We start from the raw sequence: 112,942 nt of genomic DNA on the forward strand, positions 1-112,942 counted from the left end.
CAATCAACTCAGCCACGAGCTGGCGAGCAGGCTCGCCGACTCCAGGGCGTTCCAGGCTGCACGGTCCGGTCTGGTCACCTCAGCGGTGATCCGACTGTACCGCGCTGGTCTGGTTTAAACATACAAGCGGCCTGTGCGAGGAGTCGCAGGCATGCAGTGGGCTACGCCTTGAGTCGATACCCGGTCTTGAAGATCCAGGCCACGATCGCCAGGGACATGAGCAGGAAGGCCAGCGTCATCCCCAGACTGACGCCGATGCCCACATCGGCCAGGCCATAGAAGCTCCAGCGAAATCCGCTGATCAGGTAGACCACCGGATTGAACAACGCCACCGTCCGCCAGAACGCAGGCAGCATGTCGATGGAGTAGAAACTGCCGCCCAGGAAAGTCAGCGGCGTGACGATCAGCAGCGGCACGACTTGCAGCTTCTCGAAGCCATCCGCCCAGATGCCGATGATGAAGCCCACGAGACTGAAGGTCGTCGCCGTGAGCACGAGAAACGCCAGCATCCAGAATGGATGCTCGACACGCAGCGGCACGAAGAGCGCCGCGGTTGCGAGGATGATGAGCCCGAGGACGATGGACTTGGTCGCGGCCGCGCCGACGTAGCTCAGCACGATCTCGATCGTGGAGACCGGGGCCGACAGAAGCTCGTAGATCGTGCCCGTGAACTTGGGGAAGTAGATGCCGAAGGACGCATTCGAGATGCTCTGCGTCAGCAGCGACAACATGACCAGCCCCGGGACGATGAAGGCGCCGTAGCTGATGCCGCCGACGGTTGGCATGCGCGAGCCGATGGCGGCACCGAACACGACGAAATACAGCGAGGTCGAGATCACCGGGGAAATGACGCTTTGCATCAAGGTCCGCCAGGTCCGGGCCATTTCGAACGCGTAGATCGCGCGGACTGCGTAGAGATTCATGCCCCCTCCCTGACCAGGTTCACGAAGATGTCTTCCAGCGAACTCTGCGTGGTGCGCAAATCCTTGAAATGGATTCCGGCATCGCCCAGATGCTTGAGGACATCGACGATGCCGATGCGCCCGTCCTGCGTGTCATAGGTGTAGGTCAGCTCACTGCCGTCGCTCGACAGCTCCAGCGGATAGATCGCAAGTTCGGCGGGCAGTTGCTGCAGCGGCTGCTGCAACTGCAGCCAGAGCTGCTTCTTGCCCAGCTCGTGCATCAGCTCGGCCTTGTCTTTCACCAGGATCAGTTCGCCCTTGCTCATGACCCCGATGCGGTCGGCCATCTCTTCGGCCTCGTCGATGTAGTGCGTGGTCAGGATGACCGTGACGCCGGAGTCGCGCAGCTCGCGCACCAACTGCCACATATCGCGCCTGAGTTCGACGTCCACCCCGGCAGTCGGCTCGTCGAGGAACAGGATCTGCGGTTCATGGGCGAGCGCCTTCGCAATGAGCACGCGCCGCTTCATGCCGCCCGACAGGGTCATGATCTTGTTCTGCCGCTTGTCCCACAAGGACAGGGCCTTGAGCACCTTTTCGATGTGGGCAGGATTGGCGGGTTTGCCGAACAGGCCGCGGCTGAACGAAACCGTGGCCCAGACCGATTCGAAGGCGTCCGTGGTCAGCTCTTGCGGCACCAGGCCGATCAGGGAGCGAGACGCCCGGTAGTCGCGCGCAATATCGTGCCCGTCAACCAGCACGGTCCCGGTGCTGGCATTGACGATGCCGCAGATGATGCTGATCAGCGTCGTCTTGCCGGCGCCGTTGGGGCCCAGCAGGGCGAAGATCTCGCCGCGGCGAATGTCGAGATTGACACTCTTCAGCGCCTGAAAGCCGGAGGCATACGTCTTGGAAAGGTTCGAGACCTTGAGGATGGTTTGCATCATGACGAGCGTAGTCTGCCTTGAGATGTCCGGTTGCCCGTGGGTTTGCATCCATCGGGGTTGGGTTGATGCGGGCGATGCCAGCGGGCAGGGCGGCTTGCCGTGCGTGCTGAGCCGATCATGCCCGCTTGCCCAGAAAAACATGCGTCGCGCGCTCGCCGGCAACCGCATGCGTGCACGCATAGCCCAGGGCATGCAGGTCAAGGCCATCCCAAAGATGCTCCCCGGAACCGAGCAGAATGGGGCGAACGGCCAGATGCAGCTCGTCGATCAGGCCCGCGCGCAGGGTGACGGACGTCTGCATCACATCTGGCAAATTCGGGTCGTCGAACTGGCCCGTGTCGCGCATGGTTTCGTGCGGCACCAATTCGAGGTGCTCACCGCCGAAGGCGTGGCTGTTGCCGGTGGTGAAGTTCGTGAACGACATCCGATAGCTGCCGCCCACCCTGGCGTCCAGATGCTGAACCCTGCCGGTGAAGCCATTGGGCGGCAGCCACTTGGCCATGGCGTCGGCGTCGAGGAAGGCGGAAGGCGCGATAGACGCGCTCCGCAGTGGCCCGGATGACGCGGTGAAGCCGGACCGTGTTTGTGGTCATGATCCATCCTCCAGGCAGAGGAAATCCCTCTGCGTGACACGACGAACCGCGATGCGCAAAATCGACAAGCAGCCATCCATTATTGGCGCGCCCGCAGGCGCGCCGTGAGCTGGCGCCAGACCGAAGGGCTGGCAAGGCCATCGGTGGTCGCCTCGGGAATGCTCACGCGCAGCAAGGCTGCGGCCAGCGCACCCAGGCGGAAGGCAAGGCCCGGTCATCCGGCGCAGCTGCGAAACCCTGCCGGAATATCGTTGCGGTGCGGCGGGAAGAAATTCCGATAGCGCGGATGGCGCATGCGCGGCTGCGTCATGCAGGACGCTCCGCGCAGCACCGGGCGGTCGTCGAACCACGGTGCCGAGTAGTCGCGATAGGGGTGAGGTTCGAAGCCCGGATACGGCTGGAAGGGGCTCGCCGTCCACTCCCAGACGTCGCCCCAGCGGAAATCCTCAGGCCGACCCACCGCAGCACGCTCCCATTCGGCCTCGCTCGGCAAGCGCCGGCCGGCCCAGCGGCACCAGGCGTCAGCCTCGTGGTAGGTCAGGTGACATGCGGCTTCGGCCAGGTTCAGTGCCCGCCATTGGCCGTGGCGCCACAGTTGCCAATGGGGGCCGACGCGCCGCAGATAGCGCGGGGCGCCGGGTTGCTGCTGCGCGCGCCATTGCCGGCCGGCCGCGCTCCACCACTGGTCGTCCGCATAACCCCCGCTCTCCAGGAACGGCAGGAACTCCATCCAACGGACCACCTGGGCATCGATGGTCGTTGGCCCCAGTGCGACGTTGTGCGCTTGCAGCTCATTGTCGAAAACAAAGCCTGCGTCCGGCGCACTGCCGAGGCGCCATGGCCCTGCCGGCAAGGTGCTCGGCGACGATGGCTCCGGCAACGTGGCAGCTTGCCAGCGCGCGTCCTCCACGGCAATGCCCAGCGCCTGTGCGGTGTAGAGCGCGGCCTCGTGGTGCATGTCTTCGTGCAGCAGGGCGAGGCGGAAGAAGTACAGCGCGTCGTCGCTGGCGTCACGGGTTTCACGCAGCAGCCCCAGGGTGCCGGCCAGTTGCCGTGCCAGCTCATCGCGCGTTCTATCGGCGTCGGGCAGCGGCAACTCCCAGCGCGAGTCGTGCGGCACTTTGCTGGAGTTGTACAGGGCGTCGGCGTTGGCCCGCAGCGCTCGACCGCGTGCAAGCTCCGGGTCCGCAGCCGCGCCGCGGTGGCGCTCGGGATTGCGCGCCAGCCAGTATTCCTGGAACCAGCCGATATGCCCGAGCTCCCACAGCGGCGGGTTGCGTTCGGCATGCAGCGGCACTCCGAGGCCGGGCAAGGCCTGCTCATAGACGGCGAATGTCGCCAACGTGTCGCGCCGACTCGCCTGCAACGCGTCGGCCAGAACGTCGATGCCGCCCTGACGCGCAGCGAAGGCCGGAAGCATTAGGCTTGCATCATGCATCGTGAATCCATCGTGATCGTGACACCGGCGCTGCAGGACGCCAACAACGGCAATTGGCAGACGGCCCGCCGCTGGGCAACCATGCTGCGGTCAGCATACAGCATCCGTTTGACCTCGCAGTGGGCTGCCGGAGACGAGGCGCTGATGATCGCGCTGCACGCGCGCCGCTCGGCTCCATCGGTGGCGGCTTGGCGAGCGGCCTACTCGCAACGCCCACTGCTGCTGACGCTCACCGGCACCGACCTGTACCGCGACATCGACGCCGACGCCAGCGCACAGCATTCGTTGCAGGTCGCCGATTTCCTGGTGGTGCTCAATGCATTGGGCGCTGACCGGCTGCCCCAGGCCCTGCGCTCCAAGTGTCGCGTGCTGTTGCAGTCGTGCACCTCCCGGCGCACGCTACCGAAAACACGGGAGCATCTGCGCGTGCTGAGCGTGGGGCATCTGCGTGACGAGAAAGACCCGCGCACCTACTTGCGCGCGGCGCGGCGACTGGCCAACCGCGCCGACATCCGGCTCGACCACATCGGCGCAGCCCTCGATCCGGAACTGGGCGCCGAGGCTTCTGCCCTGGCCGCCGCGCAGTCCAACTACCGCTGGCACGGCGCCTTGTCCCACGCCGCGACGCGCCGGCGCATCCAGACCGCGCATGTCCTGGTGCACCCCAGCCGCATGGAAGGCGGCGCCCATGTCGTCATCGAAGCGATCCGCAGCGGCACGCCGGTGCTGGCTTCGCGCATCGACGGCAATGTCGGGCTGCTGGGCAAGGACTACGGCGGAACCTTCGCGGTCGGCGACGACGCGGCGCTGGCAACCCTGCTGCAGCAAGTCCGGGACGATCCCGATATGCTCGACAAGCTGAAGCGCCAAATCGCGCATCGAGCGCCGCTTTTTTCTCCTGAAGCCGAGAGCAGCAGCTTGCACAGCCTGGTGGCTGCATTGATGGCCCGACAAACCCCTGGAATTCGACGATGAACGCACCCGCCGCCCACACCGAACCCCGACTGACCTCACTTTCGCACGGCGGCGGCTGCGGCTGCAAGATCGCGCCTGGCGTGCTTTCGGACATCCTCAAGGGCACGGCGGCGATGCCCATTCCGGCGTCCTTGCTCGTCGGCATCGAGACCTCCGACGATGCGGCGGTCTACCAGCTCAACGACGAGCAGGCGCTGATCGCCACCACCGACTTCTTCATGCCCATCGTCGACGACCCGTTCGACTTCGGTCGCATCGCCGCTGCGAACGCGATCAGCGATGTCTACGCGATGGGCGGCCGCCCGATCCTGGCGCTGGCGCTGGTGGGCATGCCGATCAACGTCTTGTCCACCCAGACCATCGGCCGCATCCTCGAAGGCGGTGCGTCGGTGTGTCGCACGGCCGGCATTCCGGTCGCCGGTGGCCATACGATCGATTCGGTGGAAGCCATCTACGGGCTTGTCGCGCTCGGTCTGGTGCACCCGAAGCACGTGAAACGCAATGCGAGCGCCCAACCCGGAGACCTGCTCGTCCTGGGCAAGCCGGTGGGGGTCGGCGTGATGTCGGCCGCGCTGAAGAAAGGCGAACTCGGCGACGCCGGCTACGCCCTGATGGTCGCCACCACCACGCAACTCAATACACCGGGCCCGGACCTTGCGGCGCTGCCCGGCGTGCACGCGCTGACCGATGTCACCGGCTTCGGCCTCGCCGGCCATGCCCTGGAGATGGCACGCGGCGCACGCTGCGAGGTGCGGCTGGACTGGGCATCCGTGCCGCTGATGGCCGGTGTGCGCGAGCTTGTCGGCCGCGGCTTCGTCACTGGCGCGTCCGGCCGCAACTGGTCCAGCTATGCCAGCGACGTGATCCTGTCGGCAGCGTTCGCGGCCGAGGACAAGACGCTGCTGACCGACCCGCAGACCAGTGGTGGATTGATGGTGTCCTGTGCGCCAAACGCGGTGGACGAGGTGCTGGCGGTTTTCCAGCGCCACGGCTTCGCCCAGGCCGCGGTCATCGGCAGCGTGGCTGCCACCCAAGCGGCGCCGCGTTTGGTGGTGAACTGAGCCAAGCAGCAGATCAAGGAAACGCCGCGCCGCCCCAAGTTTCCTTGACCCCCTCGGGGGGCCTGACGCAAAGCGGCAGGTGTGGGGGCCGTCTTAATCCAGCGGCTTGAGCTGCTGCAGCAGGGTCGGCACGAGTTCGCTCACCGTCGGGTGGATCGGCATGGATCGCGAGATGACCGTGTAGGGCTGCTTGGCGGCCATCACGTCCAGCATGCCGTGCACGACCTCATCGCCGTTGAGCCCGAGGATCGCCGCACCGAGCAGCAGTTGGGTTTCGGCATCCACCAGCACCTTCATGAAGCCTTGTGTCTCGCCGGCTTCGCGCGCGCGGCTGACGCGCTGCATGGGCATCTTCGCCTGCAGCACCTTGCGACCACTGGCGCGTGCCTCGGCTTCGTTGAGGCCGATACGGCCGAGCGCGGGGTCGATGAAGAGCGCGTAGCAGGGGATGCGGTCGGATAGGCGTCGCGGGTCTTGGTCGAAGAGATTGGCCACGACGATCTCATGATCGTTCCACGCCGTGTGCGTGAAGGCGCCGCGACCGTTGCAGTCGCCCACCGCCCACACGCCTTGCGCGCTCGTGCGGCACTGATCGTCAACGACGATGTAGCCACGCTCGTCAATACGGATGCCGGCCAGATCCAGCCCCAGGCCATCGGTATTCGGGCGGCGCCCGACGGCCAGCAGGACATGGCTGCCCCGGATGACGGGTTTGTCCGTGCCGCATGCGGCACCCACCGCGATCTGCTCACCGTCCTGGTCCAGGGACAGGCACTCGGCCCCCAGTTCGAAGCGCACGCCTTCGGCTTCGAGGATGCCGCGGATCGCCTCCGAGACGTCGGCGTCTTCACGCGCCAGCAGCCGCGCCGACTTTTCCACCACCGTCACCGCGGCACCGAAGCGCCGCATCATTTGGGCAAATTCCAGGCCGATATAGCTGCCGCCGACGATGACCAGATGCTCGGGCACCGCGTCCAGTTCCAGGATCGAGACGTTGTCGAGCGTCTTCACGCGATCGATGCCGGCTAGCGCAGGGCGCAGCGAACGTCCGCCGACGTTGAGGAAAATGCGCGGAGCCGTGAGCTGCCGGCCGTTGACCTCGATGGTCGCCGGGGCGACGAAGCGAGCATCGCCGACGATGACTTCGGCATCCTTCAGGCCGCGCATCCAGGCTTCGACGCCCTCGCGCGACGGCTTGACGATGGCGTCCTTGCGGGCTTTCACGCGCGCCATGTCGACACGGAGGCGGCCGATGTCAAAGCCAAACTCCGCTCCGCGCTGCGCCAGGCGGATGGCGCGCGCGCTGGCGACCAGGGTCTTGGTGGGCGTGCAGCCAACATTCACGCAGGTGCCACCGAAGTCGTGCCTTTCGATGACCGCAGTCTTCAGCCCCTCCTTGCTGCAGCGCGCAGCAAGCGCCGGCCCAGCTTGGCCCGCACCGATGACGATGGCGTCGAAGTTCTGGATCGGCATGGCGATTGTTCCGGTCGACAAAGCTACAGCGTACAGCGCCAACGGCGATCAGAGCCATCTTGCCGATCCTGGTCGCCCGGTGCCGGGACAGGAAGCCGGCTGCAGCGGCGAGCTCTATGGGCCCGGCGCCTTGCCGCCGATTCGCTCCGATTCGCTCTCAAGCTGCGAGCGCCGGCGAACGCCGCATGACCGGCGCAGGCGTGGACGCCGCCACGGGCTTCACGCTCGATGAGCCTCCGCGAGGCAAAGCACCTGCGCCAGGCGTTGACGCAACGAGGCGCAGGCCCGCACGTCGCCTGCAATGTGCTGCTGAAGAAAGTAGCGAAACCAACCGTCGATCGTGACGTAGGCGCTGGTGGCATCGATCGGGCTGTTCGGGGCGAGTTCGCCGCCCAGTGTCCGCACTCGGTCGAGAAGCCGCTGGACGACGCCCACCATGCGGTTTTCCAGATCGTCCACGGCTGGGCGGAACGATGCGTCGAACAGCGCCTGCGCGCGCACGTCGTACCAAAGGCGGTGCGTGCGGGCCTGATCCTGGGCCGCGCGCACCAGGACGTCGACGAACTCGCTCAGCAGGGCGCTGGCGCTTTCGGCCACATCGATGCGTTCTTCGAGCGCGCGAATGAAGGCTTCCTTGTAGAGGCCGACACAGTCGATCAACAGTTCATTCTGGTCTTCAAAATAGTCGTGAATCACGCCCAGGGAAACTCCCGAGCGGGTGGCGATCTCGCGCAGGTTGATGCGCGCGAACCCAAGTTCGGCCAGGCTCGCCAGGGCATGCCGCGCCAGTTCCAGCTTCTTGTCCGGTGGCTTGCCCGATTGCCAGCCCGAACGGCTCCGTCCGGGCTGGCGCCGTGGCGCGGTTTCGCTGGTCATCTCTGGCGCCGGCTCCAGGAACTCGGACAGGTCAGCGTTGATCGGGTTCATCTTCAGGATCGCCACCTGGTTCTCGACGAACAGCTTGTGCAGACAGTCCAGCGGCGCAATTGCCGCGATGTTGCCGGCGCCCAGAACCAGCGCGACTTTGCCTTCGGGCATTGCCCCGGTGTTGTAGGCCGTCGCCGTGTGCTGCGCCAGGTTGGCGCGCGTCACACCGGGCTCCATCCACACTTGCGCACGCACGCCGCTGAGCAGCAAGCGGTCCCAGACGGAGTTTGGCATGACCTGAGCCGCCAGTTGGCCGTTGGGCAGCTCGCGCAGCGGCAAGCCTTCGAGATGCCGACGCCCTTCGACGCTCGACAGCGTCGGCATCATCGCGTTGCAGTACGCCATGACGGCGTAGGGGCCGGAGATCCATTCCTCGCCGGCCAATGGCGAGTCAGCCGCAAGGCCCTTCTTGCGAGCAGCCGCTTCGGCCCAGGCCTGGGCCACCGGCATCAGGCACTCCTTGATCCGGGCCAGGAGCGCCAGACGCTCCCGCACCGATGTCTGGACCCAGGCGCGCTTGTGCTCGTCGAGCGTCTGCAGCGCGGCATCGAGTTCGGTGTGGGCCATGGGCATGTCAGCCGCGTTGTGCATTCGGAAGTCTCCGGATCGGTCGGGGGTTCACCGCATGGTTCGCGCCCCGGGGCGGGTGGCTGCCGGCTTGCCGCCGCCCGAGGAGCCGCGGCCCTTTCGGGTTCACGCCGTGCCTGCGGCGGCAGTGCCGCGAGCGTCGGCGCGCATCCAGTCGGCAGCTCGTTCGGCGATCATGATGGTTGGCGCGTTGGTGTTGCCGCCGATGAGCGTGGGCATCACCGACGCATCCACCACGCGCAGACCGGCGATGCCATGCACGCGCAACTGCGGGTCAACCACCGCCATCGAATCCGTGCCCATGCGGCAGGTGCCCACAGGGTGGTAGATCGTGTCGGCTCGCGCACGGATGTGCTGCAGCAGCGCCTCGTCGGTTTCGACGTTTTCGGTATAGAGTTCCTTGTGGCGGTACTTCGCCAGTGCCGGTGCGCGCAGGATCATACGCATCTGCTTCGCGCCCGCCAGCAGCAGCGCTGCGTCGTCGGGATGCGAGAGGTATTTCGGGTCGATGCGCGGCGCCGACAGCGGGTCGGCGTCGGTCAACCCCACCTCGCCCCGGCTCTTCGGACGCAGCACGCACACATGGCAGGAAAAACCGTAGCCCAGGTGCAGTTTGCGCGCGTGGTCATCGACGATGGAGATGACGAAATGCAATTGCAGGTCGGGACGCTCGACGCGCGGACTCGACTTGATGAAGGCCGCGCCTTCCGCGAACGGCGAAGCGAGCATGCCCTTGCCCGACCTGCGCCATTCGAGCATGGCCTTGATGAGGTTCACCGTGCCAACCGCGCCGATGCCGAAAAGATCCGTTTCCTTCGATCGATAGGAAAGGATGAAGTCGAGGTGGTCCTGCAGGTTCTTGCCCACACCGGGGAGGTTGTGGCGCACGGCGATGCCGTGGCGGGCCAGCTCGTCCGGGTCGCCGATGCCCGAGAGCATCAGCAGCTGAGGCGAGTTGAAGGTGCCACCCGACAACACGACTTCGCGCCGTGCGCGAATGATGTCGCGCTTTCCTTGGCGCTGCACCTCGACTCCCACGGCGCGCGTGCCTTCCATCACGACGCGCAGCGCTTGGGTGTGCGTCATCACCGTCAGGTTGGGCCGGTCCATCACCGGATGCAGGTAGGCGGCGGCCGCCGAACACCGCTCGCCGCTTCGCGGGCCGCGGTAAAACTGGGTCACCTGGTACAGCCCCACGCCTTCCTGCTCGGCGCCATTGAAGTCGTCATTGGGCGCAATCCCACATTCCACGGCGGCCTGCACGAAAGCCCTGGAGACCGGGCGGGGGCTTTGTTGCTCGCCGACCTGCAGCGGACCCTGGCCGCCGTGAAACGCACTGTCGCCGCGCTGGTTGCCTTCGGAACGCTTGAAGTAGGGCAACACCTCGTCGAACGACCAGCCCTCGCAACCCTGGCGCGCCCAGTCGTCGTAGTCGGTGCGATGCCCACGCAGGTAGAGCATCGCGTTGATGGCGCTGGAGCCACCCAGGGCCTTGCCGCGGGGCTGGTAGCCGCGCCGCCCGTTCAGGTTCGGCTGGGGCACGGTCTCGTAGGCGTAATTGTTGATCTTGGGCCGCCCCGGCAGCATGGCGACGATGCCCGCCGGGACGCGAACCAGCAGGCCGCGACCGTCGCCGCCGGCTTCGATCAGGCAGACCTGGGCAGCAGGATCCTCGCTCAGCCTCGCCGCGAGGGTTGCTCCGGCGGACCCGCCGCCAACGATCACAACGTCGAATGTCATGTTGCTGCGCTGCCTCACTTCATGCGTGACGTCCAAACTTTACGAATGAACTGGACGCATGCCCAAACTGGTTTACCCTTGCCTCGGCGATGGCAGCGCCCCACCCACATCGGTGGCCGTGTCACGTCCGGCAGAGCGAACCCGTCAAGGCCAGCGCGACGCTGCTGCGCCGAGTCTCCCGGCAGGAGGATCCCAACGCAGGTCGACCCCGGCGATGCGCAAGGGCCCGGCAATGCGGTGCGCGAGCCCCCATGCCGTGTGCTCCAGTTGCGGCATGGGGTCGGCCCCGGTTTCACCGGCAAGTCGTGCTTCGTCCGGCTTCGCATCGCACTCCATCAGCACCTTGGCGCTACGCGCAAGGGATAGAAGCCCTTGTGTCGCCTCGCCCTGCGCGAGCCGGCGTGTCAAGCCGCGAATCGCCACGGCCGCCATCAAATAGCCCGTGGCGTGGTCGAGTGCCTGCAGCGGAAGGGGTCGGGATGGTGGCGTTTTGCCAGCGCCTGTCCGTCTCGGCAATTCCCGAACTCATCTGCACCAAGCTATCGAAGCCGCGCCGTCCGGCCCACGGCCCGGTCCAGCCGATCGGGCGCAGCGTCGTCGCGAACCAGATGGAGGACAGCCGCCGATCGACCTCGACGGTGGCGGCCGGGCGGTGTGCCAGTGCGAGCCATTCAGCAACGGCCAAGCCTGCCGTCGCCACTGCGGCGGCCGCGAAATCCGTCACCGCAAAGGCCGACGGCAGGCTGCCTGCTCCGGTGAAATGAACGCGCTCGGCGTCCTCAGCGCAAGCGCCGATGGCGCCCCACATCATTCGCGTCAGGGCAGGCGGCGCCGCCGTCCTTGTTTTCTCGGAAGCGGCGCGTAGACCATCACGAACAGGCCGATGTCGATATAGGCCTGATGGATGCCGTAGGCGTGCAGCAGGACGCCGGCGACGATGGGGATCAGCCCTCCGCCGTAGACCTGGGATATCTGGTAGCTGGTAGGCGGCGCTTGCGCCTGACGCACGGTAGCGCGTCGGAAAGTTCTCGGTATAAAACGTTGGGATCGCTCCGTAGCCGAAACCGAACACAAAGCCGAAGCCGATGATTTCCGCGATCGATGCGAGAAAAAAGCTGCGGGAGACGAAGCTGAGAAAGAAGGCGCCACCGGACATCGCGTTCACCAGCGAGGTTCGAAGGATGCGCAGGGGCATTTCGCGCCAGACTTGGTAGGCGGGACTCTTGAGGGTGGCCGAGTCGGCCTTGAGGCGCTCGAAGACGAAACTGTCCATCGTGCGCGAGCGGATGACGATGCCGACAATGGCCACGAGGAAGCCGGCGAAGAAGATGCGCCAGCCCCGGGCGGTGAATTGCTGCGGCGTCATCAACGACTTGACGAGGAGGACGGAGCCGAAGCCGGGGAGGAGCCCGATCGGGATGGCGAAGCCGACCCAGGCGCCTCTCAAGGAAACGCAGGGCCGCCCCAAATTTCCTTGACCCCCACGGGGGGCGGGTCGGCGAGCCGACCCTGGGGGCGCTCAGAAGGCGCGCCGCTTCGAATGCGCTGCCTGTTCGACCACCCAGGTCGAAGCCGTGCCGAACTCCGCACCGAAGCTGATTCCCTGCATGAGGCGGAACACGATGAGCAGCACGGGGGCGACCACACCGATGCTGTCGTACGACGGCGTCAGCCCGATCAGCAGCGTGCTCGCCCCCATCAAGACCAGGGCATAGACCATCGCGTCCTTGCGTCCCACGCGGTCGGCGATGCGGCCAAAAGCGGTGCCGATGCTCATGCCGACTCCAGCCGTGTAGCCCTTTCCCAGAACGTTGCCGCCGGCCATCATCTCGCCTGCGACGAAGAGATTGGGGCTGCGCTCGCCGCCGAAGCGCACCGCCGCTGTTTCGTCGGTTTTCAGGCCCAGGTAGGTGAAGGTGACGCCGGGCCGAAGCGCGTAGCCGAAAAAGGGCGGCGTGTTGATGCTGCGCGCCCAGTGGGTCTTGGCCGGAGTCAACCCTTCGGTGTGGCAGTCGTCCAGCCGCGGAGGGTCGAAGTGGCCCGGCCGGCACGCGGCGTTGTAAGCGTCCAGGGTCTGCATGAAACGGGATTCGTCCAGCGCGAGCTGGCGCGCAAGCTCGGGCAGGCTCGCGGCCTTCGCGCCAGGAAAGAGCGGAGGCATGAAGCGCCCCACGGCTTTGGCATCGATGATCGAGTAGGCAATCTGCCCGGGCTGCTGGGCGACGAGCCGGCCCCATATCGCATACCGCTTGGGCCAGAAATCCTCGCCCTCGTCGTAGAACCGCTCGGCATGGCGGTTCACCGCGATGCCGAGCGAAACGCAGTCGATGCGCGTGCAGATTCCGCCGTCGTACAGGGGGGGGCGCGCGCGTCGATCGCGACCATGTGGGCCTGCGTCGGATCGCCGATGGTGTCGGCGCCGGCGTCCATCATGAAGCGCAGCAGCGCGCCGGTGTTGAAGCGGGTGCCGCGGATCAGGACGTTGTCGGCCGGGTATTCACCACGTTCATTGCGACCCCAGGCCTCGCGCAGCCATTCGCGGTTGGACTCGAAGCCGCCAGCGGCAAGTACGCAGCTCCGCGCCTCGATGCGCGCGCCCTTCACGTATGCGGCGACGAACCGCAGGCCATCGAGTTCGATGCGATCGACCGGAGCGTCGTAACGCACGCGCACGCCGCGTTGCATGGCGCTTCGATAGTCGGCATTGATCAGGGCCTTGCCTCCGCCCATGAAGAAGGCGTTGGTGCGCGCCGTATGCAGCGCGCCCGACAGGGAAGGCTGAAAGTGAACGCCATGGCTTCGCATCCAGCCGCGGCAGGTCCTGGAGGCGCGAATCACCAGGCGCGCCAGCTTCTCGTCCGTCTGGCCGCCCGTCACTTTGAGCAAGTCCTGCCGGAACTCCTCTTCGGTGTAGGTGTCGGCAAGAACATCCTGTGGCGTCTCGTGCATGCGGCGCAGGTTGCGGGTGTGCTGCGAATTGCCGCCTCGCCATTCGCGCGGCGAGGCTTCGAGGAGCTGGACCGAGGCGCCAGCCTCGCGCGCCATCAGCGCAGCACAAAGCGCGGCGTTGCCGCCGTGCCAGCGATGGCGATGGCGATGCCCGGCCCTGACCATCCCCTGCTCGCCGGTATTGCGCTGCTTGAGCCCACCGTGACGCGCAAGATGGGTCTGATCAGTCGCCGCGGTCGCCGTCTTTCGCCAAGCGCGCAGCAATTGTTCGAGCTTTTCGACACGGTTGCGCCAGCTCACCCCTGACCGGCTCTCGTCCGAATCGTGCCATGCGACCAGGCGCTGGGTGGATGCGGATGGCCCGTGCCCCGGGTCAGTCCGCCGAGGGTTCACCGTGGAGGTTCTTTTGCCGGTAGAGGGCAATGAGCCGTGCGGTGGAGCTGTCGTGTGGGACGGGGGCCGATTCGCCGCTGAGTTCGCCGACGATGGTCTGGGCGAGCTGCTTGCCGAGCTCCACGCCCCACTGGTCGAAGGAGTTCAGGCCCCAGATCGCGCCCTGGACGAAGACTTTGTGTTCGTACAGCGCGATCAGCGCGCCCAGGCAGCGCGGGTCCAGGCGCTGCAGCAGCAGGGTGTTCGTCGGGCGGTTGCCATCGAACACCTTGAACGGCGCGAGCGCCCGCACGGCGGCGGCGTCAAGCCCTGCTGCGCGCAGTTCGGCGCGGGCTTCGTCAAGCGTCTTGCCGCGCAGGAAGGCTTCGGCTTGCGCGAACATATTGCCGAGCAGGATTTCGTGGTGGCCGGGCAGCGAGCCGCGGCCGTCGAGCGAGGCGATGAGGTCGATGGGCGCGATGTGGGTGCCCTGGTGCAGCAGCTGGAAGAAGGCGTGCTGGCCGTTGATGCCGGTGCCGCCCCAGATGATGGGCGCGGTCTCGTAGTCCACCGGCCTGCCGTCGCGGGTGCTCTGCTTGCCGTTGGACTCCATGTCGAGCTGCTGAATGAAGGACGGGAAACGGTGCAGGTACTGGTCGTAGGGCGCGATGACGTGGCTGCCACCGCCGAAGAAGTTGATGTACCAGATGCCCACCAGCCCGAGCAGCACGGGCATATTGGTTTCCAACGGCGCCGTGCGGAAGTGCAGGTCCATGCCGTGCGCGCCGTCGAGCAGGGCGTGGAAGTTCTCCTCGCCGAGGCAGAGCATGATGGGCAGGCCGATGGCCGACCACAGGCTGTAGCGCCCGCCCACCCAGTCCCAGAATTCGAACATGTGCGCGGGGTCGATGCCGAAGTCTGCCACCGCCTTGCGATTGGTGGACACGGCGACGAAGTGCCGCGCCACTTTGCCGGCGCCGCCGGTGCTGCTCAGGAACCAGTCGCGCGCGGTATGGGCGTTGGTGAGGGTTTCGCTGGTGGTGAAGGTCTTGGATTCGATGATGAACAGCGTGGTTTCGGGATACACGCGCTTGAGCGTTTCCTTGAGCAGCGAGCTGTCGACGTTGGAGACGAAGTGCATGGCCAGGCGCGGATGGGCGTAGGGCTTGAGCGCCTCGCACACCATCAGTGGCCCGAGGTCGGAGCCGCCGATGCCGATGCTGACGATGTCGGTGATGGGCTGGTTGGTGTAGCCCACCCAGTCGCCCGAGCGCACCGCGCGTGAGAAGCGCGCCATGCGGTCGAGCACCGCGTTCACCTTGGGCATCACGTCCTCGCCATCGACCAGAATGGGCGTGCCCGCGTGGTTGCGCAGTGCGACGTGCAGCACCGCACGGTCTTCGGTGACGTTGATCTTGTCGCCGCGGAACATCGCCTCGATGAGCTCGGGCACGCCGGCTTCGCGGGCGAGCTGCAGCAGCAGCGTGAGCGTCTGGTCGGTGAGGCGGTTCTTGGAATAGTCGAGGATCAGGCCGTCCTGTTCCAGCCAGTAGCGCTGCGCGCGTTCGGGATCGGTGTCGAACAGCTCGCGCATCGACCAGTCGCGAGCGCGGGTGAAATGCTTCCAGAGCGCGCGCCAGGCGGGGAGTTGGGTGAGTGTGGGCATGGGATGGAGTGGAAAGGCTGTGGTGTGCGCGCAAGCGCGCGAGGGCGCCGGGGGTTCAGCTCTCGCTGCGCCGGCGATGGCTCTTCAGGCTGCGTTTGGTTTTTTCCAGCAGGGCGACGAGTTCAGGCCCACGGCGCAGCGCCACGCCCACGGCGAGCACGTCGATGAGGGTGAGGTGCAACAGCCGCGTCAGCATGGGGCTGAAGAACTCGGCGTCTTCCTGCGCGTCGGCGAGCAGGGCCACGCTGGCCAGCCGCGCCAGCGGCGAGCCCGTGGAGGTGATGGCCACCACCTTGCAGCCGCCGCGCAGGGCGATGTCCACGGCGTCGAGCAACTCGTTGGTGCGTCCGGAGTTGGAAATGGCCACCAGCACGTCCTGCGGTCCCAATAGGGTGGCGGCCATGGCCTGGATATGCGGGTCGGCATAGGCCACGGCAGGCGTGCCGTAGCGGAAGAACTTGTGCTGCGCGTCGGCGGCAATGATGCCCGAGTTGCCCAGGCCATAGAACTCCAGCCGGCGCGCCCCGGCCAGCAGCCGGATGGCCTGGTCCAGCGATGCGGGGCTGACCGCGTTGCGGCAGTTCAGCAGCGCCGAAATGGCGTTGTCGAACACCTTGGCGGCGAGCACGGCCGTGGAGTCTTTGGGGCCCACGCTGGCATGCACATAGGGTATGCCGCCAACCAGGCTGCCGGCGAGCTTGAGCTTGAGGTCCTGCAGCCCGGTGCAGCCGACCGAGCGGGCGAAGCGAATGACCGTGGGCTGGCTCACGCCCACGTCGCGGGCGATGTCGGCCACTGCGGCCTGGATGAAGTCGTTGGGCCGGTCGAGCAGCGACTGCGCCACGCGGCGCTCGGCTGCGGAGAGCTGCGGCATCTGGTTGCGAATGCGCTCAAGCATGGCGCGACTCCCCCGGCGGTTCGAGATGCTGATCGAGCGCCGCCGCTGCGCCCAGCAGCGCGGGCCACGGACTGCGGATGACCCACACCGGGATGTCCGCCAGATACGCCGAGGTGCGGCCCTTGTTCTCGAAGCGCGCGCGAAATGGGGAGCGGGCGAAGTAGTCGCCCAGCCGTGGCACGATTCCGCCGCCGATGTAGATGCCGCCGCGCGCGCCCAGGGTCGCGGCCAGGTCGGAGGCCACGGTGCCCAGCAGGGCGCAGAACAGGTCCAGCGCCTCGCCGCAGCGCGGGTCGCTGCCGTCCAGGCCGAGGCGGCTGATGTCGGCGGCGCTGCGCGCTGCGGGCGCCTCGCCCGCCAGGCTGCATAGCGCCTGGTGCAGGAATTCCAGCCCCGGTCCGGAGAGCACGCGCTCGGCCGAGACATGCCCGCCGTAGCGCGCCCGCGCCAGCCGCCACACCTCCACCTCGCGCTCGTCGAACGGTGCGAGGCTCACGTGCCCACCCTCGCCAGCCAGCGGCACCCAGCGGCCGGCGCCCGTGGGAACCAGGCCCGATACGCCCAGTCCTGTGCCCGCGCCCAGCAGCCCCAGCGGCGCACCGGGCACGGCGGTCGTGCCGCCGATCTGCGTCAATTCGTTGGCCGGCAGAACCGGCAGCGCGCGGGCAAGCACGGCAAAGTCGTTCAGCACCAGGAGGGTGTCCAGCCCAAGATCGCGCCGCGTCCGCTCGGTCGAGAACGCCCAGTGGTGGTTGGTCATGCGGATCTGGTCGCCGTAGACCGGGTTGGCGATGCCGATGGCGACGTGGCGCACCGCCGGGTTGCCGACGGCGGCCAGGTAGCTGCGCAGCGCGTCCACCAGCGTGGGGTGATCGGCGCACGCCATCACGCGGATGTCCTCCAGCCCCTGCGGGGTCTGCAGGGCGAACCGGGCATTGGTGCCGCCGATGTCGGCGATCAGCCGGGGCGCGGGGTCAAGGGCTCCAGTAGACATGGAAATGGGCGTGTGGTGGATGGAGCAGGGCGCTCAAAGGCAGGTCGTCGCGCCGCGCCTGCAGGGCCGCGGCGTAGACCGCGCGCTTGGTCGCGCCCGAGATGGCCAGGCGCAGATGGCCGACGCGCAGCAGCGCGGCGAGGGTGAGGCTGATGCGTCGATGGGGTGCGGCCGGGGGATGGACGGCGAGCCAATCCATGGGGTTGCGAGGGTTCAGTCCCGCCGCGATTTCGGGCGCACCGGAAAACAGCGAGGCGGTGTGGCCGTCATCGCCCATGCCGAGCACGGCAACGTCGATGGGCCGCGTGCCGCGGTTGGCGCGGGCCACGGCTGCCGCGAGCGCACGCTCGGCGTCGGCTGGCGTGGCGACAGCGGCAAAGTCGTCGGCCCCGACCAGCGGCGCGAAGTGCGCCGCCGCGGCGTTGCCTTGCAGCAGGTGCGCGCGGACCAGCGCGGCGTTGCTGTCGGCGTGGTCTGGCGGCACGAAGCGCTCGTCCACCAGGGTGATGGTGATGCGCGTCCAGTCCAGCGGCAGCGCCGCCAGGGCGTGAAACAAGGGCACCGGCGAACGCCCGCCCGACACGGCCAGCACCGCGCTGCCGCGTGCTGCGAGCGCGTCGCGCAGCACGCCGGCCAGGTCTCGGGCCAGGCGCGCCGCGAGGTCCGCGGCGTCGGCGCAGGCCTCGAAGGGCGCGTCAGAGTTCTTCATGCCAGGCCACGCCGTCGCGCGAGAGCAGGGCGCTGGAGGCTGCAGGGCCCCAGGTCCCCGCGGTGTAGGGCTTGGGCGGCAGGGTGCTGTTGTTCCAGCCGGCGAGTATGGGCTCCACCCAGTGCCAGGCGGCTTCGAGTTCGTCGCGCCGCATGAAAAGGCCGAGGTTGCCGCGGATGACATCGAGCAACAGACGCTCGTAGGCGTCGGCGCGGCGGTGCTGCGACGTGGCGTCGAAGTCCAGGTTCAGATAGGTGGGCTGCAGTCGCATGCCGTCGCCAGCCTCCTTGGCGAGGAAATAGAGCTGGATGCTCTCGTCGGGCTGGAGTTGGATGACCAGGCGGTTCGACGCGCGCTCCATGCTCGGCCCGGGAAACAGCGCCAACGGCACCTTGCGGAAGCTGATGACCACTTCGGCCAGGCGCTCGGGCATGCGCTTGCCGGTGCGCAAAAAGAAGGGCACCCCTGCCCAGCGCCAGTTGGCGATCTCGGCCTTGATGGCGGTGAAGGTCTCGGTGCGGCTGCCCGGAGCGATGCGGGCCTCGTCCAGGTAACCGACGACGGGCTGGCCTCCGATGGCGCCGGCACGGTACTGCCCGCGAACGGAGTTGGCCGCGACATCGGATTCGCTGAAGGGCTTGAGCGCGTTGAGCACCTTGAGCTTCTCGTCGCGGATGGCATTGGCCTCGAGCGTGGCCGGCGGCTCCATGGCCACCATGCACAGCAGTTGCAGCAGGTGGCTTTGCACCATGTCGCGCAGCGCGCCGGTTTTGTCGTAGAACTCGCCGCGGCCTTCCACGCCGAGGTCCTCGGCAATGGTGATCTGCACGTTGTCCACCCATTCGCGGCGCCACAGCGGCTCGAACAGGGTGTTGCCGAAGCGGATCGCCATGAGGTTCTGCACCGACTCCTTGCCCAGGTAGTGGTCGATGCGGTAGAGCTGGTCTTCTGCGAAGTGTCGCCCCACCTCGGCGTTGATGGCGTTGGACGAGGCCAGGTCGCGGCCCAGCGGTTTTTCCAGCACGACGCGCACGCCGGGGTGGTTGAGCCCCACGCGCGCGAGTTGGGCGCAGATGCCGGTGAACAGCACCGGCGCGGTGGCGAGGTAGCACACGGTGATGCGGCCACCATTGCCGGCGAGCGCCTGCGCCAGGGCGTCGAAATCGGCCGGCTGCTCGGCGTCGAGCTTGCAATAGAGGATGCGCTCGGCGAATGTCGCCCAGACGGCGGCATCGAAGTCGGCCTGCACATGCGGCCGCGCCTGCGCCTCCATCTGCGCCAGGTAAGCGGCGCGATCGGCGTCCTTGCGGCCCAGGGCCAGGATGCGCCCCAGTGGATGCAGCAGGCCCGCCTTGTGCGCCTGATAGAGCGCTGGCAGCAGCTTGCGCATGACCAGGTCCCCAGTGCCGCCGAACAGCACGATGTCGAAGGGGGGGGAGGTGGTCATGATTGCGTCTCCTGGTTGGCTTTCTGTCTTGTCGAGTGCATATGGTATGTAGCTAAATTACCTTCGGTCAATGTCCCCGCGTCCGAACGACAGCCTGGCCTCGGATGGTCTCGCCCGCGTGCATGGGATGGGTATGCCATAGGCAAGAGGCATCGACCCGCCCCGGGGATGCTCCGCTCCGCCGCGCTGCAGATCCATGCGAGTGATCCTCCGCTTGCGCTCGTGCCAAGTGAGGGATAGTATCGCCTGAACGTAACAATATTACATTTGAAATTCTTCGTTCGAAATGCCCATGTCGTCCTTGAATCCCGTTCTCACACGCGTCACCGACCGCATCGTTTCCCGCAGTGCCGGGCCTCGCGCCGCCTATCTGCAGCGCATACGCGCAGCCGGCCAGCACAGGGTGGAGCGCAGCCAGCTGTCCTGCACCAACCTCGCCCACGCCATGGCGGCCATGCCGGGGCGCGAGAAAATCGTGCTGCGCGAGCTCAAGCCCGAGTCGCCCCCCAACCTGGCCATCGTCTCCGCCTACAACGACATGCTTTCGGCGCACCAGCCGCTGGCGGAGTTTCCGGCCTGGATCAAGCAGGCGGCGGTCGAAGCGGGCGCCAGCGCGCAGTTCGCCGGCGGCGTGCCGGCGATGTGCGACGGCGTGACCCAGGGACAGACCGGCATGGAGCTGTCGCTGTTTTCGCGCGACGTCATCGCCATGGCCACCGCGGTCGCCTTGAGCCACCAGATGTTCGACGCCGGGCTGTATCTGGGCGTGTGCGACAAAATCGTCCCGGGGCTGCTCATCGGCGCGCTGGCCTTCGGCCATCTGCCGGGCATCTTCGTGCCGGGCGGGCCCATGACCACGGGCATGTCCAACAGCGAAAAAGCGCATATCCGCGAACTTTACGCCGAAGGCAAGATCGGCCGCGACGCGCTGCTGGAAGCCGAGACGCAGTCCTACCACGGGCCCGGCACCTGCACCTTCTACGGCACCGCCAACTCCAACCAGATGCTCATGGAGATCATGGGCCTGCATCTGCCGGGCGCGGCCTTTGTCCACCCGGGCACGCCCCTGCGCGAGGCGCTCACCCGCGCGGCGGCGCAACGGGCGGTGCGTATTTCGGCCGTGGGCGCCGAGCCCATGCCGATCGGAGAACTGGTGGATGAGCGCGCGGTGGTCAACGCCATCGTCGGCCTGCTCGCCACCGGCGGGTCCACCAACCACACCATTCATCTGGTGGCCATTGCCCGCGCGGCGGGCATTGCCATCGACTGGACCGACTTCGACGACCTGTCTGCCGTCGTGCCGCTGCTGGCGCACGTCTATCCCAATGGCAACGCCGATGTGAACCACTTCCAGGCTGCGGGCGGCGTGGCCTTCGTGATCCGCGAATTGCTGGACGCCGGCTTGCTGCACGAAGACGTGCGCACCGTGGCCGGCCCCGGCCTGCGTCGCTACACCGAGGAGCCTTTCCTCATCGACGGCCAGGTGCAATGGCGCGCGGCCGAGACCGCGTCGCGCGATGTCAGCGTGGTGCGCCCGGCGTCCGATCCATTCAGCACCGACGGCGGCCTCAAGCTGCTGCAGGGCAATCTCGGTCGGGCGGTGATCAAGGTGTCGGCCGTCAAGCCGGAACACCGCGTGGTCACGGCGCCCGCTCGCGTGTTCGACGGCCAGGACGCGCTGCTCGGCGCCTTCAAGCGCGGCGAGCTGACGGGCGATCTGGTCGCCGTCATCCGCTTCCAGGGGCCGCACGCCAACGGCATGCCCGAGCTGCACAAGCTCACGCCCACGCTGGCGGTGTTGCAGGATCGCGGCTTCCAGGTTGCGCTGGTGACCGACGGCCGCATGTCCGGCGCCTCGGGCAAGGTGCCTGCAGCCATCCACATCACGCCCGAGGCCGCCAGCGGCGGCCCGCTGGCCAAGGTGCGCGACGGCGACATGATGACCGTGGACGCCGTGCACGGCATCCTGCGTGCCGATGTGCCCGAGGCCGAGTGGGCGGCCCGCCCGCCCGCCGTGGCGAGCCTGCGCGGCAACCAGTTCGGCGTGGGCCGCGAATTGTTCTCCGTGTTCCGCGACGCGGTGGACGGCGCCGAGCAGGGCGCGGCGAGCTTTCGCCACCCCGACTGGCATGCGGCCTGAGCCCGGGAGACCCAAGATGGACGCACTCGGAATCCTGCACCTCAGCCCGGTGATGCCGGTCATCGTGGTCCACGACGCCGGCCTCGCCGCCGATCTGGCCGCGGCACTCGTGGCGGGCGGCATCCGCTCCCTCGAAGTCACGTTGCGCACACCGGCGGCGCTGGCCGTCATTCGCCGCATGCGCGACGCCGTCCCCGACGCCTGGGTGGGCGCGGGCACGGTGCTCGACCGCACGCAGTGGGAGCAAGCGCGCGACGCCGGCGCGCAGTTCGGCGTCAGCCCCGGGCTGACCCAGGACCTCGCCACCGCGGTGCGGGCTGCGTCCGTGCCCTTTCTCCCCGGCGTGGCGACCGTCAGCGAAGCCATGCGCGCGCGCGAGGCGGGTTTCTCCACGCTCAAGTTCTTTCCGGCCGAGGCGGCCGGCGGCCGGGCGCTGCTCAAATCGCTCCACGGACCGCTGCCCGAGCTGCGTTTCTGTCCCACCGGGGGCATCCACGCGGGCAACGCCCCCGACTATCTCGCCCTGCCCAATGTGGTGTGCGTCGGTGGTTCCTGGCTGGTGCCCGAAGAGGCGCTGGCTGCGCGCGACTGGGCGCGCATCACCGCGATGGCCCGCGCCGCCTCTGTGCTGGGCGGCAAGCACGCGGCGGCATGAGCCCGCAGCCCTGCGACCCGGACCGAGGCACCCCTCTCCCGGAGGGCGCGCAAGAGGCGCCCGGAGCGGCCCAGGCGCACGCCGAGGTCGACACGACCATCCGCGCCGTCGTCTTCGACATGGACGGCGTGCTGCTCAACTCCGAAGGTGCGTGGCTGCAGGCCCGGCGCGACTACGCCCGCAGCCTGGGCCGAGTCTGCATACGCGGCAATGGCCGCATCCGAAAACATCCAGGCTTGGGTCAAGGCCGACTTGAACTTCCATGTCGCAGTTCTGGCGGCAAGCCGCAATCAGTTGCTGATTCCACTGTCGACCGTGATCAGTTCCGCCCTCGAAATGCTCCTGTCCTTCTCTGCCCGGCGCGCAAGTAACTTCAAAAAAGCACTCCCTGACCATGGAAAGGTTCTCGAAGCCATTCGTGCCCAGGACGAGCGAGGCGCGTTTACCAGCATGCAAAAACTCCTGTCCGATACGCGCGCCTGGCGCAACGCTGATCGTCCAGAACCTGCGCGCCGCGCATCCATCCAGTTAGGCAGGGTTCGACAGTCATCCCCAACACGCACGGCGCATGACCGGTCGGTTCACCCCTTCGGAGCCCCGCATGATCGAACGCAGACCGCTGGGTCGTCTTGGCGGCGCCAACCACGGCTGGCTGAACGCCAAGCACCACTTTTCCTTTGCCGGCTACCACGACCCAGGGCGCATGGGTTGGGGGGCGCTGCGCGTCTGGAACGACGACACCATCGCCCCCTCCACCGGCTTTCCACCCCATGCCCATGCGGACATGGAGATCATCACCTATGTGCGCGAGGGTGCGATCACGCATCAAGACAATCTGGGCAACCACGGCCGCACCGAGGCCGGCGACATGCAGGTGATGAGTGCCGGCAGCGGAATCCGCCACTCCGAATACAACCTGGAAGCCGGGCCGACGACGATTTTCCAGATCTGGATCATTCCCAACCAACAAGGCGGCCCCCCGGCCTGGGATGCCAAGCCCTTCCCCAAGAACGATCGCTCCGGCCGCTTCGTCACCTTGGCCAGCGGCATGCCCGGCGATGAAGACGCCTTGCCGATCCGCGCCGATGCGCGCGTCCTGGGGGCGACGCTCAAGGCCGGCGAGGCCGTCGACTACGGCTTCGGTGCAGACCGACGGGGCTACCTCGTGCCGGCGAAAGGCAAAGTCGAGGTCAACGGCATGGCCCTGGATGCCGGCGATGGCGCAGCGGTGCGTGACGTGTCGATCCTTCACATCACCGCCATCGAGGATGCCGAGGTGATCCTGGTGGATGCGGCGCCTTGAGCGCCAGGTGGAGCAGCGGCATGCCCTGGCGGTGAGGACCGTCAGGGCAAACCTGCCAATTTCAGACCTTGGCGGCCAGGGATCGAGATTCTGAGCCAGAGCGCCTGGCCGCCCGTGCCGCGCACTTTGGGGGGTGGAGTTGTGGAGCGAAGGCCGCCTGCTGGTGCCGCGCGCACCAAGCGTGTTCGCGCAAGACGGCACGCTGTCCGACGCCAACGTCCGCGAGCAACTGCGACTGTGCATGCTGGGCTTCGCCGTGTTCGCCCAGGCGCATCGCGGCATGACGCGCGCACCTGTTTGACCTCCCTCTCGACCCATCGACGGCCCATCGGGGCCGTCACAAGGCCAGTGAGCGTGAATGGACACGGATTCCGCGCCCGTTGTCATCAGGAGACCGTTGCGCCGGCACATCGTTTCCAGGATCGCCGGGTTTTCGGATGGGGGCTGTGTATGCTTGAACAGATGCGCTTCGCGCCAAGCCCACTCATTCATGCCAGCACCCGCTGCCGCTCTTGTGCCGCACCAACTGACGCCCCCGGGGGTGTGGCGCTTGCGCCTGTGGATGGTTGCGTTCACCCTGCTGATTTTGCTCTACACGGCGTGGGCAACCCTCCAGATCGAGCGCCGCACACAAGCCGAAGTGAACGGGCAATTGCAAGCCAATGCCCTGCTGCTGGCCGAGTTGATGAAGAAGGATTTTTCCCGGGCGCAGCAATATGGCGATTTGCTGGCCAAGGGGCTGGGCGCGCAGCCGGAGTTGCTCCAACCCAGCCCTTCCGCGCTCGACTTGTGGCTGGATGCCTATGACGATCTGAGCCCGCCGCGCGTGTTGTTCACACGGATACTGGGCGCGCAGGGCCAGGTGCTGGCGAGCGACGAACCTGGTATGGCGCGGCACCGCGAGCCTGGTGCGGCCCGCGCCATGGCCGGCCTGCGGAATGGCCAGCTGGAGGTGGGTGCGATGCAGCATCCTGAAGGCAGCACGCTCTGGCATGTGCCCTTGCGTTTGCCGGTGCGCGATGCGCAGGGAAGGCTCATCGGCGCCATCGAGTTGATCATGGATTTTTCGCTCCAGGCCAGCACGGTGGAAAAACTGAGCCAGGAGCAAGACAGGCAGTGGCCCGGCTTCGCCGCGGGATGGATCCGCAATGACGGCGTCATGCTGCTGCGCTGGCCGCTGGTGCCCGAGGCGCGGCAGCCCGGCGATTACAGCAAGCCGCGTCAAGGCGTTCTGGCGCGAACGTTGCGGCAAGGGCCGGCGGCGCAACAAGGCTTCCTTCGTGGTTTGGTCTCGGCCGACAAAATGCTGCGCAATCTGGCCTGGCACCGGGTTGGAGCCTTCGGCATCACGGCGTTCGTCACCATTCCCCAGCGCGATTTATGGATCGCCTTGTGGCGCAACACCCGCTTGCAGTGGTTTGCCGCCGTGGCGATGCTGGTGCTCGCCTGGAGTGTCTTCTTCCAGGCCACCAGCATGATGCGGGCGTTGCGCGTGCGCTCCGTCTGGGACCGCACCTACAGCGCCGTCGTGCGTGCCGGCCTCAAGTCGGAAAGCCTGCAGGATCTCCCGCGCCTGCTTTGCGCAAGCCTGCTCGAACATGGGCTGTGCAGTTCGGCGTGGCTGTTGCGTGTGGACGAGGTGGGCGACATGGCCGTGCTCGCACATGCGGGGCCACCGCGCCTGGCCGCACTGCCACTGCCATGTCTGCCCCTGGCCTTGCATTCCTGGCAGCAAGAGGTGCTAGCCCTTGGCACCACGCCCGAGGAGGGCCTGGCGCTGCCGGTGAGCATGCAGCAAACCCCCTGGGCCGTACTGGTTTTGCAGGGCGTGCCCAGGCTCGGCCGTGGCAGCGAGCGCCAACGCTCGACCCAGCGCGGCGCCTGGCGCCTGCGACAGCAGATCGAGCTGGTGCTCGACAATCTGCGCCTGCGCGAAACCCTGGCAAACGAGCGCGACAGCCAGCGACACCGGGCCTTGCACGACATGCTCACCGGCCTGCCCAACCGCGCCGCCCTAACCGAATTTCTGTCCGGCTGGGCCCGGCCCGGGACATCTGGGCGCTACGCCTTGGCGCTGGTCGATCTCGACGATTTCAAGCAGGTCAACGACCGCTTCGGCCATCAGGCTGGCGATGTGTTCTTGCGCGAGGTGGCGCTGCGCATGCGCCATGCGCTGCGCCCGGAAGACTATCTGGTGCGCCTGGGTGGCGACGAATTCGTGATCGCCTTCGCCCCGGTGCGCGAATCCGCCGACATCGATCCCGCTTTGCGCCGCCTGATCGACCAGGTGCAGCGGCCATTGCAACTTGCCGGATCCGGCGCCGTCACTCCCGGGCTCAGCCTGGGCGTCGTCTGGCTGGGTGCAACACCGCAGAGCATGGAAGCGCTGCTGATGCTGGCCGACCAGGCGCTCTATCGCAGCAAGCGCAACAAGGCCACACGCAAGTTCGCCTGGACCACGTTCGACGCCGACATCCTGAGCCATGCCTGCGATGACGGCCTGGACCTTCCCCTCGCGCTGCAGGCGACCGACGCGCCAGCGGCGATGGACGATGCCGACGCCGTGCCCACGCGCCCGCTGGGCCAAACCTGAGGCCGGGGCAAGCTGGCGTACGGGCAAAAAAACGGCGGACCAAGTCCGCCGTTTGGAGCCGGAAGAAACTCAGTTCTTCACCGCGTTCTTGGCTTTCTGCGCGGCATTCTTGGCGGCCTCCATGGCGCTGTTGGCAGCGTCCTTCGCTGCACCCATGGCGCTTGAAGCCGCGCTTTGGGCTGCGCTGGCGGCATTTGCCGCGCCGGACTTGGCGGCGCTTGCCGCGTGGTTCATGGCCGCGCCGGCGTTGCTCGCTGCATTGGCCGCGGCACTGGTGGCAGCCGAGGCGGCGCCTTTGGCCGCGCTGGCTGCGGAACTGGCAGCCTGCTCAGCCTTTTGGCACGCGCTCAGCGACATGACGACGGCCGCGATGGCCAGCATTTTGTATTTCATGGATTCCTCCTGATGGGGTTCTGGACTTGGGTTCAGGCTCAAAAGAGCCTGAGCTGAAGATTAAAAGATAGGGGGGCTGAAAATTCAATCATCATCAAGCGTGCTTGACGATTTTTTCGCGAATTTGCCGGGCATCTTCCGTTTCCCTACAGCACCCCTGCGACCACGTTGACCATCAGGGCGACGATGAACACATTGAAAAAAAACGCCACCACACCATGCAGCAGCGCCACGCGGCGCAGCGAGCGGTCGAGAATGTTGACGTCCGAGGTCTGGAACGCCATGCTCAGATTCATCGCGAAATAGAGGTAGTCCCAATAATCCGGCTCGACGTCTCCAGGGAATTGCAGGCAGGGTTTGCCTTGCAGGCGGCCGCGGTGGTCGCCATGGGCGTAGTCCTGGGTGAACACCACGCTGAAAAACATCCACGACAGCACGATGCTGACGCCGGCCAGCAGCAAATCCAGCGGCGAGTTGTGCTTGCTGGCCAGCAACTCGGTCTTGAGCGAGAGCAGCACGACGGCCGAGATCAGCAGGCTGAATACCAGCACAGTCCAGCGGCCCTCGGTCTGCAACTCGGCGCGCCGTCGCATGGCCTCGGGGGTGGTGCGCGACATCATCAGCGCAATCGCCCCCAAGTAGGCGGCGCAGGCAAGGTCGAACGCCAGCAACAGGGCGTGCCCTGTCGTCAGCGTGGTGTCGAGTGCGACGAACAACGGCAACCCCAGCACCAGCGCGGCGCCGAGGCGCGGGCGGCTGAGCAAGACCATGGGCAGGCGTGTGAGGCGTGGCATGGCTGCAGTGTAGGTGGGCTACCGGCTGGCAGCCCACGGGGTAGGGCGGGTCTGGCTCAGCGAGCGCGTTCGAGACGCGTGACGGTGTAGACACCGTCGACTCGCTCGGCGGTGAAGCGCACCGCGTCGCCGTCCTTCAGCCCGTCGAGCATGGCCTTGTCCTTGACTTGATAGGCCATGGTCATGGCGCCCATGCCGAGATTGGGAATGGGGCCGTGGCGCAGGGTGATCTTGCCCGCAGCGACATCGATCTTGCGCACCACGCCATCGGTTTCGTGCTGCCCGGCGGTCGCCGTTGGCGAGGCGGCTTGCATGCCGGGCATGCTCTGCATCATCTGCATGTGCTGCGCCATGCCTTCAGGGGTGGAGTGGTCGTGGTCGGCATGGCTGCCAGCGGCCAGTGCGGGAGTGGCCAGTGCTGCGGCAAAGGCGAGGACGGCGAGGGTTTGAACGGTGGTCTTCATGGTGATCTCCAGTTGAGGTTTGAGCGAGGTGGGGAGGGTTGGGGTGGTCAGTGTTGATGTTGCATGGGCTTGCGCACCTGTAATGTGTCGGGAGTGGATTGGGGTTCGCTCGGGTCGGTGGCGGCTGAAGGAATATCGGTACTGACCGCATGCGCCTGCGTCCCCGGAGGCATCCGGTACCAGCCGGGGTCTTTGTAGCTGCCGGGCGCAAGGTTGTCACGCACCTTGAGCACGCTGAACATGCCGCCCATCTCGACCGAGCCGTAAGGGCCGCGCCCCGTCATCATCGGCAGGGTGTTGTCCGGCAGGGGCATCTCCATCTCGGTCATTTCGGCCATGCCGTTCGAGCCCATCGGCATGTAGTCGGGCAGCAGCTTTTGCAGCTTGGGGGCGAGGTCGTCCTGCTGGACGCCGATCATGGTGGGCACGCTGTGGCCCATGGCGTTCATGGTGTGGTGCGACTTGTGGCAGTGGAAGGCCCAGTCGCCGGGGTTGTCGGCGATGAATTCGATGGCGCGCATCTGCCCCACGGCGATGTCCACCGTCACCTCGGGCCAGCGCGCGCCCTTGGGCACCCAGCCGCCGTCGGTGCCGGCCACCTCGAAGGCATGGCCGTGCAGGTGGATGGGGTGATTGGTCATGGTGAGGTTGCCCATGCGAATGCGCACGCGGTCGCCGGTGCGCGCCACCAGCGGCGCGATGCCGGGGAAGGCGCGGCTGTTCCAGGTCCACAGATTGAAGTCCAGCATGGTGCTGATGCGCGGCACGCTGCTGCCGGGGTCGATGTCGTAGGCGTTGATGAGGAACACGTAGTCGCGGTCCACCGGCATGAAGCGCGGATTTTTCGGGTGGACGACGAGGAAACCCATCGCCCCCATCGCCATCTGCACCATCTCGTCGGCGTGCGGGTGGTACATGAAGGTGCCGGGGTGCTTGAGCACGAACTCGTAGACGAAGGTCTGGCCGGGCTTGATCTGCGGCTGGTTGAGTCCGCCGACGCCGTCCATGCCGTTGGGCAGCAGGATGCCGTGCCAGTGCACCGAGGTGTGTTCGGGCAGTCTGTTGGTGACGAAGATGCGCACGCGGTCACCCTCGACGGCCTCGATCGTCGGGCCGGGGCTGGAGCCGTTGTAGCCCCACAGCTTGGCCGTCATGCCGGGGGCGATTTCGCGCACCACCGGCTCGGTCACGAGGTGGAATTCCTTCACGCCGTTGTTCATGCGGAAGGGCAGGCTCCAGCCGTTGAGCGTGACGACCGGGTTGTAGGGGCGTCCGGCTTGCGGATGCCGGGGCGCTGCCGTGTCGGCGCTGGTCTGGCTGTAGGGCTCGGGCGCGGTCGCCAGAGCATTGCGGCTGGCAGCGCTCGCGGCGACGAGCGCTGCGGCGGCGCCGAGGAAGTTGCGTCGGGTATTCATGGTGGTTTCCTGGTGGGGTGCGCGGCTCAGTGGCCTGCGGCGGAAGGCGAGGCGGCGCTGGCGGACGGGTTGTCGAGCGCAGCGGACAGCCCCACGTCGACGCCGAGTTGCGCCGCCTGCCAGCCGGCATCGGCCAGCCAGTAATCGCGCTGCGCGGCTATGCCCCCGCGCACAGCCTGTGCCTGCGCTGCAGCGGCGGCGACGAGTTGGAACACGCCGATCAACATGCCGTTGTAGCGAAGCTGGTTTTCGTCGAGCACGGACTGCGCCAGCGGCACGATCTGCTGGCGGCTGATGTCCTGCTGCTGCCAGGCATGGCGCAGCGCGGCATCGGTCTCGCGCAATTGCGAGGCGGCGTTTTGCGCCGTGGCGATGGCACGGTTGCGCGCCGCCAGCACACGGTCGGCGGCAGCGCTGCGGCGGGCATCACCCAGGTCGAACAGCGGCAGCGGCAGGATGAGGTCGAAACCGTTTTGCGGCGCGGCGTCGCTGTAGGTCTTGCGCACCCCGCCCAGTTCCACATGGTCGATCAGGCTGGTGTTGCGCGCCAGGCCCGCCGCCACTGCAGTGGCCGTGTAGTCGGCGCGAGCGAGCTGCACGTCCAGCCGGGTGTCGAGGGCGGTTTGCAGCGGCCTTGCGCTGGCGGCTGGAAGCTGCCGCGGCACCGCGGGCAGTTGCGCGGGCAAGGCAAGGCGTGCGGCTTGCTCGGGCGACAAGCCCAGCGCCCGCACCAGGGCCTCGCGGCTTTGGGTCGTGGCCAGCCCGGCGCGGTTGCTTTGCTGGCGGCTATCGGCAGCGAACAGCGCCTGCTGTGCGGCATCGAGCTTCGTGAAATTGCCCGCTTGCTGCATGCGTGCGGCCAGGGTGGCGGTGGCCTGCGCGGCATCTTCCACATCGCGGTTGTAGGCGGCGCTTTGCTGCGCGGCAACCGCGCGCACCCAGGCCATGCGCGCTTGCGCTGCGGTGCGCAGCACTTCGCTGGCAAGCGTGAGACGCAGCTGCTCCTGCCGCGCCGAGTCGATGCGCGAACGGGTCGGGAAGGTGAGCAGGTCGAGCAGGCCGATGCTCAGGCTGCGGGTGATTTCCACCCCGCCACCACCGCCAATCAGCAGGCGCTCGAAGCCGAACACCGGGTTGCTCAGCCTTGCGGACTGGGTGGATGCGGCAGAGACCGCCTGCGTCTGCGCGATCAGCGCCTGCAACGCCGGGCTGCCGAGCAGGGCGACGCGCACGGCGTCGTCGGCGGATAGCGGTTTGCCCAGCAGCGCGTCGATCCGGCGCTGGGCCTCGGCGTGCGCGTCGGCCGTGGTTTGCAGCTCCACGGTCTGGCCGGTGTGCGGTTGGGCGATGGCGTTGGCCGCGCGCAGATTGTTCTGCGTTTGCAGCGGTGCGCAAGCGGCGAGCAGCAAGGCGCCGAGGGGCAGCGTGGTTCGCGCCGTGCGCGACAGCACGGCGAACAAGGGAACGTGAAAGACAGGGTATTGCATGAAAACCTCGCATTGCAGCGTGGCCGGCTTGGGCGCACGCGGCTGGGCCTGGACATGGTGCTGCGCTTGGCGGCACCGGGCTTGCATGTACTGTGCTGTGGGCTGGGGCACCCCGGCGCACAAGGCTTCGGGCACGCCAAGCCGCGCGACAGCGCGAGGTTTACAGGCGAGGGGGACGCAGCAGCGCGCGGGCTTCGGCGCTGTGCCAGCCGCTGGAAGCGGCCATGGGGCAGAGCTGCTGCACCTGGCCAGGGTGGGACGTGAAGAGGGCTGGCAGGCTGGCCGCGGCCATGCCGCAGACCACGCAGAGTTGGTGCGCGTGGTCGCTGCAACCGCGGTCGGCGTCGCTTGCGGGCAGCTGGGTGCCCATGTCTTGCGAGGCTGCCATCGCGGCGTGATCGTGCATGCCCATATCCATGGCCATGTCGGCCATGCCCTGCACCGGCGCCGACACCAGGGTCGGCGCCAGCGGCTCGCCGTCCGCGAGCATCACGGCTTGCGCCCAGCCGCGCAGTGGCAGCAGGGCGAGCATGATGATGAGCAGAACGCGAGACCAAGTCTTCATGCAACAAAGTTTAACAATCATCCATCCAACCCTAAACCTGCGCGGGTCTTCCTAAAATGCGCTCGCCCGCTTTCAGCGTTGAATGCTCCCACTGACCCCACGCCCCGACCGCACGCTCCAACCGCAGACCACCCGCCATGTCCGACCAACACCCGCATGCCACGCCCGAGTTGACGCATATCTCCCCGCGCGACAAGGCCGAGATTCTGGCCCAGGCGCTACCCTACATTCGCAAATTCCATGGCAAGACCATCGTCATCAAATACGGTGGCAACGCCATGACCGACGCCGGGCTGCAGCAGGATTTCGCCGAGGACGTGGTGCTGCTCAAGCTGGTGGGCATGAACCCGGTGGTGGTGCACGGCGGCGGCCCGCAGATCGACGAGGCGCTGGCCAAGATCGGCAAGAAGGGCACCTTCATTCAAGGCATGCGCGTGACCGACGAGGAGACCATGGAAGTGGTCGAGTGGGTCTTGGCCGGACAGGTGCAGCAGGACATCGTCGGCCTGATCAACGTCGCCGGCGGCAAGGCCGTGGGCCTGACCGGCCGCGACGGCGGCCTGATACAGGCGCGCAAGCTGCGCATGCGCGACCGCGACAACCCCGAACTCGAACACGATGTCGGCCAGGTCGGCGAGATCGAGTCCATCGACCCGGCGGTGGTCAAGGCGCTGCAGGACGATCAGTTCATTCCGGTGATCTCGCCGCTGGGCTTCGGCCAGAACAACGAGAACTACAACATCAACGCCGACGTGGTGGCCGGCAAGCTGGCCGAGGTGCTCAAGGCCGAGAAGCTGGTGCTGCTGACCAACACCCCCGGCGTGCTCAACAAGCAGGGCGAACTGCTGACCGACCTGACGGCGCGCGAGATCGACGAGATGTTCGCCGACGGCACCATCTCCGGCGGCATGCTGCCCAAGATCGCTTCGGCGCTCGACGCCGCGCGCTCGGGCGTGAACTCGGTGCACATCATCGACGGCCGCATCCCCCACGCCATGCTGCTCGAAATCCTCACCGAGCAGGCTTTCGGCACCATGATCCGCTCGCATTGATGGCGATGGCCCCGAGGTCACCGCAAGCGGCGCCCGCCCCCCGAGGGGCTCAAGCAAGCCTGGGAGCGGCCCGGCGCCTGCTTGTTGAGCGCCCGAAGGCCACCGCAAGTGGCGCTGCGCTGGCCTCCTGGAGCGGCGGCAAGGATTCGATGCTCGCCTTGCGCCAGGCGCGCGCGGCTGGCCTCGACGTGCGCTGGCTCCTGGCCATGCTGGACGAATCCGGCGAGCGCCTGCGCAGCCATGGCGTGCCTCTGGAGCTGATGCAGGCGCAGGCCGTGGCGCTCGGGCTGGAGCTGGTGGCGCCCAGCGCGAACTGGGACGACTATCAGGCTGTGTTCGCCGCCCAGTTGCGTGAACTGGCCGGTCGCGGCGCGCTGGCTGCGGTGTTTGGCGACATCGACCTGCAGCCGCACCGCGATTGGGAGGAGCAGGTCTGCGCCGCTGCCGGGCTGCGCGCCGAGCTGCCCCTGTGGGGCCGCCCGAGGTCGGAGCTGGCACGCGAGTTCATCGCTCTGGGCTACAGCGCCCGTGTGGTCTGCGTCGACAGCCGCCACCTGCCCGACAGTTTTTGCGGCCGATTGTTCGACACCGCATTCATCGACGCCCTGCCGCCGGGCGTGGATGCCTGCGGCGAGAACGGCGAGTTCCACACCTTCGTGTTCGACGGGCCTGGATTTGCCCAGGCCGTGGCCCATGCGGTTGCCGCCGTCGAACCGCACTTCGCACCGGCGCGCTTTGGTGGCGGACGCTATGTTTTCGCCCGCCTGGAGCGCGCCGATGCGGCGTGATGCCAGCCATGCACCGGCATGGTTGTTCGACATGGACAACACCCTGCACGATGCCTCGTGGCAGGTGTTCCCGCTGATGAACGCCGAGATGGCCGCTTATATCCAGCGCCGCCTCGGCGTCGACCCGGCCGAGGCCAGCCGCATTCGCAGTCATTTCTGGCAGCGCTATGGCGCCACGCTGCTGGGCTTGATGCATGAGCATGGCGTGAAGGCCGCGCACTTCCTGGCCGAGACCCATCGCTTCCCCGAACTGCCACGCATGCTGCGCGCCGATCCCAGCCAGCGTGCGGCCATCGCCCGTCTGCCGGGGCGCAAATGGGTGCTGACCAATGCGCCGCGCGACTATGCGCTGCGGGTGCTGCGCCAGCTCAAGCTGCTCAAGTTGTTCGAGGGCGTCATCAGCATCGAGGACATGCGCCAGTTCGGTCGCCTGCGTCCCAAGCCCGACGCCCGCATGCTGCGCCATGTGCTGCGGCGTCACCAGCTGCGCCCGGCGCAATGCGTGCTGGTGGAAGACACCTTGCAGCACCTCAAGTCCGCACGGCGCCTGGGCCTGCGCGGCGCATGGTTCACGCGCTACGACCACCGTGCGGTGCGCCGCCAGCCCCATGCGGCGGCCAAGCCGGGGGCACGCCATGGCCGCCCAGCCTATGTGCGTGCGAGAATCGGCTCACTATGGCGTCTGCGTTCCTTGATCCCGCGTTGAATTCCGCTCCTCCGCTGGCGGCTTCGGCGCAGCCGCGCAAGCGCCCCAAGCCCGGCGAGCGGCGCGAGCAAATCCTCCAATGCCTCGCCGGCATGCTGGAGGAGCCGGGTACGGAGCGCATCACCACCGCCGCGCTGGCGCAGCGCCTGCAGGTTTCCGAAGCGGCGCTGTACCGCCATTTCGCCAGCAAGGCGCAAATGTTCGAGGCGCTGATCGAGTTCATCGAACGCAGCGTGTTCGGCCTGATCAACCAGATCACGCAGCAGCAGGAATCCGGCGCCCAGCAGGCGGCTCGCATCGTCCAGGCCTTGCTGGGCTTCGCCGAGAAAAACGCCGGCCTCTGCCGCGTCATGGCCGGCGATGCGCTGGTTGGCGAACACGCGCGATTGCAACTGCGCATGAACCAGTTTTTCGAGCGCGTCGAAGCCGCCTTGCGGCAGAGCCTGAAGCTGGCGGTGGAGCAGGGAGGCTTGGCCTCAGGCTTCGACCCTGCGCAGCGCGCCCAGCTCTTGGCCATCTATGTCTGCGGCTGTCTGCTGCAGTTCACGCGCAGCGGCCCCGGCCGGCTGACTGCCGGCGGCGTCGAGCGCGCCATCGGCGTTCTGCTGGCGTGAGGGCTTGCGGCATGCTGCCGCATTCCTGACATCCTTTGCACCGCATCGTGGCGTCAGCCGCCCGGTGCGCTGGCCCGTGCGCAGGTTTGTGTTGACAAAACCAGCGGTTTCAGAAATAGTACGATCGTTCGATTTTTGAAACCAAGCCGCCATGCCCCGTAAACCTGCATCCGTCGTCAGATCCGCCCCAAGGCATGCTGCCGCCACGCGGGTCGTCGCCCCAAGCTCTGGCGAGCCTGCCGAGTTGCCGGGCAAGGGTCACCAGACCCGCCAGGCGATTCTCGATTGCGCGCTGCAAATGGCAGGGCGCATCGGCCTGGAAGGGCTGTCCATCGGCATGCTCGCAGACCGCATGGACATGAGCAAGTCCGGTGTATTCGCCCATTTCGGCTCGCGCGAAGAGCTGCAGATTTCCGTCATTCGCCGCTACCACAGCCTGTTCGAGGCCGAGGTGTTCTACCCCGCGCTGGAGCAGCCGCGCGGCCTTCCGCGACTGCATATGTTGTTCGACCGCTGGGTGCAGCAGGTCAGCCGCGAGGTGGAAACCGGCTGCATCTACATTTCCGGCGCCGTCGAGTTCGACGACCGGCCCGGCCCGGTACGCGACGCCCTGGTGCTGATGGTGCAGACCTGGCACGACGCCCTGTTGCGCGCGGTGCTGCAAGCCATCGAGGTTGGGCATCTGCAGGCCAAGACTCCGGCGCAGTTGCTGACGTTCGAACTGCACGGCCAAATCCTCGCACTGCACCACGATTCGCGGCTGTTGCGAGCGCACGGCTGCGTCGAACTGGCGCAGCAAGGCTACCAGCGGCTGATCGGCCAATATGCCACCCCGACCGGTATGAAGCTGTTGCAAACCCTCTCCGGCGGCGGCGACTGAAACGCCGCATCCGCGCGCCCACAACCCATACCCATTCCAGGAGACCACCATGCCCCAATACACCCCACCGCTGCGCGACATGCAGTTCGTCATGCACGAAGTGCTCGATGTCGTGCCCGCGCTGCGCGAACTTCCCGCCCATGCCGATGTCGATGCCGACCTCATCAACCAGGTGTGCGAGGAAGCTGGCAAGTTCTGCGCCGAAGTGCTGTTTCCCATCAACCTGAGTGGCGACAGCGAGGGCTGCCATTACGACCCGGCCAGCCGCGCCGTCACCACGCCCAAGGGCTACAAGGAGGCGTGGGCCCAGTATGTGGAGGCCGGCTGGCCGCTGCTGACCGCGGCGCCCGAATATGGCGGCCAGGGCCTGCCGCATCTGGTGGGCAGCGCCGTGCACGAAATGGAGAACGCCGCCAACCAGGCCTGGACCATGTACCCCGGCCTGACGCAAGGCGTGGTGGAGTTGCTTTCCGCGCATGGCAGCAAGGCGCAGAAAGACCTGTACCTGCCCAAGCTCGCATCGGGCCAGTGGACTGGCACCATGTGCCTCACCGAGCCGCATTGCGGCACCGATCTGGGCCTCATTCGCACCAAGGCCGAGCCGCAGGACGGCGGCAGCTACAAGCTCGCGGGGCAGAAGATTTTCATCTCCAGCGGCGAGCACGATCTGGCCGAGAACATCATCCACATGGTGCTGGCCAAGCTGCCCGGCGCGCCCGAAGGCAGCAAAGGCATTTCGCTGTTCGTCGTGCCCAAATTCCTGCCCGATGCCAGCGGCAACAAGGGCCAGGGCAACGGCATTTTCTGCTCCGGCATCGAGCACAAGATGGGCATTCACGGCAACTCCACCTGCCAGATCACGCTGGACGGCGCCACCGGCTGGCTGGTGGGCGAGCCCAACAAAGGCCTGGCGGCCATGTTCGTGATGATGAACGGCGCGCGCCTGGGTGTGGGCATGCAGTCGCTGGGCCTGACCGAAGTGGCTTACCAGAACGCCCTGGCCTACGCGAAAGACCGCCTGCAGATGCGCTCGCTCACCGGCCCGAAAGCGCCGGAGCAGCCGGCCGATCCCATCATCGTTCACCCCGATGTGCGCCGCATGCTGCTCACGGCCCGCGCCTGGGCCGAGGGCGGGCGCTTCCTCGCCTACTGGGTGGCGCTGATGCTCGACCAGGCCCACCTGCACCCGGACGAGGACGTGCGCAAGGATGCCGACGACCTGGTCGCGCTGCTGACGCCCATCGTCAAGGCCTTCATCACCGACAACGGTTTTGCCGCCACCAACGAGTGCATGCAGGTGTTCGGCGGCCATGGCTACATCCACGAATGGGGGATGGAGCAATATGTGCGCGACGCCCGCATCAACATGATTTACGAAGGCACCAACACCATTCAGGCGCTCGACCTGATTGGCCGCAAGGTGCTGATGGACAACGGCGCCAAGCTCAAGAAGTTCGGCAAGATCGTCGCCGCTTTTGTCGAGGCCGAAGGCGTGAGCGAGGCGATGCAGGAGTTCGTCAACCCCCTGGCCGACCTGGGCGACAAGGTGCAGAAGCTCACCATGGAACTGGCGATGAAGTCGATGCAGAACCGCGAGGAAGTGGGCGCTGCCGCCGTGCCCTATCTGCGCGTGGTCGGGCATCTGGTGTTCGCCTACGGTTTCGCCCGCATGGCGAAGGCCGCGCAAGACAAACTGGCGCAGGGCGCAGCAGACCAGACCTTCTACCAGGCCAAGCTGCAGACCGCTCGGTTCTACTTCGCCAGGCTTTACCCAGAATCGGCCGCCGCCATCCGCATGGCGCGCAGCGGCGCCAAAGCCTTGATGGATACCGAGGCGGTGTTCGCCTGAACCTTGCCTCGCATCCAGCGACTCCATGCACCCAAACCAAGGACCCGACATGACTTCCCGATTCCCGATTCGCCAGGTCGCCGTATTGGGCGCCGGCGTCATGGGCGCGCAAATTGCCGCCCATTGCATCAACGCCCGCGTGCCCGTCATCTTGTTCGACCTGCCCGCCAAGGACGGCCCGAAGAACGCCATCGCCGACAAGGCCGTGGCCAATCTGAAAAAGCTCAGTCCGGCTCCGTTCGGCCTGAATGACGACGCCGTGCAGATTCGCACCGCCAACTACGAAACCGACCTGCCGCTGCTGGCGGGTTGCGATCTGGTGATCGAAGCCATCGCCGAGCGCATGGACTGGAAGCACGACCTGTACAAAAAGGTCACGCCGCATCTGGCACCGCACGCCCTGTTCGCCAGCAACACCTCGGGCCTGTCGATCACGGCCTTGAGCGAAGGCTTCGATGCGGACTTGCGCGCGCGCTTTTGCGGCGTGCACTTCTTCAACCCGCCGCGCTACATGCCGCTGGTCGAACTCATCCCCACGCCGGCCACCGCGCCGGAGGTGCTGGACCAGCTCGAAGCCTTCCTCACCACCACCCTGGGCAAGAGCGTGGTGCGGGCGCTGGACACGCCCAACTTCGTGGCCAACCGCGTCGGTGTGTTTTCCATCCTGGCGGTGATGCACGAGGCCGAGCGCTACGGCCTGAGTTTCGACGTGGTCGACGACCTCACCGGAGCGAAACTCGGCCGCGCCAAGAGCGCCACCTTCCGCACCGCCGACGTCGTCGGCCTGGACACCATGGGCCATGTGATCAAGACCATGGCCGACACCCTGCCTGCGGACAAAGACCCGTTCGCCGCGCTCTACGCCACGCCGCCGGCGCTCAAGGCTCTGGTGGACAAGGGCGCGCTGGGGCAAAAAACCGGCACCGGTTTCTACAAGAAAGTGGGCCGCGACATCCTGCGCTTCGACCCCAAGGGCGGCGACTATGTGGCGGGTGGCGGCAAGGCCGATGAGATCGTCGCGCGCATGCTGAAAAAGCCCGCGGCCGAGCGCTTCAAACTGCTGCGCGAATCGACCAACCCACAGGCGCAATTCCTCTGGGCCGTGTTCCGCGATGTGTGGCATTACATCGCCGTGCATCTGGGCGCGGTGGCCGACAACGCCCGCGACCTGGACTTCGCCATCCGCTGGGGCTTCGGCTGGAACGAAGGCCCGTTCGAGAGTTGGCAGGCTGGCGGCTGGAAGCAGATCGCCGACTGGATTGCCGAGGACATCGCCGCCGGCCGCGCGCTGTGCAGCGCGCCGCTGCCGGATTGGGTGGCGCAGATCGACGCCGTGCACAAACCCGAGGGTTCGTGGTCGGCCGCCGAAGGCCGCTACAAGCCGCGCCGCGAACTGCCGGTGATGGCGCGGCAGCTGTTTCCGCAAACCGTGCTCGGCGAGGCCGCGGGTGATCCTGCCAAGGCGGGTGCCACGGTGTTCGAGGATGAATCCATCCGCCTGTGGACGGCGCCCGGTTTCGACGACGTGCTGGTGGCCAGCTTCAAAACCAAGATGCACACCATCGGTCCCGGTGTGGTGGCCGGTTTGCACAAGGCGGTGGAGGAAGCCGAGCTTCGCTTTGCCGGCCTGGTGGTGTGGCAAACCGCCGAGCCTTTCTCCGCCGGCGCCGATCTGCAAGCCATGTTGCCGGCCTTCATGGCCGGTGGCTCCAAGGCCATCGAGCCCGAGGAAAAGAAGCTGCAGGACGTGATGCTGCGCCTGCGCTATGCCCAGGTGCCGGTGGTGACCGCGGTGCGCGGCCTGGCGCTGGGCGGTGGCTGCGAGCTGGCCGCCTACACCGCGCGCCGCGTGGCGGCGCTGGAAAGCTATGTCGGCCTGGTGGAAGTGGGCGTGGGCCTGATTCCGGGCGGCGGGGGACTCACGTATCTCGCCCGTCGAGCCAGTGAGCTGGCGCAGGCCAATGGCGGCAGCGCCGACGTGCTGGCCTTCCTCAAGGCGCTGTACATGCAGCCGGCCATGGCGGCGGTGTCCAAGTCGGCCATCGAGGCACGGCAGATGGGCTATCTGCTGCCGGAGGACGTGATCGTGCTGCACAAGGACGAACTGCTGCACGTGGCCTGCTCGCAGGCGCGTGCGCTGGCCGACAGCGGCTGGCGCCCGCCGCTTGCGGCGCGCATCACCGTGGCCGGGCGCAGCGGCACCGCCACCATCAAGAGCCAGCTCGTGAACATGCGCGACGGCGGCCAGATCAGCGCCCACGACTTCGCCCTCGGTGCCGCCGTGGCCGAGGTGATGTGCGGTGGCGAGGTCGATGCCGGCAGCGTGGTCGACGAAGCCTGGCTGATGCGCCTGGAGCGCGAACGCTTCTGTGCCCTGCTCGACAACCCCAAGACCCAGGAACGCATCATGGGCATGTTGCAAACCGGCAAGCCGGTGCGCAACTGAGCCCCTGGACGCCGTGCGATGAGCACCATGCTCGATCTTGGCCGCGCCGTGCTGGCGCAGCAGCCTTTCAGTGCGCTGATGGGCGCGGAGCTTGTTGCCTATGAAGCCAACCGCGCCATCCTCGAATTGCCGCTGCGCCCCGAGTTGCTGCAGCAGAACGGCTTTGCCCATGGCGGCGTGCTGTGCTACTTGGCCGATAACGCCCTCACCTTCGCCGGCGGCAGCGCGCTTGGGTCCGCGGTCGTGACCTCGGAGTTCAAGATCAATTATCTGCGTCCCGCGCTTGGCGAGCGGCTTTGCGCCGAAGCCAGCGTGGTGCATGCCGGACGCAGCCAGGCTGTTGTTCGTTGCGAGATTTTTGCCGCGCAGGGAGCGCAGCGCAAGGTGTGCGCCGCTGCCCAAGGAACCATCACCCACCTGGCTGCGCCGCGCAAGCAGGGCTGAGCCAGATCGAACCCGTAGCCGAATCAGGAGACCCCTATGTCCCGCCAAGTTCAAGACGCTTACATCGTCGCCGCCGCGCGCACGCCCATTGGCAAATCGCATCGCGGCATGTTCCGCAACACCCGCCCGGAAGATCTGCTGATCGCCGCCATCCACGCCGCGCTCAAGCAGGCGCCGGGGCTGGATCCGGCCGCCATCGAAGACGCCATCATCGGCTGTGCCATGCCCGAGGGCGAGCAGGGGTTGAACATGGCGCGCATCACCGCGCTGCTGGCCGGGCTGCCGAATTCGGTCGGCGGGGTCACGGTCAACCGCTTCTGCGCATCGGGCGTCACCGCCATCCAGATGGCGGCCGACCGCATTCGCGTCGGCGAGGCCGACGTCATGCTGGCTGGCGGCGCCGAGAGCATGAGCATGGTGCCCATGAGCGGCAACAAACCCTCGTTCAACCCACTGGTGTTCGCCCGCGACGAGAACGTCGGCATTGCCTACGGCATGGGCCTGACCGCCGAGAAAGTGGCGCAGCAGTGGAAGGTGAGTCGCGAGCAGCAGGATGCGTTCGCGCTGCAATCGCACCAGCGTGCGATGGCGGCGTTTGCCGCCGGCGAATTCAGCGACGAGATCGTGCCGATCGACATCATCGACCGCCAACCCGACCTGGCCAGCGGCAAAGTGGTCGAGCGCCGCCGCACCGTCGACCTGGATGAAGGCCCGCGCGCCGATACCTCGCTCGAAGCCCTCGCCAAGCTGCGCCCGGCCTTCGCCTCGCCCAAAGACCCCACGGGCAAAGCCACCGGCATGGGTAGCGTCACGGCGGGCAACAGCTCGCAAACGTCGGACGGCGCCGGCGCCCTCATCCTGGCGTCCGAAGCGGCGGTCAAGCGCTACAACCTGCAGCCGCTGGCGCGCTTCGTCAGCTTTGCCTCGCGCGGCGTGCCGCCCGAGATCATGGGCATCGGTCCGATCGAAGCCATTCCCGCAGCGCTCAAGGCCGGCGGGCTCAAGCTCGGCGACATCGGCTGGATCGAGCTGAACGAAGCCTTCGCCGCGCAGTCCCTCGCCGTCATCAACACCTGCGGGCTGGACCCGGCCAAGGTCAACCCATTGGGCGGCGCCATCGCCCTCGGCCACCCGCTCGGTGCCACCGGCGCCATCCGCGCGGCCACCGCCATTTACGGCATGCGCCGGCGCAAGCTGAAGTACGGCATGGTGACCATGTGCGTGGGTACCGGCCAGGGCGCGGCCGGCATTTTCGAGCTGGTCTGAGCCCCGGCAGGGCCTGTGCCCGCAGCCCTGCGCAACATCAATGCCTTCAACGACCATCCATCCGGAGCGGCCACCATGTCCGAAATCCTCGCCCATCTTGAGCATGGCGTGCTGAGCCTGACCTTCAACCGGGTCGAGAAAAAGAACGCGCTCACCAGCGCGATGTACGCCGCACTGGCCGACCATCTGGAGCAGGCCGCCGGCGACGCGCAGACCCGGGTGCTGGTCATCCAGGGCCAGGAGAGCCTGTTCACCGCCGGCAACGATGTGAGCGAGTTCCTGCAGCGCCCGCCCGCCAGCATGGAGGCGCCCGTGTTCCGTTTCCTGCGCGCCATCGCCGACTTTCCCAAGCCTGCCCTTGCCGCCGTCTGCGGGCCTGCAGTGGGCATCGGCACCACCTTGCTGCTGCATTGCGACCTGGTCTACGCGGGCGATAACGCACTGTTCTCGCTGCCTTTCGTCAACCTGGGTCTGTGCCCCGAGGCCGCGTCCAGCCTGCTGCTGCCGCTGCGCATCGGCCATGCGGCGGCAAACGAAAAGCTGCTGTTCGGCGAGCCGTTCACGGCCGACGAGGCGCAGGAACTGGGTTTGGTCAATCGCGTGCTGCCGCCGTCCGAGGTCAACGCCTTCGCCTTGCAACAAGCGCGCAAGCTCGCGGCCAAGCCGCTGGCTTCGTTGATGGTCACCAAAACCCTGCTGCGCCAGCCGCAGCGCGCAGCGGTGCATGCCATGATCACTGAAGAGGCGGGCCACTTCGAGCGTTTGCTCAAGGGCCCGGCAGCGAAAGAAGCATTCGGCGCTTTTTTGGCCAAGCGCAAGCCGGATTTCTCCGGGCTCTGACGTTTGTGGTTGGTGCTGTTGCGCTGACCGTGGTCAGCCACCACCTGCGTAACCGCATTGCCGCCAGGCCTCGAACACCCCGACCGCGACCGCGTTCGACAGATTCAGGCTGCGCTGCCCCGGGCGCATCGGCAGGCGCAGGCGCTGCGGCGGCGCGAAGTCGCTCAGCACCTCGGCGGACAACCCGGCGGTCTCCGCGCCGAACACCAGCCAATCGCCGGGCTGGAAGCTGGCCTGCCCAAGCAGCGTGCCGGCGAACTTGGTGAAGGCGAACATGCGTGGCGCATCGGCCAGGTTTTGCGCGCTGTGCCGCAGTGCGGCCCAATCGCGATGCACGCGCAACTCGGCGTATTCGTGATAGTCCAGACCGGCGCGCCGCAATTGCTTGTCGTCCAGCGAGAAGCCGAGCGGCTCGACCAGATGCAACGCGCATCCGGTGTTCGCCGCCAGGCGGATGACGTTGCCGGTGTTGGGTGGAATTTCGGGATGGACGAGGACGATGTTGAACATGAGGGCGCAAGGGACAGGGTTGCAGCGGTGGGCGACGCTCAGCCCGGTGGCGGCGTCCGCAAGGCGACAGCCACGCTGACCTCTGCTGCCCCTGCGCGCAGCAGCACCGAGGCGGCTTCACCCAGCGTGCTGCCGGTGGTCATCACGTCGTCGATCAGCACCACATGTTGAGCCTTCAATGGGCCTGGTGCGGCGAAGACGCCGCGCACGTTCTTGGTCCTAAGCGCCAGCGGCAGGCGGCTTTGCGGCGGCATCTCGCGCACGCGCATCAAGACGTCGCTGCGCGCCGTGACGCGAAGCTCCCGAGCGAAAGTGCGCGCCATTTCCCATGCCTGGTTGTAGCCGCGCTGCTGCAGCCGCGCGGGCGACAAGGGGATGGGCAGCACAAGGCCGGGCAGGGGGTGGCCAGCGGCACGCCAGTGCGCGGCGAGCAGTTGGCCCAGCCAATGGCCGATGGCCGGCTCGTTGCCGAATTTCAGGCGCTGAATCAAGCGGTCGATGGGCACGCCATAGTCGCCCAGGGTCAAGGTGCGGATGTAGGGTGGGGGCGATCGCAGGCAGACACCGCAGGTGAAGCCGCCCGCTGCCAGCGCAAGGCCGCAATGGCTGCAGCGTGGCTCGATGCCACCGAGGTATTGGCCCGTGCAGGGTTTGCACAGCGTCTGGCGCGAGGGCAGGGCGCAAATCTCACACAAACCCGCCGGACGCAGGGCTGCGCCCATGCGTTCCAGCAGCGAGGCGGGCGTCGTTGGCATACGCGAACTATATTGCGCACCCAGATCTCTCCAGGAAACGCCGGGTCGTTCCCGCGTTTCCTGGACCCCCTCGGAGGCGTCCGCTTGCGGACTTCTGGGGCGTTCATCACTTCAAAACTTCAGCGAGCCATATGTCCACGCCTCCCACTGCGCCGGTCCAGGGCCTGCAGCCTGGCACAGTTTCCGCGCGGGATCGGCTGGCCCGCAGGCCAGCGCCCTTCATCTGGCAAGAGGCCGCTCGCCGCATGGCCGAGCGCTTGCCGCTGCTCAAGTTGCAACCCCAGTCCGTGTTCGACATGGGCTGCGCCTGGGGCGATGGCCTTGCCTTGCTGCGTCAGCAATACGCTCGAGCGCAGATCGTCGGAGTGGAGCCGTCGGCCTTGCTGGCCGATGCGGCGCGCAAGGCCCATGCGGGTCGAAGCTGGCTGCGCGGCCTGCGTGGTCAAGGCCGAACCGAGGTGATCGCGGCGCCATTGTCGGGGCCGATTGGCGCGCAGACAGTACTTCCTGCGGCGCAGATGCTGTGGTCCAACCTTGCCTTGCCTTGGGTTGCCGAATTGGACGCCATGTTCGCCGCCTGGCACCGCGCTTTGCTGCCAGACGGTGTGTTGATGTTCACCACGTTCGGGCCTGACACGCTGCGCGAATTGCGACGAGCGGAATGCCGCGATCTAGGCGTTATCCCACCCACATACCCCGACATGCATGACTTGGGTGACATGCTGGTGCACCAAGGCTTCGCAGAACCCGTGATGGACATGGAGATGCTGCATCTGCGCTATGCCAGCCCCAAAGACGCGCTGGCCGAACTCGCCGAGTTGGGAAGGCCGGTACACGCGGCCGTTGCGCATGGTTTGCGTACGCCCCGGCAGTGGCAAGCCTTGCAGCATGCGCTGCTCAACCAGGCGCAAGCGGCGGGTCGCACAGAAGTCGGGCTCAGTTTCGAGCTGGTCTACGGCCATGCATTCAAACCCGCAACCCAACCAGCTCGCGCGGGTGTGGCCAGCTTCCCACTGGAGCAATTGCGGGCGACCGGGCGCAAACGCTGATCGGCACCAATGTTGGCCTTCTGCTTGGCGTCAATACGGGGAAATTCCCGAAGCCGGGCCGGTGCCTTGCTGGCATGATGTGAGGCGGTGGCAAATGACGTGCTTTGCCTCTGTACGCGCAAGATTGTTGTATCTCAGGAACGTGATGAGTGGCGAGCGGTGTTGATTGTGAGCAAAATCAGTGCAAATGACCCCATGCCCCCCGCCATGGCGGGGCTCCATCTCTATAATTCGACGCTAATACGTTTGTGCTGGATTGGTGTTGAGCAAGATCAATACCTGGAAAGAGGTTGCAGTTTTTCGGCGTCTGCAAGCGAAACGAGGTGATCCACATGGCTGCGCAGTTGGTGAGCACCCTCGATTTCGGCCTGCTCGGCGCGCCATCTGAGCAAGATGGTGCGCTGGTGTGGCTGTTCAAGCGCAACTGTTCGATCAGTCCCAAGCAGTTGCTCGGTTTTTTCGCCTCCCTGGCGCTCGTCTCGTCATTCGTGGCGCTGATGTGCTGGGAAGGCGGCGCGACATTGGTGCCGCCGTTTACGGTGTTGGAGCTATTGGCGTTTGGCGCGGCGTTGTATGTCTATGCGCGCCACGCGGCGGATCGCGAACGGGTGACGGTATCGGCGCAGTCGCTGGTGGTGGAGTGGGAAAATGCCGGCCGCGTCGAGCGGGCCGAGTTCAACCCGCGGTGGGCGAGAATTGTGGTGAACGAGAAGGGCATGGTCGAAATTTCAGGGTCGGGCAAGCAGGCTTTCATGGGCCGCTACACCCGGCCCGATCGGCGCGAGAAATTGGCTCGCGACTTGCGCCGTGCATTGCTGGCAGTTTGAGCCAAACTGCTCGAACCATTTCAAAACTAGGTGACATCCAAGATGAAACAGTTGAAGTACTACCTGACTGCGGCCTCGGCCCTGTTCGTCTCCACGGCCTTTGCCGATCAAAGCCTGCCGGGCGGTCCGCAAGTCAACGGCATCGATTTCCAGCACCCCGTCACCAGCATCGCGCGTGACGAGCGCGACCTCAACTACATGGTCATGCTCATCTGCCTGGCCATCGGTGTCCTCGTCTTCGGTGTGATGTTCTATTCGGTGTTCAAGCACCGCAAATCCAAGGGAGCCGTGGCTTCCCAGTTCCACGAAAGCACCACGGTCGAAATCGCCTGGACCATCGTTCCGCTGCTGATCGTGATCGCCATGGTCATCCCCGCGACCAAGACCGTGGTGGCGCAGCAAAACGTCTCCGATTCGTATCTCACCATCAAAGTGACGGGTTATCAGTGGAAGTGGGGCTACGACTATGTCGACGGCCCCGGCAAGGGCATTTCGTTTTATTCCACGCTCACCACGCCGATGTCGGAAATCTACGGCAACGCCCCCAAGCCCAACAACTACCTCCTGGCTGTTGACCATGACCTGGTTGTGCCCGTCAACCAGAAGATCCGCATTCTCACCACATCCATGGACGTCTTGCATGGTTGGTATGTGCCATCGTTCGGGGTGCAGATGGACGCCATCCCCGGCTTCATTCGTGAAACCTGGTTCAAGGCCGATCAAGTGGGCACTTACTACGGCCAATGTGCCCAGGTTTGCGGCAAAGGCCATGCCTTCATGCCGATCGTGGTCAAGGTCGTATCCCTGCCGGATTACGCGGCATGGGTCAAAACTGAGCAAGCCAAGTTGAAGAAAGACGGCGGAGCGCTGGCGCCGTCGGGCGCGACAAGTTAAGCGTCGCCTGATTTAGCTGTCTTGACCCAATAACGATCTTAATAATTAATGTATTTTTGCTAGGAGTGCAGCATGAGCGCAGTGCTTGATCCAGTCCATGCCCCAGCCCACGTCGGGGATCATGCCCATGACCATCCGCACGGGTGGCGCAGATGGGTGTTCTCCACCAACCACAAAGACATCGGCACGATGTATCTGGTGTTTGCTTTGTGGATGTTGTTCGAGGGTGGCATTCTGGCGATGGGCATCCGCGCAGAACTCTTCAAGCCGGGGATTCAGTTCCTGAATCCCCAGTTGTTTCTGTCGTTCTCGACGATGCACGGCATCATGATGATTTTCGGTGCCGTGATGCCCGCCATGGTGGGCTTCGCCAACTGGATGATTCCGCTGCAGGTCGGCGCGCCCGACATGGCTTTTCCGCGGCTCAATAACCTGAGCTTTTGGATGCTGATCCCCGCGGCCATTTTGCTCACATCATCATTCTTCGTCCCCGGCGGAGCACCTGATGTCGGCTGGACGCTCTATGCGCCGCTGACCATTCAGCAAGGGATGGGCATGGACCTCGTGATTTTTGCGATTCACATCATGGGTGCCTCATCCATCATGGGTTCCATCAACATCATCGTCACCATCCTGAACATGCGCGCTCCCGGCATGACCTTGATGAAGATGCCGCTTTTTTCATGGACCTGGCTGATCACGGCTTATCTGCTGATTGCCATCATGCCGGTACTGGCCGGCGCGGTGACCATGACACTGACCGACCGCCACTTCGGAACCAGTTTCTTCAGCGCTGCCGGCGGCGGCGACCCCGTGCTCTACCAGCATCTGTTCTGGTTCTTCGGGCACCCCGAGGTTTACGTGATGATTTTGCCCGCTTTCGGCATCGTTAGCGCTGTGGTACCGACCTTCGCCCGCAAACCACTGTTTGGCTACAGTTCGATGGTCTATGCATCGGCTTCGATTGCCATTCTCTCGTTCATCGTGTGGGCACATCACATGTTCACTGCTGGCATGCCCGTCACTGGCCAGTTGTTCTTCATGTACGCCACGATGCTGATCGCTGTGCCCACGGGCGTTAAGGTATTCAACTGGGTTGCCACCATGTGGCGCGGTTCGATGACTTACGAAACGCCCATGCTCTGGGCCATTGGGTTCATCTTCGTCTTTACCTTTGGTGGTTTCTCCGGGCTTGTGCTGGCGCTGGCACCGATCGATACCTATGTGCATAACACCTACTACGTGGTCGCTCATTTTCACTACGTCTTGGTTGCAGGCTCGCTGTTCGCCATTTTCATGGGTTACTACTACTGGTCGCCCAAATGGACGGGATTGATGTACAACGAAACAGCCGGGAAAATCCATTTCTGGGCTTCGATGATCACTTTCAACGTGACCTTCTTCCCGCAGCATTTGCTGGGCCTGGCCGGCATGGTGCGTCGCTACGCTGACTACCCGGTGCAGTTCACCGACTTCAACATGATTTCCTCGATCGGTGCTTTCGGCTTCGGTCTGTCACAGGCTTACTTCCTGTTTGCCGTTGTGATTCCGATGTTCCGCGGCCAAGGCGAGAAAGCGCCACAGCGCCCATGGGATGGAGCTCATGGCCTGGAATGGGAAATTCCTTCACCAGCCCCCTTCCACACTTTTGAAACACCACCCAAGCTCGATGCCACTGCAACTAAAATTCTCGGTTATTGAGATTGTTTGTGGGCAATCATGACATGTCTCCCGAAAAGCGCCGCCAAAACCTGAGATTGGCACTCGTGCTCCTTAGTATCGTGGGCGTGCTTTTCCTCGGTTTTGTTTTCAAGTGGTCATTTTTGTAATGATATTTGAATAATATTAGTATCTCGCCATCCGTGCTTGCATAAAAGCGAATTCAGGGTCGCTGAATTGCGTAAATTCCTCTCGGCATTCAAGGCTATTGCCTGGGCGTTTCTAGGCATCCGTAAATCCAAAGATCGTGAGAATGATTTTGCGCAACTTAATATCCTTCATATAATCATTGCGGGCTTGATCTCGGCGGCAGTATTTATCGGCATACTCATCAGCATCGTACATTGGGTCGTACTCAAATCGAATCCATAAGGAAGAGGAAGGCAATATGTCCACACACGCACAGCCAAAAGGCTATTTTTTGCCAGGCCCATCGGCATATCCTGCCATGGCGGCAACTGGCGCGCTTACTATGGCGTTCGGATTGACATTCTGGTTCAACGGCGTCCCCCACGGCGATCTGTTATTTTTTCTTGGCTTTTTCTTTTTCGTATTTACCAAATTTCGCTGGTTCGGGAAAACCATTTCAGAAAGCGAGGCTGGCAAACATAACCTCGCAGTTGATACGTCCTTTCGTTGGAGTATGAGCTGGTTTATTTTTTCCGAGGTCATGTTTTTCGCGTCGTTTTTTGGCGCGCTCTATTATTCCCGGGTCTATTCGCTGCCGGATCTTTCGGCTTTGCACAGCAAAATTCTCTGGCCAGCCTTCACGGGGGCTTGGCCCAGCGTGGGCCCCGCAGGTCTGATTCCAAGCATCAAAGAAGCCATGGATCCTTGGCCCATCCCCACAATCAATACGGCTTTGCTGCTGTCCTCGGGCCTGACGTTAACGATTTCTCACCACGCTCTTCGCGCAAGTCACCGGAAAAATGCAATTTTCTGGATGGTGCTGACTCTGATATTGGGCTTCACATTTTTATTATGCCAAGCCTATGAATATCATCATGCCTATGAAGTTTTAGGTATCAAGCTGTCATCGGGTATTTATGGTTCGACCTTTTTCATGCTGACCGGCTTCCACGGATTCCATGTGTTTTTGGGTGGAACCATGCTGTCGGTCGTTCTGTTTCGACTCATCCGCGGTGACTTCACAGCCGAGCATCACTTCGGATTCGAGGCAGCGGCGTGGTATTGGCACTTTGTCGACGTGGTCTGGTTGCTGCTCTACGTCTTGGTCTATTGGCTCTGAATCGATTCGCCACCATGAAAAAACGCCGCAGCAAGCGGCGTTTTTTCGTCAGGTTTAACGGTACGGGCTTACCGACCCGAAACTGGAAAATCTGCTGGATGAATCCAACCCATTTTGTAACTAATAATGATGAAGAGGAATAGCAAAATGGAAAAGCCGATCCGGAATGTGAGTGCATTGACGGCGCGGTTAGTTTTGCCCTTGTCCTTCATGACGAAATACAAACCAGAGAATAGACTGGCCAGGATCAGAATGAAGGCGATGACGATGACGATTTGCAAGTTGAACTCCTTCATCTGATTTGATGTCTACGTCGATGCTCCCGCCATCGAAGTCACCTGCGCCAGAGCCCCTGCTCAAGACGCGGGAAATCGTGACGTTGATTCTGGCACTGGCTCTGATCGTGGCGACGGCCTTGCTGGGGCGGTGGCAACTCCATCGGGCCGAGTACAAGAAGGCTTTGACGGCGCGCATCGCCGAGCGAATGCAAGCACCGCCGATCATCCAGGCCGGACATGCGCTTGATTTTAAGCCCAATGAATGGCGTCACGTCATCGCTCGTGGCGAATATTCCACCGGCTGGACCATTTATTTGCAAAATCGTCAACACAATGATCAGCCTGGATTTTGGGTGTTGACGCCGTTGCACATCACGGGAAGTCAGACTTATGTCATGGTGATGCGTGGCTGGGTGCCGCGTAACTTCGACGCCATCAATTTATTGCCGAAAGTGCAGACGCCACAGGGGATGACGCAAGTTGACGGGCGCATAGCACCGGCACCCTCGCAGTGGTTTTCTTTCGCGCCCGACCCGCCTGGGGCGGTGATCCGCCAAAATGTTGAGCTCGCTCAATTTGCAAAATATCACAATATCAAGATGCTGCCCTATGTCATTCAGGAAATGGGGGGCGAAAAGGATGGTCTTGTGCGTAATTGGCCACAGCCCGATGTCGGCATGTACACCAATTATGGTTATGCCTTTCAGTGGTATGCAATGACCGCGCTTGGCTTGGGCCTCACCATTTATTTTCTGGGAAAGCGCGTGCGCGACCGATCCAGATCTTTAACCCGTAAGGAGTTGCATTCGTGAGTGAAAACTCGACCACAGCCAGCCAAATCGGCCCCCAGGGAGAGAAGCCACGCAAGCGGAGCATGTTCACGTTCTGGATGGTCGTATTGGTCACGGCCGCGCCATTCGTTGCAAGTACTTTTTTTTTCTTCGTCATCAAACCTCAAGGTAAGCCGCCATATGGCGAACTGATCCAGCCGCAGCGACAGGTCCCGCAACTTCAACTGGCGACCCTGACCGGTAAATCGGTCGACCTGCGCAAATACAACGGCTATTGGTTGATGATCGTCGCAGGACCAGCGGCCTGCGGCAAATCTTGCCAGTCACTGCTCTACGACATTCGGCAATTCTTCATTGCAGCCGGAGATGACCGTTATCGTGTCGCACGCATCTGGCTGGTGACGGATTCCGGCCCCGTCAACCCTGGAGTATTCGAGCCCGCTGAGGGCACCGTCATCCTGCGTGCTCAGCCCGATCAACTCAAGCAGTGGTTGCCACTTGCGCCCGGGGAGCATCTTGAAGGGCCGATCTGGCTGGTCGATCCGCTCGGAAACTTGATGATGCGTTTTCCCTCCAATCCGGACCCGCTGAAAACCTTGTCCGTGTTCAAGAAACTGCTCTATAACACGGCAGGGTGGAAGGCCAAGCATCTGGAGCCTTTGCCATGAGCGCAACCCTGAACACCATGACCAATCTGTCCACTGCAGTTCCTACCGTGTGGTCCTTCTCACTGCACTGGTTGCAGGCTGGTATGTGGGTGGGTGGGCTGGTGCTGATCTTGTGGGCAGCTTTCCGCATGCGCTGGCCCAAGCTGGTCGCACTGCTGGTATTCCTCACCATGGATCTCGTGATGTTCGGCGCTTTCGTGCGCCTGACCGACTCAGGCCTCGGCTGCCCAGACTGGCCTGGCTGCTATGCCCATTTCACGCCAGCGCAGGCGCATCACCAAATCAATGAAGCCGTGGCCGAGCAGGGCGGCACGCAAGGCAATGTCAGTCCATTCAAGGCTTGGGTCGAGATGATCCACCGCTACGTGGCCACCATCATCGGCACGCTCATCCTGGCCATGGCCATTCGCGCAAGCTGGGCTCGCAAGCATGGCAAGCAGATTGCTTTGGGATTGCCATTTTTATTGCTGGGCTGGGTCATCTTGCAGGGGTTGTTCGGCGCCTGGACCGTCACGCTGCTTCTCACGCCTCTGATCGTGACTCTGCACCTGATGGGCGGCATCATCCTGCTGATGCTTGCGGTCTGGTTCTGGATGCAAAATCGGTCCGATCTGCCGAAGGTTCCCACAACTGTGCTCACGCGGACCTTGGTGTGGGCCGCCATGCTGACGATGCTGTGGCAAATTTTCCTGGGTGGATGGGTCAGTGCCAATTACGCGGCTTTGGCCTGCACTGGTTTTCCGACCTGCAACGGCAGTTTCCAGCCCGATGCCAATTGGGCGCAGGGCTTCACCTTCTGGCGCAACCTGGGAGAGAACCCCAATGGCTCGGCCATCTCCTTGCAGGCGCTGGTTGCCATTCAGTGGGGACACCGTTTATTCGCAGTTTTGACGTCCATCATCGTGCTTGCCGCCACCTGGCGCATGAGCCGCTACCGCGAATTGCGCAAACTGGCTCTGTGGATTTCTGGCCTGCTGTTCGTGCAGATCGCCCTGGGCGCCAGTGTGGTGATTTTTGCCCACCCCTTGGAGTTGGCCGTCGCTCATAATGGTGTCGCAGCTTTGATGATGCTTTTGTTGACTATCGCTGTTTATCGGGTCAGCCGTCCCGAATCGCGCAGGCTCGTCATTGACGATGCAGCGCTTGTTCCCGTCACGCTTCAACGCGCACACGTCAAGCCATGAAGACCTCCACCCTGCCCCGCCCTCCCGGGCTGCTCCACTCCATCAAGCAGCTCTATGCCCTGACCAAGCCGCGCGTGGTGCAACTCATCGTCTTCTGCGCCGTGATCGGCATGTTTCTTGCCGTGCCGGGCTTGCCCGAGTGGAGGCCGCTGGTCTTCGGCACCCTGGGTATCTGGCTGGTCGCCAGTGCAGCGGCTGCATTCAATTGCCTGGTGGAACAGAAGATAGACGCGGTGATGCGCAGAACATCCTGGCGCCCTTCGGCGACAGGTGAATTGGGCACATCGTCCATCATTGCCTTTTCTGGCGTTTTGTGCGCGGCTGGGATGCTGCTGCTCTACACCCAGGTGAACGCCTTGACGATGTGGCTCACCTTTGGCACTTTCATCGGTTACGCCGTTGTCTACACGGTGCTGCTCAAACCAGCGACACCGCAGAACATCGTCATTGGTGGAGCCTCGGGAGCCATGCCGCCTGTGCTGGGTTGGGCCGCCATGACCAATCACGTCTCGGCGCAGGCGCTCATTCTGTTCCTCATCATTTTTCTGTGGACGCCGCCACATTTCTGGGCTTTGGCTTTGTACCGAACCGACGACTATAAAAAATCCGGACTTCCGATGTTGCCGGTGACGCATGGATCCGAATACACCCGGCTTCAAGTCTTGCTCTACACCCTGGTGCTCACGGCCGTGTCGCTCATGCCGTTTGCCATGCATATGAGCGGGCTGGTCTATGCCATTGCCGCCGTGGTACTCGACGCCATTTTCATCGCCTACGCCTGGGAGCTCAAGCAACGCTATAGCGACTGGCTCGCACGCAAGACGTTTCGCTATTCCATCATCTACCTGTCCTTGTTGTTTGCAGCGATGCTGCTGGACCACTACATCAAAATTTGATTCTGGGAATGCCGTGCCGTCTGGTTAGCCGCCGTATTTCGGCGGCTTTTTTCTGGGGACTCGGGTGGGTTCGAGTGCCGACGCCGCGCCATCATGCCCACCACATGGCTCGGCCGAATCTCAGGCTGCGATGAGCTATATCGGCCGTTTTGCACCCTCGCCAACGGGCCCGTTGCATGCCGGCTCCTTGCTGGCTGCGCTGGCGTCCTGGCTCGATGCGCGCGCGCATGGCGGCCAGTGGCTGGTACGCATCGAAGATGTCGACAAGCCACGTTGCAAACCAGGTGCAGATCGTGAGATCTTGCGGCAGCTTGCCGAGTGCGGGTTGATCCCCGATGCGCCAGTGCTGTGGCAATCGCAGCGAGGGCTGGCGTATCAATCGGCGCTCGATAGCTTGCTGGTGAACAACAGAGCCTATGCCTGCGCTTGTTCGAAAAGCGAGATCGACCAGGTTTTACGGTCTCGAGGGCTGATGCTTCGACGCGGCGAGGAGCGCGTGTATCCAGGCACTTGCAGCGTGGGGCTTGGGGGGCGTCAACCCAGGGCTTGGCGATTGCGCTTGCCTGAGCCAGCTGAGGCACTGGTGCATTGGGAAGACGGACGTCTTGGTGCTCAAACCGAACAGGTCGATCAGACCGTGGGTGATTTCGTGCTCAAGCGCGCCGACGGGCCGTGGGCTTACCAATTGGCCGTGGTGGTGGACGACGCCGCCCAGGGGGTTAGTCATGTGGTGCGCGGCGAAGACATGGCCGCTTCCACCGCGAGGCAAATCCTTCTGCAGCGTGCATTGGAGCTACCCACGCCGATCTATCACCATATCGCCTTGTTGCACGATGCCCAAGGCCGCAAGCTGTCCAAGCAAAACGGCGCAGAAAGCCTCATGCCTGGCTATGCCGCGGTCCGGGATGCAATCCGAATGCTGGGGTTGACGCCTGCAGGAACAACGCTCGGGGAGTTGCTGGAGCACGCCAAGCGTCAATGGCTTGCGCGCCAGCACCAGGCCACATCCAGCCTGTCAGCGCGGCGCGAGCAACGCTAGGGCCGTTCCCGTGCGAGCATCCAGAAAAGACGAGGTCTGGGCTGCAAGGTTGGCAAATGTGTCGGGGCTGTGTTGCCTCTACTTGGCTGAGGGCTTGCCCCCCAGCAACGCAGCAAGTGCGCGACGTGGGCGAATGTTGGGGGACATGGCACCACGAGCCGGCATGGCCAGGTTGTCTTCCCAAATGGGCTGCGCGTTGGGGTCGGCTTCATAGGGTTTATCGAACCAGGCATCGCGTGGTCCAGACCGGTGGCTGCTGGCCGCACGGGCCAGAGCCGGGGTGGACGACTCAGCTGATTTTTCCGGATGAACCGGCCGGCGGCTGGGGCGAGGCTCCACCGCGAGACTGCGAACTTCAATGCCGCGCTTGATCAGTTTTTCGATATCACTCAGCGAGCGGCTGTCGCGCTCGGTCGCCAAGGTGATCGCCAAGCCCGAAGCTCCGGCGCGTCCTGTGCGGCCAATGCGGTGCACATAATCTTCCGCGCTGAAAGGCACGTCGTAGTTGATCACGCCCGGTAACTCGACAATGTCCAATCCTCGCGCCGCAACGTCGGTCGCCACGAGTACGGAAACCTCATTGCGCTTGAAGGCGTCCAGCGTCGCCAGGCGTTCGGCTTGAGACTTGTCGCCGTGCATCGCTTGCGCTTTCAGGCCGTCGCGTTCGAGGATGCGGGCCAGCCGGCTGGCACCCAGGCGGCTGTTGACGAACACAATGGTTTGCTTCAAATCATGTTCGCGCAACAACTGGAGCAGGGCGGGGTGTTTGCTGTCTTCGCTCACCTTGTAGACCAGTTGTTCCACATTCGTGGCCGTGGCATTGGGGCGCGCCACCTCCACGAGCACCGGATCTTGCAAATAACTCTGCGCCAGGCGTCTGATTTCAGTCGAGAAGGTCGCCGAAAACAGCAGGGTGGTACGCGCTTTGGGCAGGAATGCCAGGATGCGCTGCAAGTCCGGCAAGAAGCCGATATCGAGCATGCGGTCAGCTTCGTCAAGCACGACGAACTGCACCTGAGCCAGGCTGACGGTCTTGGCTTCGAGATGATCAAGCAGTCGCCCCGGGGTCGCCACCAGCATTTCCACGCCCAGTCGAAGCGCAGCCTTCTGCGGGGCCATGTCCATGCCACCGAATACGCAGGCGCAACGCAGCGGCGTGTGGCGCGCATAAGACTGAATATTGCTGAAGACCTGATCCGCCAGTTCGCGGGTTGGCGTCAGGACCAGTGCCCGCACCGGATGTCTTGCGGGCGACACACTGCTCGTTGCCAGCGGCAGCAATTTCTGGAGGATGGGCAGTGAGAACGCTGCCGTCTTGCCCGTGCCGGTCTGTGCCGCTCCCATCACGTCGCGTCCCGACAGCACGATGGGAATGGCACGCTCCTGAATGGGCGTCAGACTCTCGTACCCCATATCAGTCACAGCCTTCAGCAAGCGCGCATCGAGCCCGAGGTCGCTGTAGCGTTGAGCGGGCTGGAGATTGGCTTCCAAGGCAGTGGACTGGTCGTTCATCAAGGCGGGGGGTTGTCTGAGGGGAAAACCCGAATTATGCGCCTGAACAACGACTTCCAAACATGCGGGTCTTGAATCGTGGTAGGCCGTGTTGGACTTGAACCAACGACCAAAGGATTATGAGTCCTCTGCTCTGACCAACTGAGCTAACGGCCCGAATTGCCGCCCAGGGCCGCAACGTTTTGATTCTAAGGGGTCGATGGGTTCAGCTGGATTTTGTGGGCGCAGGCGAAGAAAAATATTGTAGGCGAAGGGACGGTTTGTCATAATTGGATACATGAAGCAGCCCATCCGCCTCTTACTGCCTGTCGATGGCTCGGTCTATACAAGGCGGGCACTAGATTTTGTTCTGAGCCGCCAAGAGTGGTGGCGTGAACCGCCGTTTTGCGTTTTGCTGCATGTCGAGTCGCCTGTGGGTACGGCGCTTGCCAGGTCTTATCTGTCGCGAGACATGCTCGACAGTTACTACGCCGAGCAGAGCGAGGCGGTGCTAGCGCCTGCGCGTGCAAGCCTGCAGGCCGCTGGGTTGCAGTTGGAGGCGCACCATCGTCACGGAGATGCGGCAGCGCAGATCGTGAAGTTCGTCCGCGAGCACGAGATCGATTTGGTCATGATGGGTTCGCACGGCCATACGGCGCTCAGCGGCATGGCGCTGGGATCGGTCACGACCAAGGTCATTGCGTCTTCCAGCATTCCCGTGCTGATCGTGCGCTGAACGGTTGCACGCATGGGCTCGATCAAGCAAGCACAGTTCGGCATCACGCTGGTCGAGTCACTGGTTGCGGCGGCGCTTTTGGCGGTCTTGCTGGCGGTCGCCCTGCCGGGGTATCGCGCCATGATCGACACCAACCGCCTGAGTGCAGGTGTCAACGCCTTCTCGGGTAGCTTGCAACTGGCCAGGTCCGAGGCCGTGCGGCGAGGGCAGAGGGTCACGCTGTGCGTGAGCGATGATGGTAAGAGCTGCAGTTCAACGGGTGGTTGGCATCGGGGCTGGATCGTGTTCCATGATGCCGACGGCAATGCCCAACGCGATCCCAGCGAGGCCTTGATTCAGGCACAGGCAGCCCGGCAGTTTCTTTCCATCCGTGGCAATCAGCCTGTTGCACGCTATGTTTCTTATACCGAGCATGGCTGGCCGAGACTGGTGACGGGTGCTTTGCAGATGGGAACTCTCACGTTCTGCCTGCCCGGGATAGCGGGCCACAGCCTGATCCTGTCGAGCGCGGGGCGGGCCAGATTGAGCGACGCGGTTTGCTGAGACGCTCGACAGCTCGAGTGTCAGCGCCTCAGCGCTGGCTCAGTGCATTGCCCACCAGCTTGGCGGTGATGTCCACGATCTGAATCATGCGGTCGTAGGCCATGCGGGTCGGGCCAATCACGCCCAGGGTCCCCACCACCTGGCCATCGACTTCGTAAGGCGAGGTAATGATGGAAAGCTCCTCGAACGGCACCACGTCGTTCTCGCCGCCAATGTAGATGCGCACGCCCTCGGCCCGCGCCGAAACGTCCAGCAGCTTGAGCAGATGTGATTTTTGCTCGAACAAGTCGAACAGCCGGCGCAGGCTGGCGAGGTCGTTCGACAGGTCGTCAACTTTCAGCAATTGCTGCTGCCCGGAGATGACCACCTGGTCTTGCTGCTCGGCCGCAGCCTGGCTGCCCACAGCCACGGCGGCCTGCATCAGCGTGACGATTTCACCCCGCAGGTGCTCCACCTCGCCACGCAGTTGCGCGCCCACCTGCTCGAAACTCAGGCCGCTGTAATTGGCATTCAGATAATTCGCCGCTTCCACGAGTTGGCTCTGGGCGTAGGGCTGGTCGGACAGGATGATGCGGTTCTGCACATCGCCGCCCGAGTCCACCAGGATGACCAGGATGCGCTGCTCCGACAGGCGCAGGAACTCGATGTGGCGGAAGGCGGCGCTGCGCCGCGGGCTCATCACCACGCCGACGAAATGCGACAGATTCGAGAGCAACTGCGCCGCTTGCACGATCACCTTCTGCGGCTCCACCGTGGCCAATTGCGTCTTGAAACTCTGCTCCAGTTCGTCGGCCGCCGACATGGGGCGGGCCGTGAGCATGGTGTCGACGAACAGGCGGTAGCCGCGCGGCGTGGGCACGCGCCCGGCCGAGGTATGCGGGCTGGTGATCAGGCCCAGGTCTTCCAGGTCGGACATCACATTGCGGATGGTGGCTGCCGACAACTCCAGCCCCGAGGCACGCGACAAGGTGCGCGACCCCACCGGCTGACCGTCGGCGATATAGCGTTCGATCAGGGTCTTGAGCAGGACTTGGGCGCGTTGATCCATGGCCATCCGATTTTAGGAGCGCAGCCAGGCGCGCGGCAGACATACCCTCCCGGCGCTTGGTGGCGCGGGGCTGTGCTGTAATTCAAGACGCCGCCCCGGCATTCGCTGTCTTTGCACGATCGGCACCCATCGGCCCACACGGTTCAACACAGCACTCATGCCCATTTCCGCATTCCAACAGGCCATTCTGATCGGCAAGTATCAGGCCGTTGGCGTCAGCCGAACTTTGGCGGAAATTGGTGCCTGGCTGGCAGAGAACGGGGTCGAGGTCATGGTCGAGCAGCAAACGGCGCAGCACGGCGATCTTCCCGGTTATGCCGAACTCAGCCTGGCGGAAGTCGGCCGACGCGCAACTGCTGGTGACTGGGTCGCGGTGGTGGTGGGTGGCGACGGAACCATGCTGGGCGCTGCGCGTCAGCTCGCGCCGTTCGGCGTACCGCTCATGGGCATCAATTCCGGCCGCCTCGGCTTCATCACCGATATCGCCGAGCCCGATTGGCGCCAGGCGCTCACGTCGATGCTGGCAGGGCATTTCGAGCGCGAATATCGCGCCATGCTTACCGGCGAGATCATGCGCGGCGGCCAGCGCATCTTCGACGGCATCGCCATCAACGACGTGGTGGTCAACCGCAGCGGCGCCACCGGCCTGGTCGAGTTGCGCGTGGACGTGGACGGGCGCTTCATGTATGTGCAGCGCGCCGACGGGCTCATCGTCGCCACGCCCACCGGCTCCACCGCCTACGCCATGTCGGCCGGCGGCCCCATCCTGCATCCCAGCCTTCCCGGGCTGGTGCTCGTACCCATTGCCGCGCACACCTTGTCGAACCGGCCCATCGTGCTGCCGGAGCACGTGCGCATCGACATCGAGGTGGTGTCGCCGAAGGACGTGGGCGTGAACTTCGACATGCAGCATTTCGCCGACCTGCTCGGCGGCGACCGCATCAGCCTGCGCACCGCGCCGCATCACGCCGTGTTCCTGCACCCGCCGGGCTGGAGCTATTTCGCCACGTTGCGCAAGAAGCTGCACTGGCATGAAATCCTCGGCGCCGAGGGCTAGCATGCATCGCCGTTCCTCACGACCTTGCGCGGCCTTTGCCGTGCCCCACCGCATGGCTGCGCCTGAGGCTGACTGACCATTCCCATGCTGCGCCGCCTGCATATCCGCGATTTCGTGCTCGTCGCCGAACTGGAACTCGAACTCGGCGCCGGCTTCACCGTGCTCACCGGCGAGACCGGTGCCGGCAAGTCCATTCTGATCGACGCGCTCAAACTGGCTCTGGGCGAGCGGGGCGATGCCACGGTGCTGCACCCCGGCAGCAGCCGCGCCGAGATCAGCGCCGAATTCGACGCCACCCCGGAGCTGACCGGCTGGATGCATGAGCAGGGCTTCGAACCGCAGGACGGCGTGCTGCTGCGCCGCGTGATCGACGCTCAGGGCCGCTCGCGCGGCTACATCAATGGCAGCCCCGCCACGCTCACGCAGTTGCGCGCCGCCGGGGCGATGTTGGTCGACATTCACGGCCAACATGCCTGGCAAAGCCTGGCCCGCAGTGGCGCCGCGCGCGAGCTGCTCGACGCCCATGCCCAGGCCGCCGAAGCGGCCCGAGCTTGTGCGACAGCGTGGCGCCAGTGGAAGAATCTGAGCGAGCGGCTTGACGCGGCCCGCTCGGATGCCGGCCGCCTGCAAGACGAGCGCGAGCAACTGGCCGCGCAACTCGCCGAGCTTGCGCGCTTGGCGCCCCAGCCGCAGGAGTGGGAGCCGCTGAATGCCGAGCACCACCGCCTGGCGCATGCGGCTGAACTCATCGAGCACCTGCAGGCCGCCGAGCAACTGCTGGACGATGACGAGACCGGCACGTCGCGCCAACTGGCCCGCGCCCATCAGGAGTTGCATGCGGCCAGCCAGATCGACGCCAATCTGGCCGGGCTGATCGAACAGCTCGAATCGGCCCAGTCCTTGGTGCAAGACCTGGCACACGAGTTGGCGGCAAAGCTTCGGCAGACCGAACTCGACCCCCGTCGGCTGGAGGAGGTGGATGCGCGGCTGTCCGCCTGGCTTGGGCTGGCGCGGCGTCATCGCGCGCCGCCAGGAGAATTGCCTTCGTTGTGGCAAAGCCTGCAAGCCAAACTCGCCGAACTGGAGCAGGGCACCGATCTACCCGCGCTGGAACGCCAAGTCGAGGCGGCCGACAAGGCCCTGCGCCAGGCCGCAGCGCAACTCAGCGCCCTGCGCGCCGCCGCTGCCCCCAAGCTGGCTCAAGGCGTGCAACAGCAGATGCAAAGCCTGGGCATGAAAGGCGGCCGCTTCGAGATCGCGCTGCAGCCGCTGGAGGCGATTCAAGCCCAAGGCGCCGAGGATGTGGAACTGCTCGTGGCGGGCCATCCCGGAGCTGTGTTGCGGCCCATGGCGCGGGTTGCGTCGGGCGGGGAACTCTCGCGCATTGCCCTGGCGGTGGCCGCAACCACGTCGGCACAGCAACCCGTGGGCACCCTGATCTTCGATGAGGTGGACGCCGGCATCGGCGGCGCCGTCGCCCACACCGTTGGCCGTTTGCTCGCCGCTCTGGGTGAGAGCCGGCAGGTGCTGGCCGTGACCCATCTGGCGCAGGTCGCAGCCTGCGCGGGTGGGCATCTGCAGGTCAGCAAGCAGAGCGCGGGTGAGGCGACGCAAAGCCGTATGCAGCGCCTGGATGTGCCGCAGCGCGTTGGCGAGATTGCGCGCATGCTGGGCGGCGACGCAGCGTCCGCCGTCGCCCAGGCGCATGCGCGCGAACTGCTGCAATCCGCGTCGAACCCGAGTCAGTTGCAAACATGAACGACACCACCAGCCGCGGCATCGACGAAACAGCCACCCAGTCACAGCGCATCCAGCTTGTGCTCCTCTCCGGCGTGTCCGGCTCGGGTAAATCCATCGCCCTGAATGCCCTGGAAGACGCCGGCTACTACTGTGTCGACAATCTGCCGCCGCAACTGGTGGACCAGCTTCTGGCCGTGGCCACCGAGTCCGGCCACACCCATCTGGGCATCGCCATGGATGTGCGCAGCGCCGACAGCCTGGGCCTGCTGCCAGCGCTGGCGCGCCGCCTGCGCCAGCGCTGCGACCTGCACTTCATCTATCTCGACAGCACCACCGACATGCTGGTGCAGCGCTTTTCCGAAACGCGCCGCGCCCACCCGCTGACAGCGCGCGGGCTGGCCCCGGTGGCGCCCGACCAGCCCTTGCCGTTTTCGGCGCCATCGCTGATCGAGGCCATCGAACTCGAGCGCGAGCTGCTGGCGCCCGTGGCCTCATTGGGCCTGCACATCGACACCAGCGGCCTGCGCCCTGCGCAGCTGCGTTCCTGGGTGCGCCAGGCCGTAGGCGTTGGCGCCTCCCGGCTCACGCTGCTGTTCGAGTCTTTTGCCTTCAAGCGCGGCGTGGCCCTGGATGCGGATTATGTGTTCGACGTGCGCATGCTGCCCAACCCGCACTACGACCCATCCCTGCGCGGCCTCACCGGGCGCGACGCCCCGGTGGCCGACTACCTGCGCAGCCAGCCCGCCGTCATGCGCATGCTCGACGACATCACCGGCTTCCTGCAACACTGGCTGCCCGCAATGGCCGAGGACCAGCGCAGCTATGTGGTCGTTGCCGTGGGTTGCACCGGCGGCCAGCACCGTTCGGTGTTTCTCGCCGAGCAACTCGGCAAGCACTTCGCCGCCGAGTACAGCGTGCTGGTGCGCCACCGCGAACTCGACGCCGCGGACAGCATCGGCACGGCAGCTCGTCAGTCAGGCGGGGCTTGATGATGGCCGTGCCCACAACGCAAGGCTTGCCGCTCTTTCCCCTGCAAAGCGTGTTGTTCCCCGGAGGCCTGCTCGGGCTTCGGGTGTTCGAGGCGCGCTATATGGACCTCATCACCCGTTGCCTGAAAACTGGCGACGAATTCGGCGTGGTGCTCATGCTCTCCGGCAGTGAGACAGGTCGGACGGCAGCTGATGCCGACCTCGCCGCCGTGGGTTGCCGCGCCAAGGTGCTGGACTGTGACATGCACGAGGCGGGACTGCTGCATGTGCGCTGCAAAGGTGGCAGCCGCTTCGTGCTGCGCAGCCACGAGACGGTGGCGCTCGGCCTGGAAATGGGCCGGGTGCAAGCCATGGACGATGACCCGAACGCCACACTCGGAGCGCGCCACACCGGCGCGGCCTTCGCTCTCGGCCGTGCCATTGCCGCGCTCGATCTGCAGCGGCAAAAGCCATTTTTGCCGCCTTACCGGCTGGACACGCCGGGCTGGGTGGCCAACCGCTGGGCCGAAATCCTGCCCATCGCCACCGAAGCCAGGCAGCGCCTGATGGAGCTGCCCGACGGCACGCAGCGCCTGGACGTGGTCGACCGCTACTTGCGCCAGCATGGCATCGTCGCTGAATCGCCGCCTTTGCAGTAGTGGGGCCTGTGTGCGCCCTGAGTGGGTCGTGAGTGCGCTTGCAGGGCCACCGCAGGGCGGTTCAAGTTGGTGCGACGGCCTGCGCGTCTTGCGGCTTGGCCAGGTTTGCGGCGGTCTGCAGGAGTTTGCGTACCGGGGCCGGCAAGCCCAGGGCCAGGGCTGCAGGCAGCGTGAACCAGTTGCCGCCGGCCTCACGCGCGCCAGGCGTCGGCGTGATGCGCACCTGCAAGGGTTCGAGTTGCAAGTCCAGATGGGTCAGTGCATGCCGGGTGATGGGCCGAGGGCTGTGCTCGGTCAGCGCGCCCAATTGCGCCGCATGCCGCAGCGCTTGCTCGCGGCTGTCGAACTGGGGCAGGCACCACAGGCCGGGCCAGATGCCGGCCGCGCCGCGCCGCTCCAGCCAGATCGAGGCGGTGTCGGCCCGAGCGTTTTCCGCCCAGAGCAAGACCCAGGTCTGCGTACGTCGCGTTTTGGCGGGTTTGACGGGTGCGTCCCTGGCTTGTTGCTGGGCGCTCGAGCCATCCGTTGCATCAAACAGCGGCGTTGCGCCAGAGCCGGATTGGCGGGCGCGGCAATCGCCCTCGAACGGGCATTGCAGGCAGGAGGGGTTGCGGGGTTTGCACACCGTCGCACCCAGGTCCATCAAGCCCTGGGTGTAGGCCTGGATGTCGTGCTCGGGAAGCAGGCGCTCGGCCAGATTCCAAAGTGCGCGCAATTCGGCCGCGGCGCTGGCCGGGGCGGGCAGGGCATGGGAGCGGCCCAGCACGCGTTTGACGTTGCCATCCAGAATGGCGGCGCGCTCGCCAAAGCAGAAAGCGGCGATGGCCGCAGCCGTCGAGCGACCGATTCCCGCGAGTTGCTGCAGCCCTTGCGCCGTGCGCGGAAAGACGCCGCCATGCTCATGGCAAATTTGCTGCGCGCAGCGGTGCAGATTGCGCGCGCGGCGGTAATAGCCCAGGCCGCTCCATTGCGCCAGAACCTCGTCTTCGCTGGCTTCGGCCAGCGCCTGCACGGTCGGAAAGCGCTGCAGGAAACGCGGGTAATAGGCGAGCACCACCGAGACCTGGGTTTGCTGCAACATGATCTCCGACAGCCACACGCGGTAGGGGTCGGTGCTGGCCTGCCACGGCAGGCCGTGGCGGCCGTGGCAGCGTTGCCAGGCAACCAGCCGCGCGGCGAAATGTTGCGGTTCCAATTGGAGCGGATCCAGGCGTTGCGGCTCCGCGGCAGCGGACGCTGCAACGTGCTGGCCACTCACTTCATGGCTCCCTCGAAATACTGGCGCAACTGGGCGCGCTGGTGGCGCATTTCGCTGGCTTGCTTGCGCAACTGGGCGATGCGCTGGCCGAGCTCGCCCTCGGCGTTTTCCACCTGCTCGAGGCTTTGCATGCGCCGGCCCAGGTTGCGCTTGCGCTCGCGTACCTGCGCGTCGAGCTGCGCCAATGCGGCGCGGTTCCAGTGCTGTGCGTCGCGCACGCCGCGCTCCAGCAGGCTGCGCAGCCGTGCCAGCGCCGACAGCACCAGGCGCTCGGCGTGGGCGGTGTTCTGCAGCCGCAGCCAGCGCGCCGGGGTGAGGTAGCGCAGGTAATCCTGCTGGGTGCTGTCGAGTTCCAGGCGTATGCCTTCGAGCTTGAGCGCCTTGGGGCTGGGAACTGAAAATGCGAACTCGGTGTTGAGCTGCCCACAGGCTCCTGTCAGCATGGCGCGGTTTTCTTCCAGCGCAGCTTCAACCTCGCCGATGCGGTGGCGCACGTCGGCGAAAGTGGCTTCAAGCACACCGCGCACACCGGTTTTCAACACCGCCGTCCTGATGCGCTGGCGCAACTCGGCGAGCTGGCCGAGCGCCGCCTGCACGTCGAGCAATTCGGCCACCTTGCCCAGCTGGCGGGCGTTGACCACATGCAGCGCCTGGACCTTGGACAGGCCGGCGTCGAACTCCTTGCGCTCCATGCCGATGCGCATCACCAAGTTGCGCACCACATGCTTGTTCTTGCCTTCCAGTCCGGCCAGTTCCAGACGTTGTTCGTCGGCCTGCCGGATTTGCTGCTGGAACTGGCGCTCGAGCAGCATGAGCGTGTCGAGCAGGGTGGCACGCCAGCCGCTGTCGATGAGCTCGCGCCGTTCGCGGTCAGCAACCTGGCTGAGCGCGGCTTCCAGTGCCGGCACGCCCGAGCGCTCGAGCAGTTCCGGGTCATGCTGGATGCGGGCGAGCAGGGCTTTGTGGGCGCTGATGGTGAACACGCGCTCGACTGGAATTTGCAGGATGGAAGCCACCGACTCGCGCTGGCGCTCGATCTGGGCCTGCACCGCTGCAGGCCCCAGCAAGGGGTCCCAGAGGGTGTCGATCTTGTTGAGCACGACGAAGCTGCGCAAGCGCCCGGCCTCGCCCACATGCTGGGTCCAGAGTTCCAGGTCGCTGCGCGTGACGCCGGTGTCGGCACCCAGCAGGAACACCACGGCATGTGCCGCGGGGATGAGCGAGAGCGTGAGTTCCGGCTCGGCGCCCAGCGCATTCAGGCCCGGTGTATCGAGTATGGTCAGCCCCTGCGCCAGCAGCGGGTGATCGACGTTGAGCAGGGCGTGGCGCCAGCGCGGCACTTCCACCAAGCCTTCGCTGGTCCGCACGATCGCTGCGCGAGCGGCATCTTCCAGGTGGAAGCCCAGCTCCCGGGCGCGTTCGAGCGAAACGGCGAGCGTGTCCGACAAATGCGCCAGCGCCGTGCTCATGCCCTGCGCGTCGTCGGCCGCAAAGGGCAAATCATTCCAGGCGTCGTGCCGCGTTTTCCATTGCGCCAGGGTTGCGGCGTCGAGCCGAGTCTCGATCGGCAACAGGCGCAGGCCGGTGGGCAGGCGCGGGTCGGAGGCCAGCTCCATCGGGCACATGGTGGTGCGCCCGGCACCTGCCGGCAGGATGCGCTGGCCATGGTCGGAAAAGAAAATGGCGTTGATGAGCTCGGACTTGCCGCGAGAGAATTCCGCCACGAAGGCCAACTGCACCAGGTCTTGCCGCAGGCGCTGCTCCAGCCCGTTCAGGCTGTCCTGCCACAGCGCCGGATCGAAATCCGATTGCCGCAACCACTTCGACAGGGTCGCCAATCGCCCCAGACGCTGCTCGCGCCAGGCGCCGAAGCGCGTCCATTCGGCTTGCAGGTCATGAGGAAGCGCCCGGCCGTCCGAAGCTTCCTCATTCCCCTCGGGGGGCGGCTGCTGCGAAGCAGCGGCCTTGGGGCCAACATGAGGAAGCGCCCGGCCGTCCGAAGCTTCCTCATTCCCCTCGGGGGGCGGCTGCTGCGAAGCAGCGGCCTGGGGGTCGTTAACAGGAAAGGCCTGGTCATTCATGGGTGGAGGGCGAGCGCGGCTGCAGGTTGAGGGCAGAGCCATAGCGTATCTCGCCGTAAGGATATCCGGCCGGATGGGCATCCAGGTGTTGCAAGGCTGCCATGTCAGAGCCAACTTCGGGCGGATGGATGCGCTGTGATTCAGGCAAGGCGCAGTTGCCTCTATGGCTACCGTTTCTGGCAATGAAGACAAAAATAGGTGCTGCGTTGCCCTTGGGTGATCCGGCTGATGCGGGTTCCACACGCATGGCAGGGCAGGCCGGCGCGGTCGTAGACCCGGGTGTTGAGCTGGAAGTAGCCGAGTTCGCCGTCGGCATGGGCGAAATTGCGCAGCGAACTGCCGCCGGCAGCCACGGCCGCGCCCAGGGTGTTGCGTATCGCTTGCGCCAGGCGCTCGCAGCGTGGGCGCGAGAGCTGGCCTGCAGGAGTCAGCGGGTGAATGGCGGCGTGAAACAGCGCTTCGCAGGCGTAGATATTGCCGACCCCGGTGATGATGGACTGGTTCAGCAGCAAAGGTTTGATGGCGGCCTTTCTTCCCCGTAACGCCTGGTGCAACACGCTGCCATTGAAGCCCGCACCCAGCGGCTCGGGGCCGAGTTTGTCGAGCAGGGCATGCGTGGGACTGCCGGCTGCATGCCAGACCACGGCGCCGAAGCGGCGTGGGTCACGCAGGCGCAGTTGGCCTCGGTCCATGATCCAGACGAAGTGATCGTGGACCGTCAGCGCTTCAGCGGGTTGGTCCGCAGCCGTCCAGCGCAGCGAGCCGGACATGCCGAGATGCACGATGAGCTCCCCGGCCCGCATCCGCAGCAGCAGGTATTTGCCGCGCCGATCCAGCCGCTCGATGCGCTGTCCCTGCAGCTGTTGCGGAGCGCAACCCAGAGGCCAGCGCAGGGGCTTGCCCTGGATGATGGAGACGATGCGGGTTCCGACCAGCGCACGCTCGAGACCCAGGCGGGTGACCTCGACTTCGGGGAGTTCAGGCATGTGGGCATTGTGCTTGAGTCACCCCCGGGTTGCAGCCTTGCGGCGCCCCCAAGGGGTAGACCATCCCTTGGGGCTATCCGTGGCGGCAGTTCCAATCGCGGGGACCGACTCTAAAATCAACGCATCACGAGGATTCGTTCATGCGCCTTGCCGTTCTTGCCGCAGCCCTGTTGGCTGCTTCATCCTGGCTTCACCCGGCGCAAGCCGCCGCGCCCGAGGCTCAATCCGGCAGATCGGTCGCTGCGGCCATGCAGGACGACCAGCCTGGGGCGCAGGATCTGGCGCGGTGGTTCTACGCCGTGCTCACCGGCGAAATCGCAGCCAATACCGGCCATCCGGCCGTGGCCTACACCGAGCTGCTCAAGGCGGCGCGCGACATGAACTCCGAGCCGCTGTTCGAACGCGCCACCGAGGTGGCGGTCGCAGCGGGCGCGCCTGAACAGGCGCTTGCGGCCGTGAACGCCTGGCGCAGCGCCCAGCCCGAATCGCTCAAGGCGCAGACTTGGGCGGCGCAATTGCTGGTCGCGCTGGGGCGCAACGCCGACGCGGTGTCGGCCATCTCCCGCGTCATCGCCATCACGCCCGAGCCGCAGCGGCCGAAAGCCATTCTTTCGCTGGTGCCGTTGTTCGCTCACGCCAATGACCCGCGTGCCGCCATCAATCTGGCGAAGAAGTCATTGGCTCCCTATCAGGCCATGCCGCAGTCCAGCTTGGTCATCGGCCTGCTGCAGGCGCGTGCCGGCGATGCCAAGCTAGCCTTCGCCGCCGCATCCAAGGCTTTGGCCGCCGACCACGGCATGCAAGCCGCAGCGGCCTTGCTGCTGCAGACCTACACGGTGAACCCGCAACAGGCCGACGCGCTGTTGCAGCAGTATTTCGTTGCCAAGCCGGACGATGCCAATTTGCGCCTGGCCTGGATTCAGGCGGCGCTCGGGCAGCAGCGCGACGGCATTGCGCTGACCCAGGCGCAGGCGTTGAGCACCACCAAACCCGATCTGCCAGAGGGCTGGCTCATCCTCGGGTCATTGCAACTCCAGCAGGAGCAGGTTCTGCTGGCGCAGAAGTCGTTGCTGACCTACCTCAGCCTGGTCGGCAAGTCCGGGGTTTCCGCGGCGCATGCCGGCAGCGCCCGCGCCTATCTGGCACTGGCCGACGCCGCCCGCAAGCAGCACGACTATCCGCAGGCCGAACACTGGCTGGCGCAAATCCCGGCAGGTCAGGAGTCCTTGGCCGTGACCCTGCAAAAGGCCACCATCCTGGCCGAGCAGAACAAGCTCAATGCTGGGCTCGAGTTGCTTGACAAGCTGCCCAACGCCACACCTGAACAGCAGCGCGAGCGCCTGTTCGCCCGGGCCCAGCTCTACCGCACGGCCAAGCAATATTCCCAGGCCTACGGCGTGCTCAAGCCGGGGCTTGCGCAGTTCGGCAAAGACGCGGATTACGTCTACGAAACCGCCATGATGGCGGAGAAGGCCGGCGACACCGCGGAAATGGAAACACTGTTGCGCAGGATCATCGCTGCGGACAGCCGCTACCAGCCGGCCTACAACGCCTTGGGCTACACCCTGGCCGATCAGGACAAGCAATTGCCGCAAGCTCTGAAGCTCGTGGCCCATGCGCTCAAGCTCTCCCCCGGCAACCCCTTCGTGCTCGACAGCATGGGCTGGGTGCAATTCCGCATGGGCGATTTGAAGTCGGCGCGAGCTGCGCTCGAACAGGCTTACGCGGCAAGGCAGGATCCGGAAATCGCAGCCCACCTGGCCGAGGTGCTGTGGCACCAGGGTGACAAGGCGCGCGCCCGCAAAATCCTGCAGGAAGCCTTTGACCGCGCACCACAGGATGATGTGGTGAAGGCGGCCATGCAGCGCATGGCTGTGCGGTTTTGAGCGGCTGCGTTCGCATGCCCGCGCGCGAGTCGGTTCCGCTGCGGCTTGCGCGCGGGCGCAACTGGACCCTGCCCATGGCGTTGGGGCTTTCGCTGTTCCTCGCAGCCTGCGCCATTCCTCCCGCGCCAAAACCCACACCGGCCCAGGCCAGCCAGTTACGGCTGAACATCAGTGGACGCATTTCGGTGCTCACGGGCGAGTCGCCTGAGCAGAAAAACCTCTATGGTGGATTCAGGCTCGAATTGCTGGCCGGAGGCGCAGGCCATTTCGACGTGTTTTCCCCGCTGGGCCAGATGTTGGCCCGAGCCCGTTGGACGTCCGAGTCCGCAAGTCTGAACAATGGCCGGCAGACGCAGGACTACGCCTCTTTCGAAGACATGACCGAGGCGGCGCTCGGCGTGGCCCTGCCGCGCGCCGCGCTGCAAAACTGGGTGCGCGGAGAACCGGCAACCACGCTGCCCTTCACCCGGCTTGGCGACGGTGCCTTCGAGCAACTCGGCTGGCGGGTGCAGCCACGTTTCGAGGGCGGCAGGCTGCATGTGCTGCGCGCCAAGCGAATGCAAGGGCCCGCGGCGCAGCTCAGTCTGGTCGTGGACGAGACCTCGGCACAGCGAGCAATCCCGGCGGCATCGTCCCCGGCACCACAAGCGTCGGGCTCGGCCTCGGCGACTCCCGAGTCGGCAACGCCGTGAAGCCAGCAGTCGATCGCATCGCTGCACCAGGCAGGGGCGTGACCGCGCTCTACAACGTCCCAGCGCCAGCCAAGATCAACTGGTTTTTGCATGTCCTGGGCCGCCGCGCCGATGGCTATCACGAACTCCAGACCGTGTTCCAGTTCATCGACTGGTGCGACTGGCTGGACTTCGAGCGCAACGACACCGGCGCCATCACGCGCGAGGGCGGCGACGGCCTGCCTGGCGATGACCTTACCGTGCGCGCCGCGCAACTCTTGCAACGGCATGCCGGTTGCCACTTTGGCGTACAGATCCATCTGCGCAAATCCATCCCCATGCAGGCTGGCCTGGGCGGCGGCAGCTCGGACGCCGCCAGCACCTTGTTGGCGCTCAACCGGCTTTGGGGTCTCGGCCTGGCGCGCGCCGCGTTGCAGCGTCTGGCGCTTCAACTCGGCGCCGACGTTCCCGTCTTCATCTTCGGCCGAAACGCCTTCGCCCAAGGCGTGGGCGAGGAACTGACAGCCGTGGACTTGCCCACCTGGCCCATGCTCGTGGCCTGGCCCGGTCAAGGAGTGTCCACCGCAGCCATCTTCACCTCCAGTGTCTTGACAAGAGACACGCCGGCCGTGACAATTTCTGGCTTTGCAGAATTTGTACGGCTTGCGCAAGCCGCGAAGGCAGAAGCAGCGAAGGCAGAAGCGGGCAAGGCAGAAGCGGGCAAGGCATCCAAGGCGGAAGCTGAGCTGTCCAAGGCAGCTAAAGCAACTAAAGCAGGCACACCAGCTTTGCAGCGGGTCCGGAGCCTGGTTCCGGGTTTGGATTTTGGCCGGAACGATTTGCAGGCTGCGGCGCAGGTCGCCTTGCCGCAGATGGCTCAGGCCGGAGCCTGGCTGCTCGGGCAGACTGGGAGTGGTTTGGTTGCCATGAGCGGTTCAGGCTCGGCGCTCTTTTCGCCTTGCAGGCCAGGTTTGCAGGAAGGCTTGCCACCTGCTCCAGAGGGTTGGCGGATTCGGCAGTGCCGGGCCTTGTCGCTGCATCCGCTGGCTGGCTGGGCGGCAGAGGATTGACGCCGGGGTAGGCGTTGCGGAACGCTTGCTGGCGTAGGCCGGAATGAAAATTCCGTACAATTTCCGATTCTGTTTTTCGGCGTCGCGGATTGAGGTTGTTTGCTTCGGGGTTTTGCGCAGCCAAGGCGCGCCGTTGAAGGTTGTACCGTTGGGGAGTCGCCAAGTTGGTTAAGGCACCGGATTTTGATTCCGGCATTCGAGGGTTCGAGTCCTTCCTCCCCAGCCCGGCACCGGCGGTTTTTTTGCTTTGCCGGCAGGGTTTCAATCCAGTTCAATGAGCCAGTCTGATATTGCTTGTTGCCCGCCAGGGCTGGCGGTGCAAGCGGATTTTCCTCTCCAACCCATGAATCAGAACTCGGCTGACTTTGTCGTTTTCACCGGTAATGCCAATCCGGCGCTGGCGCAGCAGGTGGTCGAGCAATTGGGCATCGGGCTCGGCCAGGCTTTCGTCGGCCGCTTCTCGGATGGCGAGGTCACGGTCGAGATTCAGCAGAACGTGCGCGCCCGCGAGGTGTTCATCATCCAGTCCACCTGCGCGCCGACGAACGACAGCCTGATGGAGTTGATGATCATGGCAGACGCGCTCAAGCGCGCCTCGGCCGAACGCATCACCGCAGTCATTCCCTATTTCGGCTATGCGCGGCAGGACCGCCGGCCGCGTTCCTCGCGCGTACCCATCACCGCCAAGGTCGTGGCCAACATGCTGCAGGCCGTGGGTGTGGCGCGCGTGGTCACCATGGACCTGCATGCCGACCAGATCCAGGGGTTTTTTGACATTCCAGTCGACAACATCTACGCCTCGCCCATCCTGCTTGGCGACCTCAGGGCGAAGACTTATTGCGATCTCATCGTGGTCTCGCCCGACATCGGCGGCGTGGTGCGCGCGCGCGCCCTGGCGAAGCTCATGGACTGCGATCTGGCCATCATCGACAAGCGCCGGCCCAAGCCGAATGTGTCCGAAGTGATGAATGTGATCGGCGAGATCGATGGCCGCAACTGCATCATCATGGACGATATGGTGGACACCGCCGGCACATTGACCAAGGCCGCCGAGGTCCTCAAGGCGCGCGGCGCCAAGCGGGTCGTGGCCTACTGTACGCATCCGGTTTTTTCCGGCCCGGCGATCGAGCGGATCAACGCCAGCGCGCTGGATGAAGTGGTCGTCACCAACACCATTCCTTTGCGCGGCAATGCGCTCGAATGCCCGAAAATCCGCCAGCTTTCAGCGGCCCAGCTGATCGCCCAGACCATGCTGCGCATTGCCCAGGGCGGCTCGGTGCTGCAACTGTTCAACGAACAGGAAACCCTGTTCTGAAGGACGCCCGGCACGGTGCCGGGTGTCTTGTTTTGGAGTCTTCTTTCGAATTCGCGCCGCCAGGATTTGGCGTGCGAACCCAGCGGGATGCTGGTCGCGAGCATCCCGATTTGCAACCGGGGCCCAAGGCCCCATTTGAGGAGTCGACATGAAAGTCGTCGCATTTGAACGTACAGCGCAAGGTACTGGTGCGAGCCGCCGCATGCGCAACGCCGGCAAGGTTCCCGGCATCGTCTACGGTGGCGAGCAAAAGGCGCAGATGATCGAGCTTGATCACAATGCCCTCTATCACGCCCTGAAGAAAGAGCAATTCCATTCGTCCATTCTGGATCTGGCGGTGGGCGAGCAGCAGACCAAGGTGCTGCTCAAGGCGTTTCAGGTTCACCCCTTCCGCCCCATCGTGCTGCACATCGATTTCATGCGCGTGGCAGCCGATCGCAAGATCACGATGAAGGTGCCGCTGCATTTCGTGCGCGCCGAAGAGTCGCCGGCCGTCAAGCTCGAAGGCGGCATGATCAGCCATGTGCTGAGCGAACTGGAAATCAGCTGCCTGCCGGCCGATCTGCCCGAGTTCATCGAAGTGGACCTGAGCAATATGCAGAAGGGCCATTCGCTGCACGCCAATGACCTGAAACTGCCCGGTTCAGTCACGATCGTGACCCACGGCGCCGAGAACCCAGTCATCGCCACGGTGCTGAATCAGGCTGCTGCCGAGGCGGCTGAGGCTACGGCCGAACCGGACGCCAAGGACACCAAGGACGTCAAGGAAGGCGAGAAAAAAGCTCCCGAGAAGAAGTAATTTCTCAGTCATTGCGGCGTTTCGGTTTGTCGCCGGGCCTGTTGTGCAAACGCCACCTTCGGGTGGCGTTTGCTTTGGAGAGTTGCATCCTCGCAGGGAAGAGGGGGCTCGAGAGCGGCTCTTCGCGCTTCGAGTCCCGGCTCTCAGACCGCAGGCACTGGGCGTGGCTTGCGGTTCTCACCCACGGCGACGAAGGTGAGCGTGGCTTCGGTCACGCGGTAGACCTGGGTGTCTGGGATGCCGCGTTCAGCGAACACCTCGACCTGCACGGTGATGGAGGTGTTGCCGACCCGCACCACTTCGGCGTAGAGCGACAGTACATCGCCGACGAACACCGGATGCTTGAACACGAACTCCTTCACCGCAACCGTGGCCACCCGACCCCGGGCGCGCTTGGCAGCGGCAATGCCGCCCGCCATGTCGACCTGGGCCATGATCCAGCCGCCGAAAATATCGCCATGCATGTTCACGTCCGCCGGGCGGGGCTGGATACGCAGAACCGGTTCGCGGCACAAGGGCAGTTGCTGGGTTTCATTCATGGGAAAGACTCGCTGTGAGCAATGGTTGGCCGTAGGCATTGATGAATAATGCATGGATTTGCTGTTTGCTGCCGTGAAAGCAGGCAGCCATTGTCTTTCAATCCCATGCGACACCAAGGTTCATCCGACGTTCCTTTGCCCCCTCCGACCGCTTCGGCGCCCAAGTCCAACTGGGCTGCGGTGCGCAAGCTCGCGCCGTATTTGTGGGAGTACCGCCTGCGCGTCGTTGCGGCTTTGCTCATGCTGGTGGCGGCCAAGGTGGCGAATGTCGGCGTGCCTCTGGTGCTCAAGGACATCGTCGATGCACTCAACCTGAAGCCCGGCGATCCGCGAGCCGTGCTGGTGGTGCCGGTGGCCTTGCTGTTGGCTTACGGCGCCTTGCGCCTTGGGGTTTCGCTGTTCACCGAGTTGCGCGAAATCGTGTTTTCGCGCGTGACCCAGGGCGCGGTGCGCAACGTCGCGCTGCAGGTGTTCGATCATCTGTTCTCGCTGTCGCTGCGCTACCACCTGGAGCGCCAGACCGGCGGCATGTCGCGCGACATCGAGCGCGGCACGCGTGCCATTTCCAGCCTGGTGTCGTACACGCTCTACAGCATCCTGCCGACACTGGTGGAGATGGCTCTGGTGATCGGCATTCTGATGGTGAAGTACGACTGGTGGTTCGCCGGCATCGCCCTGGTGGCGCTGGCCGCGTACATCATGTTCACGGTTGTCGTCACCGAATGGCGGACCAGTCTGCGCCGCACCATGAACGAGCAGGATTCGCGCGCCAACCAGCGCGCGGTGGACGCATTGCTGAACTACGAGACGGTGAAGATTTTCGGCAACGAGGCGCACGAGGCCAGGCGCTACGACGACAACCTGCACCGCTGGATGGTCGCAGCGGTGAAGTCGCAGAACTCGCTGTCGCTGCTCAACCTGGGGCAGAGCTTCATCATCGCCACCGCCGTGACGCTGCTGGTGTGGCGCGCGACCGTTGGCGTGGTCAATGGCAGCATGAACCTGGGCGATCTGGTGCTGGTCAACGCCTTCATGATCCAGCTTTATGCGCCACTGAGCTTTCTTGGCGTGATCTACCGCGAAATCCGCCAGGCCCTGACCGACATCGAGCGCATGTTCTCCATCCTGGAGCAGAACCGCGACGTTGCCGATGCGCCGGACGCCCGGCCATTGGCTGTGGGCCAGGGCACGTTGCGCTTCGAGGATGTGCAGTTCGGCTACTCGCCCGCGCGCCAAGTGCTGCAGGGCCTGAGCTTTGAAGTGCCCGGTGGCGAAACGGTGGCCATCGTCGGGCCGTCGGGCGCGGGCAAATCCACGCTCTCGCGCCTCATGTTCCGCTTCTACGAGGTGGACTCGGGCCGCATCACGATTGACGGACAGGACATCGCCCAAGTCACACAGGCCAGCCTGCGGGCGGCGCTGGGCATCGTGCCGCAAGACACCGTGCTGTTCAACGACACCATCGGCTACAACATCGCCTACGGTCGGCCTGGTGCTAGCCACGAGGAGGTGGAGGCGGTTGCGCGCGCCGCACAGATTCACGACTTCATCACGCGCCAGCCCCTGGGCTGGAACACGCAGGTGGGCGAGCGCGGGCTCAAACTTTCGGGCGGCGAGAAGCAGCGCGTGGCCATTGCCCGAGCCTTGTTGAAGAACCCGCCCATCCTGATCTTCGACGAGGCCACCTCGCAACTCGACTCGGCCAATGAAAAAGCCATTCAGGCTGAAATTCGCATGGCCTCGCGCAATCGCACCACGCTGATCATTGCCCACCGGCTGTCCACCGTGGTGGATGCGCACCAGATCCTGGTGCTCGCCGCCGGGCGCATCGTCGAACGCGGCACGCATGCGCAGTTGCTGGATCTGAGCGGCGTCTACGCCCGGATGTGGGCGCTGCAGCAGGAGCAGTCGCGCGAGTCGCAATCACCCGAGTTGTTGCAGGTGGCCTAGTTTTTTTCGATTTTTGCGGTGGATTGTCGAAAGCCTGCTGCGTGAGCGACTAAGCTTGGAAAATGTCGCTTGCGCGGCTGAATCGTGTTGTTACACTTCGTCGATCATTATTTCAACTCGTTGACGGAGATTCACATGACCATGTTCAAACAGCTTGTCCTGGGCGCGGCAATGGCGCTGGCTTTCACCGCAGTACAAGCCGAGGCGCTCACCGGCACTTTGAAGAAAATCAAAGACACCGACAGCATCACCGTCGGCTACCGCGAGTCGTCGATTCCCTTCTCCTACCTGGACGGCAACGGCAGGCCCATTGGCTATGCCATGGAGTTGTGCGGCAAAGTGGTCGACGCCGTGAAGGCCGACCTGAAGATGCCCAACCTCAAGGTGAACTACGCCCCCGTCACGTCGAGCAACCGCATCCCGCTGCTGGAAAACGGCACCATCGATCTGGAATGCGGCTCCACCACCAACTCGGTGGCGCGGCAAAAGCAGGTGGCGTTCGGGCCGACCTACTTCATCATCAACGTCTCCGCCGCGGTGAAGAAGGATTCGGGCATCAACGACTTCGCCCAGCTGGGCGGCAAGACCATCGTCACCACCTCGGGAACCACCTCCGTGCCTTTGCTGAAGAAGTATGAGAAGACCAAGGACCTGGACTTCAAGGAAATCTACGGCAAGGACCACGCCGAGAGCTTCCTGCTGATGGCCGACGGCCGTGCCGTGGCTTTCGTCATGGACGACATCCTGCTCGCCGGCCAGATCGCCAACTCCAAGGATCCGGCCGCCTACAAGATTCTTCCCGGCTCGCTGCGCAGCGAGCCCTACAGCATGATGCTGCGCAAGGACGATCCGCAGTTCAAGGCCCTGGTGGACAGGACCATCGACGGGGTGATGAAATCGGGGGAGATCAACAAGATCTACGCCAAATGGTTCACCAGCGCGATTCCGCCCAAGGGCATCAACCTGAACTTCCCGGAAACCCCGGCGATCAAGGAAGCCTTTGCCCACCCTAACGACAAGGGCGTCGAATAAGCTGCTGGGGGGCGGGCCATCCGCAGGCTGGCCCGCCCAATCCTGTACCCGCCGCCGCGACCTCTGGTGGGGCCGGATATGATCCCCGGGCCCAAACGACCACGGGCTGAAAGCTCGTCATGCTCGACCTCGGCATTTTTTCGCAAAACACCCCGGATGGCGACACCACCTGGGCGATGTCGCTGCTCTCCGGTCTGGAATTCACCCTCATTCTCGTCGCCCTGGCTTGGATCGTCGCCATGGTGCTCGGCACCTTGCTCGGCATCGTGCGCACCACCAACAAGCGCTGGGCCGTGGCCCTGGGCGATGCCTATGTGGAACTGTTCCGCAACATTCCGCTGCTGGTGCAATTTTTCCTCTGGTATTTCGTCATCCCGGAGTTCATTCCGCCGCTCAAGCGCCTGGCCGTCGCCATGGACCCGACCCAGTTCCAGTTGCTGACCTCGGTGGTGTGCCTTGGGCTGTTCACCTCGGCCCGCATCGCCGAGCAGGTCAAGTCCGGCATTCTGTCGCTGCCGCGTGGTCAGCGCATGGCCGGTTACGCCATGGGGCTGACGCAAGGGCAAACCTATCGCTATGTGCTCTTGCCCATGGCGTTTCGCATCGTCATGCCGCCGCTCACGTCCGAGTCGATGAATCTGGTGAAGAACTCGGCGGTGGCCTATTCCATCGGACTGACGGAGCTGTTCTTTCGCACGCGTGAGATGGGCGAGATGACCTTCCAGTACTTCGCCGCTTTCGGCGCCGCAACCTTGCTGTACATGACCGTGGCGTTTTCCATCAATCGCGTGTTCGCCTGGGTCGAGCGCGCGGTGGCGGTGCCGGGCTACCTTGGCGGGAAGAGCTGAGATGGGTGCGTTCGACTGGTCATCCATCGTTCAATCGCTGCCCTTCCTGATGAAGGGCCTGGCCTACACCGTGCAACTCACCGTGGTGGCCGCCATCGGCGGCACGCTGTGGGGCATTCTGCTGGCGCTGGCGCGGCTGTCCAGCATCAAGTCGCTGGCTTGGGCGGCTGCGGCCTATGTGAACCTGATGCGTTCCATCCCGCTGCTGCTGGTGATTTTCTGGTTCTACTTTCTCGTGCCCATCATGCTGCAGTGGATGACGGGCGCGGAGTACCCGCCCCGCATCGGCGCCGAGCGTTCGGCTTACGTCACCTTCATCTTGTTCGAGGGCGCGTACTTCTGCGAAATCGTGCGGGCTGGCATTCAGAGTATTTCCAAGGGCCAGCTTGGCGCGGCTTACGCCATGGGTTTGAACTATCCCCAGTCCATGCGCCTGATCATCCTGCCGCAGGCGCTGCGCAACATGCTGCCGGTGCTGCTGACGCAGACCATCGTGCTGTTCCAGGACGTGTCGCTGGTGGCGCTGCTCAACGTCACCGACTTCGTCGGCGCCGCGGTCAAAATCGCCCAGCGCGACAGCCGCATCGTCGAGATGTACACCTTCGTCGCCGTGGTGTATTTCGTCCTCAGCTACTGCCTCTCACTGGGCGTGAAGCTGTTGAACAAGCGCGTTGCCATCATTCGTTGAACACCTTGAACCGAATCGACCCATCATGTCCATGATCGACATCCGAGCCATCAGCAAGTGGTATGGCAGTTTCCAGGTGCTCACCGACTGCTCCACCCATGTCGACAAGGCAGAGGTCGTCGTGGTGTGCGGGCCGTCGGGCTCGGGCAAGTCCACGCTGATCAAGTGCGTCAACGCGCTCGAACCGTTCCAGAAGGGCGACGTGATCGTCGACGGCATTTCCGTGGCCGACTCCAAGACCAATCTGCCCAAGCTGCGCGCCCGCGTCGGCATGGTGTTCCAGCATTTCGAGCTGTTCCCGCATCTGTCGGTGATGCAGAACCTGACGCTCGCACAACTCAAGGTGTTGGGCCGCAACAAGGCGGAGGCCATCGCCAAGGGTGAGCATTACCTTGAGCGTGTGGGCCTGGCCTCGCAGCGCGACAAATTCCCCGGCCAGCTCTCGGGCGGCCAGCAGCAGCGCGTCGCGATCGCCCGTGCGCTGTGCATGGACCCGATCGCCATGCTGTTCGACGAACCGACCTCCGCGCTCGACCCCGAGATGGTGGGCGAGGTGCTGGAGGTCATGGTGGGTCTGGCCAAGGATGGCATGACCATGATGGTGGTGACGCACGAAATGGGCTTTGCCCGCAGCGTGTCCAGCCGCGTGGTGTTCATGGATGCAGGACGCATCGTCGAGGACTGTGCCACCGGCGAGTTCTTCGGCAACACGCAGGCGCGCAGCGAGCGCGCGCAGCAATTCCTGGGCAAGATCTTGGCGCATTGACCCGTGCGGGCCCGCATGCGCCCGGAGCGGTATGGCCGCAGCAGTACCATTTCGCGGTCATTCCGTGCCGCCCGCCCTGCTCATGTCCCAACTGCAAACTCTCACCATCACCCGTCCTGACGATTGGCATTTGCACCTGCGCGACGGCGACGCGCTGACCTACACCGTGGCGTGGACCGCGGCGCAATTCTTCCGCGCCATCGTCATGCCCAACCTCAGGCCGCCGGTGGTGAGCACCGCGCAGGCGCTGGCATACCGCGAGCGCATCCTCGCGGCCCGGCCCGCGGGTTCGGCGTTCGAGCCGCTGATGACGCTGTATCTCACCGACACCACGACCGCGGACGAGATCGCCCGTGCCAAATCCAGCGGTGCGGTGCACGCGGTCAAGCTCTATCCATCGGGTGCCACCACGAATTCCGACAGCGGCGTGACCGATCTGGCCCGGGTCTACCCGGTGTTCGAGGCCATGCAGCAGCAAGGTATGCCGCTCCTGATCCACGGCGAAGTCACCGACCCCGAGGTCGACGTATTCGACCGCGAGGCGGTGTTCATCGAGCGCCATCTGCTGCGCCTCCGGCGCGACTTCCCGGCGCTCAGGATCGTGCTCGAGCACATCACCACCGCGCAGGCTGCACGCTTCGTGCGCGAGCAGGCTGCGGTGGATGCGCGTGGCGTGCCGCTGCTGGCCGCCACCATCACCGCCCACCATCTGCTCTACAGCCGCAACGCCATGTTCGCCGGGGGCGTCCGCCCGCATTACTATTGTCTGCCCGTGCTCAAGCGCGAGCGCCACCGCCAGGCCTTGCTGGATGCCGCAACCGGCGGCGACGCACGTTTCTTCCTTGGCACCGATTCGGCACCGCACGCACGCGCCTTGAAGGAGGCGGCTTGCGGCTGCGCCGGATGCCTCACGGCGCCCCATGCGCTGGAACTCTACGCCCAGGCTTTCGAGCAGCGCGGCGCGCTGCACAGGCTCGAGGCTTTCGCCAGCCATTTCGGCGCGGACTTCTACGGCTTGCCGCGCAACACCGGCACCCTCGCACTGGAGCGTGTGCCCATGACAGTCCCCGAGTGTCTGCCCTATGCCGGGGGCGACGTCGTTCCGCTGGGCGCCGGGCAGATCCTGCCGTGGCGCCTGGCATCCGCATTCTGAGTCCCCGCGATCAGATCCGCATCGCCGCCGTTGGCACCTGGTACTGCGCGGCCCCCATCAGGTCGATGCCGCAGTCCAGGTTGTCCAGCCAGTCCAGCAACTGGCCGATGGCCGCACCCTTGAGCGGCGCGCCATGCTGGGGCGCGATCATCGCGATGTCCAACTCGCGCACCATGCGTGCCCACAGCTTCAGAATCTTGTTGCTCACCATATAGCGGCGGTGGAAGGCTTCCATGCCCGGCGGCATGGGGGTCAGACTTTCCAGGAAGTGCGAAGCTTGCTCCCCGCTGACGAGCGACACGCCCAGGTCACCCGAGAACAGGATCTTGCTCACCGGGTCGTAGAACTGGAAATTGCCTTCCGCGTGCATGAAGTGCGCCGGCAGCAGCCAGAGTTCGGTACGACCGAAGCGCAGCCGTCCGCCCTCGTCGGGAACGGCGATGACGCGGTCGTCGGTCTTGCCGAGCTTGCAAAAATGCGGCGCGAAACGCGCCCACAGCTTGGAGATGACCAGCTTGGCCTGGGTGGCGGTCATCCAGCGATCCAGCGAGGCGATGATGTCGGGGTCGGCGTGCGAGGCGAGGATGTAATCCAGATGCTGAGGCGCGATATATTGGCGCATCGTCAGGCTCAGCTCGTTGTAGGTCATGTTGCCGCCGGGGTCGAGGATGACCCCCTCGTCGTGGTCGACGATGAGGAACTGGTTGGCCTGCACCGCCTCGGCCTCTTCGGGCACGAGGTCGGTGAACATCACGCAGGCGTGCTGCGGGTCTTTGTAGAGTTCGATGGACATGGAGGGCGCGCAAATTTACAGGATAGAGATCTGTGCCGGGCGGCGGCTTGAGCCAGATCAAATACCTGCCGGTGCATGGTTCGCGGATAATGCACGTTGCGAAGCGGGCCGGGCAGCCGCGCTGGCGCGGGGCGACCCGCGCGGTGAGGAAGGTCCGGACTCCACAGGGCGGGGTGACGGCTAACGGCCGTGCGCGGTGACGCGACGAACAGGACCACAGAGACGAGTAAGCGCGGCGCAAGCCGCGTGGACGTGAAACGCGGCAACCTCCACCCGGAGCAACACCAAATAGGCAGGCGAAGCAGGGCTTTCGGGCCTTGTGAAAGCGCGGCCCGCGCGAGCCTGCGGGTAGGTGGCAACGAGCCGCTGCGGTAACGCACGGCCCAGAGGAATGGCTGCCACGTCGGGCAACCGATGCACAGAATCCGGCCTACAGGCCCGCTCCGCACTGTTGGCCCGCTCCGCACTGTTTTCAGTTCTGGCATTTCGGCTGCGCCCGCCGAGCGATATCGCAACACTTCGGGCGCTGCGGTTGGATGCGCCGAAGTGGCGCAAAAGCAGCGAGCGGATGCATCATGGGAGGCCAGCCACGCCACGGCAGGCAGCACGCAGCCGGCGTGCAGTCCAACGCAGGAGCATCCCATGCAGATCATGCTCACCCGTCATGGCGAGGTCGAGGGCATCAGCCCGCCACGCTTTCGCGGCCGGATGGAGTTGGCCCTGACCGAACGCGGCCAGCGCCAGGCCGGCGCGCTCGGCTTGGCGCTCGCAGAGCAGTGCAAACCTGCCGCCATCTACACCAGCCCGATGCAGCGCTACCGCGATACCGGCGCTGCCATTGCCACGGCCTGCGGCTTGAGCGCCCAGGTGCAAGCGGGCATCGACGATTTCGACTACGGCGAATGGCAGTGGAAGACCCATGAAGAAGCCCGCACCCAGTTTCCGCGCGACTTCGCGCTGTGGAAGCAAACTCCGCAGTGGATGCGCTTCCCCGGCGGTGAGTCTTTGCAGGCGGTGGCGCTGCGCACCGCCGATGCCTTGCGCCAGCTGCTGACGCGCCATGCCCATGACACCGTGGTGCTGGTGGCGCACGACAGCGTCAATCGCGTCATCCTGTTGCAGGCGCTCGACCTGCCGCTGTCGGCCTACTGGCGCATCGAGCAAAGCCCTTGCTGCATCAACGAACTGGAGTTGAGCGCTGGCGGCCATGTCGGCATAGCGCGCATCAACGACACCAGCCATCTGCGCGGCGTGGCGTGAGTTTTGGCTGACGGCCATTTGATTTGAGCTGACAATTCGAAACACGCCACCGATCCCAACTTTGTTGTCATGCATCCCAGGAGATGACATCCTCCTGCCCCCAACCGCCTCCCGGCTGATGATGTCTGTTCTGCGCTCCGTGTCGCCACGCTGCGCGTCGGACCATGCCGAGGAGACGACGATGTCCGCCACCAAGCCCTGCCCGTTCTGCCAGATCACAGAACCGGCACTGCGCAATCACCTGGCCTATGCGATTTTCGATCGCGACCCGGTGACCCCGGGGCACATGCTCATCATTCCCTACCGCCATGTGGCCGACTGGTTCGACACCACCTGGGACGAGAAGCGCTCCCTGCTCGCGCTGGCCGACAACGCCCGCACCCTGCTCAAGCGCGAGCACGACGCCGACGGCTTCAACCTCGGCGTGAACTGCGGACTGGCCGCCGGCCAGAGCATTCTCCACGTTCATCTGCATCTCATCCCCCGCTACCACGGTGACATGGACGACCCGCTGGGCGGCGTACGCGGCGTGATTCCGGCGCGGCAGAAATACTGATGCGGGCGCCGAACTTCGACGCCGCCGCTGGCTAGCCCCGCGCGCAAGCGCCAGGCCAGGCGCTGGCCTTCGTGTTGACGATCGGCGTGCTCAGCCAGTTCGCCGATTGCACCTACGAAGCTTCGCGCAGTGTCCTCGGCCTGCTCTATCAGGTGTCTCAGGTGTCGCCGGACTGGCGGGTGGCGTTCTGTCTGGTCACGCAGTTGGCCGCTTTGCCGCTGTTCGCCAGCTTGGCTGCGACGCATGCAAAACCGCGTCCTACCGCCTAACCACCGTTTACAACTGCATGCGGTTTGGCTGCTGATCTCAGGGAAAGCCAGACCTAGGCTGAGGGCACAAGGCGATGGATTCGCCGATACTTTGCCCGCCAAGCCTCACAGGGCTGATGACTCCTACCCAATGCGCGCCCCAGCCGCGCATCCTGTCGTCTCAGGTTCAGGGAGGAGCCATGCAAGCATCCACAGCACATTCATGCCTGTCGCCGATTGATCCATCCGTCGGCCAGTGCCTTGCTGCGCGACGCTGTGCCATTCAACGCGATGTGTTTTCCCCTCCACCGGCAACTTTTTTGTTCCCGGTGCGGCCTCTCCGAGCGGCGCAACGTGAGTATCCGTTCAATCGGGGGTATACGCATACCAACCCCATGTCCAACGTGCTCAACGGCAAGCGTCACGACACCAGCGAGGACATGATCGACCTCGACGCCGGCTGGTTGCACAAAGACCCGATTTTCATGGACGCGCCGCAAACCCAGCCGCCAGTCTTTCACAGCATCGCGTTTCCGTCGCAGGTGCACGAGGCGGCCGCGCAGCCGCGCGCGGATTGGCGCGACGTGTTCCACGATTTGTTCCTCGATCAAATTTTTGATGCGGCGTATGGCGGCTTTGCCCGCAAGGAACAAACCACGCCTTGCACCGTGCTGCAAGACCCGGCGGAGCCCGACTACAGCGCGGCGATCGCACGCACTTTCGCGCGCTTTCGCCAGGGCGAGGTGCGCGATTGCCGCGCGCAATTCACGCCCGCCTCGCGGCTCAATCACGTCGAGGGGATGATCCTCGACCGCGTGGCCATGCTGCCCCCCGAGGTGTTTGGCCGTCTGGCGCGGTTTCGCGCCGAGCATGAGGCTTTTGCCGATGCGCGCCTGCCGCGTCTCGACCGCGAACTGGCCTGGTATCTGTCATGGCACGACTTCATGCAACGCTTCACCCGCGCCGGTCTGCGCGTGTGCTTTCCCGAACTCGCCACGCAACGCGGGCAGATCGAAGCGAACGATGCCTTCGACATCGCCCTGGCGCGCAATCTTGTGGCGGCAGGACAGGCGGTGGTCAGCAACGGCTTTGCCTTGCGCGGGGAAGAGCGCATGCTCGTCGTCACCGGTCCCAACCATGGCGGCAAGACCACGCTGGCGCGTACCTTCGGGCAACTGCACCACATCGCCAGCCCGGGCCTGCCGGTGGCGGCCAGCAGCGCCACGCTGTTGCTGTTCGGCCGCATGTTTACCCATTTCGAGCGCGTGGAGGACATTGGCAGCCCGCGCAGCATCGTGTTGATGAACGCAATGTTTTCCTCGACCACCCTGGACGACGCGCTGGAACTGGCGCACCGCATCATGACGCGCCTTTGCGCAATCGGTGCGGCATGTGTGTTCGCCACCTTCCTCGATGAGCTCGCCGCGTTCGACGCGCAGACCGCGAGCATGGCCGGCATGGTCGATGCGCGGCGATGGCCCTGGCGGCGCTTTTCTGCACGATGTTGCCTCCCGCGTGTTGCTGGCCGCCACAGGCGAGGGCGACGCCCGCATCATTGCCCGGCGGCAAGCCGCGTTGCGCGACGCGCTCGAACATGCGCCGGAGCTGCGCGGGCAGCATGCTCAGGCCCAGCCGCACTGCGCCTGCCAGGAGACGATATGCCCGGCGGGCACCATCTGTTGGATGCGGGGCAGCACGGAGGCCACCACCTCGGGGTCGTCGTAGAACTCCAGCACCAGCGGCAGATGCACGTTCAGGCGCAGCAGATCGTCGGCATGCACCTCCCCCTTGCTGCCGAAACCGGCCACGCCACGAAACACGGTGACGCCGTGGACCTTGTGCTGTTCGTGCAGCAGCTTGAAGATTTCATGCATCAGGTTGTGGCCCTGCACCTTGTCGCCTTCTTTGATGTAGATGCGCGCCATCGTGACGGTTTTCATGGGTCAGACTCCCAGGTTGTGTGAAAAATAGGCGCCGAGCGCCGTGCCCAGCATGGACAGAAAGACGGACAGAACCACGTAGAGCCCGGCCTTGGCCGCCTCGCCGTTTTCAATCAGGGTCAGTGTTTCCAACGAAAAGGTGGAAAACGTGGTGTAGGTGCCGACACCACCCGTGAGGATGCCGGTGCGCATGGCCGGGTTGATGGCGGCGTACTTCAGGGTTTCATAGAACAGGAAGCCCATCAGGAACGAGCCGACGATATTGATCGACAGGGTGGCGAAGGGGAACGACCTCCCCAGCGCGCGCTGCACGACGATGGTGTGTCCGTAGCGGCTGAAGGCGCCGATGAGCGCGAAGATCGCGATGTAGAGGAATGTCATCGAAGTCGCTCGTCGCTCAGGAGGCGGTGAATTGCAGATGGCGCGACAGATAGGCGCCGAAGAACGCGGCGGCGACCGACAACACCACGGACGCGCCGATATAGAGTGCCGCCAGGATGAAGTGCCCAAGTTCGAGCAGATGAATGGCCTCGATGGAGAAGGTGGAAAACGTGGTGTAGGTGCCGAGGCCGCCGGTGAGAATGCCTGTGCGCAGTTCCGGGCTGACGTTGATGCGCTCCAGCGTTTCGAAGAACAGGAAGCCCATCAGGAACGACCCCAGCACATTGATCGACAGGGTGGCGAACGGGAAGGCGTCGCCGAGCACGCCCTGCACCACGAGAGACTGCCCATACCGGGCGAACGCGCCCAGGATGGCGAAAACGGAGATGTAAACGGAAACCATCAAACGTCCTGAAAATCAAGAAAGGGCGGGCAGTGCCGCGATGCGTGCCCGGCGCGCTGCCCAAAGCGGCACGACAGCAACCGGGATTGTTGTTGTTTTCTCTGCAGCGGGTGGCTCGCGGCGGCCGTTGTGCGCGCATCAGGTCGGCGGCGCCCACACCAGAACCAGTCCGAACACCAGCACCAGCAGGATGCCGATGTAGGCGAGATATGCGTTCATCAGGCCGTTCTGCAGAAAACGCAATCGGCGCGCCAGCCCATGCACCGTGCGCACCGCCGGGGTGAACAGCAGCGCGCCGAACACGGGGGCTTGCGAATAGCTGAACTGCAGCTCCTTGAGAAAGTAGGGCTTGCCTTCGAACTGCCGCGCCACGGCGTTGTGCGGGCGGTAAACAAAGTTGTAGAACACCCGCATCGCGTTGGAGAACGACAGCGCGGTGGTCGCTCCGGCGTGGGCGGCGTAGTCTTCGCCGCCGCACCACAGCGGCGCGCGGCGTACCGCAAAGCGCCTGCGGCCCCAGACCAGCCAGAGCGGCAACAGCGCCAACAGCGGCACGGCCAGCACCAGCATGGCCGGGGAGATGAAGGCAAACCCTGCCGACAGCGGCACCAGCAGCCAGCCATGGGTCATTTGCCGTGCAGCATTCGCGGCGGGCCAAGCGGCTTGTTGCATCAGCGGCAGCCACCACACCAGGGTCACGGCGAACACCGGCACGGCCAGGCCGGTGATGAACACGGAGAACCTTTGCAATGCCGTCAGTTCCGTCTGGTGTTTGCGATGTTGCGCGGAGTGCTCCTCGTTCTGCCCCAGCAGGCCGACGCCGAACAGCTTGACCATGGTCGCCAGGGCGATGGCGGTGGTCAGCGCCAAGCCCGCTCCGGCCAGCGCCAGGGCGATGCGCGAGCCGTCGCCTTTCAAGGTGAAGTCGTGGAACAGGGACTGGAACAAATACCACTCGCTCACAAACCCGGCGGTGGGCGGCATGGCGGCCAGGCTCATGGCGGCGAACACCGCACCCAGGCCGAGGGTGAGCGGCGCATGGCGCAGGATGGCGCTTTGCCGCAGATGATGGTTGCCCTGCAGCGCGGCGGCTGAATCGGCCGTGAGAAACAGGCTGCCCTTGGCCAGGCTGTGGCCCATGAGGTGAAGCATGCCCACCGTCCAGGCCAGCGCCGACAGCATGTCCTGGCCACCGGCGCGGAAAATCAGCGCCGCGCCCAGCGCGGTCACGGCAACCCCGGCGTTCTCGGCGGAGGAAAACGCCAGCAGCCGCCGCCAGTCGCTTTGCTGGAAGGCGTAGAGGATGGCGAGGATGGCGGTGAACATGCCCGCCGCCAGCACCACCACACCAAAGCCCGCCAGCCAGGGCGGGTTGCCCATCCATTGCAGCAGCGCACGGCCCAGGGCGAAGTAGGCGGCGTTCAGGACGATGCCCGACATGAGCGCGCCGGTGGAGCCGCTGCCGCTGCCGTAAGCCCCCGGATACCACTCGTAAAACGGCAGCAGTCCGAGCTTGGCGCCGAAGCCTGCCAGCCACAGCAGGCCGAGGAAGAAGGCCGGGGCCACGCCCCATCCGGTCCACTGCAGGGCGTAGGAGCCGAAGGCCAGACGCTGCCCCAGCATCAACACCGCCAGCAGCAAGGCCACGCCACCCACCTCCAGCAGCGCGAGCATGAACAGGTTGTCGTGCCCGGCCTGCACGCTGCGATGGTCGGCCAGCAGCATGAGCGCGCCGCCGAAACCCATCACCTCCCAGGCGATGAGAAAACTCGCGCCGTCTTGCAGGCCATACACGCCTAAAGCGCCGAGCAGCGACAGCGCCGCGCCTGCGGCCCAGCCGCGTGTGTGCTTGGCGCCGCCGCGCAGGGTTGCAAAGAAGGCGGGCAGCAGCGCAGGCAGCATCAGCCACAGCGCGGCGGCGTCGGGGTGGAAGATGACGGGGGCATCGCCGAGTTGCAGCACGGCCTGCCCCGCGCCACCGCTGGGCAGGCCCCACAGCGCGCCGACGGCGGCGAGCACGCAGCCCAGCGCGAGAAGCAAGCGGGGCAGGGCCGTACCCGTGAACAAATCCGCCAGCAGCGCCAGCACCCAGGTCAGCGCGGCCAGGCCGAAGGCGGCCAGCGCGATGGCATCAGGCGTGTTCATGCCGGCCTTGATGGACGCGCTGCGGTCGGCGTTGCAGCAGCATCAGCAGGGCTTCGATCAGCGCCGCCGGGTTGGGCGGACAGCCGGGCAGCCACACATCCACCGGCAGGATGCCCTCCAGCCCCTGATGGCAGGCATAGCCGCCACCATTGGTGCCGCCGCCGGTGGCGCAGGTGCCCGCAGCCATCACCCAGCGCGGCTGCGGCATGGCCTCATAGGTGCGCAGCAGCGGCTCGCGCATCGCGGCAGTGACGGGGCCGGTGACCAGCAGCAGATCGGCGAAACGCGGCGACGGGGTGAAGAACACACCCAGCCGGTGCAGGTTGTAGAAGGGGTTGAGCAGGGCTTGCAGCTCGCTCTCGCAGCCGTTGCACGAGCCGGCATCGACGTGGCGGACGTGCAGGCTCTTGCCGAAGATTTTGAGTTCCCGCGTGAGCGCCTGTTCGTTCGAGTCTCCCCCTCCCGACCTCACCCGCGCGGTGGGGGAGGAGAGAACGGCGCTATGCAAGGATTGTTCTGTTCCTCCCGACATCCCCCACGCGGCGGTGGATGAGTGATTCGCCCCCTCCCCACGCTGTGGGGAGGGTTGGGGTGGGGAGGTTTTTACCGAACCATGGTTCAACAAATCCGCCTTGTCGCGCACGCCGAAGGCCCAGTCGTGGCTGACGCTGAACGCACCCTCGGGGCAGACCTCGGTGCAAAGCTGGCAGCCGACGCAGCGGGCGTAGTCGAGTTGCACATGTTGGCCAGTGTCGACGCCAATTGCGGACGCTGGACATGCGGCGACGCAATCATTGCAGCCGCTCTGCGCCGCGGTGCAGCGCGTAGCGTCGAAGCGTGGCAGGCCGAGCACGCCCTCCTGCCCGTCGGGGCCGGGGCGCTGCGGCCAGGGTGTGGTGGCGCGGCCCTTGTGCAATCCGAACCAGGTCCATACCGGCATGCTCGTCTCCTTACCGATCCGCACCGGCGACGGACAGGCCGAAGCTGGCCTCGTTGATGGCGTAGTCCATCATGTTGCTGTCCTCCACGGTGAAGGGGAACACCCGCCAGTTGGAAAACGACGGGTCTTTGATCTTGACGCGCTGCAGCCGGGTGCGCGTGGCATCGAGATGCACGGCATACAGCAGGCCGCCGCGCGTGCCTTCCACCCAGCCCAGGCCTTCACCATGGGGATCGGCTGGTTCCAACACCTCGTGCCGCAGCACCGGACCGGGCTTGACGCGGCCGATGGCCTGGCGGATCAGCGCCAGCGACTCGCGGATCTCCTCCATGCGCACCAGCGAACGGGCGTGGGCGTCACCTGTTTTTTGCACCGGCACGGAAAAGCGCATCTTCTCGTAGTTGGCGTAAGGGTGGTCGCGGCGCAGGTCGCGGTCGAGGTCGCTGGCGCGCTCGATCGGGCCTCATGCGCCCTGGTCGAACGCAACCTGGCGGTCGAGATGGCCGGTCGTCATCAGGCGGTCGAGATGGCTGCGGGTGTTTTCAAGGCGCTGCAGATAGCTGTCGATGTCGTCGGTGACGGTGTCGAGCGCGGCGTCCAGGCCGCTCACATCGAGGTCGCGGCGCAACCCGCCGGGGGTGATGAGGCCGCGCAAGAACCGGCTGCCAGTGAGTTTGGCGTTGATCTGCTTGAGCCGTTCTTCGAGCAACAGCCCTTGCGCCTCGCCCACTTTCAGCGTGGTGGTCTTCGACAGATGGCCGAGGTAGTGCAGGTGGTTGTAGAGCCGCTCCAGTTCCGCGAGGATGACGCGCAGATAGCGCGAGCGCGGCGGCGCACGCCAGCCCATCGCGCCTTCCACCGCCTGCGCAAACGCCAGCGCGTGCGCCACCGAGTCGATGCCGCTGACCCGCTCGGCGAGCACCGCGCCCGCACGGAGGTCGGGAGCGCGCAAGGCGACGCCGGGCACTTGAAAACGCGCTTCCATCGCGCGGTGTTTGTAAAACAGCCGCGGGTGATAGTGCAGGATGCCTTCGCCGATGTAGAAGAACAGGAATTGGGCGGACTCCACGATGTCCGCCCGCACCGGGCCGAAGGGCAGGCGCTGGATGTCCGGCCCCAAGACCTGCGGCACGATGGGCGGCTGCGGCGTGAAATCGAGAGCCGCGGCGTGGATGTCGAAACCATGCGCAAGCGGTGCTGGTTGGCGCGGCATGCCTTCGTGCAGCACCAGCGGGTTGGGCTCGGGGTGGCCGGTGAAGCGCAGGCCGTCAAGGTCCATCATCTCGCGCTCGTACCAGCCCAGCAACGGCAGCTTGTTCGCCAGCGAGGGCAGGGTGTGGTCCTCAGGCCGCACGCGCCAGACTTTGTAGGGCTGGTTCGCGCCCTGGCTCCCGAGGAAGCCGCCGGGCCGCCCCAAGGCTGCCTCACCCCCATGGGGGGCGGGAGCCGCTTGCGGCGACCTGGGGGCGCTCACGACATAGATCACGTCCAGCCCGCCGTCGCTGCAGCCGCAGGCGTAGGCCATCTGCATGCGGCCATGGGCGCTGGGGGTGTCGCCCAGCGCGGTGAGCAGGGCGTCGGCGGCAGCGGGCAACTCTGCAGGGCTCAGGCGGGTGGTGTCGCAGTGGCGCATCTCACACCCCTCCCAGTTGCGCGGCGATGCCGGCCAGATGGTTCCAGATCGGCGGCAACCACCACAGCCCGAGCAGCAGGATGGCGGCCAGAGCCACGGCCATTGGCGCCACATGCGTGAAGCGGAGTTTCAGGTGTGGCGCATGCTCCGGCCGCGAGCCGAAATACATCGCGCGGAAGTGGTTGAGAAAGCCGATGAAAATGACGATGAGCAGCACCGCCATCCACCACACCGCCCAGGGATTGGCGCTTTCCATGCCGCCGCGCAGGATGGTGAGTTCACTCAAGAACAGACCGAAAGGCGGCGCGCCGGTGATGGCCACGGCTCCGGCCAGCCACATCGCTCCGGAGCGCGGAAAAAAGCGCAGCACGCGGCGGATTTTGCCGATGTCCTTGCTCGCGTAAGCATGCATCGTGTTGCCCGCGCCGAAGAACACCAGCGACTTGGTGAGCGAGTGATTGAGCATGTGATACAGCGCGCCGATCACCCCCAGGGGTCCGCCGAAACCGAAGCCCAGCGCGACCACGCCCATGTGCTCCACGCTGGAATAGGCGGCGAGGCGCTTGATGACGGTCTGGTGGCTGATGAACAGCGCCGCCACCAGCAGGCTGAACGCGCCCAGCACCACGAGTGCGGTGCGCGCCGTGGCCTCGATGCGGGTGTGCTGCAGGATGTTGAGGTAGCGCACGATGCCCAGCATGGCGCAGTTGAGCAGCGCACCCGACAGCATGGCCGACACCGGCGCCGGGCCCTCGCTGTGCGCATCCGGCAGCCAGGTGTGCATCGGCGCCAGGCCGACCTTGGTGCCGAAGCCCACCAAGACCAGCAGGAAGGAGAGCAGCAGCAGCACCGGCTCGGCCTTGGGGGCGATGCCGGCGAGGTTGGCCCAGGTCATGTCGTACTCCGGGCCGAGGATGAACGTACCGGCCCAGTAAAACAGCACCGTGCCCAGCAGCGCCAGACCAAGACCTGCGGAGACGATGACGATGTACTTCCAAGCCGCTTCGATGCTTTCCGGCGCGCGCTGAAAGCCCACCAGAAACGCGCTGACGATGGTGGTGAGGTCAATGGCGATCCAGTACAGCCCGGGGTTGTTCTGCACCGGTGCCAGGAACATGGTGAGCGCGAACGCGGCGAACAGGCTGTAGAAGCGGTGCAGCCGCGCCAGCTCGCCATGCATCCAGCGCATGTAGCCAATGGCATAGATGCTGGCCAGCAGATAGACGATGGCCAGGCACAGCATCACCCACACGCCGAAATCGTCGAGCAGCAGGTAGTGGTTCAGCGCGGTGATCGCCGTGTCGGGCGTGGCGATGAGCAGCACGACCACCAGGATGAGGTCGATGATCGCCGCGGCGAGATTCAGAGCCTCGGCCAGCCGCGAGTGCCGTGACACCCAACTGCCCACCGCCGCCAGCGCAGTGACGGCCCAGATGGCATACAAGACATTCCAGATCACGTCTTGCTCCAATCGCGTCGTTCGCTGGTCATCGCCTCACCCCACCAAGCGCGTGAGTTCGCGGCTGCTGGTCGTGCCCACTGCCTTGTGCAGGAAGCGGATCAGCATGCCGAAGGTGGAGACGATGATCAGCAGGTCGAACAGGATCACCATTTCCAGCAACAGCGGCATGCCCGGCACCAGGATTTGCGAGCCGAGAAAAATGCCGTTCTCGATCACCAGCAGGCCGAGGATGGAACTCACCGCCTCCGCGCGCAGCACCAGCATCAGAAAGCCGATGAGCTTGAGCGCGAACATGGCGGTCAGCGCCAGCACGGCGATGTTGTCCACCAGGTTCATGCGCACGCCCAGCTTCTCCGCCACCGCATAGGAAAACAGCACCAGAAAACCGCCGAGCACGATGCTCGACGCCGGTTGCAACAAGGGCGTGAACTCGCGGTTCTGCCCCAGGCCGTTGACGATGCGCACCAGCAGATACGGCAGCAGGGTGCCGCGAAACAGCGCGGTCAGCGCGGCGATGAAAATCAGCTCCGGGTAATGCCCGGTGATGCCGATGGCCAGCGACAGCGCCGCAATCACCCATGACTCGGCGGCGAAGGCCAGGATGTGGTTCTTGATCCAGTGCGAGCCCAGCATGACGAAGGCCAGGATGAGCGCGATGATGATCAGCAGGCTGAAGATGGATGCCTGCACGCCGCCGAGGTGGAAGATCAACATGGCTCTTGCCCTCTGCTCAAACCTGCCGCGCGACGATGGCGAGGATGGCCATCAGGAAGGACAGCGCCAGCGGCTCCTGATAGCGGTAAAAGCGCAGGCGCGACTGCGCGGTATCGACGAACACCATCACCAGACCGAGGGCGAACCATTTGGCCAGCAGCGCCACGGCCGCCCCCAGAATGCCCAGCGTCGTGCCCTGGATGGACAAGCCCCAGGGGATGGTCAGCACATTGAGGAAGATGGTGTAGAGAATGGCCTGCTTCATCCACGATGCCCACTTCAGCAGCGCCAGCAGCGGGCCGGAGTATTCGAGAATGCGCGCCTCGCCGATCATGTAGATCTCGTCGTGGATGCTCGAATGGATCGGCAGGCGCTCGGTTTCCACCGTGAGCAGAATGAAAAACGCCGCCACCAGGAACAGATGCGCCGGGCCCCAGAACACCGCCGGCTGCGCCACCAGCAGGTGATTGACGACGAAGGGCAGCATGGTCTGCGCCAGCAGGGTGATGCCGACGAACACCATGATCAGCGTCGGCTCGGCCAGGATGGCCAGCATGGCCTCGCGGCTCGACCCCAGCCCGCCATAGGGATGACCGCTATCGAGGCCCGCGAGCAGGATGGCGAAGCCGCCCAGCGTCAGCATGAGGCCGCCGCCCAGGATGTCGCCCATGTCCGAGAGCGGCAGCGGGTAGTTGGTCAGCACCGGGATGAGGATGGGCACCGTGAGCATGGCCGAGAACGCCACCACCGGCGCGGCCCAGAAAATCCACGACGCGGTTTGCGGCACCACGAGTTCTTTGCGGAACCACTTGGCCAGGTCGCGGTAGGGCTGAAACAGGCTGGGGCCTGCGCCGCGCTGCACCTTCTCTTCCATCATGGCGATGAAGCCGTGCAGCAGCGGAGAGAGCGACACAATCGCCAGCACCTGGGCGATCTGTTGCCATGCGGCTTGTGCTTGCATCGACTCCTCCCATGCAGATCGCCCGCCGCACGCAGCGGCACTGGGTAGGAGTCATCAGCCACCGGCTGGCGCCGGGGCGGTTGCGGCGAACTCCATCGCCGTCTCGTTTGCAATCAGTTTAAAAGCGTCGAAAGTCCCAGGTCAAGGCGACATTCGTGCCCAAATGCAACGAACCTGGCCGACCTGCTCACCCATGGCCGCCCCGGCTGGCAGGGCATGGCATGGACTTGCCAGCGGTACGACAAGAGGCAGGTTCCCGTGACCCAGGGGGGCGGTCCTGGCGGCCGAGCCCAGCCAAGCCAAGCCAGGGCCGCGTCGGACCCCAGCGCCGGCATGCTGGATGAGTGGGAAGACGACGGCCGCAGGGTTCTGCCTTCTTGCGCCCTGCATCAGGCCAGGCCAGGCCGCACCTGGCCACATGCGGGCCATGCGCCGTGCCCCGCGCAGGGCGATCGCCAGCTTCGCGCCTTGCAGTGGCCTCGACACGAATGTATCGCTTGCACTTATGGATTCAAGTGCTTCATTTAAGGGCATTTTTTTGACTTTATCTGTCCAAAAACACAGCTTTGATGGCAGCGCTAAGTGCTTGTTTGATAAGCCAATTTTTCAATTTGCCCTATTGACGATGGTCTTTTTGCCCCCTACAGTGCAGCCAAGTGCAAAAAAGTGGGTAAAAGTGCAGGGGCCGGGCTCTGCGCTGAAGGCAATCGGAGAAGCGCGTGTTCATTGGCATATCGGCGTTGACGCTGGACGGCAAGGGTCGCATGACCGTGCCTGCGCGCCACCGCGACATGCTGCTGGCGCAGGCTGCCGGTCGGTTGACCCTGACCAAAAGCCCCGAGGGCTGCCTGATGTTGTTCGGCGACGCGCAATGGCAGGAATTTCGCGCCAAGATCAGCCAGCTGCCCATGGCGGCGCAGGGCTGGAAGCGCATCTATCTGGGCCACGCCACCGAGACCGAGATCGACGCCACCGGGCGTGTGCTCATCTCGCCTGAACTGCGTGCGGCGGCGCGCATCGAGCGCGAGATCGACTTGATCGGCATGGGTTCGCATTTCGAGATCTGGGACCGCGCCACCCACCAGTCGCGCGAGGCGGCGGTGATCGAGGCCGGCATGCCTGAAGCGGTGCGCAACATCGTGGTGTGAAGGTGACTCCAGATGCCAAACCCCGCCCCCACCGCTGCAGCGCCGCTGCAGCACCGCACCGTTTTGCTGCACGAAGCCGTCGAGCTGCTGTTGACCAACCCGGCCGGCATCTACCTGGACGCAACCTTCGGTCGCGGTGGCCACACGCGGGAGTTGCTGGCGCGCCTGGGGCCGCAGGCGCGCGTGGTGGCGCTGGACCGCGACCCCCAGGCCATTGCCGCCGGCCAGGATTTGGCGCGGGCCGATGCGCGGCTGACGCTGGTGCACGCCGCGTTCTCCGAATTGGGCGCGGTGCTGGATGGGCTGGACTTGCCCAAGGTGCAGGGCATGCTGTTCGATCTGGGCGTGTCGTCGCCACAACTCGACGAGACCCGGCGCGGATTCAGCTTTCGCGGCGACGCCCCGCTGGACATGCGCATGGACACCACGCGCGGCCTGACCGCGGCGCAATTCCTGGCCGAGGCCAGCGTCGATGACATCACCCGGGTGCTGAGAGACTATGGCGACGAACGGGCTGCTTTCCCGATTGCAAAGGCGGTTGTGGCTCGCCGCGAACGGGGCGAGCCCGTCACGCGTACCGCAGAGCTTGCCGGCCTCGTGGCGCAAGCGGTGCGCAGTCGCGAACCGGGGCAAGATCCGGCCACGCGCACCTTTCAAGCTCTTCGGATTCACGTCAATGCCGAGCTTGCCGAACTCGAAGCGGCACTCGCGCAGGTGATGGCCAGGCTGGCTGATGGAGGGCGACTCGTGGTCATCAGCTTTCACTCACTCGAAGACCGCGTCGTGAAGCAGTTCATGGCGCGGCAGTCGCGTGCGCCCGAACAGACGCGCGAGCAACTGCGCCTGCCGGTGGCGCCGGCGGCGTTTCATCCGGGCTTGAAGCTGTTGACCAAGCAACGCCCCGCTGCGGCCGAAGTGAAGGCCAATCCGCGTTCGCGCTCGGCCATGCTGCGCGCCGCCGAACGCCTGCCTGGCGTGGTGGCCGCGGCAGCGGCGCCGGAGGTGGGCGCATGACGCGGCTGAACCTGCTGCTGCTGCTCATCGCCATGGCCGGCGCCATGCTCGTGGTGCGGGCGCAGTACGAGGCGCGGCGCACCTTTGCCGCGCTCGACGCGGCGCAGCAGCGGGCGATGCAACTGCAACTCGACCACGACCGCCTGCAGGTGGAAGTGCGCGCACTCTCCGTGCCCGGGCGCATCGAGGAGCTGGCGCGCAACACCCTGGGGCTGGTGCCGGTCACGCCGGCGCGGACCGACTACATCAGCGCCGCGCGGCTGCCCAGCCTGCCGGCATCCATTCCCACGCGATGAAGCTCATGAAAAAGCGCGCGGCCGCCTCAAGTTTTCGCATGCCTCTCGGTGGGAGGTTGCTGCAAGGCAGCGGCCTGGGGGCGTTTTCATCGCGTAACCTCGGTCCGGCTCCGCGCCAGGCGCACAGCAGTCCGCTGTTGCGCCTGCGCCTGCCGCCCGGGCGCGCCTGGCTGGTCAAGGGCCTGCTCTACCTCGCCTTCATCGCCCTGATCGGGCGGGCGCTGTGGGTGCAGGTCATCACCACCAACTTCTACCAGCAGCAGGGTGATCTGCGCTTCATCCGCACCATCGAACTGCCCGCGATGCGCGGGCGCATTCTCGATCGCCACGGCAATATTCTGGCCTCCAGCATCCCCGTCAAAACCATCTGGGCCGACCCCGAAACCCTGGAGGCCGATCCGCGCAAGGTGGCCGAGCTGGCGCAACTGCTCAAGCTCAACGCGGCCGAACTGCAGCGTCGCCTGAGCCTGGACAGGCAGTTCGTGTACGTGAAGCGCCAGGTCGACATCGACACCGCGCGCAAGGTGCAGGCGCTGGGCATCAAGGGCATCTACTTCTCCCCCAGCTACAAGCGCTACTACCCCGAAGGTTCGGCCGCGGCGCAGCTGGTGGGCTTTACCGACCTGGAGAACCAGGGCCAGGCCGGCGTCGAACTCACGTTCCAGAAAGACCTGGCCGGCCATTCGGGTACGCGCAAGGTCATGCGCGACCGCCTCGGCAATGTGATCGAGGACGTCGGTGGCGGCGTGCCCCCGGTGAACGGCGACGACGTGCAACTGTCGATCGACAGCAAGATCCAGTACCTCACCTACCAGGCCTTGAAAGATGCGGTGGTGAACAACAAGGCCAAGAACGGCAGCGCCGTGGTGCTCGACGCCACCAACGGCCAGGTGCTGGCCATGGCCAACTACCCCAGTTTCGATCCCAACCATCGCCGCGACATGACCCAGTCGGACATGCGCAACTACGCGCTGACCGACACCTTCGAGCCCGGCTCGGTGATGAAGCCCATCACCATCGCCGCCGCGCTGCAGGCGGGTGTGGTGACGCCGCAGACCGAGTTCCACACGGCGCCCGGCTGCCTCAACGTCTACGGCAACAACATCTGCGACGACTTGGACAACGGCACCATCGCGCTGCCCCAGGTCATCCAGTATTCCAGCAACGTGGCGACGAGCAAGATCGTCATGCGCATGAATCCGCGCATCCAGTGGGATATGTACACCGCGGTCGGCCTCGGCCAGCGTCCGCAGGTGCCGTTTCCGGGCGCGGCCAGCGGTCTGGTGCGGCCGTGGGAGAAATGGCGTCCGATCGACGCCGTGACCCAGGGCTTCGGCTACGGCATCTCGGTCTCCACCTTCCAGTTGGCGCATGCCTATCTGTTGTTCGCCAACCATGGCCGCATCATTCCGGCAACCCTGTTGAAAAGCACCGCCACACCGCAAGGCGTGCAAGTGGTGTCGCCGCTGGTGGCGCGTGAGATGCGCAGCATGCTGGCCTTGGTCACGCAGCAAGGCGGTACCGCACCCGGCGCCGCCGTGCCGGGTTACACCACCGGGGGCAAGACCGGCACCGCCTGGATCTGGAAGGGCAAGGGCTACGACAAGCACCTGTTCCGCGCCCAGTTCGTCGGCATGGCACCCATCGGCCATCCACGCATCGTCATGGCCATCTCGGTCGACCAGCCCAGCGGCGGCAAGCATTTCGGCGGCGACGTCTCGGCTCCGGTGTTCGCCAGCGTGGTGCCGCAGGCGCTGCGCATTCTCGGCGTGCCGCCGGACCTGCCGGTCAAGCCCGACGTGGCCCCGGCCATCACCGCCGCCGCCCAGCCCTCCAAGCCCGCAAGCGCACTCCACAAGGAGGGTGCGTGAGCGCCGCGCCCGGCTCCGTCGGCGCCGTGCTGCATGCCGTGCGTGCCGCCGCGGTTCCAGCCGGGGCAGCCTGGACTTGCGACTCGCGCCAGGTGCAAGCCGGCGATCTGTTCATCGCCTGGCCCGGCGCCGCCAGCGATGGACGGCGCCATCTGCCCGAGGCCTTCGCTCGTGGCGCCGTGGCCGCCCTGGTGGAGGACGACGGTGCCGATGGCTTCGATCTGCCGCCCGCCACGCTGCGCGTGCGCGGCCTGAAAGCGCTGGCCGGCGAACTTGCCGCCGCCTGGTACGGCCAGCCCTCGCGCCACATGACCGTGCTGGCCATCACCGGCACCAATGGCAAGACCTCCTGCGCACTCTGGGCGGCGCAGGCGCTGGCCGCCGCCGGCAAGCCTTGCGGCGTGGTCGGCACCCTGGGCGCGGGCCTGCCCGGCGCACTGCAAGCCACCGGCCTGACCACACCCGACCCGGTGCGCCTGCAGCGCGAACTGGCGGCGATGCTGGCGCAGGGGGTGCGCCATGTCGCCCTCGAAGCCTCGTCCATCGGCATCGAGGAAGGGCGCCTCGCTGGCCTGCAGGTTCACACCGCCGGCTTCACCAATCTGACGCAAGACCATCTCGACTACCACGGCGATATGGCCGCCTATGCCGCCGCCAAGCGCCGCTTGTTCGACGCCCACGGGCTGCAAGCCGCGGTGCTCAACATCGACGACGCCATGGGCGCAGCCCTGGCGCAACACACGGCGCAGCGTGGCATGCGCGTCATCACCACCGCGCTGGACCAGCCTGCCGACTGGCGGGCCGAGCTTGCCGACACGCCCACTGGCATGGCCGTCGAGTTGTGTCACGCCGCGCAGCGGGCGCAGGTTGCGCTGCCGCTGGTCGGGCGCTTCAACGTCGCCAATGTGCTGGTCGTGTGCGGCCTGCTGCAAAGCTGCGGTCTGGGCTTCGAGGCCATCGTGCAGGCGCTTGGCGCCATCGCCCCGCCACCCGGGCGCATGCAGTTGATGGGTGGACGCGACGCGCCGCTGGTGGTGGTGGACTACGCCCACACCCCCGATGCCATCGCCCAGGCGCTGCAGGCCTTGCGCCCCGCAGCGCAGGCGCGTGGCGGCAAACTGTGGTGCCTGCTGGGTGCCGGTGGTGACCGCGACCGCAGCAAACGCGCGCCGATGGCCGCCGCTGCCGAAGGCTTGGCCGACCGTGTCGTGCTGACCAGCGACAACCCGCGCAGCGAAGCGCCGCAAGCCATCCTCGACGACCTGCTGCAAGGCATGGTCGCGCCGGTGCAGGGCCTGGTCGTGGCCGACCGCGCCCAGGCCATCGCCGAAACCGTGGCCCATGCCGCTGCTGCGGATGTCGTGCTGCTGGCCGGCAAGGGGCATGAGACGACGCAGGAACAAGACGGACGCAAGGCGCCGTTCTCGGATGTGTTCCATGCCCGCCTCGCCCTGGCGCAGCGCGGCGGCGGGTTGTTCGCCCTGCGCGAACTGCAGGCCTGGGTCGGTGGCCGATTGCATGGCGATGCGCTCACGCCGATCACCCGCGTTTGCACCGACACCCGCAGCCTGCGTCCTGGCGACCTGTTCGTCGCGCTGCGCGGCGAACGCTTCGACGCCCACGACTTCCTGCCCCAGGCGGCGGCAGCCGGCGCTGCCGCCGTGCTGGCCGAACGCGGCGTGGCGCCATGCGGCCTGCCCGGCGTGGAAGTGGCCGACAGCCTGCAGGCACTGGGCCGGCTTAGCCAAGCCTGGCGCCGCCAGCAAGGCGCCATGGCGCTCGCCGCCGTCACCGGCAGCAACGGCAAGACCACGGTGACGCAAATGATCGCCGCCATCCTCGCCGCCTGGCTGGGCGAGGACGGGCGCTTGGCGACGCAAGGCAATTTCAACAACGAGGTCGGCCTGCCGCTCACCTTGCTGCGCCTGCAGCCGCAACACCTGGCCGGGGTGGTGGAGCTGGGCATGAACCACCCGGGCGAAGTGGCGCGGCTGGCGGCCATCGCCGAGCCGACCGTCGCACTGGTCAACAACGCGCAGCGCGAGCACCAGGAATTCATGCACACGGTGGAAGCCGTGGCACGCGAGAACGGCAGCGTGCTCGCCGCGCTCGCGCCGAGCGGCGTCGCCGTCTACCCCGCCAGCGACAGCTATGCGCCGCTATGGCAGTCGCTGGCCGCAGGGCGCCGCCTCATGCGCTTCGCGCTGCACGAGGTGACCGAGGCGCCGCCCGCCGCCGAGGTCAGTGGCTGGGCCGAGATGGCCTATCAGGCAGCCGCGAACGCCGAGCCGGGCATGCGCTTGCACCTGCGCTCACCTGCAGGCGAGGCCCGCGTGCAGTTGCAGGTGATGGGCGCGCACAACGCGCACAACGCCCTGGCCGCAGCGGCCGTGGCGCTGGCTTGCGGCGCCCCGCTCGACGCGGTGGTGGCCGGGCTGGAGACGTTCCGCCCGGTGGCCGGGCGCATGCAGCGCAGCCGGCTCGAGCTGCCCGGCGGACATGCCATCAGCCTGATCGACGACAGCTACAACGCCAACCCGGATTCGGTGCGCGCCGCGATCGACGCCCTCGCCGCACTGCCCGGGCGCCGCCTGCTGGTGCTGGGCGATATGGGTGAAGTCGGCACGCAAGGTCCGGCGTTTCACGCCGAGGCCGGCAGCCATGCCGCCGCACGCCGCATCGACGCCGTCTGGGCCGTGGGTGATCTCGCGCGTCATGCGGCCGATGCCGCGGGGCAGGATGGTGTCGCGGTGCGCCACGCGGCAAATGTCGAGGCCTTGGCGGTCGATGTCGCCGCGCTGCAGGGTTTCGACGCGGTGCTGGTGAAGGGCTCGCGCTTCATGCGCATGGAGCGGGTGGTGCGCGCGCTGCAGGGCTTGGGCACGCCGCCGAGCGCCGGCGCGAAGGAGGCCAGTCATGCTGCATAGCCTGGCCATGTGGTTGATGAGCGTTTCACCCGAGCTGCGGTTTTTCCGGGTGTTCAACTACATCACCTTCCGTGCCGTGATGAGCACGCTCACGGCGCTGTTCATCGGCCTGGCCGCCGGGCCTGCGGTGATCCGCAAGCTCACCGCGATGAAGGTGGGCCAGGCGGTGCGGCAGGACGGGCCGCAGACCCATCTGATCAAGACCGGCACCCCCACCATGGGCGGGGTGCTCATCCTCATCGCCATCACCGCCTCCACGCTGCTGTGGATGGACTTGTCCAACCGTTTCGTCTGGCTCGTGCTCATCGTCACGCTGGGTTTCGGCGCCATCGGCTGGGCCGACGATTACCGCAAGGTGGTCTACCGCGACCCCAACGGCATGCGCTCGCGCGACAAGTATTTCTGGCAGTCGCTGATCGGCCTGCTGGCGGCGTTCTATCTGGCGTTCGCGGTGTCGGGCAGGGGCAATGCCCAGGTGCTGCACCTGTTCGTCGAATGGCTCAAGAGCGGCCTGTCCATGCCGCTGCCGCCCGCGGCCGACCTCATCGTGCCCTTCTTCAAATCGGTGAGTTATCCGCTGGGCATGCTGGGCTTCATCCTGCTGACCTATTTCGTCATCGTCGGCTCCAGCAACGCGGTGAATCTCACCGACGGTGCCGACGGCCTGGCCATCATGCCCACGGTCATGGTGGGCGGCTCGCTGGGCGTGTTCGCCTACGTCACGGGCAACGCGGTGTTCTCCAAATACCTGCTGTTCCCCTACATCCCGGGCACGGGCGAGTTGCTCATTTTCATCGGCGCCATGGTCGGCGCCGGGCTGGCTTTCCTCTGGTACAACGCCTACCCGGCGCAGGTGTTCATGGGTGACGTTGGTGCGCTGGCGCTGGGCGCCGCTTTGGGCACCATTGCCGTGATCGTGCGGCAAGAGATCGTGCTGTTCATCATGGGCGGGGTGTTCGTCGCCGAAACCGTGTCGGTGATGATCCAGGTGACGTATTTCAAGTACACCAAAAAGAAATACGGGCAAGGCCGGCGCATTTTCAAGATGGCGCCGCTGCACCACCACTTCGAGCAACTCGGGGTGAAGGAATCGCAGGTGGTGATCCGCTTCTGGATCGTCACCATGATGTTGTGTCTCGCTGGCCTCGCCAGCCTGAAGCTGCGGTGAGGGCCAGGTGAACCTGCGCGACCGCACCGTCCTCGTCCTCGGCCTGGGCGTTTCCGGCCTGGCGATGGCGCGCTGGTGCGCGCGCCAGGGAGCCGTCGTGCGCGTGGCCGACAGCCGCCGCCAGCCGCCGCAATTGGAGGCGCTGTGCGCCGAGTTGCCGCAGGCCATGGTGCATGCGGGGGGCATCGACGCCGGCTTGCTGGACGGGGTCGAGCTGCTCTGCGTCAGCCCTGGCATCGCCCCGAGCGACGCTGCTTTCGGCCCGCTGCTCGCCGCCGCCCGTGCCAACGGGGTCGATGCCGTCACCGAACTCGGGCTGTTCAGCGCCGCGCTGCGCGAGTTGCAGCAGGCGCAAGGTTATGCGCCGTCGCTGCTGGCCATCACCGGCACCAATGGCAAGACCACGGTCACCGCGCTCACTGCGCATCTGCTGCAAGGCGCGGGGGTGGATGCGGTGGCGGTCGGCAATATTGGCCCGGCCATGCTGGATGTGCTGGCCGAGCGGCTTGACGCAGGCCGCCTGCCCGCAGCCTGGGTGCTGGAACTCTCCAGCTTCCAGTTGCATGGTGCGGATGACTTGGCCGCCACCGCCGCCACCGTGCTCAATGTCACGCAAGACCATCTCGACTGGCATGGCGACATGCGCGCCTACGCCGCCGACAAGGCGCGCATCTTCGGCCCGCTGCCCTGGACGCTGACCCAGCCTCCGGGGCTGATGCTGCTCAACCGCGACGACCCGCAGGTTCTCGGCATGGGCCGCGAAGGCCGCAAGCTGCAGACCTTCGGGCTCGATGCGCCGGCGCGCGCGGGTGACTGGGGCATCGCCGTCGAGCATAGCGTGGCCTGGCTGGCGCGTGCCCAAGACGTGGAGACGGAAGAGACGCAGGCGAGGATGTCCAAGCGCCGCGGCAAGGCGCAGCCGCCTGCCATCGACTTGCCCGTGAGCCTGCAAATGCTGATGCCTGCCGACGCCTTGCGCATCCAGGGGCGGCACAACTGGGCCAACGCCCTGGCGGCGCTGGCGCTGGCCTGCAGTACCGGCACCGCGCTCGCGCCCATGCTGCACGCGCTGCGCAGCTACCGCGGCGAGCCGCATCGCATGCAGTCCCTGGGCGTGATCGAGGGCGTGGAGTGGATCGAAGACAGCAAGGGCACCAATGTCGGCGCCACCGTTGCTGCGCTCACCGGGCTGGACCGCCCGGTGGTGCTGATCGCCGGCGGCGATGGCAAGGGTCAGGACTTCGCCCCGCTGGCGGCGGCGGCGCGGGGCCGCGTGCGTGCCGCCGTGCTGATCGGGCGTGACGCCGGCCGCATCGCCCAGGCGCTCGAAGGCGTCTGCCCCACCGAGCAGATGGCGAGTCTGGAACTGGCGACGCAGCGTGTCGCAGAGCTGGCCGGCGCGGGCGATGTGGCGCTGCTCTCACCCGCCTGCGCCAGCCTCGACATGTTCCGCAACTACGCCCACCGCGCCGAGGTGTTCACCGCCTGCGTGGCCGAGTTGGCGCACGCGCATGGCGTGATGCTGGAGGCCGCGCCATGAAGCTTGCCTTGCCAGCGTTCGGCCGCAAGCGTGGCGAAGCCCAGCCCAAGCCCGCACCCATGCCGGTGCGCATCGGCTATGTCGGCCCGTCCGCCTCGCGCATGCTGGACTTCGACCAGAACCTGCTGTGGGTCATCGTGCTGCTGCTGGCTTTTGGCCTGGTCATGGTGTATTCGGCCACCATCGCCATTCCCGAAGACCCGCGCTTCGCCCGCTGGACCCAGTTCCATTTCTTCTGGCGCGATCTGGCGGCGGTGTCGCTCGGCCTCATCGGCGGCTGGGTCGTGTTTCAGTTCCCGATGAAGTTCTGGGAACGCTGGGCGCCGCTGATTTTCCTGGCCTCGCTGGCCATGCTGGCGGCCGTGCTCGTGCCATTTCTCGGCAAGGGCGTGAATGGCTCGAGGCGCTGGATTCCTCTCGGCGTGTTCAATTTCCAGCCATCCGAACTGGTCAAGCTCGCCATCATTCTCTATGCCGCCAACTTCATGGTGCGCAAGCAAGAGGTGAAGCAGAAGTTCAGCAAAGCCTTCCTGCCGATGGCGGCCGCGCTGGCCGTCATCGGCCTGCTGCTGCTGGCCGAGCCGGACATGGGTGCTTTCCTCGTCATCGCCTCGGTCGCCATGGTCATCCTCTACCTGGGAGGGGTGAACGGCAAGTTGTTCGCCGCGGGCACGGTGGTGCTGATCGGCGCCTTCGTGCTCATGATCGTGTTCTCGCCCTGGCGGCGCGACCGCATCTTCGCCTACCTCAACCCCTGGGCCGAAGACAACTCCCTGGGCAGCGCCTACCAGTTGGCGCATGCGCTCATCGCCATGGGACGTGGCCATATCTTCGGCGTCGGCCTGGGCGGCAGCGTGGAAAAGCTGCACTACCTGCCCGAGCCGCAGACCGACTTCCTGCTCGCCATCATCGGCGAGGAGCTTGGCTTCGTCGGCGTGCTGGCCGTGACCCTGGTGTTCGCCTGGATCACCAAGCGCGCCTTCGACATCGGCCGCCAGGCACTGGCCTCCGACCGCATGTTTTCTTCGCTGGTGGCGCAGGGCGTGGGCGTGCTCATCGGCGGTCAGGCCTTCATCAATATCGGCGTCAACCTCGGCCTGCTGCCCACCAAGGGCCTCACCCTGCCCCTGCTGAGTTACGGCGGCTCGGCCACGCTGATGTCGCTGCTGGCCCTGGCCATCTTGCTGCGCGTGGATTTTGAAAACCGCGTGCTCATGCGAGGAGGTCAGATATGAGCATGAGCACGCGGTTTCGGTGCAGGCTGACTTGCGCGCAGCGCAAGTTATGCCGGAGCCAAAACGGGCAGCCGTCAGGCTGCACCACACGGCTGCTCATGCGAGGCGGGCAGATATGAGTGCGCCGCGCACCGCCGTCATCATGGCCGGAGGCACCGGTGGCCATATCTTTCCCGGGCTGGCCGTGGGTGAAGGGCTACGCGCCGCCGGCTGGCAGGTGCATTGGATGGGAGCGCCCGCCAGCATGGAAGCGCGGCTGGTGCCGCCCCAGGGCTACCCCATGCTGTGGGTGAACTTCGGCGGTGTGCGTGGCAAGGGTCTGCTGACCCAATTGCTGCTGCCGCTGAAGTTGCTGCGCGCCTTCTGGCAAGCGCTCCACGCGCTGCGCCGTGTGCGCCCCGGCGTGGTGCTGGGCATGGGCGGTTACATCACCGTTCCCGGCGGCTTGATGAGCGACTGGGCCGGCGCCAAGCTGGTGCTGCACGAGCAGAACGCCGTGGCCGGCATGAGCAACCGCCTGCTGGCGCGGCTGGCCGACTGCGTGCTCACCGCCTTCCCGCACACCCTGCCCACGGGCGACTGGATCGGCAATCCGGTGCGGCAATCCATCCGCGACCTGCCCGCGCCGGCGCAACGCTACGCCGCCCGCAGCGGTCCACTGCGCATCCTGGTGGTCGGTGGCAGCCTGGGGGCGGCGGCGTTGAACGAGCGCGTGCCCCAGGCACTGGCCTTGCTCGGCGCGGCCGAGCGCCCGCAGGTGCTGCACCAGAGCGGCCGCGGACATCTGCAGAGCCTGCAGCAGCGCTATGCGCAGCTTGGGTTGCAGGCCGACTGCCGCGAATTCATCGACGACATGGCGGCGGCCTACGCCGATGCCGACCTGGTCATCTGCCGCGCCGGCGCATCCACCGTGAGCGAAATCGCTTGTGCTGGAGTTGCCGCGCTGTTCGTGCCTTTCCCTCACGCCGTGGACGATCACCAGACCGCCAACGCCCGCTTCCTGGCCGAGCCGGGCGCGGCCCTGCTGATCCAGCAAACCGAACTCACACCCGAGCGCCTCGCCACCGAACTGCGCAGCCTCGACCGCCCTCGCCTGTCGGTGATGGCGCAGCAGGCGCACAAGCTCGCCAAGCGCGATGCCGTGCAGCGCATCGTCGCGGCATGCGAGGCGCTGGAGAACCCGACATGAAACACGCCATCCGCCAAATTCACTTCGTCGGCATCGGCGGCGCCGGCATGAGCGGCATCGCTGAAGTCTTGCTCAACCTCGGTTATGGCGTGAGTGGCACCGATCTCGGCGAAAGCGCCACGGTGCTGCGTCTGCGCTCGCTGGGGGCTCGCGTCGCCATCGGCCATGATGCCGCCCATATCGCCGGGGCCGACGCCGTGGTGGTGTCCACCGCCGTCGGCCCCGACAACCCCGAAGTGCGCGCCGCCCGCGCCCGCCGTATTCCGGTGGTGCCACGCGCCGTGATGCTGGCCGAGCTGATGCGCTTGAAGCGCGGCATCGCCATCGCCGGCACGCACGGCAAGACGACCACCACCAGCCTGGTCGCCAGCGTGCTGGCCGAGGGCGGACTCGATCCCACCTTCGTCATCGGCGGCAGGCTCAACCGCGCGGGCACCCATGCCAAGCTGGGGCAGGGCGAGTACATCGTGGTCGAGGCCGACGAGTCCGACGCGTCCTTCCTCAACCTGCTGCCGGTGATGGCAGTGGTGACGAATATCGACGCCGACCACATGGACACCTACGGCCATGACATGGCGCGGCTGCGCCAGGCTTTCGTCGCGTTCATCGCCCGCCTGCCGTTCTACGGCGCCGCCATCCTGTGCGTGGACGACCCCGGCGTGCGCGCCATCCTGCCTTTCGTCTCCAAGCCGGTCACGCCCTACGGCCTGAATGAAGACGCCCAGGTGCGCGCCGTGGACCTGCGTGCCGATGGCGGCTGCATGCACTTCACCGCCTTGCGGCGCAACGGCGTGGTGTTGCCGCCGCTGGCCGTCACGCTCAATCTGCCCGGGCTGCACAACGTGCGCAACGCGCTGGCGGCCATCGCCGTGGCCGCCGAACTCGGCGTGGACGACGCTGCCGTGGTCAAGGCGCTGGCCGAGTTCCACGGCGTCGGCCGGCGCTTCCAGCGCTATGGCGAGATCGTCTTGCCCGCCGGCGGCAGCTTCACGCTGATCGACGACTACGGCCACCATCCGGTGGAAATGGCCGCCACGCTCGAAGCCGCGCGCGGGGCCTATCCGGGGCGGCGCATCGTGCTGGCGTTCCAGCCGCACCGCTACACCCGCACCCGCGATGTGTTCGAGGACTTCGTCGCCGTGCTCGGCCAGGCCGACGCCGTGCTGCTGGCCGAGGTCTATGCCGCCGGCGAGCCGCCGATCGTTGCCGCCGATGGCCGCAGCCTCGCGCGTGCACTGCGCGTGGCGGGCAAGACCGAGCCGCTGTTCGTCGACGACATCAAGGCCATGCCGCAAGCCATTCTGGATAGCGCGCACGCTGGCGACGTGGTGGTGTGCATGGGCGCAGGCTCCATCGGCGCGGTGCCGCAGCAGGTGGTCGATCTGGCGCGGACGATGGAGGCGTCGACATGAACCGGCTGCAGCCCTCCACCGCGGAACCCGAGGCCTTGGGCCGCGTCGCCGTGCTCATGGGCGGCAGTTCCAGCGAGCGCGAAGTCTCGCTCATGTCGGGCAAGGGCGTGCTCGCGGCGCTGCAGTCGCGCGGGGTGGACGCCTTTGCCTTCGATCCTGCCGAGCAAGCCTTGTGCGAGTTGCGCACGTTGAGGGCGTCGCGCGCGTTCATCGCCCTGCATGGCCGCCACGGCGAAGACGGCACGGTGCAAGGCGCGCTGGAGTTGCTCGGCATTCCCTACACCGGTCCCGGCGTGCTGGCCTCGGCGCTGGCCATCGACAAGCACATGACCAAGCGCCTGTGGCAATGCGACGGCCTGGCCACCCCGGCGTGGCGCATGGTGGCCAGTGCCGCGCAGGCGCATGCCGCCGCACGCGAACTCGGCTTGCCGCTGATGTTCAAGGCCTCGCACGAGGGATCGACCCTCGGCCTCAAGCGTGCCGACCACCCGCACGAAGTGGGCGCCGCCTTTGCCGAGGCCGCGCGCTTCGACGCCGCGGTGCTGGCCGAGCAGTTCATCGAAGGCGACGAGGTCACTTGCGGCGTGCTGGGCGAGGGCGATGCGGCCGTCGCGCTGCCGCTGATCCACATCGTCGCCCCCGGCGGCAACTACGACTTCGAGCACAAGTACTACAGCGACGAAACCCGCTACATCTGCCCCTGCGATCTGCCCGCAGGCGAAGAAGCCGCCATCGCGCAACTGGTGCTGGCCAGCTACCGCGCCCTGGACTGCCGCGGCTGGGGCCGCGCCGACATCATGATTCGCGCCACCGACCGCAAGCCTTTCCTGCTGGAGATGAACACCAGCCCGGGCATGACCGGCCATTCCCTGGTGCCCATGGCCGCACGCGTCGCCGGCCTGAGCTACGAAGACCTATGCCTGCGCATCCTGGCCGATGCACGGCTGGACGCTGGCCGCAGCGCGCAGCGCGAAGGGGCGTCACCATGAGCATGGCCCGCCACCGCCAGATGGAGCGTGACGGCGCCTTCGGCGCCTGGCGCGCCGCGCCGCGTGCCAAGACCTCCGACGAGGTTCCGCTCGACATCCGGCTGATGAACTTCACCAGCCGGGCGCTGGTCTGGCTGTTCGCCATTGGCGCTCTGGTGGTGGCCGGCAACTGGCTGATGCAGCGGCCCTGGTGGGCCATCCGCAGCGTGCAGGTGCAAGGCCAATTGCAGCATGTCAGCGCCACCGCCTTGCGCGGCGAGGCGCTGCCACGACTGCAGGGCAATTGGTTCACGGTGAACCTGCCCGCCGCGCAGCAGGCGTTCGACCAGATTCCCTGGGTCAACAAGGCCGTGGTGCAGCGGGTGTGGCCGCTGTCGCTGCTGGTCACGCTGGAGGCACAGCAGCCGCTGGCCATCTGGAGCGATGGCAGTGCTCCGGTGGGCCTGGTGAACACCAGCGGGCAATTGTTCGAGGCCAACCTCGGCGAGGTGCAGGACATGGCCTTGCCGCGCTTTTCCGGCCCTGCCGCCAGCGAGGCGCGGGTGGCACAGATGTACACGCAGTTGACGCAGGCTTTCGCCCCGTTGCAGTGGAAGGTGACGGCGCTGGAGCTGGGTGCCGAGGGCAACTGGCGGGTGCAGATTCAGGGCGGGCCCAGGCTGGACCTGGGCAGCGACCATGACGCCCAGGCCTTCAACCAGCGCCTGCAACGCTTTCTGGCGCTGGCGCCCGGTGTGCAGAAGCGCTATGGCCGCAGCATGGCGAGTGCCGATCTGCGCTACAGCAACGGTTTTGCCGTGCGCCTGGTCGGGGTCGACCTGCCGGGGGCGAAGACGGATTCGAAAACGATGAAACGACAAGGCAAACCTTCGGGAGCATAGGGAATGGCCAAAGACTACAAAGATCTGGTGGTGGGGCTGGACATCGGCACCTCCAAGGTGCTGGCGATGGTGGCCGAAATCCTGCCGCAGGGCGAGAACGCTGCCGCCACGCTGAAGGTGGTGGGCATGGGCCAGGCGGCCACGGCCGGCATGCGGCGCGGCGTGGTGGTGGACATCGAGGCCACGGTGCAGTCGATCCAGGCGGCGCTGAAAGAGGCCGAGCTGATGGCCGATTGCCGCATCACCCGCGTCATCACCGGCATCACCGGCAGCCATATTCGCGGCCAGAACTCCGAGGGCATGGTGGCGATCAAGGACCGCGAGGTGTCGCAGAACGATGTCTCGCGCGTGATCGAGACCGCCAAGGCGGTGAACATCCCCACCGACCAGCGCCTGCTGCTGGTCGAGCCGCAGGAATTCATCATCGACGGCCAGGAAGTCAAAGAGCCGGTGGGCATGAGCGGCATCCGGCTGGAGACCAAGGTGCATATCGTCACCGGGGCGCAGACCGCGGCCGAGAACGTCATCAAGTGCGTGCGCCGCTGCGGTCTGGAAGTCGATGCCGTGGTGCTGCACCCGCTCGCGTCCAGCCACGCGGTGCTGACCGAGGACGAGAAGGAACTCGGCGTGGTGCTGGTGGACGTGGGTGCGGGCGTGACCGATGTGGCGATCTACACCGGCGGCTCGATTCGCCACACCGCCATCATTCCCATCGCCGGCGAACTCATCACCAGCGACATCGCCATGGCGCTGCGCACCCCGACCAAGGACGCCGAAGACATCAAGATCGAGCACGGCGTGGCCAAGCAGCTGCTCGCCGGGGTGGACGAGCGGCTGGAAGTGCCGGGCCTGGGCGACCGTGGCCCGCGCATGTTGTCGCGTCAGGCGCTGGCCGGTGTGATCGAGCCACGGGTGGAGGAAATTTTCGCCCTGGTGCAGCAGGTGGTGCGCGACTCGGGCTACGAGGAGGTGCTGTCGTCCGGCGTGGTCATCACCGGCGGCGCGTCGCTCATGCCGGGCATGGTCGAACTCGGCGAAGACATTTTTCTCAAGCCCGTGCGCCTGGGTCTGCCGCAATACACCGGGCCCTTGTCGGACATGGTGCGCAGCCCGCGCAACGCCACCGCCATGGGCCTGCTGGTCGAGGCGCAGACACAGCGTCAGCGTGGCGCGCGCATCGCCCAGAAAACCAGCGGCGCGAGGTCTCTGGTGGCGCGGGTGCGCGACTGGTTCGCGGGGAATTTTTGAAGCAGTGCATGACAGGTTTTTACGGGGTCTGCGGCCACCGGACCGCAGACATGTGTGAGGGGTAGTGCAGCAGTGCAGGGTTTTTCAACTTTTATCGACGGAGGTGCATCATGGCTTTTGAAATGATCGAGGACGCCGCGGACAACGGCTTCAACAGCGGGACCAACATCAAGGTGATCGGCATGGGCGGGGGCGGCGGCAACGCCGTCGAGCACATGATTGCCAGCGGCGTGAAAGGTGTGGAATTCATCTGCGCCAACACCGATGCGCAAGCGCTGAAAACGTCCAGCTCGCACCGCTTCATCCAGCTGGGCAAGACCGGCCTGGGCGCGGGCGGCAAACCGCAGGTGGGGCGTGACGCGGCCGAGCAGGCGCAAGCCGAAATTCGCGACGCGCTGGCTGGCGCGCACATGCTGTTCATCACCGCCGGCATGGGCGGCGGCACCGGCACGGGCGCTGCGCCGGTGGTGGCGCGCATCGCCCGCGAGATGGGCATTCTCACCGTGGCGGTGGTGACGAAACCGTTCGAGTTCGAGGGCACCAAGCGCCTGTCGAATGCCGACATCGGCCTGGAGGAACTGGAGAAGAACGTCGATTCGCTGATCGTCGTGCTCAACGAGAAGCTGCTGGAGGTTTACGGCGACGACATTTCGCAGAAGGAAGCCTTCGCCAAGGCCAACGACGTGCTGAAGAACGCCACCGGCGGCATCGCCGAAATCATCAACGTTCCCGGCATGATCAACGCCGACTTCGAGGACGTGAAGACGGTGATGGGCGAGCCCGGCAAGGCGATGATGGGCACGGCCGTGTCCAGCGGCGCCGACCGCGCCCGCCTGGCCGCCGAGCAGGCCGTGGTCTGCCCGCTGCTCGACGGCGTGGACCTGTCCGGTGCCAAGGGCGTGCTGGTGAACATCACCGCCGACGACTCGCTGAAACTGAGCGAGACGCGCGAGGCGATGAACGCCATCCGTGCCTATGCCGCGCCCGACGCGCACATCATCTTCGGCACGGTGAACGACCCCGCCATGGGCGACTCGCTGCGCGTGACCGTGCTGGCCACCGGGCTGTCGAAAGCCCGCGTCGCCGTCAAGGCAGCGCCCAGCCTGACCGTGCTGCGCACCGGCACCGATTCCGGCCCCTTGGGCATGGGCCACGCTTCGGGTGCGGGCATCGACACTTCGCAGATTCCGGCCATCTGGCGTAACCCGCGCGGCAACGCGCCTTCGGCCCATGTCAATGCGCTGATGCAAAGCGGCATGGAAGAGCTGGAGATTCCGGCCTTCCTGCGCAAGCAGGCGGACTGAAACCCGGCAACTGCCAGAACCACGTCGATTGCAAGCCGGGCCAAGGCCGCTTCTTCAGCCCGACTGAAGCGGCCGCTGGCAGGAACGGACGGATGACCCCGTTCCGTCTGTTCCTGCTCCGCCCGGCGCGCAGGCTTTGCCTGGCGCGTTGTGGATCGGGCGCCTCAGCCGTCCCTGCGTTCCCATGTGCGCGCAAGGCGTTCTGCAGACTTGTCTCAGGGCCCTTAAAATAGCCTCTCGTTATCAATGACAGTTTTTCGATTGGGAAAACGGCAAACCATGTTGTCGCAACGCACCATCCGTTCGGCCAATCGCGCCGTGGGCGTCGGCCTGCACAGCAGCGAGCGGGTCGAACTCACGCTGCATCCGGCGCCGCCCGATACCGGAATCGTGTTCCGCCGCACCGATCTGCCGCAACCCGTCTCCATTCCCCTGCACCCCTTGGCCGTGGTCGACACCCGCATGGCCACCACGCTGGGTTCGGGCGACGCCAAGATTCACACCGTCGAGCACCTGCTCTCGGCCTGCGCCGGCCTGGGGCTGGACAACCTGATCGTGGACGTGGACGCCGAGGAAATCCCCATCCTCGACGGCTCGGCCTCCAGCTTTGTCTACCTGCTGCAGTCCGCCGGGCTGCAAGAGCAGCCCGCGCCCAAGCGCTTCATCCGCATGCGCCGGCCGGTGGAGGTGCGCACGCAAGACCGCGACGGCGAGAAGTGGGCGCGACTGGAGCCGCACGACGGCTTTCGGTTGAATTTCGCCATCGAGTTCGACCATCCCGCGATCGACCAGACCGCGCAGGACTACAGCTTCGACTTCGACATGCAGGCTTACGTGCGCGACATCGCCCGCGCCCGCACCTTCGGCTTCATGCGCGATGTGGACGCGCTGCGCGAGCGCGGCCTGGCCCAGGGCGGCAGCATGGAAAACGCCATCGTCATGAACGAGTCGCGCATCCTCAACCAGGAAGGCCTGCGTTTCGACGCCGAGTTCGTCAAGCACAAGATGCTCGACGCCATCGGCGATCTCTACGTCATCGGCCATCCCATCATTGGCGCCTACAGCGCCTACCGCAGCGGCCACGCCGTCAACAACGCGCTGTTGCGCGCGGTGCTCGACGATCCCACGTCCTACGAGATCGTCAGCTTCGACGACGCCAGCACCGCACCGCCCGGTTACCGCAGCACACTCAAGGCCGCAGCCTGAGCCCATCGCCTCGGCCCTTGTGCCGAGGACAACAACACCAGCACAGCACCAGCAGCTACGGCTTTTCGCGCAAGGCCTGCAAGGCCCGCAGCCGGGCGCGCACCGAGGCCGGCGCCCGCGATGGCGCTGCGGCCTCGGCGCGTACCGGACTGCCCACCGGCGGCGAACCCGGCTCCTGCACCCGCACCATGATGCGCTTGAGCGGCCATTGCGCCTGCTGCAACTGGCGCAACAGCAGCGGCCCGTAAAGCTTGAGCTTGGCGGCCACGGCCGGGGACGAGGCCGTGAGGTTCCAGACGCCTTCGGCCCAACGGCCAGGGCGCACTGCCGCTGCCAGTTCCAGCGGCAAAGAGCCTTGCAGCGTCGCCCACATCTGCTGGGATGTGCGCGCCTGCTCCTTCAGGGTCATCAGCGTGGGCGTGCGCTGCATCCACTGCGGCAGCATGGCCATGGTGGCCGCAGCCGGGCTCGCGGCGTGGCGACGCCGTGGCTTGCGGAACTGGGTCGGGCCTGTGGTCATCGGGGGTGGCGCCAGGAAAGGCGCCGCCTGGGCGCGCATGAG

At 65.6% G+C, this 112,942-nt stretch carries 103 protein-coding genes, 2 tRNA genes, 1 other RNA gene, 4 pseudogenes and 2 riboswitches; of the genes and pseudogenes, 68 read left to right on the forward strand and 42 right to left on the reverse strand.

Annotated features, from left to right (window positions below; translation table 11 throughout):
• Positions 1-161: 161 nt before the first annotated feature.
• The 4 genes and pseudogenes from ACYCUK_RS02025 to senA all read right to left on the reverse strand — a co-directional run bounded on the left by ACYCUK_RS02025 (position 162) and on the right by senA (position 3,862).
• Positions 162-923, reverse strand: a complete 762-nt coding sequence (locus ACYCUK_RS02025; protein WP_461593179.1) for an ABC transporter permease — start codon at positions 921-923, stop codon at positions 162-164.
• Positions 920-1,846 (reverse strand): ABC transporter ATP-binding protein, encoded by a 927-nt coding sequence (locus ACYCUK_RS02030; RefSeq protein WP_461593303.1) that lies wholly within the window; start codon positions 1,844-1,846, stop codon positions 920-922. Before ACYCUK_RS02030 ends, ACYCUK_RS02025 begins: the two co-directional genes overlap by 4 nt.
• 280 nt (positions 1,847-2,126) lie before the next feature.
• Positions 2,127-2,442: pseudogene (locus ACYCUK_RS02035) on the reverse strand (SRPBCC domain-containing protein); the annotation flags it as partial.
• 214 nt (positions 2,443-2,656) lie between these two features.
• A complete protein-coding gene (gene senA / locus ACYCUK_RS02040; RefSeq protein ID WP_461593180.1) occupies positions 2,657-3,862 on the reverse strand; it encodes a selenoneine synthase SenA in 1,206 nt (401 codons plus the stop codon).
• Positions 3,863-3,874: 12 nt separating this feature from the next.
• On the opposite strand from senA, the gene senB reads away from it, so the two are divergent.
• On the forward strand, positions 3,875-4,855 hold the full coding sequence (gene senB, locus ACYCUK_RS02045) for a selenoneine biosynthesis selenosugar synthase SenB (protein WP_461593181.1): 981 nt from the start codon (positions 3,875-3,877) through the stop codon (positions 4,853-4,855).
• Entirely contained in the window at positions 4,852-5,916 is a 1,065-nt protein-coding gene (selD, locus tag ACYCUK_RS02050; RefSeq protein ID WP_461593182.1) for a selenide, water dikinase SelD, read from the forward strand. The genes senB and selD overlap by 4 nt, the downstream gene beginning before the upstream one ends.
• 93 nt (positions 5,917-6,009) lie before the next feature.
• On the opposite strand, the gene ACYCUK_RS02055 is transcribed toward selD, so the two are convergent.
• The 11 genes and pseudogenes from ACYCUK_RS02055 to zwf form a co-directional block, all read right to left on the reverse strand.
• A complete protein-coding gene (locus ACYCUK_RS02055; protein ID WP_461593183.1) occupies positions 6,010-7,389 on the reverse strand; it encodes an FAD-containing oxidoreductase in 1,380 nt (459 codons plus the stop codon).
• A gap of 219 nt (positions 7,390-7,608) precedes the next feature.
• Entirely contained in the window at positions 7,609-8,907 is a 1,299-nt protein-coding gene (locus ACYCUK_RS02060; protein WP_461593184.1) for a TetR/AcrR family transcriptional regulator, read from the reverse strand.
• Between the two features lie 102 nt (positions 8,908-9,009).
• Positions 9,010-10,644 carry a GMC family oxidoreductase gene (locus tag ACYCUK_RS02065; RefSeq protein ID WP_461593185.1) on the reverse strand — a complete coding sequence of 545 codons (1,635 nt, stop codon included), beginning with the start codon at positions 10,642-10,644 and terminating at the stop codon, positions 9,010-9,012.
• A gap of 144 nt (positions 10,645-10,788) precedes the next feature.
• Positions 10,789-10,980 (reverse strand): hypothetical protein, encoded by a 192-nt coding sequence (locus ACYCUK_RS02070; protein ID WP_461593186.1) that lies wholly within the window; start codon positions 10,978-10,980, stop codon positions 10,789-10,791.
• Positions 10,981-10,993: 13 nt separating this feature from the next.
• Complete coding sequence (locus ACYCUK_RS02075; RefSeq protein ID WP_461593187.1) at positions 10,994-12,091, reverse strand: MFS transporter; 1,098 nt, start codon at positions 12,089-12,091, stop codon at positions 10,994-10,996.
• A 72-nt stretch (positions 12,092-12,163) separates the two neighbouring features.
• Positions 12,164-13,758, reverse strand: a pseudogene (gene tcuA, locus ACYCUK_RS02080) (FAD-dependent tricarballylate dehydrogenase TcuA).
• Between the two features lie 208 nt (positions 13,759-13,966).
• Positions 13,967-15,631: a glucose-6-phosphate isomerase gene (gene pgi / locus ACYCUK_RS02085; RefSeq protein WP_461593188.1), complete on the reverse strand. Its 1,665-nt coding sequence runs from the start codon at positions 15,629-15,631 to the stop codon at positions 13,967-13,969.
• A gap of 55 nt (positions 15,632-15,686) precedes the next feature.
• On the reverse strand, positions 15,687-16,529 hold the full coding sequence (locus tag ACYCUK_RS02090) for an SIS domain-containing protein (RefSeq protein ID WP_461593189.1): 843 nt from the start codon (positions 16,527-16,529) through the stop codon (positions 15,687-15,689).
• Positions 16,522-17,523, reverse strand: coding sequence for a glucokinase (locus ACYCUK_RS02095; RefSeq protein WP_461593190.1), 1,002 nt, complete (start codon positions 17,521-17,523; stop codon positions 16,522-16,524). Before ACYCUK_RS02095 ends, ACYCUK_RS02090 begins: the two co-directional genes overlap by 8 nt.
• Complete coding sequence (gene pgl, locus ACYCUK_RS02100) at positions 17,504-18,232, reverse strand: 6-phosphogluconolactonase (RefSeq protein ID WP_461593191.1); 729 nt, start codon at positions 18,230-18,232, stop codon at positions 17,504-17,506. The genes ACYCUK_RS02095 and pgl overlap by 20 nt, the downstream gene beginning before the upstream one ends.
• Positions 18,219-19,679 carry a glucose-6-phosphate dehydrogenase gene (zwf, locus tag ACYCUK_RS02105; protein WP_461593192.1) on the reverse strand — a complete coding sequence of 487 codons (1,461 nt, stop codon included), beginning with the start codon at positions 19,677-19,679 and terminating at the stop codon, positions 18,219-18,221. The genes pgl and zwf overlap by 14 nt, the downstream gene beginning before the upstream one ends.
• Before the next feature lie 292 nt (positions 19,680-19,971).
• Here zwf and edd point away from each other — a divergent pair, with 292 nt between their 5' ends.
• The 6 genes and pseudogenes from edd to ACYCUK_RS02135 all read left to right on the forward strand — a co-directional run bounded on the left by edd (position 19,972) and on the right by ACYCUK_RS02135 (position 26,370).
• Positions 19,972-21,819, forward strand: a complete 1,848-nt coding sequence (gene edd, locus ACYCUK_RS02110; RefSeq protein WP_461593193.1) for a phosphogluconate dehydratase — start codon at positions 19,972-19,974, stop codon at positions 21,817-21,819.
• Positions 21,820-21,835: 16 nt separating this feature from the next.
• On the forward strand, positions 21,836-22,474 hold the full coding sequence (gene eda / locus ACYCUK_RS02115; protein ID WP_461593194.1) for a bifunctional 4-hydroxy-2-oxoglutarate aldolase/2-dehydro-3-deoxy-phosphogluconate aldolase: 639 nt from the start codon (positions 21,836-21,838) through the stop codon (positions 22,472-22,474).
• A 210-nt stretch (positions 22,475-22,684) separates the two neighbouring features.
• Positions 22,685-22,879, forward strand: a pseudogene (locus ACYCUK_RS02120) (FCD domain-containing protein); the annotation flags it as partial.
• Positions 22,880-23,075: 196 nt separating this feature from the next.
• The gene (locus ACYCUK_RS02125) at positions 23,076-23,777 is read left to right on the forward strand and encodes a pirin family protein (RefSeq protein ID WP_461593195.1); all 702 of its coding nucleotides are present in this window, start codon (positions 23,076-23,078) and stop codon (positions 23,775-23,777) included.
• A 139-nt stretch (positions 23,778-23,916) separates the two neighbouring features.
• Positions 23,917-24,078 (forward strand): hypothetical protein, encoded by a 162-nt coding sequence (locus tag ACYCUK_RS02130; RefSeq protein WP_461593196.1) that lies wholly within the window; start codon positions 23,917-23,919, stop codon positions 24,076-24,078.
• Positions 24,079-24,267: 189 nt separating this feature from the next.
• Positions 24,268-26,370 carry a diguanylate cyclase domain-containing protein gene (locus ACYCUK_RS02135; RefSeq protein WP_461593197.1) on the forward strand — a complete coding sequence of 701 codons (2,103 nt, stop codon included), beginning with the start codon at positions 24,268-24,270 and terminating at the stop codon, positions 26,368-26,370.
• A 69-nt stretch (positions 26,371-26,439) separates the two neighbouring features.
• On the opposite strand, the gene ACYCUK_RS02140 is transcribed toward ACYCUK_RS02135, so the two are convergent.
• From ACYCUK_RS02140 to ACYCUK_RS02165, 6 genes are all read right to left on the reverse strand, one after another.
• A complete protein-coding gene (locus tag ACYCUK_RS02140) occupies positions 26,440-26,763 on the reverse strand; it encodes a hypothetical protein (RefSeq protein WP_461593198.1) in 324 nt (107 codons plus the stop codon).
• Between the two features lie 146 nt (positions 26,764-26,909).
• Positions 26,910-27,557 (reverse strand): DUF1345 domain-containing protein, encoded by a 648-nt coding sequence (locus tag ACYCUK_RS02145; protein ID WP_461593199.1) that lies wholly within the window; start codon positions 27,555-27,557, stop codon positions 26,910-26,912.
• A 56-nt stretch (positions 27,558-27,613) separates the two neighbouring features.
• Positions 27,614-28,021, reverse strand: coding sequence for a copper-binding protein (locus ACYCUK_RS02150; protein ID WP_461593200.1), 408 nt, complete (start codon positions 28,019-28,021; stop codon positions 27,614-27,616).
• Positions 28,022-28,068: 47 nt separating this feature from the next.
• Entirely contained in the window at positions 28,069-29,436 is a 1,368-nt protein-coding gene (locus ACYCUK_RS02155) for a multicopper oxidase family protein (protein WP_461593201.1), read from the reverse strand.
• Positions 29,437-29,462: 26 nt separating this feature from the next.
• Entirely contained in the window at positions 29,463-31,010 is a 1,548-nt protein-coding gene (locus ACYCUK_RS02160) for a TolC family protein (protein WP_461593202.1), read from the reverse strand.
• A gap of 73 nt (positions 31,011-31,083) precedes the next feature.
• Complete coding sequence (locus ACYCUK_RS02165) at positions 31,084-31,488, reverse strand: hypothetical protein (protein ID WP_461593203.1); 405 nt, start codon at positions 31,486-31,488, stop codon at positions 31,084-31,086.
• 137 nt (positions 31,489-31,625) lie between these two features.
• Between ACYCUK_RS02165 and argB the strand changes: the two genes are divergently transcribed.
• The 10 genes from argB (at position 31,626) to ACYCUK_RS02215 (ending at position 42,373) form a co-directional block, all read left to right on the forward strand.
• On the forward strand, positions 31,626-32,540 hold the full coding sequence (argB, locus tag ACYCUK_RS02170) for an acetylglutamate kinase (RefSeq protein WP_112485257.1): 915 nt from the start codon (positions 31,626-31,628) through the stop codon (positions 32,538-32,540).
• A 5-nt stretch (positions 32,541-32,545) separates the two neighbouring features.
• Complete coding sequence (locus ACYCUK_RS02175; protein WP_461593204.1) at positions 32,546-33,328, forward strand: Dph6-related ATP pyrophosphatase; 783 nt, start codon at positions 32,546-32,548, stop codon at positions 33,326-33,328.
• A complete protein-coding gene (locus tag ACYCUK_RS02180) occupies positions 33,318-34,034 on the forward strand; it encodes a pyrimidine 5'-nucleotidase (protein WP_461593205.1) in 717 nt (238 codons plus the stop codon). Before ACYCUK_RS02175 ends, ACYCUK_RS02180 begins: the two co-directional genes overlap by 11 nt.
• Positions 34,031-34,648: a nucleoid occlusion factor SlmA gene (gene slmA / locus ACYCUK_RS02185; RefSeq protein ID WP_461593206.1), complete on the forward strand. Its 618-nt coding sequence runs from the start codon at positions 34,031-34,033 to the stop codon at positions 34,646-34,648. Before ACYCUK_RS02180 ends, slmA begins: the two co-directional genes overlap by 4 nt.
• Before the next feature lie 151 nt (positions 34,649-34,799).
• Positions 34,800-35,528 carry a TetR/AcrR family transcriptional regulator gene (locus tag ACYCUK_RS02190; RefSeq protein WP_461593207.1) on the forward strand — a complete coding sequence of 243 codons (729 nt, stop codon included), beginning with the start codon at positions 34,800-34,802 and terminating at the stop codon, positions 35,526-35,528.
• Between the two features lie 49 nt (positions 35,529-35,577).
• Complete coding sequence (locus ACYCUK_RS02195; RefSeq protein WP_461593208.1) at positions 35,578-37,377, forward strand: acyl-CoA dehydrogenase C-terminal domain-containing protein; 1,800 nt, start codon at positions 35,578-35,580, stop codon at positions 37,375-37,377.
• 49 nt (positions 37,378-37,426) lie between these two features.
• The gene (locus ACYCUK_RS02200) at positions 37,427-39,823 is read left to right on the forward strand and encodes a 3-hydroxyacyl-CoA dehydrogenase/enoyl-CoA hydratase family protein (protein ID WP_461593209.1); all 2,397 of its coding nucleotides are present in this window, start codon (positions 37,427-37,429) and stop codon (positions 39,821-39,823) included.
• Between the two features lie 18 nt (positions 39,824-39,841).
• Positions 39,842-40,267: a PaaI family thioesterase gene (locus tag ACYCUK_RS02205; RefSeq protein WP_461593210.1), complete on the forward strand. Its 426-nt coding sequence runs from the start codon at positions 39,842-39,844 to the stop codon at positions 40,265-40,267.
• A gap of 36 nt (positions 40,268-40,303) precedes the next feature.
• Positions 40,304-41,533 carry an acetyl-CoA C-acyltransferase gene (locus tag ACYCUK_RS02210; protein WP_461593211.1) on the forward strand — a complete coding sequence of 410 codons (1,230 nt, stop codon included), beginning with the start codon at positions 40,304-40,306 and terminating at the stop codon, positions 41,531-41,533.
• 75 nt (positions 41,534-41,608) lie between these two features.
• Entirely contained in the window at positions 41,609-42,373 is a 765-nt protein-coding gene (locus tag ACYCUK_RS02215; protein WP_461593212.1) for an enoyl-CoA hydratase, read from the forward strand.
• Between the two features lie 33 nt (positions 42,374-42,406).
• Here the strand turns inward: ACYCUK_RS02215 and ACYCUK_RS02220 are convergent, their stop codons facing one another.
• Both ACYCUK_RS02220 and ACYCUK_RS02225 read right to left on the reverse strand, forming a co-directional pair.
• Positions 42,407-42,883: a tRNA (cytidine(34)-2'-O)-methyltransferase gene (locus ACYCUK_RS02220; protein WP_461593213.1), complete on the reverse strand. Its 477-nt coding sequence runs from the start codon at positions 42,881-42,883 to the stop codon at positions 42,407-42,409.
• A gap of 38 nt (positions 42,884-42,921) precedes the next feature.
• Positions 42,922-43,638: a ComF family protein gene (locus ACYCUK_RS02225; RefSeq protein WP_461593214.1), complete on the reverse strand. Its 717-nt coding sequence runs from the start codon at positions 43,636-43,638 to the stop codon at positions 42,922-42,924.
• A gap of 131 nt (positions 43,639-43,769) precedes the next feature.
• Between ACYCUK_RS02225 and ACYCUK_RS02230 the strand changes: the two genes are divergently transcribed.
• The 7 genes and pseudogenes from ACYCUK_RS02230 to ACYCUK_RS02260 all read left to right on the forward strand — a co-directional run bounded on the left by ACYCUK_RS02230 (position 43,770) and on the right by ACYCUK_RS02260 (position 49,376).
• Entirely contained in the window at positions 43,770-44,687 is a 918-nt protein-coding gene (locus tag ACYCUK_RS02230; RefSeq protein ID WP_461593215.1) for a methyltransferase domain-containing protein, read from the forward strand.
• A gap of 332 nt (positions 44,688-45,019) precedes the next feature.
• On the forward strand, positions 45,020-45,514 hold the full coding sequence (locus ACYCUK_RS02235; protein ID WP_461593216.1) for a DUF2244 domain-containing protein: 495 nt from the start codon (positions 45,020-45,022) through the stop codon (positions 45,512-45,514).
• Between the two features lie 42 nt (positions 45,515-45,556).
• Positions 45,557-46,393, forward strand: a pseudogene (gene coxB / locus ACYCUK_RS02240) (cytochrome c oxidase subunit II); the annotation flags it as partial.
• A gap of 87 nt (positions 46,394-46,480) precedes the next feature.
• On the forward strand, positions 46,481-48,109 hold the full coding sequence (gene ctaD / locus ACYCUK_RS02245) for a cytochrome c oxidase subunit I (protein WP_461593217.1): 1,629 nt from the start codon (positions 46,481-46,483) through the stop codon (positions 48,107-48,109).
• Positions 48,110-48,132: 23 nt separating this feature from the next.
• On the forward strand, positions 48,133-48,237 hold the full coding sequence (locus ACYCUK_RS02250; RefSeq protein ID WP_461593218.1) for a cytochrome oxidase small assembly protein: 105 nt from the start codon (positions 48,133-48,135) through the stop codon (positions 48,235-48,237).
• 67 nt (positions 48,238-48,304) lie between these two features.
• On the forward strand, positions 48,305-48,499 hold the full coding sequence (locus tag ACYCUK_RS02255; protein WP_112488167.1) for a DUF2970 domain-containing protein: 195 nt from the start codon (positions 48,305-48,307) through the stop codon (positions 48,497-48,499).
• Positions 48,500-48,515: 16 nt separating this feature from the next.
• Complete coding sequence (locus ACYCUK_RS02260; protein ID WP_461593219.1) at positions 48,516-49,376, forward strand: cytochrome c oxidase subunit 3; 861 nt, start codon at positions 48,516-48,518, stop codon at positions 49,374-49,376.
• Positions 49,377-49,444: 68 nt separating this feature from the next.
• Here the strand turns inward: ACYCUK_RS02260 and ACYCUK_RS02265 are convergent, their stop codons facing one another.
• Positions 49,445-49,657 carry a twin transmembrane helix small protein gene (locus tag ACYCUK_RS02265; protein ID WP_461593220.1) on the reverse strand — a complete coding sequence of 71 codons (213 nt, stop codon included), beginning with the start codon at positions 49,655-49,657 and terminating at the stop codon, positions 49,445-49,447.
• Between the two features lie 92 nt (positions 49,658-49,749).
• On the opposite strand from ACYCUK_RS02265, the gene ACYCUK_RS02270 reads away from it, so the two are divergent.
• From ACYCUK_RS02270 to gluQRS, 5 genes are all read left to right on the forward strand, one after another.
• Positions 49,750-50,466, forward strand: a complete 717-nt coding sequence (locus ACYCUK_RS02270) for an SURF1 family protein (RefSeq protein WP_461593221.1) — start codon at positions 49,750-49,752, stop codon at positions 50,464-50,466.
• On the forward strand, positions 50,463-51,113 hold the full coding sequence (locus ACYCUK_RS02275) for an SCO family protein (protein ID WP_461593222.1): 651 nt from the start codon (positions 50,463-50,465) through the stop codon (positions 51,111-51,113). Before ACYCUK_RS02270 ends, ACYCUK_RS02275 begins: the two co-directional genes overlap by 4 nt.
• A 128-nt stretch (positions 51,114-51,241) precedes the next feature.
• Positions 51,242-52,297, forward strand: coding sequence for a COX15/CtaA family protein (locus ACYCUK_RS02280; RefSeq protein ID WP_461593304.1), 1,056 nt, complete (start codon positions 51,242-51,244; stop codon positions 52,295-52,297).
• Positions 52,294-53,193 (forward strand): heme o synthase, encoded by a 900-nt coding sequence (cyoE, locus tag ACYCUK_RS02285; protein ID WP_461593223.1) that lies wholly within the window; start codon positions 52,294-52,296, stop codon positions 53,191-53,193. The genes ACYCUK_RS02280 and cyoE overlap by 4 nt, the downstream gene beginning before the upstream one ends.
• Before the next feature lie 130 nt (positions 53,194-53,323).
• On the forward strand, positions 53,324-54,232 hold the full coding sequence (gene gluQRS, locus ACYCUK_RS02290) for a tRNA glutamyl-Q(34) synthetase GluQRS (RefSeq protein WP_461593224.1): 909 nt from the start codon (positions 53,324-53,326) through the stop codon (positions 54,230-54,232).
• A 78-nt stretch (positions 54,233-54,310) separates the two neighbouring features.
• On the opposite strand, the gene ACYCUK_RS02295 is transcribed toward gluQRS, so the two are convergent.
• Complete coding sequence (locus tag ACYCUK_RS02295) at positions 54,311-55,744, reverse strand: DEAD/DEAH box helicase (protein WP_461593225.1); 1,434 nt, start codon at positions 55,742-55,744, stop codon at positions 54,311-54,313.
• 79 nt (positions 55,745-55,823) lie between these two features.
• A tRNA-Ile gene (locus ACYCUK_RS02300) sits at positions 55,824-55,900 on the reverse strand.
• 121 nt (positions 55,901-56,021) lie between these two features.
• Between ACYCUK_RS02300 and ACYCUK_RS02305 the strand changes: the two genes are divergently transcribed.
• Both ACYCUK_RS02305 and ACYCUK_RS02310 read left to right on the forward strand, forming a co-directional pair.
• A complete protein-coding gene (locus ACYCUK_RS02305; RefSeq protein ID WP_461593226.1) occupies positions 56,022-56,459 on the forward strand; it encodes a universal stress protein in 438 nt (145 codons plus the stop codon).
• Between the two features lie 12 nt (positions 56,460-56,471).
• Positions 56,472-57,002: a GspH/FimT family protein gene (locus ACYCUK_RS02310; RefSeq protein WP_461593227.1), complete on the forward strand. Its 531-nt coding sequence runs from the start codon at positions 56,472-56,474 to the stop codon at positions 57,000-57,002.
• 28 nt (positions 57,003-57,030) lie between these two features.
• Here the strand turns inward: ACYCUK_RS02310 and hrcA are convergent, their stop codons facing one another.
• Complete coding sequence (gene hrcA / locus ACYCUK_RS02315) at positions 57,031-58,050, reverse strand: heat-inducible transcriptional repressor HrcA (RefSeq protein WP_461593228.1); 1,020 nt, start codon at positions 58,048-58,050, stop codon at positions 57,031-57,033.
• Positions 58,051-58,207: 157 nt separating this feature from the next.
• On the opposite strand from hrcA, the gene ACYCUK_RS02320 reads away from it, so the two are divergent.
• The 4 genes from ACYCUK_RS02320 to ACYCUK_RS02335 all read left to right on the forward strand — a co-directional run bounded on the left by ACYCUK_RS02320 (position 58,208) and on the right by ACYCUK_RS02335 (position 62,474).
• Complete coding sequence (locus ACYCUK_RS02320; protein ID WP_461593229.1) at positions 58,208-59,107, forward strand: NAD kinase; 900 nt, start codon at positions 58,208-58,210, stop codon at positions 59,105-59,107.
• An 84-nt stretch (positions 59,108-59,191) separates the two neighbouring features.
• The gene (gene recN, locus ACYCUK_RS02325; RefSeq protein ID WP_461593230.1) at positions 59,192-60,865 is read left to right on the forward strand and encodes a DNA repair protein RecN; all 1,674 of its coding nucleotides are present in this window, start codon (positions 59,192-59,194) and stop codon (positions 60,863-60,865) included.
• Positions 60,862-61,836, forward strand: a complete 975-nt coding sequence (rapZ, locus tag ACYCUK_RS02330; protein WP_461593231.1) for an RNase adapter RapZ — start codon at positions 60,862-60,864, stop codon at positions 61,834-61,836. The genes recN and rapZ overlap by 4 nt, the downstream gene beginning before the upstream one ends.
• An 8-nt stretch (positions 61,837-61,844) precedes the next feature.
• On the forward strand, positions 61,845-62,474 hold the full coding sequence (locus tag ACYCUK_RS02335; RefSeq protein WP_461593232.1) for an LON peptidase substrate-binding domain-containing protein: 630 nt from the start codon (positions 61,845-61,847) through the stop codon (positions 62,472-62,474).
• 61 nt (positions 62,475-62,535) lie between these two features.
• On the opposite strand, the gene mutY is transcribed toward ACYCUK_RS02335, so the two are convergent.
• The 3 genes from mutY to mutM form a co-directional block, all read right to left on the reverse strand.
• Complete coding sequence (mutY, locus tag ACYCUK_RS02340) at positions 62,536-63,669, reverse strand: A/G-specific adenine glycosylase (protein WP_461593305.1); 1,134 nt, start codon at positions 63,667-63,669, stop codon at positions 62,536-62,538.
• A 59-nt stretch (positions 63,670-63,728) separates the two neighbouring features.
• Positions 63,729-65,813, reverse strand: a complete 2,085-nt coding sequence (locus ACYCUK_RS02345; protein WP_461593233.1) for a dynamin family protein — start codon at positions 65,811-65,813, stop codon at positions 63,729-63,731.
• A 167-nt stretch (positions 65,814-65,980) separates the two neighbouring features.
• Entirely contained in the window at positions 65,981-66,799 is an 819-nt protein-coding gene (mutM, locus tag ACYCUK_RS02350; protein WP_461593234.1) for a bifunctional DNA-formamidopyrimidine glycosylase/DNA-(apurinic or apyrimidinic site) lyase, read from the reverse strand.
• 140 nt (positions 66,800-66,939) lie between these two features.
• Between mutM and ACYCUK_RS02355 the strand changes: the two genes are divergently transcribed.
• The 6 genes from ACYCUK_RS02355 to ACYCUK_RS02380 all read left to right on the forward strand — a co-directional run bounded on the left by ACYCUK_RS02355 (position 66,940) and on the right by ACYCUK_RS02380 (position 72,540).
• Positions 66,940-68,685, forward strand: coding sequence for a tetratricopeptide repeat protein (locus ACYCUK_RS02355; RefSeq protein ID WP_461593235.1), 1,746 nt, complete (start codon positions 66,940-66,942; stop codon positions 68,683-68,685).
• 14 nt (positions 68,686-68,699) lie between these two features.
• Entirely contained in the window at positions 68,700-69,377 is a 678-nt protein-coding gene (locus tag ACYCUK_RS02360; RefSeq protein ID WP_461593236.1) for a lipoprotein insertase outer membrane protein LolB, read from the forward strand.
• 38 nt (positions 69,378-69,415) lie between these two features.
• The gene (gene ispE, locus ACYCUK_RS02365) at positions 69,416-70,426 is read left to right on the forward strand and encodes a 4-(cytidine 5'-diphospho)-2-C-methyl-D-erythritol kinase (protein ID WP_461593306.1); all 1,011 of its coding nucleotides are present in this window, start codon (positions 69,416-69,418) and stop codon (positions 70,424-70,426) included.
• Between the two features lie 149 nt (positions 70,427-70,575).
• A tRNA-Gln gene (locus tag ACYCUK_RS02370) sits at positions 70,576-70,649 on the forward strand.
• A gap of 120 nt (positions 70,650-70,769) precedes the next feature.
• Positions 70,770-71,741 carry a ribose-phosphate pyrophosphokinase gene (locus ACYCUK_RS02375; protein WP_461593237.1) on the forward strand — a complete coding sequence of 324 codons (972 nt, stop codon included), beginning with the start codon at positions 70,770-70,772 and terminating at the stop codon, positions 71,739-71,741.
• A gap of 148 nt (positions 71,742-71,889) precedes the next feature.
• Complete coding sequence (locus ACYCUK_RS02380) at positions 71,890-72,540, forward strand: 50S ribosomal protein L25/general stress protein Ctc (protein ID WP_461593238.1); 651 nt, start codon at positions 71,890-71,892, stop codon at positions 72,538-72,540.
• Positions 72,541-72,683: 143 nt separating this feature from the next.
• Here ACYCUK_RS02380 and ACYCUK_RS02385 read toward each other — a convergent pair whose 3' ends face one another.
• Positions 72,684-73,079 (reverse strand): acyl-CoA thioesterase, encoded by a 396-nt coding sequence (locus ACYCUK_RS02385; RefSeq protein ID WP_461593239.1) that lies wholly within the window; start codon positions 73,077-73,079, stop codon positions 72,684-72,686.
• A 105-nt stretch (positions 73,080-73,184) separates the two neighbouring features.
• Between ACYCUK_RS02385 and ACYCUK_RS02390 the strand changes: the two genes are divergently transcribed.
• The 6 genes from ACYCUK_RS02390 (at position 73,185) to pyrC (ending at position 79,516) form a co-directional block, all read left to right on the forward strand.
• Positions 73,185-75,029: an ABCB family ABC transporter ATP-binding protein/permease gene (locus ACYCUK_RS02390; protein WP_461593240.1), complete on the forward strand. Its 1,845-nt coding sequence runs from the start codon at positions 73,185-73,187 to the stop codon at positions 75,027-75,029.
• Positions 75,030-75,170: 141 nt separating this feature from the next.
• The gene (locus ACYCUK_RS02395; RefSeq protein WP_461593307.1) at positions 75,171-76,061 is read left to right on the forward strand and encodes a transporter substrate-binding domain-containing protein; all 891 of its coding nucleotides are present in this window, start codon (positions 75,171-75,173) and stop codon (positions 76,059-76,061) included.
• A gap of 119 nt (positions 76,062-76,180) precedes the next feature.
• Positions 76,181-76,909 carry an amino acid ABC transporter permease gene (locus tag ACYCUK_RS02400; protein ID WP_461593241.1) on the forward strand — a complete coding sequence of 243 codons (729 nt, stop codon included), beginning with the start codon at positions 76,181-76,183 and terminating at the stop codon, positions 76,907-76,909.
• A 1-nt stretch (position 76,910) separates the two neighbouring features.
• A complete protein-coding gene (locus ACYCUK_RS02405) occupies positions 76,911-77,597 on the forward strand; it encodes an amino acid ABC transporter permease (protein WP_461593242.1) in 687 nt (228 codons plus the stop codon).
• A 31-nt stretch (positions 77,598-77,628) separates the two neighbouring features.
• A complete protein-coding gene (locus ACYCUK_RS02410) occupies positions 77,629-78,363 on the forward strand; it encodes an amino acid ABC transporter ATP-binding protein (protein WP_461593308.1) in 735 nt (244 codons plus the stop codon).
• A gap of 82 nt (positions 78,364-78,445) precedes the next feature.
• Positions 78,446-79,516, forward strand: a complete 1,071-nt coding sequence (gene pyrC, locus ACYCUK_RS02415; RefSeq protein WP_461593243.1) for a dihydroorotase — start codon at positions 78,446-78,448, stop codon at positions 79,514-79,516.
• A gap of 10 nt (positions 79,517-79,526) precedes the next feature.
• Here the strand turns inward: pyrC and ACYCUK_RS02420 are convergent, their stop codons facing one another.
• A complete protein-coding gene (locus ACYCUK_RS02420; RefSeq protein WP_461593244.1) occupies positions 79,527-80,309 on the reverse strand; it encodes an oxygen-binding di-iron domain-containing protein in 783 nt (260 codons plus the stop codon).
• 100 nt (positions 80,310-80,409) lie between these two features.
• Here ACYCUK_RS02420 and rnpB point away from each other — a divergent pair.
• From rnpB to ACYCUK_RS02445, 5 genes are all read left to right on the forward strand, one after another.
• Positions 80,410-80,758, forward strand: an RNA gene (rnpB, locus tag ACYCUK_RS02425) — RNase P RNA component class A.
• Between the two features lie 193 nt (positions 80,759-80,951).
• Positions 80,952-81,569 carry a histidine phosphatase family protein gene (locus tag ACYCUK_RS02430; RefSeq protein ID WP_461593245.1) on the forward strand — a complete coding sequence of 206 codons (618 nt, stop codon included), beginning with the start codon at positions 80,952-80,954 and terminating at the stop codon, positions 81,567-81,569.
• Positions 81,570-81,639: 70 nt separating this feature from the next.
• Positions 81,640-81,704: riboswitch (Fluoride riboswitch) on the forward strand.
• Between the two features lie 46 nt (positions 81,705-81,750).
• Positions 81,751-82,125 carry an HIT family protein gene (locus ACYCUK_RS02435; RefSeq protein WP_461593246.1) on the forward strand — a complete coding sequence of 125 codons (375 nt, stop codon included), beginning with the start codon at positions 81,751-81,753 and terminating at the stop codon, positions 82,123-82,125.
• A gap of 71 nt (positions 82,126-82,196) precedes the next feature.
• Entirely contained in the window at positions 82,197-82,394 is a 198-nt protein-coding gene (locus tag ACYCUK_RS02440) for a hypothetical protein (protein ID WP_461593247.1), read from the forward strand.
• Positions 82,395-82,768: 374 nt separating this feature from the next.
• Positions 82,769-84,337: a P-loop NTPase family protein gene (locus ACYCUK_RS02445; protein WP_461593248.1), complete on the forward strand. Its 1,569-nt coding sequence runs from the start codon at positions 82,769-82,771 to the stop codon at positions 84,335-84,337.
• Here ACYCUK_RS02445 and crcB read toward each other — a convergent pair.
• The 9 genes from crcB to ACYCUK_RS02490 form a co-directional block, all read right to left on the reverse strand.
• The gene (crcB, locus tag ACYCUK_RS02450; RefSeq protein ID WP_461593249.1) at positions 84,317-84,694 is read right to left on the reverse strand and encodes a fluoride efflux transporter CrcB; all 378 of its coding nucleotides are present in this window, start codon (positions 84,692-84,694) and stop codon (positions 84,317-84,319) included. The two genes, ACYCUK_RS02445 and crcB, sit on opposite strands and share 21 nt — an antisense overlap.
• A gap of 16 nt (positions 84,695-84,710) precedes the next feature.
• Positions 84,711-85,097, reverse strand: a complete 387-nt coding sequence (locus ACYCUK_RS02455) for a fluoride efflux transporter FluC (RefSeq protein WP_461593250.1) — start codon at positions 85,095-85,097, stop codon at positions 84,711-84,713.
• A gap of 138 nt (positions 85,098-85,235) precedes the next feature.
• On the reverse strand, positions 85,236-87,242 hold the full coding sequence (locus tag ACYCUK_RS02460; RefSeq protein ID WP_461593251.1) for a proton-conducting transporter transmembrane domain-containing protein: 2,007 nt from the start codon (positions 87,240-87,242) through the stop codon (positions 85,236-85,238).
• A complete protein-coding gene (nuoB, locus tag ACYCUK_RS02465) occupies positions 87,229-88,182 on the reverse strand; it encodes an NADH-quinone oxidoreductase subunit NuoB (protein WP_461593252.1) in 954 nt (317 codons plus the stop codon). Before nuoB ends, ACYCUK_RS02460 begins: the two co-directional genes overlap by 14 nt.
• A gap of 10 nt (positions 88,183-88,192) precedes the next feature.
• Positions 88,193-88,639: an NADH-quinone oxidoreductase subunit D-related protein gene (locus tag ACYCUK_RS02470; RefSeq protein ID WP_461593309.1), complete on the reverse strand. Its 447-nt coding sequence runs from the start codon at positions 88,637-88,639 to the stop codon at positions 88,193-88,195.
• A 6-nt stretch (positions 88,640-88,645) separates the two neighbouring features.
• Positions 88,646-89,815 carry an NADH-quinone oxidoreductase subunit C gene (locus ACYCUK_RS02475; protein WP_461593253.1) on the reverse strand — a complete coding sequence of 390 codons (1,170 nt, stop codon included), beginning with the start codon at positions 89,813-89,815 and terminating at the stop codon, positions 88,646-88,648.
• A gap of 1 nt (position 89,816) precedes the next feature.
• Positions 89,817-91,274: a proton-conducting transporter transmembrane domain-containing protein gene (locus ACYCUK_RS02480; protein WP_461593254.1), complete on the reverse strand. Its 1,458-nt coding sequence runs from the start codon at positions 91,272-91,274 to the stop codon at positions 89,817-89,819.
• A 36-nt stretch (positions 91,275-91,310) separates the two neighbouring features.
• Entirely contained in the window at positions 91,311-91,991 is a 681-nt protein-coding gene (locus ACYCUK_RS02485; protein ID WP_461593255.1) for a hydrogenase, read from the reverse strand.
• A 16-nt stretch (positions 91,992-92,007) separates the two neighbouring features.
• A complete protein-coding gene (locus tag ACYCUK_RS02490; RefSeq protein ID WP_461593256.1) occupies positions 92,008-92,952 on the reverse strand; it encodes a respiratory chain complex I subunit 1 family protein in 945 nt (314 codons plus the stop codon).
• A 38-nt stretch (positions 92,953-92,990) separates the two neighbouring features.
• Positions 92,991-93,061: riboswitch (Fluoride riboswitch) on the reverse strand.
• Positions 93,062-93,671: 610 nt separating this feature from the next.
• Here ACYCUK_RS02490 and mraZ point away from each other — a divergent pair.
• The 15 genes from mraZ to lpxC all read left to right on the forward strand — a co-directional run bounded on the left by mraZ (position 93,672) and on the right by lpxC (position 112,380).
• Entirely contained in the window at positions 93,672-94,100 is a 429-nt protein-coding gene (gene mraZ / locus ACYCUK_RS02495) for a division/cell wall cluster transcriptional repressor MraZ (protein ID WP_461593257.1), read from the forward strand.
• 12 nt (positions 94,101-94,112) lie between these two features.
• Positions 94,113-95,114: a 16S rRNA (cytosine(1402)-N(4))-methyltransferase RsmH gene (gene rsmH / locus ACYCUK_RS02500; protein ID WP_461593258.1), complete on the forward strand. Its 1,002-nt coding sequence runs from the start codon at positions 94,113-94,115 to the stop codon at positions 95,112-95,114.
• Positions 95,111-95,410: a cell division protein FtsL gene (gene ftsL / locus ACYCUK_RS02505; RefSeq protein WP_461593259.1), complete on the forward strand. Its 300-nt coding sequence runs from the start codon at positions 95,111-95,113 to the stop codon at positions 95,408-95,410. Before rsmH ends, ftsL begins: the two co-directional genes overlap by 4 nt.
• Positions 95,407-97,281 (forward strand): peptidoglycan D,D-transpeptidase FtsI family protein, encoded by a 1,875-nt coding sequence (locus ACYCUK_RS02510; protein WP_461593260.1) that lies wholly within the window; start codon positions 95,407-95,409, stop codon positions 97,279-97,281. The genes ftsL and ACYCUK_RS02510 overlap by 4 nt, the downstream gene beginning before the upstream one ends.
• The gene (gene murF, locus ACYCUK_RS02515; RefSeq protein WP_461593261.1) at positions 97,278-100,208 is read left to right on the forward strand and encodes a bifunctional UDP-N-acetylmuramoyl-L-alanyl-D-glutamate--2,6-diaminopimelate ligase MurE/UDP-N-acetylmuramoyl-tripeptide--D-alanyl-D-alanine ligase MurF; all 2,931 of its coding nucleotides are present in this window, start codon (positions 97,278-97,280) and stop codon (positions 100,206-100,208) included. The genes ACYCUK_RS02510 and murF overlap by 4 nt, the downstream gene beginning before the upstream one ends.
• Positions 100,198-101,376 carry a phospho-N-acetylmuramoyl-pentapeptide-transferase gene (gene mraY, locus ACYCUK_RS02520; protein WP_461593262.1) on the forward strand — a complete coding sequence of 393 codons (1,179 nt, stop codon included), beginning with the start codon at positions 100,198-100,200 and terminating at the stop codon, positions 101,374-101,376. The genes murF and mraY overlap by 11 nt, the downstream gene beginning before the upstream one ends.
• Positions 101,377-101,383: 7 nt before the next feature.
• The gene (gene murD, locus ACYCUK_RS02525; protein ID WP_461593263.1) at positions 101,384-102,916 is read left to right on the forward strand and encodes a UDP-N-acetylmuramoyl-L-alanine--D-glutamate ligase; all 1,533 of its coding nucleotides are present in this window, start codon (positions 101,384-101,386) and stop codon (positions 102,914-102,916) included.
• Positions 102,913-104,151 carry a putative lipid II flippase FtsW gene (gene ftsW, locus ACYCUK_RS02530; protein ID WP_461593264.1) on the forward strand — a complete coding sequence of 413 codons (1,239 nt, stop codon included), beginning with the start codon at positions 102,913-102,915 and terminating at the stop codon, positions 104,149-104,151. The genes murD and ftsW overlap by 4 nt, the downstream gene beginning before the upstream one ends.
• Positions 104,152-104,266: 115 nt before the next feature.
• Positions 104,267-105,340, forward strand: coding sequence for an undecaprenyldiphospho-muramoylpentapeptide beta-N-acetylglucosaminyltransferase (gene murG, locus ACYCUK_RS02535; protein ID WP_461593265.1), 1,074 nt, complete (start codon positions 104,267-104,269; stop codon positions 105,338-105,340).
• On the forward strand, positions 105,337-106,752 hold the full coding sequence (gene murC, locus ACYCUK_RS02540; RefSeq protein WP_461593266.1) for a UDP-N-acetylmuramate--L-alanine ligase: 1,416 nt from the start codon (positions 105,337-105,339) through the stop codon (positions 106,750-106,752). The genes murG and murC overlap by 4 nt, the downstream gene beginning before the upstream one ends.
• Positions 106,749-107,741 carry a D-alanine--D-alanine ligase gene (locus tag ACYCUK_RS02545; protein ID WP_461593267.1) on the forward strand — a complete coding sequence of 331 codons (993 nt, stop codon included), beginning with the start codon at positions 106,749-106,751 and terminating at the stop codon, positions 107,739-107,741. The genes murC and ACYCUK_RS02545 overlap by 4 nt, the downstream gene beginning before the upstream one ends.
• A complete protein-coding gene (locus ACYCUK_RS02550; RefSeq protein WP_461593268.1) occupies positions 107,738-108,622 on the forward strand; it encodes a cell division protein FtsQ/DivIB in 885 nt (294 codons plus the stop codon). The genes ACYCUK_RS02545 and ACYCUK_RS02550 overlap by 4 nt, the downstream gene beginning before the upstream one ends.
• 3 nt (positions 108,623-108,625) lie before the next feature.
• Positions 108,626-109,870, forward strand: a complete 1,245-nt coding sequence (gene ftsA / locus ACYCUK_RS02555) for a cell division protein FtsA (RefSeq protein ID WP_112485308.1) — start codon at positions 108,626-108,628, stop codon at positions 109,868-109,870.
• Positions 109,871-109,980: 110 nt separating this feature from the next.
• Positions 109,981-111,174: a cell division protein FtsZ gene (gene ftsZ / locus ACYCUK_RS02560; RefSeq protein WP_461593269.1), complete on the forward strand. Its 1,194-nt coding sequence runs from the start codon at positions 109,981-109,983 to the stop codon at positions 111,172-111,174.
• A 279-nt stretch (positions 111,175-111,453) separates the two neighbouring features.
• Positions 111,454-112,380, forward strand: a complete 927-nt coding sequence (lpxC, locus tag ACYCUK_RS02565) for a UDP-3-O-acyl-N-acetylglucosamine deacetylase (protein WP_461593270.1) — start codon at positions 111,454-111,456, stop codon at positions 112,378-112,380.
• Positions 112,381-112,435: 55 nt separating this feature from the next.
• On the opposite strand, the gene ACYCUK_RS02570 is transcribed toward lpxC, so the two are convergent.
• Complete coding sequence (locus tag ACYCUK_RS02570) at positions 112,436-112,900, reverse strand: DciA family protein (RefSeq protein ID WP_461593271.1); 465 nt, start codon at positions 112,898-112,900, stop codon at positions 112,436-112,438.
• Between the last annotated feature and the right edge of the window lie 42 nt (positions 112,901-112,942).

This window comes from Thiomonas sp. (genome assembly GCF_054608695.1).

Excerpts from the sequence above, each read along its gene's own strand:
- ACYCUK_RS02025 (WP_461593179.1), bottom strand. The coding sequence starts at position 923 with ATGAATCTCTACGCAGTCCGCGCGATCTACGCGTTCGAAATGGCCCGG.
- ACYCUK_RS02030 (WP_461593303.1), bottom strand. The coding sequence starts at position 1,846 with ATGCAAACCATCCTCAAGGTCTCGAACCTTTCCAAGACGTATGCCTCC.
- senA (WP_461593180.1), bottom strand. The coding sequence starts at position 3,862 with ATGCTTCCGGCCTTCGCTGCGCGTCAGGGCGGCATCGACGTTCTGGCC.
- senB (WP_461593181.1), top strand. The coding sequence starts at position 3,875 with ATGCATCGTGAATCCATCGTGATCGTGACACCGGCGCTGCAGGACGCC.
- selD (WP_461593182.1), top strand. The coding sequence starts at position 4,852 with ATGAACGCACCCGCCGCCCACACCGAACCCCGACTGACCTCACTTTCG.
- ACYCUK_RS02055 (WP_461593183.1), bottom strand. The coding sequence starts at position 7,389 with ATGCCGATCCAGAACTTCGACGCCATCGTCATCGGTGCGGGCCAAGCT.
- ACYCUK_RS02060 (WP_461593184.1), bottom strand. The coding sequence starts at position 8,907 with ATGCACAACGCGGCTGACATGCCCATGGCCCACACCGAACTCGATGCC.
- ACYCUK_RS02065 (WP_461593185.1), bottom strand. The coding sequence starts at position 10,644 with ATGACATTCGACGTTGTGATCGTTGGCGGCGGGTCCGCCGGAGCAACC.
- ACYCUK_RS02070 (WP_461593186.1), bottom strand. The coding sequence starts at position 10,980 with ATGGAGTGCGATGCGAAGCCGGACGAAGCACGACTTGCCGGTGAAACC.
- pgi (WP_461593188.1), bottom strand. The coding sequence starts at position 15,631 with ATGCCCACACTCACCCAACTCCCCGCCTGGCGCGCGCTCTGGAAGCAT.
- ACYCUK_RS02090 (WP_461593189.1), bottom strand. The coding sequence starts at position 16,529 with ATGCTTGAGCGCATTCGCAACCAGATGCCGCAGCTCTCCGCAGCCGAG.
- ACYCUK_RS02095 (WP_461593190.1), bottom strand. The coding sequence starts at position 17,523 with ATGTCTACTGGAGCCCTTGACCCCGCGCCCCGGCTGATCGCCGACATC.
- pgl (WP_461593191.1), bottom strand. The coding sequence starts at position 18,232 with ATGAAGAACTCTGACGCGCCCTTCGAGGCCTGCGCCGACGCCGCGGAC.
- zwf (WP_461593192.1), bottom strand. The coding sequence starts at position 19,679 with ATGACCACCTCCCCCCCCTTCGACATCGTGCTGTTCGGCGGCACTGGG.
- edd (WP_461593193.1), top strand. The coding sequence starts at position 19,972 with ATGTCGTCCTTGAATCCCGTTCTCACACGCGTCACCGACCGCATCGTT.
- eda (WP_461593194.1), top strand. The coding sequence starts at position 21,836 with ATGGACGCACTCGGAATCCTGCACCTCAGCCCGGTGATGCCGGTCATC.
- ACYCUK_RS02125 (WP_461593195.1), top strand. The coding sequence starts at position 23,076 with ATGATCGAACGCAGACCGCTGGGTCGTCTTGGCGGCGCCAACCACGGC.
- ACYCUK_RS02135 (WP_461593197.1), top strand. The coding sequence starts at position 24,268 with ATGCCAGCACCCGCTGCCGCTCTTGTGCCGCACCAACTGACGCCCCCG.
- ACYCUK_RS02140 (WP_461593198.1), bottom strand. The coding sequence starts at position 26,763 with ATGAAATACAAAATGCTGGCCATCGCGGCCGTCGTCATGTCGCTGAGC.
- ACYCUK_RS02145 (WP_461593199.1), bottom strand. The coding sequence starts at position 27,557 with ATGCCACGCCTCACACGCCTGCCCATGGTCTTGCTCAGCCGCCCGCGC.
- ACYCUK_RS02150 (WP_461593200.1), bottom strand. The coding sequence starts at position 28,021 with ATGAAGACCACCGTTCAAACCCTCGCCGTCCTCGCCTTTGCCGCAGCA.
- ACYCUK_RS02155 (WP_461593201.1), bottom strand. The coding sequence starts at position 29,436 with ATGAATACCCGACGCAACTTCCTCGGCGCCGCCGCAGCGCTCGTCGCC.
- ACYCUK_RS02160 (WP_461593202.1), bottom strand. The coding sequence starts at position 31,010 with ATGCAAGCCCGGTGCCGCCAAGCGCAGCACCATGTCCAGGCCCAGCCG.
- ACYCUK_RS02165 (WP_461593203.1), bottom strand. The coding sequence starts at position 31,488 with ATGAAGACTTGGTCTCGCGTTCTGCTCATCATCATGCTCGCCCTGCTG.
- argB (WP_112485257.1), top strand. The coding sequence starts at position 31,626 with ATGTCCGACCAACACCCGCATGCCACGCCCGAGTTGACGCATATCTCC.
- ACYCUK_RS02175 (WP_461593204.1), top strand. The coding sequence starts at position 32,546 with ATGGCCCCGAGGTCACCGCAAGCGGCGCCCGCCCCCCGAGGGGCTCAA.
- ACYCUK_RS02180 (WP_461593205.1), top strand. The coding sequence starts at position 33,318 with ATGCGGCGTGATGCCAGCCATGCACCGGCATGGTTGTTCGACATGGAC.
- ACYCUK_RS02190 (WP_461593207.1), top strand. The coding sequence starts at position 34,800 with ATGCCCCGTAAACCTGCATCCGTCGTCAGATCCGCCCCAAGGCATGCT.
- ACYCUK_RS02195 (WP_461593208.1), top strand. The coding sequence starts at position 35,578 with ATGCCCCAATACACCCCACCGCTGCGCGACATGCAGTTCGTCATGCAC.
- ACYCUK_RS02200 (WP_461593209.1), top strand. The coding sequence starts at position 37,427 with ATGACTTCCCGATTCCCGATTCGCCAGGTCGCCGTATTGGGCGCCGGC.
- ACYCUK_RS02205 (WP_461593210.1), top strand. The coding sequence starts at position 39,842 with ATGAGCACCATGCTCGATCTTGGCCGCGCCGTGCTGGCGCAGCAGCCT.
- ACYCUK_RS02210 (WP_461593211.1), top strand. The coding sequence starts at position 40,304 with ATGTCCCGCCAAGTTCAAGACGCTTACATCGTCGCCGCCGCGCGCACG.
- ACYCUK_RS02215 (WP_461593212.1), top strand. The coding sequence starts at position 41,609 with ATGTCCGAAATCCTCGCCCATCTTGAGCATGGCGTGCTGAGCCTGACC.
- ACYCUK_RS02220 (WP_461593213.1), bottom strand. The coding sequence starts at position 42,883 with ATGTTCAACATCGTCCTCGTCCATCCCGAAATTCCACCCAACACCGGC.
- ACYCUK_RS02225 (WP_461593214.1), bottom strand. The coding sequence starts at position 43,638 with ATGCCAACGACGCCCGCCTCGCTGCTGGAACGCATGGGCGCAGCCCTG.
- ACYCUK_RS02230 (WP_461593215.1), top strand. The coding sequence starts at position 43,770 with ATGTCCACGCCTCCCACTGCGCCGGTCCAGGGCCTGCAGCCTGGCACA.
- ACYCUK_RS02235 (WP_461593216.1), top strand. The coding sequence starts at position 45,020 with ATGGCTGCGCAGTTGGTGAGCACCCTCGATTTCGGCCTGCTCGGCGCG.
- ctaD (WP_461593217.1), top strand. The coding sequence starts at position 46,481 with ATGAGCGCAGTGCTTGATCCAGTCCATGCCCCAGCCCACGTCGGGGAT.
- ACYCUK_RS02250 (WP_461593218.1), top strand. The coding sequence starts at position 48,133 with ATGTCTCCCGAAAAGCGCCGCCAAAACCTGAGATTGGCACTCGTGCTC.
- ACYCUK_RS02260 (WP_461593219.1), top strand. The coding sequence starts at position 48,516 with ATGTCCACACACGCACAGCCAAAAGGCTATTTTTTGCCAGGCCCATCG.
- ACYCUK_RS02280 (WP_461593304.1), top strand. The coding sequence starts at position 51,242 with ATGCGCTGGCCCAAGCTGGTCGCACTGCTGGTATTCCTCACCATGGAT.
- cyoE (WP_461593223.1), top strand. The coding sequence starts at position 52,294 with ATGAAGACCTCCACCCTGCCCCGCCCTCCCGGGCTGCTCCACTCCATC.
- gluQRS (WP_461593224.1), top strand. The coding sequence starts at position 53,324 with ATGAGCTATATCGGCCGTTTTGCACCCTCGCCAACGGGCCCGTTGCAT.
- ACYCUK_RS02295 (WP_461593225.1), bottom strand. The coding sequence starts at position 55,744 with ATGAACGACCAGTCCACTGCCTTGGAAGCCAATCTCCAGCCCGCTCAA.
- ACYCUK_RS02305 (WP_461593226.1), top strand. The coding sequence starts at position 56,022 with ATGAAGCAGCCCATCCGCCTCTTACTGCCTGTCGATGGCTCGGTCTAT.
- ACYCUK_RS02310 (WP_461593227.1), top strand. The coding sequence starts at position 56,472 with ATGGGCTCGATCAAGCAAGCACAGTTCGGCATCACGCTGGTCGAGTCA.
- hrcA (WP_461593228.1), bottom strand. The coding sequence starts at position 58,050 with ATGGATCAACGCGCCCAAGTCCTGCTCAAGACCCTGATCGAACGCTAT.
- ACYCUK_RS02320 (WP_461593229.1), top strand. The coding sequence starts at position 58,208 with ATGCCCATTTCCGCATTCCAACAGGCCATTCTGATCGGCAAGTATCAG.
- recN (WP_461593230.1), top strand. The coding sequence starts at position 59,192 with ATGCTGCGCCGCCTGCATATCCGCGATTTCGTGCTCGTCGCCGAACTG.
- rapZ (WP_461593231.1), top strand. The coding sequence starts at position 60,862 with ATGAACGACACCACCAGCCGCGGCATCGACGAAACAGCCACCCAGTCA.
- ACYCUK_RS02345 (WP_461593233.1), bottom strand. The coding sequence starts at position 65,813 with ATGAATGACCAGGCCTTTCCTGTTAACGACCCCCAGGCCGCTGCTTCG.
- mutM (WP_461593234.1), bottom strand. The coding sequence starts at position 66,799 with ATGCCTGAACTCCCCGAAGTCGAGGTCACCCGCCTGGGTCTCGAGCGT.
- ACYCUK_RS02355 (WP_461593235.1), top strand. The coding sequence starts at position 66,940 with ATGCGCCTTGCCGTTCTTGCCGCAGCCCTGTTGGCTGCTTCATCCTGG.
- ACYCUK_RS02360 (WP_461593236.1), top strand. The coding sequence starts at position 68,700 with ATGCCCGCGCGCGAGTCGGTTCCGCTGCGGCTTGCGCGCGGGCGCAAC.
- ACYCUK_RS02375 (WP_461593237.1), top strand. The coding sequence starts at position 70,770 with ATGAATCAGAACTCGGCTGACTTTGTCGTTTTCACCGGTAATGCCAAT.
- ACYCUK_RS02380 (WP_461593238.1), top strand. The coding sequence starts at position 71,890 with ATGAAAGTCGTCGCATTTGAACGTACAGCGCAAGGTACTGGTGCGAGC.
- ACYCUK_RS02385 (WP_461593239.1), bottom strand. The coding sequence starts at position 73,079 with ATGAATGAAACCCAGCAACTGCCCTTGTGCCGCGAACCGGTTCTGCGT.
- ACYCUK_RS02390 (WP_461593240.1), top strand. The coding sequence starts at position 73,185 with ATGCGACACCAAGGTTCATCCGACGTTCCTTTGCCCCCTCCGACCGCT.
- ACYCUK_RS02395 (WP_461593307.1), top strand. The coding sequence starts at position 75,171 with ATGTTCAAACAGCTTGTCCTGGGCGCGGCAATGGCGCTGGCTTTCACC.
- ACYCUK_RS02400 (WP_461593241.1), top strand. The coding sequence starts at position 76,181 with ATGCTCGACCTCGGCATTTTTTCGCAAAACACCCCGGATGGCGACACC.
- ACYCUK_RS02405 (WP_461593242.1), top strand. The coding sequence starts at position 76,911 with ATGGGTGCGTTCGACTGGTCATCCATCGTTCAATCGCTGCCCTTCCTG.
- ACYCUK_RS02410 (WP_461593308.1), top strand. The coding sequence starts at position 77,629 with ATGATCGACATCCGAGCCATCAGCAAGTGGTATGGCAGTTTCCAGGTG.
- pyrC (WP_461593243.1), top strand. The coding sequence starts at position 78,446 with ATGTCCCAACTGCAAACTCTCACCATCACCCGTCCTGACGATTGGCAT.
- ACYCUK_RS02420 (WP_461593244.1), bottom strand. The coding sequence starts at position 80,309 with ATGTCCATCGAACTCTACAAAGACCCGCAGCACGCCTGCGTGATGTTC.
- ACYCUK_RS02430 (WP_461593245.1), top strand. The coding sequence starts at position 80,952 with ATGCAGATCATGCTCACCCGTCATGGCGAGGTCGAGGGCATCAGCCCG.
- ACYCUK_RS02435 (WP_461593246.1), top strand. The coding sequence starts at position 81,751 with ATGTCCGCCACCAAGCCCTGCCCGTTCTGCCAGATCACAGAACCGGCA.
- ACYCUK_RS02445 (WP_461593248.1), top strand. The coding sequence starts at position 82,769 with ATGTCCAACGTGCTCAACGGCAAGCGTCACGACACCAGCGAGGACATG.
- crcB (WP_461593249.1), bottom strand. The coding sequence starts at position 84,694 with ATGACATTCCTCTACATCGCGATCTTCGCGCTCATCGGCGCCTTCAGC.
- ACYCUK_RS02455 (WP_461593250.1), bottom strand. The coding sequence starts at position 85,097 with ATGGTTTCCGTTTACATCTCCGTTTTCGCCATCCTGGGCGCGTTCGCC.
- ACYCUK_RS02460 (WP_461593251.1), bottom strand. The coding sequence starts at position 87,242 with ATGAACACGCCTGATGCCATCGCGCTGGCCGCCTTCGGCCTGGCCGCG.
- nuoB (WP_461593252.1), bottom strand. The coding sequence starts at position 88,182 with ATGCCGGTATGGACCTGGTTCGGATTGCACAAGGGCCGCGCCACCACA.
- ACYCUK_RS02475 (WP_461593253.1), bottom strand. The coding sequence starts at position 89,815 with ATGCGCCACTGCGACACCACCCGCCTGAGCCCTGCAGAGTTGCCCGCT.
- ACYCUK_RS02485 (WP_461593255.1), bottom strand. The coding sequence starts at position 91,991 with ATGTTGATCTTCCACCTCGGCGGCGTGCAGGCATCCATCTTCAGCCTG.
- ACYCUK_RS02490 (WP_461593256.1), bottom strand. The coding sequence starts at position 92,952 with ATGCAAGCACAAGCCGCATGGCAACAGATCGCCCAGGTGCTGGCGATT.
- rsmH (WP_461593258.1), top strand. The coding sequence starts at position 94,113 with ATGCCAAACCCCGCCCCCACCGCTGCAGCGCCGCTGCAGCACCGCACC.
- ftsL (WP_461593259.1), top strand. The coding sequence starts at position 95,111 with ATGACGCGGCTGAACCTGCTGCTGCTGCTCATCGCCATGGCCGGCGCC.
- ACYCUK_RS02510 (WP_461593260.1), top strand. The coding sequence starts at position 95,407 with ATGAAGCTCATGAAAAAGCGCGCGGCCGCCTCAAGTTTTCGCATGCCT.
- mraY (WP_461593262.1), top strand. The coding sequence starts at position 100,198 with ATGCTGCATAGCCTGGCCATGTGGTTGATGAGCGTTTCACCCGAGCTG.
- ftsW (WP_461593264.1), top strand. The coding sequence starts at position 102,913 with ATGAAGCTTGCCTTGCCAGCGTTCGGCCGCAAGCGTGGCGAAGCCCAG.
- murG (WP_461593265.1), top strand. The coding sequence starts at position 104,267 with ATGAGTGCGCCGCGCACCGCCGTCATCATGGCCGGAGGCACCGGTGGC.
- murC (WP_461593266.1), top strand. The coding sequence starts at position 105,337 with ATGAAACACGCCATCCGCCAAATTCACTTCGTCGGCATCGGCGGCGCC.
- ACYCUK_RS02545 (WP_461593267.1), top strand. The coding sequence starts at position 106,749 with ATGAACCGGCTGCAGCCCTCCACCGCGGAACCCGAGGCCTTGGGCCGC.
- ACYCUK_RS02550 (WP_461593268.1), top strand. The coding sequence starts at position 107,738 with ATGAGCATGGCCCGCCACCGCCAGATGGAGCGTGACGGCGCCTTCGGC.
- ftsA (WP_112485308.1), top strand. The coding sequence starts at position 108,626 with ATGGCCAAAGACTACAAAGATCTGGTGGTGGGGCTGGACATCGGCACC.
- ftsZ (WP_461593269.1), top strand. The coding sequence starts at position 109,981 with ATGGCTTTTGAAATGATCGAGGACGCCGCGGACAACGGCTTCAACAGC.
- lpxC (WP_461593270.1), top strand. The coding sequence starts at position 111,454 with ATGTTGTCGCAACGCACCATCCGTTCGGCCAATCGCGCCGTGGGCGTC.
- ACYCUK_RS02570 (WP_461593271.1), bottom strand. The coding sequence starts at position 112,900 with ATGACCACAGGCCCGACCCAGTTCCGCAAGCCACGGCGTCGCCACGCC.